Below are 115343 nucleotides of genomic sequence, written 5' to 3' on the forward strand. Positions count from 1 at the left end.
GCCGGGTCAGGACGATCCCGCTATCCGATTCGTGTGCCACCATCGCCCAGAACTCCATGCGGACGAGCATACGAGCGTCCGGACGGGTCCGGGAGTTACCGCGGCAGGAGTTCCAGCCGCACGCCGAGCAGACGAACCGGGCGGTCGAGGTCGAACCGTTCGATGATGCGCAGCGCCGTCTCGGCGATTCGCGCGACGTCGATGGTCGGTTCGGGCAGTTTTTCCTGTTTGCTGCGTGTGTAGAAGGTGTTCGTGCGCACCGTCACCGAAACGCGGGTGCCGATCCGGCCCGCCGCGGCCATCTCCTCGGCGACCTCGGTGGCCAGCCGCGCGACCTGGGCGCGGATTTCGCCTGGATCGGTCAGATCGTGCGGGAAGGTCTCGGATTTGCTGCGGCCGATCGGGATTCGCGGTTCGGTGGTGACGTCCGTATCGCCTTTGCCGTGGCCGAGCACCCAGAGATACGGACCGGTGTTCGGCCCGAACTCGGCGGCGAGTCGATGCCGGTCCGCCGTCATCAGCTCGCCTACGGTCCCGATACCGAGTTCGGCGAGCCGGGCGGCGATGCGGTTGCCGATGCCCCAGAGCGCGTTGGTCGGGCGATGGGCCATCACCTCGGTCCAGTTCGCGGCGGTGAGCCGGAAGACGCCTGCGGCGGCGCCCACATCGGCGGCGGGCTCGGCCGACGACTTGCCCGCCGACTTGGCGAAGCCGGTCGCGAGCTTGGCGGTGAGCTTGTTGTCCCCGATGCCGATCGAGCAGGTCAGTTCCAGTCCGGCGATCGCGTCGCGCACCTGCTGCGCGAGGGCTTCCGGGTCGTCGGTGTCGGCGGCGAGGAACGCCTCGTCCCAACCCCACACCTCGACCCGCCCCGGAAACGTCCGCAGCAGGGCCATGACCTCGTCGGAGGCGTCCTCGTAGGCGGCCATGTCCAAAGGAAGGAACACTCCGTCGGGGCACTTGCGCTGAGCGCTGCGCAGCGGCATTCCGGCCCGCACACCGAACCCACGCGCCGGATAGGACGCGCAGGTCACCACCTTGCGCGGTTCGGCGGGATCGCCGTGGCCGCCGACGATGACCGGCAGCCCCCGCAGTTCCGGATGACGGCGGAACTCCACCGCCGCCTGGAACTGATCGAGATCGACATGCAACAGCCATCTGGCCACATGCCGTTCTTACCGCAGGGGTGCGACACCCGGCCGCAATTCCGGCGCGAGCGCCCGCCGACCGGCATCGCCGCACCCGCCGCCGGTCGTGCCATCGTCCGCAGCACCGCGATGAGTCCCACTGCCTGATCCCCCTCACACGGATGTCCTGACATTGCGCGGCCCGCAGAACAGAACTAAATTCTGGATATGAAGATTCGAGATCGGTTGCTACTGGCAGCCGAGCGCCAGTTCGCCGAGCACGGAGCGCTCGACGCGACGCTGACCCAGATCCGGGGCGCGGCGGGCGCCAGCGTCGGTGCGCTCTACCACCACTTCCCGGACAAGGCCGACCTGTACCGGCAGGTGTGGGCCAACGCGCTGGCGGACTATCAGAAGCATTTCTGGGCGGTGGTCGGCGACAGCGCCGACGCGCGGGAAGGCGTCACCGCCGGTGTGCGCGAACACTTGCGGTGGGTGAGCGAAAATCAATATCGCGCAACGGTACTCACCTCCGCGCGGCCGCCGGGAGTGCGCGAGAGCGAGAGCAATCGCCGCTTCATGTCCGACGTGACGCGGTGGTGGCGCACCCACGCGGGATACGGGGTGGTGCGCGATCTGCCCATCGATCTGGTCTACGCGCTGTGGCTGGGTCCGGCGCAGGAATACACCCGGCAGTGGCTGGGCGGTGACATGCGCATCGCCCCTGCTGAAGTCGCGGGCGAGCTGGCCGACGCCGCCTGGCTGGCGCTCGCCGCCGATCGCACCGCGGCCGCAGGGCAGCTGTCCGAGTGACCGCCACCAACACCCTCGACCTGGACAGCGCCAAGAAGATACTCGCCGCACAGCCCTTCGCCACGCTGATCGGCACCGAGATCACCGCCTTCGGCGACGGCGCCGCGACCCTGATCATCCCGCTGCGCCGCGAACTGACCCAGCAATTCGGCTACGTGCACGGCGGCGTGCTCGCCTATGCCGCCGACAACGCCCTCACCTTCGCCGCGGGAACGGTTCTCGGCGCGAACGTACTCACCGGAGGTGTCACCATCACCTACCTGCGGCCCGCCGCCGGCGACCGGTTGCGCATCGAGGCATCCGTCACCGGGGCGACGCGCCGCCAGGCGGTTGCCCACTGCGCGATCTACGCGGAAAGCTCCGGGCGCGAACCGGTCCTGTGCGCGGTGGGCCAAGGCACCACCCGGCTCGCGGAAACGGACCTGGCCGGCACGAACACCAGCCCCTGACCTCACGACGTCCGTTCGCACGCCGCCCGCGCTATCGGGTGACGGCGGCACTGGCCGGGGTGTCGGCGCGCGGGCGTACTCAGGAACGAGATGCGCCGACCGCCTGTGCCGCAGCTCGGCAAGTGCGTTGCGACACAGCACATTCGGCGAGGGTCAGCCGCCGACCCGGTGTGGCGAGGTCCGTCGATGGTGGCCACACCGGGCACGGCCCGCGATGAGCCGCTCCGGTGCTTCACCAACGTCCCTCCGCCGATCGCGACATGCGAAGGGCCGGGCCCGGATACGCTCCGTGCCCGGCCCGTTCCGTCCAAGGTCAGGCGTACCTCCGCCTTCGCTCCGGCCATGCGTGGGCTGAGGACGGACTACGTCCGATCGCACCCATCAGGCGGTCGCCGCGAAGGCAGGCCCCAAGGCAGGCTCGGCGACCGGCTCGATCGCGTAGGCCAGGATGTCGGCCACGTCGGCGACCGGCCGGACGTCCAGCGCGGCCAGCACTTCCGCCGGAACGTCGTCCAGATCCGGCTCGTTGCGCGCCGGGATGAACACCGTCTTCAATCCGGCCCGCTGGGCGGCGAGCAGCTTCTGCTTCACGCCGCCGATCGGCAGCACCCGGCCGTTCAGCGTGACCTCACCGGTCATGCCGACGTCCGATCGCACCTGACGACCCAGCGCCAGCGACACCAGGGCGGTGACCATCGTGACGCCCGCGGACGGCCCGTCCTTCGGCACCGCACCCGCCGGGAAGTGGATGTGGATATTGCGATCAAGCACCGACGGCTCGATGCCGATCTCCTCCAGGTGCGAGCGCACGTAGGTCAGCGCGATCTGTGCCGACTCCTTCATGACGTCGCCGAGCTGGCCGGTGAGGGTCAGCGAGCGCTCGCCCTCGGCGGCGTTCGCCTCGATGTAGAGGACGTCGCCGCCCGCGCCGGTCACGGCGAGGCCGGTGGCCACACCCGGGACGGCCGTGCGTTCCACCGAGTCGGGAGTGAAGCGCGGACGACCCAAGTAGTCCTTCAGGTCGTCCAGACCGATCGTCAGGGCTCCGGCGTCACGCTCGACGTCGTAACCCAGTTCGGGGTCGTAACCAGATCCGGTTTCGCGCTCCGACAGCCGCGTGGCCGCTTTGCGCAGCGCCTTGGCGATCAGCCGCTCCATCTGCCTGACCCCGGCCTCCCTGGTGTAGTCGGCGGCGATCTCGCGCAGCGCTTCCTCGCTGATCGACACCTCCTCGGCGGTCAGCGCGTTGCGCTCCAGCTGCCGCGGCACCAAGAAGTCGCGCGCGATGGCCACCTTGTCGTCCTCGGTGTAGCCGTCGACGGTGATCAGTTCCATCCGGTCCAGCAGCGGGCCGGGGATGGTCTCCATGACGTTCGCGGTCGCGATGAACAGCACGTCGGACAGGTCCAGGTCCAGATCCAGGTAGTGATCGCGGAACGTGTGGTTCTGCGCCGGGTCCAGCACCTCGAGCAACGCGGCCGCCGGGTCGCCGCGGAAGTCCGAGCCGACCTTGTCGATCTCGTCCAGTAGGACGACCGGGTTCATCGAACCGGCTTCCTTCATGGCCCGCACGATCCGGCCGGGCAGCGCGCCGACGTAGGTGCGGCGGTGACCGCGGATCTCGGCCTCGTCACGCACGCCGCCCAGGGCCACGCGGACGAACTTGCGGCCGAGCGCTCGCGCCACGGACTCTCCCAGCGAGGTCTTGCCCACGCCGGGCGGACCGACCAGCACCAGCACCGCGCCGGACCCGCGTCCGCCGACCACCTCCAGGCCGCGGGCGGCCCGGCGAGCGCGGACGGCCAGGTACTCGACCATGCGGTCCTTGACCTCGTCCAAGCCGTGGTGGTCGGCGTCCAGCACCGCGCGGGCGGCCGAGACGTCGGCGCTGTCGGTGGTCTTCACCGTCCACGGCAGCTCGAGCACGGTGTCCAGCCAGGTCCGGATCCAGCCGGATTCCGGGCTCTGATCGCTGGCACGCTCCAGCCTGCCGACTTCGCGCAGCGCCGCCTCACGCACGGTGTCGGGCAGGTCGGCCTGCTCGACGCGGGTGCGGTAGTCGTCGGCGCCGTCGGGCTCGTCCTCACCGAGTTCCTTGCGGATCGCGTTGAGCTGCTGGCGCAGCAGGAATTCGCGCTGGCTCTTCTCCATGCCCTCGCGCACGTCTTCGCTGATCTTCTCGCTGATCTCGGCCTCGGCGATGTGCGCCTTGGTCCACTCGATCAGCGTGGTCAGCCGCTCGGCCGCGTCGGGGGTCTCGAGCAGTTCACGCTTCTGCTCGGAAGTCAGGTACGGGGCGTAACCCGCGGTGTCGGCGATGGCCGACGGGTCGGTCAGCTGATTGACCGCGTCGATGATCTGCCAGGCCTCGCGGCGTTGCAGCACCGAGACGACCAGCTTCTTGTATTCGGCGGCCAGTTCCTTCGTGCGGCCGTCCGGAGCAGGCGTCTCGACCGGCTCGGCCTCGACCCACAGCGCGGCCCCCGGCCCGGTGACACCGTGCCCGATCTTGGCGCGCCGTTCGGCCTTGAGGACGGCCGCCGGGGCTCCGCCGCGCATCCGGCCGACCTGTTCGATGGTGGCGACCACGCCGTAGGTGGCGTAGCCCTCGTTCAGCCGCGGCGCGAGCAGCACGGCGTCGGTCTTTGCGGCGCGCGCGGCATCGATCGCGGCCTGCGCCGATTCGTCCAGTTCGATGGGCACGACCATGCCCGGCAGCACGATCGGATCGGTCAGGAACAGCACCGGCAGGTTCTGAGGTGTAGTCACGTCTTCGACCTTCCAAAAGTTGAGCGATGCCTACTCAACCCCGGGGTGTGTGGGTTTGTTCCGCCCCGACCGGTCCGTTCGCTGACGGCGAAGTGCCGACCGGTACCGCCCCCGCTTCGCGTTGACACCCCGTCCAAGGCAATGAGAACGTTGGGGCCTTGATATCTCATACCGGCGGTACCGCCGGATCGGCCTAGGGAGTCCCATCGATGTCGTCGCTCGCCGCTGGCGTGTTCATCGACTGGGAGAGCGTGACCGGGCAGCCGAAATTCGTGGTCGACCTGGTCACGTTCCCGATCTTCAGCGCGCTGGCGGGATGGCTGACGAACTGGACCGGCGTGCTGATGCTGTTCTGGCCGATCGTCTTTCGCGGCATCCGCATCCCGGGCCTGCACGTGCTCTATCCGTACTTCCCCCGCCGGGTGCAAGTGCTGCCGACCTTCTCCGGCGACGGCCTGCGCCTCGGATTCCAGGGCTTCATCCCGGCGCGGGCGGAGAAGATGGCCAGCATCTGCGTGGACAAGGCCCTGATGCGGATCGGCAGCCCCAAGGATTTCATCCACGAACTCGATCTCGACGGCATCGCCGACTACATCGCGGTGCTGGCGCGGCAGCAGGTGCGCCCGCTGGTGGACGAGCTGATGTACCGGGAGAACCCGGACCTGTGGCGTACGGTGCCGCGCGCCGCCAAGCAGCTGATCTACCAGCGAGTGGATCGGGAACTGCCCGCACTGTCGCGCCGCGCGTTCGCGTCGCTGGGCGACAACGTCGACCAATTGATCGGCATCAAGGGTTTCGTGATCCGCTACCTGCAGGACAACCCGGCCATTCTGAAGGACTTGACCACCACCATCGCGGCGCCCGAACTGCGCTTCATGGTGCGCATCGGCTTGCTCGGCGCGCCCTTCGGCGTGCTGCTGGCTCTGTACCTGCACGTGCACCAGCAGATTCCGGTGCTGGGCTGGGTCCCCGGCTGGGTGATCGTGCTGCTCGCCTCGGCGGCGATCGGCGTGATCGTGAACGTCATCGCGGTGAAGATGGTGTTCGAGCCGGGTGATCCGCAACCGAGGTACAAGTACCTGTGGAAGCAAGCACTGCTGGCCAAACGGCAGCCGCAAGCGGCGACCGATCTGGCGCACATCCTGGCCTATCAGGTGCTGACGCTGCCGAATCTGTCCAAGGAACTGCTGGAAGGCCCGAACGGGGACAAGACCAGGCAGTTGCTGGAGCGCTTGATCGCCGACGAGATCCATCGTCAGCTCGGGCCGACCACCGCACTCGTGCGGGCGGCGCTGGGGCGTCGCCAGTTCGACAACCTCACGGTGGGCGCGGCGGGCGCCGCGGTCGGCTTGGCGCCGACCCTGGTCGAGGACGAGGAATTCACCCGGGAGCAGGCCAAGACCATCGACGAGTTCGCCGCGCGTAAGCTGCGGCGGCTCACGCCAGGGGAGTTCATGGAGATGTTCTACGCCTCCGTCGAGCAGGACGCCTGGCTGCTGTATCTGCACGGCGCGGTCCTCGGCCTCGTCGTCGGAGCCGCCCACTTGATCCTTTTCGGCTGGTAGCAGGGCCGGAACCGGCAAGATAAAACAAGCATGCTTGCCTTTTTTTGGGCTCGCTGCGATGCTGGACGACGGTGGCGCACGAGGCGGTGGGCCCGGAACCGGCAGGGGCGCAGATGGCTGATCTAGAGGCGTTGCTCGGCGACTTCGCCGACGAATGCGCGGACCTGGAACGACTCGTCGCCCCGCTGGCGCCCGCGGAATGGGCGCGCGCCACACCCGCGCCCGGGTGGACCATCGCACACCAGATCGGGCATCTGGCCTGGACCGATGAGATCGCGGCGATCGCCACCGCGGACGCCGCCCGCTTCCAGCAGTTGCTGACCGAAGCCGGACCTCGCGCGCTCACGTTCGTCGACGAGGCCGCCGAGAAGGCCGCGACCGAACCGCCCGCCGAGTTGCTCGACCGCTGGCGGCGTGGGCGCGCGTCGCTCACCGCCGCACTGCGCGCCGTGCCCGCGGGCGCCAAACTGCCGTGGTTCGGCCCGCCCATGAGCGCCGCGTCGATGATCACCGCCCGCATCATGGAGACCTGGGCGCACGGGCAGGACGTGGCCGATGCCATCGGCGTGCACCGCTCGCCCACGGCGCGGTTGCGCACCGTGGCCCATATCGGCGTGCGCACCAGGAATTTCGCCTACACCGTGCACGGAAAGACTCCGCCCGCAGCGGAATTCCGGGTCGAACTCACCGCGCCGGATCGCACCGTCTGGTCGTGGGGCCCTGAGGACGCCGAACAGCGGGTGACCGGACCCGCACTCGACTTCTGTCTGCTGGTGACACAGCGCCGCCATCCGAACGATCTGGAAATCTTGGCGCACGGCGACGACGCCGCGGAATGGCTCACCATCGCACAGGCTTTCGCGGGGCCGACGGGCGAAGGAAGGACAGCGGGCCAGTTCGCCTGACCCGCCCACACCCGGCCCGGTCCATGCGGAATCGGGAGCGGGCGAGCGCCACACTTGGGTGCGCCGTGTTCATGTCGACGGCCGGACGCCGTTGGCCGGGTGTCTCGAGATGGCAGTCGAGAATGGCGCTCGCCAGCTACCCGAATATTTACCCGCCCGTGCGTTCACGGAAACATCGACGCCATGCACGCCAGGGCGCACCGGCTCGCCCCGGGCCGCGCGCGTTGTGATTCTGCTCTCTTCGATCAGGTATGCCCCTCGACCGCACAGGTAATCTGGTCGGGCGTACAGCTTTCCATGGTGCTGATCGCCTGTGGGGAGCAGCGTCGCAGGGAAAGGAGCGCATCGTGACAGCACACCGACCTGCCCAGGTCGCACGGCATGCCGCCGTCGTGCTCGCCGGTGCGGCCAGCCTCAGCCTGACCGTCGCTGCCGGCGCCTATATCGTCCACCAGATCGCCGATACGCAGCGCCCCGATACTCCGATCGCCGCGCCGGTCACCCCAGCCGCCCCGGACGAGCCCGATCGCGGACGAGGCACGGGCTTCTATCCCGTGCTGACCGGCAACAGCTTCGTCTTGCCCGCAGCGGTTTCCGCTCCGCGTGCCCGCCAGCCGGAAATCGCCGAGCCGCAGGTCGATTCGCCTGCCACACCGCCTGGGCGCACGCCTCTGGGCGGGAAAGTTCGATTCGGTGACGCCTACGTCGGCGCGCAAGTCGCGGAGAGCGCGGCCGACACGGTCTCGATCACCGTGGACACGAACGCCTTGACGGCGCTCACGGGTCTGTTCCGCTCCGGCTCCGTGCCGGAGCAACCGGGCGCCGTGACCACCATGCGCACCGACCTCGATACCCAGCGTGGCGAGGTGCGAGTGGCGTTCTCCGACCCGAGTCTGGGCGAGCACGACCTGCACCTGGATCGGCACCCCGCTCCCGCGCCGAAGGGAACCGACGAACGCGCGTCCACGCACGGCGCAGCGGATTCCACCGTGGTGTGACACACCGTTTACCCTGCTCGCATGAGCGCCTACGACTTCTGCGTCATCGGCGGCGGCATCGTCGGCGTGGCGACCGCGCACCGGATCCTGGTGCGCCATCCCGGTGCGAGCCTGGTGCTGCTGGAGAAGGCAGAGCGTCTGGCAGTCCATCAGACGGGGCACAACAGCGGCGTCATCCACTCCGGCATCTACTATCCACCGGACAGCCTGAAGGCCGAGCTGTGCCGCCGGGGTGCGCGATGGACCAAGGATTTCGCGGCGGCACACGGCATTCCGTACCGGGTCTGCGGCAAATTGCTGGTCGCCACCGACGATGCCGAGTACGGACGCATGCTCGCACTGCATGAACGTTCCGTCGTCAACGGCGTGGCCGTCGAACTGATCGACGCCGCGGAACTCGCGCGGCGAGAACCGCGCGTCACCGGTGTCGGCGCCCTCTTCGTCCCGGATACCGGCATCATCGACTTCACTCGGGTGACCGAGGCGCTGGCCGAGGAAGTCCGCTGCGCCGGTGGCGAATTCGTGCTGGGCGCCGAGGTCGCGACGCTCACCGAGACCTCGAACGCGGTGACCGCCGCCGGCCCGACCGGATCGTGGACAGCTCGCCGCCTGGTGGTCTGCGCGGGGCTGCAAGCCGACCGGATGGCACGAGCCGCCGGGCTGCGCACCGACTTTCGCATCGTTCCCTTCCGTGGTGAGTACTACCAGCTGCCGCAGGAGCGCAACGGCCTGGTCAGCACGTTGATCTATCCGATCCCCGATCCGGAATTGCCTTTCCTAGGCGTGCATCTGAGCCCGACGATCGACGGAGCGCTCACGGTGGGTCCGAACGCGGTGCTCGGTCTCGCGCGGGAGGGCTACCGCAAAGGCAGTCTGGACCTGAGGGACGCGCGAGAAGTGCTCGGGTTCCCGGGTTTCCACCGCGTCGCCAAGGCGAACGTGCGCACCGGCCTGCGAGAGCTGCGCAATTCGCTGTTCAAGCGGGGATACCTGGCACAGTGCCGCCGCTACTGTCCGGAGCTGACGCTCGCCGATCTACTCCCTCGGGAAGCAGGAATTCGCGCGCAAGCGGTATTGCGAGAAGGAACTTTGGTGCACGACTTCATGATCGAGCGCACCGAGCGCTCGGTTCATCTGCTCAACGCCCCTTCACCTGCGGCGACCTCGGCCATGCCGATCGCGGAACACATCGTCGACCAACTCTGAGCGCGCGCCGGAGGAGCCTTTTCCCAAGCAACTACTCGGTCGCAATCTTGCGATTCGTCGCATCGAATCGCGCCGAGCCCTCGAATAAAGAGGAGAGCTGTAGTACTTTTAACGCCAGTCGTGGAACAGGGAGGGCCTATGGGCCACATCAAGTACGCGAGTGACGTCGGAGCGCCCGTCGAGGTCGCTTTCAACTACACGGACAACCATCTATTCGTACCGGATTGGATGTTCGGGATCGCGGACTTCGTACCGACCGGCGACCAGGACCGCGGACTCGGCGCGGTCTTCGCCACCACCAGCCGCCTCGCGCTCTGGCAGCCGACCGCCACCTGCGAGATCACCGAATACCGCCGCAACGCGGTGATCGGGTACGCACTGCGCGGACATTTCTCCGGCACACTGCGGCTGCGCTTCGACCCGCTCGGTTACGGGCGCTCGGTGCTGACCTCCGAGGCGGAGTACAGTCCACCTCGCGGAGTGCTCGGACGCCTGAGCGCCGGCCTGCTCGACGCCGCGGTGAGAACGGCGTTGCGCCGCACGGAGTCGCGGTTACGGAGGGAGATAGAGGAATTCCACGGTACCGATCTTGTCGGTCGGATTGCGTAGGGTGCCAGCCATGATCATCGTGAGCACCGACGGATCCTGCCTCCGCAATCCCGGCGGCGCCATCGGCTGGGCTTGGGTCAATCATCAGGGCTCCTCGGCGAGTGGGGGAGCCGCTTCCGGAACCAACCAGGTCGCGGAGTTGCGCGCGGTGCTGGAGGCGATCGTCGCCCACCCCGGGTCCGAACCCCTGCTCATCGAGAGCGATTCGCTCTACGCCATCAAATGCGCCTCGGAGTGGGTGTCGGGATGGCGGCTCAACGGCTGGCGCACGTCGACCGGTGGGGCGGTGAAGAACGTCGAACTCGTCCGGCAGATCGATCGGGCCATCGCGAGCAGGCCGGGACCGGTCCGGTTCCGTTGGGTGCGCGGACACGTCGGCAACTATTTCAACGAGCAGGCAGACGCACTGGCCGGAGAAGCGGCTCGGCAGGCCGCGGTCACCGCGGCTGTCGCCGAGGCGAACACCGTGGAAATGCTCGCGGTGACTGTGGAGGAAACGCCGACGGCGCCGGAAGCGCCGAAAGACGAGGCCGCGGGGAAGGCGGCCGCGCCGTCGGCGCCACAGGCTCTGACGCTGTTCTGATGCGCCCGCCGAAGCGCCGCGAGCTGCCCGAATGACCTCCGGCGGTGGTGGCTCGGCCCACCGCCGGAGGCGCTCGGCTAGTTGCCCGGCTGCGGTACGGGCTGACCAGACGGTGCGGGCTGCCCCGGGGCGCCCGGCGCGGGAGCACCGCCCGGCGCGGGAGCGCCCGGCAGGCCGGTGCCCGCGCCCTTCAACATCGGCGAATCGAGCTTCTCGACCAGCCACTTGTCGCCCGACTTGTGCAGCTGGGCGATCACCACGACGAACTGCCGCTCGGGGTTGGCCTGGGTGAAGTTGGTCCGGTACTGCGTGAGGGTCACCAACACCTTGGCCGAGGTCTGGTCACCGGACTGGTAGCCGCACTGCACGTCATCGACCCAGGATTTGACCTTGGCCTGCACCATGGCGTCCTTCAACGCCTTGGTCGCGTCGTCGAACTCCTTGAGGAACTCGCCCGACGAGCCCGCCTTCACCGTGGTGAAGTAGTCGTCGAGATTCTTCGAGTAGTCGTAGACCGAGACGTCCTTGCCGAACGCGCACGCGGCGTTGGTCGAGTCGCGGATCGCGTCGAGCTTGTCGCCGCGATCCTTGCCTTGCAAGAAGAACACGACCACCGCGGTGATCGCGGCGACCGCGAGCACGCCGGCCACGAACGCGGCCACCAGCGGAAGCGAGGTGGATTTCCCGGCCTTGTCTGCCTTCTCCGCCTTGGACAGGTCGGGCTTCGCCGCGCCGGCGGCATCCTGCGACTTCTCGGTCACCGCGTCGGTGTCGTGGTCGGAGGCGGGCGTGGTCTCGGCGTCCTTGCCGGTCTCGGCGTCGTCGGTAGACATCGATAAAACCTGCACTTTCCCGGCGCGCGTCGGTGCGCACCGATTGGCTTCAGCGGCCCGCGACAGCGAACCTTACGGGTTCCACCGGCGAGTATGCCCGCCCGGCGGGACGACCGCCGGGCCGGGTACGACTCACCGCACCGGAGGCAGCGTCCGCTCGTTGGGATCCACACCCGGCGGCATGTGCGCGCCGTTGTCGGGCACGTCGGGCCGCGGCGCGTTGGCGGCGCCGCGGATCTGCTGACCCGGCGGCGGGTTCTCACAGTAGTTCCACTTCGGGATCGTGCCGTCCTGCACGACCTCGTTGCGGATCTTGGGAGTGTTGTAGGTGCAGAACGGCCGCGGCCAGATGTCGATCATCGCGTGGAACTCGCCGTCGTGCGCCGGAATGCCGAGCGCTTCGCCACCGAGCGCGAGCGAGGGGAACAGCGCGCGCAGCGCGGGCAGTCGCAGCTGCGCCGCCTTCGTGATCGCCTGGAAGTTGGTCGCCAGGCTGGTGATCGGATCGGCCGTCTTGTCCACCACCGCGCCCAGGCTGGTGAGCTGGCCCGGCGCCGTCTCCAGCACCCGTTGCAGTTCCGCGTTCGCCTTGTTGAACTGCTCGAACAGCACGCCGGAGTTGCTGGTCAGCGTGGCCAGATCGGGCTGCGCCATGGACGTGGTGTTCGCGATCGTGCGCAGGTTGGTGATCAGATTCGTGGTCTGCGGCAGCAGCGAATCCAGGCCCGCCATCGCCAAGCTGATGCCGTTGACCAGCCCGCGCAGCTGATCCGGGCCTCCGCTCAGCGCGATGTCCAGCTCGTTCAGGATGACCTGGAAGTGATCCGGGTCGATCTGCGCGATCAGGGCGCTGGAGTTGTCCAGCACCGACCACACCGGCGTGGGCGTGTGGATCTTGTCCGGATCGAACTTGATCACCGCGCCGTTGGCCAGATAGGGCCCCTGCTCGGCGTTCGGCCGGAAGTCGATGTACTGCTCACCCGCACCGGACAGCGCTTGCACCGCGATCTGGGTGTCCACCGGGATCTTGTACTTCGACTCGATCTGCGCGGTGGCGGCGATGGACTGGCCGCGATCGGTCAGCTGGATCGAGGTCACCTTGCCGATGCGCCAGCCGCGCAACGTCACGTCGTTGCCCGGCTGCAGACCACCGGAACGGTCCAGATTCACCGTGACCGTGTAGTCGGACCGCAGCGGGTTCACCCGCATCACGTTCACCATCAGGTAGGCGGCGCCGACCAGCAGCACGAGCACCAGACCCAGGTTCGACAGGAAGATCTTGCTTCCGAACACTTTGCGCACGGAGGTCATCGCTGGCCTCCCGCCACTCGACCCTGAACGAGTTGGAGCACCTGGATCAGGCTGCCCGCGAAGTCCTGCAAGTCGTTGAGATCCTGGAGCTTGCCGTGCTGCGGATCGGTGAGCGCGCTGATGTCCAGGTTGGTCGCGGTCGCGTACACCGCGAAACTGCTGCCGCGGAAGGTCGCGTCCACCTTCGGCCGAATTACGCGCAGCCGATCCAGCAGGACGCCGAAGCCGTCACCGGTCTTGGCGATCGCGTCCATCAGCTGATGGGTGTTCTGCAGCAGTCCGTTCAGGTTCTCGGTCGAGGTGTTCGCGTAGTCGCCCAGCGCGGCGCTGGTGGTGGACAGCTTGGTGAGCAGATCGCCGAGGGCCCGGTTGTTCTCGGCGATCGCGCCGATCATCTGCGGCAACGTGTCGGCCACCTCGCCGAGCTCCGAGCGCCGCCCCTCGATGGTGTTGGCGAGGGTGCTGAACTCGCCGAGCACGCTGTCCACCCGGGCGGAGTTGGCGTTCAAACTGCCGACCACTCCGGTCATCTCGGTGATCAAATGGGCGAGCTGCTCGCCACGCCCGCCGACGATGGAGTCCAGCTCCGAGCCGAGCTTGGAGAGGCTGGCGATGCCGCCGCCGTTGAACAGCATGGAGACCGAGATGAGCAACTGCTCGACGGTCGCGCCCGCCGAGGTGCTGTCGATGGTGAGCGTGTCGCCGTCGTGCAGCATTGCCGCGCCGGGCTCGGTCTTGGGCTTGGACACCGCGACGAACACGTCACCGAGCGGGGTGGCCTGACGCAGTTCCGCCGTGCTGCCCTTGGGCAACTCGATGTCCTTGCGGATGGTCAGGTCCACGATGGCCTGGAAGTTCTTGGTCTTGATGTCGGTGACCACGCCGACGTCCGAACCGCCGATCTTCACCTTCGCCTGGTCGGGCAGGTTCAGCGCGTTCTCGAAGACCGCGTGGATGGTGTAGGTCTCCCCGCCCTGGCCCGGTTTCGGCAGCGGCAGCTTCTCCACGGTGAGCCCGCAGCCGGAGGTGACCGCCACACCGGCCACCGCGGCGACGGCGACCAGTGCCCTGCGTGCCTTGATCGTCATTCGGTACGTCATTTCGTCAGTCCGAGCAGTGCGGCGGTGAGCCCGTAGTCGGGGCCGAAGTCCTGCATGTTCCCGGTGCGGCAGCCATCGGCCTTCATCTGGATGCGTTCGCAGAACAGGCTGACGATCTCACCCGACAGCGCGGTGCCGATCACCGCGTGCAACCGGACGTACTGGTGCTCGCGGTTGATGATGTTGTCGACGTTCTGCATGACCATCGGCGCCAGGTCGGCGACCTCGGTGAGGCCGCGAGCGTTGTCGCGCAGCTGCTGGGTCACGTTGGTCAGGCCGGTCATCGTGCCCTGCAACTGGTCCTGGTACTGCGTCAGCGTGGTGCTCGTGTTCTGCAGGAAGGCGAGCAACTGGTCGAGTGTGGCCTGCAAGCCGGGAGCCTGTTCGGCGAGCAGGCCGGTCATCTGGGTCACCCGGTTGCTGAAATCGCGCACCGACTGATCGTTGTCGGCCAGCATGGTGGTGAGGTCGTTCAGCTTGATGATGATGCTGGAGATCGCGTCCTTGTTGTCCACACCGACCTTCAGCGCGCTGGACAGCGCGTTGAGGGTGTCGCGGATCTTCTCGCCGTTGCCGTTGAGCATCGGGTACAGCACCCGGCCCGACAACGGGCCGAGGCCCTCCTGCCCCGGCTCCGGCTTCAACGCGGCGGCGAACTGATCAATGGTCTTGATCATCGTGTCCAGCTCGACCGGGGTCTTGGTGCGGGCCTTGGGCAGGTGCGAACCGTCGGACAAGGTCGCACCGCCGGTGTACACGGGGGTGAGTTCGATGTGCCGGTCGGTCACGATGGACGGCGAGATGATCGCGGCCATCGCGTCCTGCGGGATCTTCACGTCCTTGTCGAGGGACATGTGCACCTCGATCAGCGTGCCCTTGGGCACGATCTTGTCGACCTTGCCCACGTCGAGCCCGAGCACCGTGATCGGGTTGCCTTCGTAGATGCCCGCGATGTTGTCGAAGTCGGCGGTGATCCGCAGGGTGTTGCCCAACGCGTCGTTCACCGAACTCGGCAGCAGCGAGCAGCTGCCGACCGTCAGCGCGGCGGCGCTGATCAGGAGCGTCTTCGCGACGGTCCTCAGCGGAAAGCCCGTGCGGAATTTCATCCCTGGCACCCCTCGATAACTTGGGCGAAGCACAACCAGTTGTCCGGGAACAGCCACGGCAGGCCGACATCGCCGTACGGACCGCTGCCACCCCAGGAGTTGGCCAGGTAGCGCAGGGTCGGCGGCATGAGCGACAGCATCCGATCCAGGTTGTCCTTGTTCTTCTGCAGGCCCTCGGCCATGGTGTTCAGCTGCTGGATGGTCGGGCCGAGCTGATCGTTGTTCTCCGCGCCGATCGCCTCCAGCTGCTTGGTCAGCGCCGCGACGTTGTCCAGCAGTTGGCGCAGCAGCGCCTGGCGCTCCATCACCCGGTTGGCGATGGCCTCGCCCTGGGTGATCACCAGCAGGATGCTGTTGCGGTTGTCGGCGAGGATCCTTGTGACCCGATCCAGATCCTTGAGCAGGGCGTCCACTTCGGTCTTGCGGCTGTCGATGACCTTGGCCAGCGCGCCGACGCTGTCCAGCGCCTGGGCGGTGAGCTGGGGCGAGCCGTTCATCTGCTCGTTGATCAGGTTCAGCGAATCGGCCAGCTTCTTGGTGTCGAGCGCCTCGAACTTCGGGGTGCCGACCTGCACCACGTCGGCCAGGTTGTACGGAACCGTGGTGTTGGACACCGGGATCCGCTTGCCCTTCAGACCCGAGCCGTCGCCCGGCTCGAGGTCGACGTACCTGGCGCCGAGCAGCGTAGCCATCTTGATCGAGGCACGCGCGTCGGGGCCGAGTTTCACGTCGTCGCTGACGCTCAACGTGAGCAGCACGTGACTGCCCTCTAGTTCGGCGCCGACCACCCGGCCCGAGGACACCCCGGCGATGTTCACCTTGTCGCCGACCCTGATGCCCGCGGCCTGCACGAACTCGGCCTTGATCGACTGCTCGCCGACGCCGATCAGCTTGTAGACGCTGGACACCAGCAGCAGCACCACGATGAGGGCGCCGCCGATGATGCCCAACCAGAAGTACCGGTTGCTCTCGAACCTGGACCTGAGCTTCGTCATCATGGGCGGCACACCGCCGAGTGCGAGGTGCCACCGATCTGGGAGAACAGGCCGCGGGGGAACAGGACGCCGTAGAGCGACACGTCCAGGCCGCACAGGTAGGCGTTGGCGTAGCCGCCCTCCGAGGTGTGCCTGCCCGCCGCCGACAGGACGTTCGGCAGGTCGATCGCGGCTTGGTCGAGCTTGGCGCCGTTGTCGAGTAGTAGCGTCAGCGCCGCGCTGGTGGAGTTCTGCGCCGTGCGCAGACTCGGCTGGACCCGGTCGAGCATGCCGACCACCGATGTGGTCGCGCTCGCGATCTGCTCGGTCGAGGCGAGCAACGACTGTCCCTGTTCGTACAGCCCGCCGATCAAGGCCCGGGTCTGGGTCACCAGGGTCTCCAATTCATCACCTCGTTTCGCCAACCCGGACATAACGCCCGACAGGTTGGTGATCACATCGGACAGGATCGCGTCCCTGCGCTGGAAGTCGGTGGCCAGCTGGGCGGCCTGGACGATGAACGCGCTCAGCGAGACGCCGTCACCTTGCAATGCCTGGATGAAGGTTTCCGACAGCCGGTTGACCTGTTCGGGCTGCAACACCTGGAACAGCGGCTGGAACCCGTTCAACAGACCCGACACGTCGAACGACGGCTCGGTGCGGTCGATCGGGATGGAACCGTTGTTCTTCAGCGGCGCGGGGTTCGACCCCTTGCCGGGGGCCAGCGCCACGTACCGCTGACCGATCAGATTCTGGTAGCGGACCAGCGCTTTGGTGTCGTTGTAGATCGTCTGGTCGCGCTGCACCACGAAGGTGACCTTGGCGACCGACTTCTTCAGATTCCCGTCGCGGCCGAGCTCGATCTTCTCGACCTTGCCGACCCGAACGCCCGCCATGCGGACGTCGTCGCCCTCGTGCAGGCCGAGCACATCGGAGAACGTGGCGGAGTAGGTGTAGGTGTCGCCGCTGACGATGCGCGCCAGCGTGTTCCACACCACCACCGTCACCAGGATCGACACGATGGCGAAGATGCTGAATCCGATCAGCGGTTTGCGAATGCTCATCGTGCGGCACCGTTGTCGGCCACCTGCATGGTTCCGCCCTTCAGAATCGTGCTCAGCAGCAGGTATTCGGCGGTGGTCGGCGTGCGGCCGAGCAGCGCGGTGATCGCCGAGTCACCCCGGTAGGAGATCGGCGCCGCCGACGGCGTGCCCCCCGGCGCGGCGGCCGGAGCCGCGGGCGCGGGCGCTGGAGCCGCGGCGGGCGGGAGCAGGCCCGGGGGCAGCATGGGGAACAGACCCTCGAGCGGGGTGCCCGCGAACGGAGCGGGAGCGCCGCCGGTCGGGGCGGTCGCGGTGGCGCGGTTCGGATCCGGGGTGGTGACGCCGGGAATCAGCGGCAGACCGGGCATCGGCACCACCGGAGGAAGCCCGGCGGCCGAGGCGAGCGCGCGCGGCTTCAGCTGCTCCGGCAGCTCGCCGACATCGGCGACAGCGGGGGCGGTGTAGCAGCTCGGTCCGACCATCTCGCCGTAGCGCGGGCAGTCGGCCACGGTGTAGGGCCGGTACGGGGTGAGCGTGATGCCCGCGTCCCAGACCTGCTGCTTCTGCGGACCCCAGGTGAACGTTGTGTCCATCCGGCGCATGGTCTCGCTGAGGTTCAGCAGGCTCCTGGTGATCGCGTCGGGGTCCGCGGCGAGGGCGCCGAACATGTCGTTCGTGCCCGCGGTGACCTCGATACCCACGTTCGGGTTACGCGCGAACAGGTCGTTCACCGTGTCGATGGTTCCGCTGGTGCCGGTGATCAGCGAGACCAGCTCGCTGCGCCGGTCGGCAATGGTGCGTGCGGTCTGCACCGAGCTGCCGAGCACGTCGACCAGCTCGGGCGCGGACTGGTTGAGCGCGTGGAACGACGCGGAGAAGTCGCCGAGCAGCACACCGAGATCGGGAATCGACTCGTCGACGGCCAGCAGCCAGCGGTCCAGCCGCTCGACGGTGGAGCCGGGCATCCGGCCGCTGCCGTCGAGAGCCTGCGACAGGGTGCCCAGCACCCGGCCGAACTGCACCGGATCGATCTTGTCGAGGATGTTGCGGACCGTGGTGAGCGTGTCCTGCAGCGCGATGGTGCCCTTGCTGCGGTCTTCCTCGATGACCGAGCCCTCGTGCAGGTACTGGTCGGCCGGACCGTTGAAGACGAGTTCCACGGAGGTGACGGCGAACAGGTTGCTCGGCACCACGCGAGCGGTCACGTTGGACGGGATGTCGCCGGCGAACTCCGGCTTCATCTCGATCCGCACCTGCTGCAGCTCGCCCTTGGCCGCCACGTCGACCGTCTTCACCGCGCCGACGAGCACGCCGCGGAACTTGACGTCGGCCTGCTCGGGCAGACCGTCACCCGTGGTGGTCAGGTTCGCGGTGACGTTGACCTTCTCCTGGAAGTAGCCCTTGTAGCGCAGCATCAGGAAGCCGAGCACCAGCGCGAACACGACCAGACCGCACACGCCTGCGATGAGCAGCTGCCGCATCGTGGGCCCGCGCCCACTGGGATCGATGATCATCTGGTGTCTACCCCGAGATCCGGATGCCGGGGTTGACGCCCCAGATCGCCAATGTCATGAACAGGTTCGCGAAAACGACCGCGATGATGCACATCTTGATCGCGCGGCCCGCGGCCACGCCGACGCCCTCGGGGCCACCGGAGGCGAAGAAGCCGTAGTAGCACTGGATGAACGTGGTGATCGCGACGAACAGGATCGCCTTGATCAGCGAATAGATGACGTCGGTCGGGACGAGGAACTGGTAGAAGTAGTGCTGGTAGGTGCCGGTGGCGGTGCCGCCGATCAGCTGCACCGTCAGCGAGCAGGAGACGTAGGCCATCGTGAGGCCGAGGCAATAGAGCGGGATGATGGCCACCATCGACGCGAACATCCTGGTGCTGATCAGATACGGCAGCGGCCGGATGGCGATGGACTCCAGCGCGTCGATCTCCTCGGAGATGCGCATGGCGCCGAGCTGCGCGGTGAACCGGCAGCCCGCCTGAGCGGCGAAGGCCAGCGTGGCGAGCAGCGGGCCGAGTTCGCGAGTCGTCGCGAACGCCGAGATCGCACCCGTGATCGGACTCAGGCCGAGCAGGTTCAGCGAGTTGTAACCCTGGATGCCGACGGTCATGCCGCCGAACGCACTCAGAATGACGACGACGCCGATGGTGCCGCCGCCGACGACGAGGTTGCCGTTGCCCCAGGTGACATCCGAAAGCAGGCGCCACACTTCCTTGGGGTAGTGCCGCAGCGCCAGCGGGATCGAGCCGATCGAACGCAACAGGAAGAACACCTGGTGGCCGAGCCTGGCGAGCAGATCGACCGGAGCCTGCGCGGATTTCCGGAACGCCTGGAGAGGCCGCAGCAGCGGCGGTACATAGGTTGATGACACCGGCTCAGACCACCTGTGACGGGAATAGTGCGTTGTAAACCTGGGTGATGATGAGGTTCACCCCGAACAGCATGATGGCGGAGCTCACCACGGCGGAATTCACCGAGTTCGCGACACCGCCGGGACCGCCCCGGGTGTTCAATCCGGTGTCGCAGGCGATGATTGCCGCCAGCAGACCGAAAATCAGCGATTTCGCCAGAGCGACAAGCAGATCGGTGGTAACCGCGAACGAAGAGAAGGTGCCGACGTAGGAACCCGGCGTACCGTTCTGCGCGAAGATATTGAAGATGTAGCCGGTCAAGAAGCCGACGAAGACGACGAAGCCGCACAGCAGCACGCTCACCAGCATCGCCGCGCCCAGACGCGGAGCGACCAGCCTGCGCATCGGATCGACGCCCATCACCTTCATGGCGTCGATCTCCTCGCGGATGGTGCGCGAGCCGAGATCGGCGCAGACCGCGGAGCCGACGGCGCCCGCGATCATCAGCGAGGTGACCAGCGGAGCGCCCTGCTGGATGATGCCGAGGCCGTTGGCCGCGCCGATGAACGAGGTGGCGCCGACCTGCCCGGCGACCGAGCCGACCTGAATCGAGACGATGACGCCGATCGGGATGGCGACCAGCAGCGTGGGCGCCGCGGAGACGCTGGCCATGAACGCGCACTGCCGGACGAACTCAGCGAAAGGGAAGCGCCTGCGGAAAATCGAGACGAACAGTTCGGCGACAGCGGCGAAGCCCATCGTGATCTGTCTGCCGAAGGTCTCCAGCGAACGCTTGGGATGATCTTGCCAGTAAGACCTCGTCCAATCGACCGCACCACTGAACCGTGACCCTGATGGTGGACTCTCGGTCGACTGCACTGGCTAATCCTCCTCGACGCCGGTTGGTAGCCCCGGCGACTCGTTTGCTTGACGCACCTTACTACGGAGTAGTGCAGAACACACCATCCACTTGTGATCGCAGTCATAGATGTTCCTCACCGTTGCCGGAAAGCAATGGTTAGGGCGCGGAACATTGGGAACCACACCAAAGTTGACCAGCCGAGCTCTGGCACAAGCTACAGCCGAGCTGCGGGAATGCCCGATCGCTTCCGGTCATTCGGCGAATTACTTTGGATAATTCTCATCGAAAATCGGATTTGTTTCCGGAGACCAACGCGACGCCTCCTTACTATCATCGAGGCACGAACGGCCACGCGATTTTCACAATTGCGATAGCGAATCGCTATTGGGCTCGTAAGATACATTTGATCACAGTTGTATGAAATAGGATTGAAGCCCCGAGCAGTGGGGACAACCCCGTAGTGGTGACGCGCCCGAGACCGATTACTGACACGATGGGTGCGACAGATTGATATCGTGCGGGCTTCCGACGTCTGGAGGGACATGTTCAGCAAACTCGCCAAGGTGGCCAACGCCGCCTTCGCCGTCGCCCTGGGCGCGGCGCTGCTCGGCACGGGCGCAGGGGCCGCTAACGCCGACCCGGGCCCGCCGGTGTTGGGCGGTGGATCCGGCATCATCATCGACAACCAGTTCGAGTGCACGGTCACGACGGTCGGCCACGACAACGCGGGCCGTCTGGTCGGCCTGACCGCAGGTCACTGCGGCGACCCTGGCGCACAGGTCTACGCCGAATCCGATCGGGGCTCTGGCGTGATCGGCCGGTTCGCCTACTCCAACCACGATCTCGACTACGCCGTCATCCAGTTCGATCCGGGCAAGATCACCCCGGTGAACCGGGTCGGCAACGTCACTATCACCGGAGTCGGTGCGCCTGCCAGCTTCCCGCAGATCGTCTGCAAGGAAGGGCGCACGACCGGCAACACCTGTGGTCTCGCCTGGGGTGACGTCTTCCGGACGAACGTCGAGACCTGGAGCCAGATGTGCGTGGTCGAAGGCGACTCCGGTGCGCCGGTCGTCGTCGGTACGACGCTGGTCGGCATGGTGAACGCTTACCTGGCCATCGCCTGCTTCGGTCCTGAGGTCGGGACCAACATGAGCGCGATCATGGCCGACATCAACGGACGCGGCGGTGTCGGGGCGGGTTACATCCCGATCTGATCGCCGGCGAATCCCGACGAGCGGCCCGAACGCGAGCGACGCGTTCGGGCCGCTCATTTTTCGCTGGGCGCCACCGCCGGACCCGCGACCGCGCACTGCGGCATGCAGTCGACGCTGTCCAGCGTGGGTGCGTGCCGCTCGGGACGCAGCAATACGGCGGCGAGCACCGCGCCGGTCACCAACAGCCCGGCGCTCAGCCACATCGCGGTGGCGAAGCCCTGGTCGAAGGCGGCCGGATCACCCAGCGCGCCCGAAATGCCCGCGAGTCCGGGCAGCGCCGCCACCGCGAGCAGTTGCGCGGTGCGCGCCACGGCGTTGTTCACGCCCGAGGCGATGCCCGCCTCGCTCGCGGGCACCGCGCCGAGCACCGCACCGGTGAGCGGCGCGACCAGCGCGGCGAGCCCCAGCCCGAAGACGAGAACACCGGGCAGTACATCGGTGAGATAGGTGGTGTCGGGCCCGATGCGCTGCAACAGCACCAGGCCCGCCGCCGCCAGCAGCGGTCCCGTGGTCATCGGGATGCGCGGTCCGTGCCGCTGCGCCCAGCGCCCGGCGGGAGCCGACAGCGCCAGCATGATCAACGTGATCGGCACGGTCGCGACGCCGGACATCAGCGGCGAGTACCCCGCCACCAGTTGCAGTTCCAGCACCAACAGGAAGAACACGCCACCGAGGGCGGCGTAGACCGCGAGCGTCACAAGGTTCGCCGCGGTGAACACCCGCGAGCGGAACAGCGAGGGCGGCACCAGCGGGTGGTCGCTACGCAGTTCGATCACGACGAACGCCAGCAGCAGCGCGACGCCTGCCACGACGAGGACGGGCATCTTGTCGATCAGTCCGAGGGTCAGCGCACCGAGCGCCAGCGCCACCACCAATGCGCCGGGCACGTCGAGTTCGGGGGCGGCGTCGGGATCGTGGCTCTCTGGCACATGCCGCAACGCGACCAGCACGACCACGAGGGTCAGCGGAACGTTGAGGAAGAAGATGGAGCGCCAGCCCGCGATGTCGATGAGCCAGCCGCCGAGGAACGGGCCGAGCGCGCCCGCCACACCGCCGAAGCCGGACCACAGGCCGATCGCCGCGCCTTGATCTCGGCGATCGATGGACGAGGAGATCAGAGCCAGGCTGCCCGGTGTGAGCATCGCGCCCGCGACGCCCTGCAGGATCCGGGCCGCGACCAGCAACTCGATGGTCGTCGCGACGCCGCACAGCACCGAGGCGACCGCGAAAGCCACGGTGCCCCAGACGAACACCCGGCGACGGCCGAGCTTGTCGCCGAGCGACCCGCCGAGCAGGATGAACGACGCGAGGGTCAGGGTGTAGCCGTTCAACGTCCATTGCAGCCCGGCGACGTCCGTGTCCAGCGATTCCCCGATCCGCGGCAGCGCGATGTTGACGACCGTCGCGTCGAGCGAGGCGACCGACGATCCGAGGATGGTGGCCAGCAGGATCCAACGACCGGTGCCCGACCGCAGCCGCGGTAGCTCGGTGGTGCTCACCTACCCCAACCTAGTGGCAGGCAGGCGTTGGGAAGTCCGGGTCAGAGTTCCTGGACGCAGATGACGAAACGACGCTTGTCGTAGACGTATCCGGTGCCGCTGCCGCAGACGTTCACGTCATCGGCGCTGTCCACGCGCTTGACCACCTTCACGCCCTTCACCGGGGAGGAACCGGTGCAGTCGATGCGCTTGGGGTCGTCACCGCCGACGTCCATGCAGCCGCCGACCACCCAGTCGATGTCCAGGCACAGCGCGCCCTGCTCGATGCCGTTGACGGTCTCGGCGTAGTAGTTGTCGGCGTCGCTGCTGCACTGCGAGCTCTTCGCCGCCTTCGCAATCACCTTGTAGTTCGACTCGCGGCTGCCGCACGACGCCTTCTCGATGGTGGCGTTGGTGGTGGTGCCGCCGAGCTTCACGCAGTCGCCGATGCTCGCGTCGAAATCGGTGTTTCCGCTCGGCTTGCTCGGCGTCGGCTTGCTGGTGCTCGGCGTCGGCCTGCCCGAGGACGGCTTCGGCGTGTTGGTCACCGACACCGCGTCGATCGTCCCGTCCACGGCAGGCTGGGCGGTACCGCTGATCGTGGAAGTGCAGCCGACCAGCGACAATCCGGCCGCGACGGCCAATCCGGCGAAAGCGAGACGACCCCAGGTCAGTTGACGAGACACGTACAGTCCTCCCGAGCTGTAACGCCGGCGAACTCACGCCCCCGTGATCCGAAGTTGCCATGCTGCGCTTGAAATACCACGCCATGAATACACCATCGACCGAGCGCACGTCGAGCCGGAGCCGGAAACGAACCGCCGCCAAGAGCTCTGGGTATGGTGGGTTTTCTGGTGCGAGAGGAGTCCCCGGTGAAGCTGATCAGCGCAATCGCGTGTTCCACCGCCGCGATCGGAGGCTCCCTCTTCGTTCCGGGTATGGCTGCCGCCACCGATGTGCACTGCCGATCCGAGCACGGAACCGATGTCACCCTCATCGATGGGGAGACGGCCTGCCGCGCGGCGACCGATAGCTACGGCCAGGCCCGTGCCACCGGGATCGACGGTGTGGGCTACGCCAACGCGACCTCGGGCGCGACGGCCATCGGGATCGGCGCTGCGGGAGGCGTCGGTGCGAGCGAGGGCGCGGGCGGGGTCCCCGTCGCGCTCGGTCTCGGCCCGGACGCCGTCGCCATGACCTCGACCACGGAACCGGGCATGCGGACGTTCGCGATCTCGATCGCGTTGGAAGGGTCGCGAGCGGGGGTGGAGACCGCCGAACAAACGGTCGTCTGTCTGGGCGCGGCGGCCTTCGCGTGGAATGCCGACAGCGGCGACGCGTGCCTCGCCACGCCTTTTGGGCTCTGGCGCACCCATGGAACGGGTTACCCTGGTTGACCAGCCCAGCTAACGGCGGTCAGGAGGTGACCCCATGGTTTCGGCAATGGCGGCGGACGACTTCGAACCCGCCGATTCGGCCAGCGGAAAGCTGGCGGCACCGCATGAAATGCTGGTCGATCCGCGTTTCATCCGGCTGGCAGATCAGTTCTTCGGCCTGTTCGCTCAGCCTGCGCGCGGTGGCGGGGCGCTCGCGGTCTACCTCGACGGCAAGCCGGTGGTCGATATCTGGGCAGGCTGGGCGGACAAGGAGCGGCGCTGGAACGGCGATACCGTCGCGCTGACCTTCTCCACGGGTAAGGGCGTGGCCTCGACGGTCGTCCACCGCCTGGCCGAACGGGGTCTGATCGACTACGACATTCCGATGGCCGAGTACTGGCCGGAGTTCGCCGCGCACGGTAAAGACGACATCACCGTCCGTGACGTGCTCTGCCACCGCGCCGGCTTGCACCGGGTGCGCGGCCTGGTTCCCGGCCGCGAAGGCATCCTGCACTACGACGCCGTGGTCCGCGCCCTGGCCGAGAGTCCGGCGGACCCCCGGCGCATCCGTACCTCTGGCTATCACGCGATCACCTTCGGCTGGCTGGTCGCCGAACTCGTGCAACGGGCGACGGGCACACCGTTCACCGAGGTGTTGCGCACCGAGATCGCCGAGCCGCTCGGCATGGACGAGTACTGGTTCCGCGTCCCGGAATCCGAACGGCACCGGATCGCCAAGATCTACCGCCACCTCGGACCGCCGGGAATCCGCTGGAACACCGCCTCCTCCGTACTGTCCTGGGTGCGGCCGGTGCGCGGCCTGGCCGAGGCGGGCATGCCGGAAAGCTTCGACGAACTGGTCCACGACCCCCGGGTGCACGACGCGGTGATGCCGGGCTGGAATGGCGTGTTCTCCGCGCGCGCACTGGCGCGTATGTACGGCGCGTTGGCCAACGGCGGCGTGGTCTACGCAGCCAATGCGGACCGGAAGCCGCCCGGGGTCGGCGCCGAGCAGACCGTGCGGTTCCTGGATCCGCGGACGATCGAGACGATCGGGCAGGTGCAGCCCACCCAGAGCCGGGACTACGTACTCGGTGTGCCGATTCATTTCACACTCGGTTACCACCGCCCGGTACTGATGTCCAAGCAGCAGCCGAGGCACGCGTTCGGCCATTACGGCGTCGGCGGGTCCGGCGCGTACGCCGATCCGGATCTCCGCATGTCGATCGCGTTCGTCACCAACGGGCTCGGCAGCATGGTGACCGCGCTCGGCGACGCCAGGCTGGCGCGGCTGGCGGCGACGGCGCAGGGCACGGTGCGCAAGCACAAGCAGGCCGCGGGCTAGCTTCGAACCGCTCCGGTCGCGGCCTCGTGTTTCTCGGTATGGACGTGAGCACACCACGAACCGAGGCGGGTGCCTGCCGGGCGGGACCGCGTGCGCCGCGCGCGACCGTGCTGCACGCCCTGGCCGCGGGCAGCGATTTCGATCGGTACTTCCGCTGGCGCAGGGCGCGGGAAGGCGACCCGTTCTACGTTCGATTTCCCGGCTTCGGCGCGGTGCTGTTCACCGGGACGGCCGCCGGCGCCCGCGAGTTGTTCCGCTCGCCGGTGATGTTCTCCGAGCCGCCGCGTCCGAATCCGATCGAACCGATGGTCGGCGCCGCGTCGCTGATCCTGGCTTCGGGCGAGCGCCATCGCCGCGACCGCGCCCTGCTCACCCCCGCCTTTCACAGTGCCCGGATACGGGAGTACGGCGCGTTGATCCAGGAAGCCACCGTACGGGAGCTGGCCGGAGAGAGCGGTCAGAAGTGGGCGGCGGGTACGCGTATCGATGCGCGGGCGGCGGCGCGAGCCCTCACGCTCCGGGTGATCACGACGGTGGTGTTCGGTGCACGCGACCCGCGGCGGCAAGCGGAGTACACCACCGCGGTGGCGGACTTCATCACCGCGTTCTCCGGGCCGTTGCTGCTGTTGCCCACGCTGCGCCGCGGACTGCACGGGCACGGGCCGTGGGACCGGTTCCGCGCCGCACGGGAGCGACTGGATCGGTTGATCCGAGCCGACATCGCACACCGGCGTCAGCATCCCGCCACACCATCCGCCGACGTACTCGACATGTTGCTGTCCGCTTATCCCGACGACGCCGACGACGAGTTGTGCGAGCAGATACGGACCATGCTGGTTGCCGGGCACGAGACCACCGCGACCTCCCTGGTCTGGGCACTGTTCCGGCTGCACCGCGCACCCGAGGCACTGGCCCGCCTGCGGCGCGAGCTCGACGACGCCGGTCGGGAGGCCGGTCCGGCGGAGCTGGCCGCACTGCCCTACCTCGATGCCGTCTGCCAGGAGACCCTGCGGCTGCACCCGCCGGTACCGATCGTCCTGCGCCGGCTGACCGAACCGTTCGCGCTGCGCGGCGTCACGCTCGCACCGGGCGAGACGATGGGGATAGCGGTGCCATTGCTGCACTCCGATCCCGAGGTGTGGACCGACCCGGGGCGCTTCGACCCGTCCCGCTTCGTCGACCGCCGCTACCGGCCGTTCGAGTTCGCGCCGTTCGGCGGCGGCCATCGGCGCTGCATCGGCGCGACCCTCGCGGACTACGAGTTGCGGATCGCGCTGGCCACCATCCTGGCGCGGGTAAGCCTGTGGCTCGCCCCGCGGTATGCGCGCGGAAGCGTCCCGCTCTCGGTGCCGCACAATATCGCGACCGGTCCGCGTCGCCCGATTTTGTTCGACGTGGTCAGTGAGCTTCGTCACTAATAAGTTTGCTGTGAACCGTCTTTCGCGAATCGAGCGACCGCGCTCCGAGGTTGTCCGATCCGTCGTGACCGGCACATTTGCCCGCTTCGATACCCAATCAGAGCGTTTGTGACCTATGCCACAACAAGCACTGGTGCTGCATCAATCTGAAACGCGGGTGGATACGACGCGCGTCCGGACGGTAGGAATGGACGACGGGTCGGGCCGTCGATACCAGTGGGGCGCTCTTCTGGCTCCGCGCTGAAATGAAGAAATCTCGCTACGCGCGCGTTCGCGTGCGCGCGAGAGATGGAATGGACGAGAAACCTATGCATGCCGCTTTGCACACCGGGTCGTCGCCTGCTCCCCGCAAGGGAGCGCGGCTAGCCCGCCGGATGCGCGAGGGCGTCCTGCTGTCGGCCGCGATCGCGGCAGCCGGTGTTCTGCTCGTCGCGCCCGCTCAGGCCGAACCGCTTCCTCCGGGGATCGGCACCGGCTCGGCCGCCGCCGCCACCGAGCCCGAGCCGCAGGCGAACTTCGCTCCGCCCTCGATCAACATCGCCGACGGCGAGGTCGTCGGCGTCGCGCAGCCGATCATCATCACCTTCAAGGAACCGGTGGCCGATCACGCCGCCGCCGAGAAGGCCATCAAGATCACCGCCTCGAAGTCAGCGCCGGGACACTTCTACTGGCGCGGCGACAAGCAGGTGCGCTGGCGGCCGGACGAGTTCTGGCCGGACAACACCGACGTGCAGGTGCAGGCGGGCGGCACCACCAGCTCGTTCCGCATCGGCGACGCCTTCGTGACCACCGCCGACGACGAGACGCACACCATCACCATCACCCGCAACGGCGAGGTGGTGAAGGAGATGCCCACCTCGATGGGCAAGCCCAAGCACGAGACGCCGAACGGCACCTACATCGTCGGCGAGCAGCTGCGCAAGATGACCATGGACTCGTCGACCTACGGCGTTCCGGTCACCGACCCCGAGGGCTACAAGCTCGAGGTCGAGTACGCGACCCGCATCTCCAACAGCGGCATCTTCGTGCACGCCGCGCCGTGGTCGGTCGCCCAGCAGGGCGTCTCCAACGCCAGCCACGGCTGCCTGAACGTCAGCACCGAGGACGCCAAGTGGTTCTTCGAGAACGCGCGCCGCGGCGACCCGGTGATCGTGCAGAACACCCAGGGCGGCACGCTCAGCGCAAGTGACGGCCTGGGGGACTGGAACTAAGTTGCGGTAACCCCGCAGCGGCGCGAAGCCGAACATTACGATCAATTGCTCGAAGTAGCCGATCGTAGTGTTCGGCTTTTGCTCTACTTGGCCCGTGCGCGAGAAGTTCAGCGCGACGGCGGGCGATCGTAACCGGCTGTTTGCTCCGGTCCGTAGAGTCACCGCCGTGCGTACCAGGCCGGAGCGAGTACTGCCGCAGCCGCCGGGACGCGGTCTGCGCCACCGTCCTTGGCGGGACTACGCCCTATTCCTGGTCTTGGTGCTGCCGAATCTCGCGCTCCTGGCGCTGTTCGTCTACCGGCCGCTGATCGACAACATCCGGCTGTCGCTGTTCGATTGGAACATCTCCGATCCGATCGCCACATTCGTCGGTTTCGACAACTACCGCGAATGGTGGAGCAGGCCGGATTCCTGGGACATCGTCACCAACACCGTCGTGTTCACCCTCGCGGCGGTGGCGGGCAGCATGGTGCTCGGACTGGCGCTGGCGCTGCTGCTGGATCGGAAGCTGTTCGGCCGCAACGTGGTCCGCTCGGCGATCTTCGCGCCGTTCGTCATCTCCGGCGCCGCCATCGGCGTAGCTTTCCAGTTCATCTTCGATCCGAGCTTCGGCCTGATCCAGGACGCACTGCATCGGCTCGGCATGCACGACGTGCCGGACTTCTACCAGAATCCGCGGTGGGCGCTGTTCATGGTGACGGTGACCTACATCTGGAAGAACCTCGGCTATACCTTCGTCATCTATCTGGCGGCGCTGCAAGGCATCCGGACCGATCTGATGGAAGCCGCGCAGATCGACGGCGCGAGCTCCTGGACGACGTTCACCAAGGTCTTGCTGCCGCAGTTGCGGCCGACCACCTTCTTCCTGTCCATCACGGTGCTGCTGAATTCGTTGCAGGTCTTCGACATCATCAACGTGATGACCCGCGGCGGCCCGCTCGGCACCGGCACGACGACCATGGTCTACCAGGTCTACCAGGAGTCCTTTCGCAATTTCCGGGCCGGCTACGGCGCGACCGTGGCCACCGTCATGTTCCTGGTGCTGCTCGTGGTGACGCTGGTTCAGGTGCGGGTCATGGATCGGGGACAGCAGTGAAAGACGTGGGCGTGCAGACGCTTTCCTATCGGCGCAGGCAGCGGGCGGTGACTCTACTCGGCTACGCGGCGATGGCATGCGTGCTGATCATCGTCGGCGTCCCGCTGTTCTGGATCTTCATCACCTCGTTCAAGGCGAGGCCCGACATCTACGTGCAGCCCGCCGTGTACTGGCCGCACAGCTGGCACCCGGAGAACTACCGGGAGGCCACCACGACGCTGCCGTTCTGGACCTTCCTGCGCAATTCGCTGATCATCACCGGCGTCGTCTCCGCGGTGAAGTTCGTGCTCGGCGTATTCAGCGCGTACGGCTTGGTGTTCCTGCGTTTTCCGGGCAAGACGGTGGTATTCCTGGTGATCATCGCGGCGCTGATGGTGCCCAACCAGATCACGGTGATCTCCAACTACGCGCTGATCGCTCAGCTCGGCTGGCGGAACACTTTCCAGGGCATCATCGTTCCGCTCTGCGGCGTCGCCTTCGGCACCTTCCTCATGCGCAATCACTTCCTCTCGCTGCCCTCGGAAGTGATCGAGGCGGCGCGGATGGACGGCGCGAACTGGTGGCGGTTGCTCACCAGGGTGGTGCTGCCGATGTCCGGGCCGACCATGGTCGCCTTCGCGGTCGTGACGCTGGTCAACGAATGGAATGAATACCTCTGGCCCTTCCTGATGGCCGACGACACGACGGTCGCCACCTTGCCGGTCGGCCTGACCTTGTTGCAGAACACCGAGAACCCGAGCGTCACCAATTGGGGACCGGTCATGGCGGGAACTCTGCTGACCATGCTGCCGATCCTCGTGGTCTTCCTGGTGCTGCAACGCCACATGATCAAAGGCCTCACCTCCGGTGCGGTCAAGGGTTAACCGATCAAGGAGAAACCACGTGTCCACTGCACAGTTCCCGGCGCTGACCCGGCGCGGATTCCTCGGACTGACCGGCGCGCTCACGGCGGGAGCGGCGCTGACCGCGTGCGCGGGCACCGGAGGCGGCGGCAAACAGTCCGGCGACGCCAAGACGCTCACCTTCTGGTCCAACCACCCGGGCACTTCGAAGGAGCTCGAGACCGAACTCATCCGTCGCTTCCACGAGAAGTACCCCGACCTGACGGTGAACCTGGTCGACGCGGGCAAGAACTACGAAGAGGTGTCGCAGAAGTTCAACGCGGCGCTGTCGGGCGGGGATCTGCCGGACATCGTGGTGCTCTCCGACGTCTGGTGGTTCAACTACGCGCTGAACGGCACCATCGAACCGCTCGACGGCCACTTCGCCGACGCGGGCGTGCGGCTGGACGACTACGTCGACTCCCTGGTCGCCGACTACCAGTTCAACGGCAAGCACTACGCACTGCCCTACGCCCGCTCGACCCCGCTGTTCTACTACAACAAGGACGTATGGAACCGGGCCGGCCTGCCCGACCGCGGCCCGCAGAGCTGGCAGGAGTTCGACGAGTGGGGCCCGAAGCTGCAGGAGGTCGTCGGCGAGGGCAAGCTCGCGCACGGCTGGGGTGACGCCAAGAACTATCTCGCCTGGACCTTCCAGGGCCCGAACTGGACCTTCGGCGGCGCGTACTCGGACAAGTGGACGCTGAAGTTCAACGACCCCGGCACCATCGCGGCGGGCACGTTCCTGCGCAACATGATCAACGCCAAGAGGTACGCGGGCATCAAGCCGCAGATCGCGGTGGACTTCGGCACCGGCGTGATCGCCTCCACCATCGCCTCGACCGGCGACCTGCGCGGCATCCAGAAGAACGCCGAGGGCAAGCTGACTTTCGGCACCGCCTTCCTCCCGCATCCGAACGGACCCGGCGTCACCACCGGCGGTGCGGGCCTGGCGATTCCGGCGCGCATCTCCGACGAGCGAAAGGTGAACGCGCTGAAGTTCATCGAGTTCGTCACCAACGCGCAGAACACCGCGTACTTCTCGCAGGGCACGGGCTACATGCCGGTGCGCAAGTCGGCCGTGAACGACCAGAGCGAGCAGGACTTCCTCGCGAAGAACCCCAACTCGAAAGTCGCGATCGATCAGCTGCCCTTGACCAAGTCGCAGGACTACGCCCGGGTGTTCGTACCGGGCGGCGACCAGATCATCGGCACCGGCTTGGAGCAGATCGGTCTGCAGAACGCCGACGTGGCCGCCACGTTCGCGAACGTCACCAGTCAGCTGCAAGCGATCATCGATCGGCAGATCACGCCGAAGCTGCCGAAGTAGCGCTCGTCCCGAGGAGACCGACAAGCATGGCCACCGTGCAGTTCGAAGGCGTCACGCACCGGTATCCCGGCGCGCAGACGCCTGCCGTCGACCAGCTCGAACTCGACATCGCCGACGGTGAGTTCGTCGTGCTCGTCGGTCCGTCGGGATGCGGCAAGTCGACCAGTCTGCGCATGCTCGCGGGCCTGGAATCCGTTGCCCAAGGGCGCATCCTGATCGGCGGCAAGGACGTCACCGGATTGCCGCCGCGGGCACGGGACGTGGCGATGGTGTTCCAGAGCTACGCGCTGTATCCCAATATGACCGTTGCGCAGAACATGGGCTTCGCCCTGCGCAACGCGGGCGTGAACAAGGCCGACACGCTGGTGCGCGTCCGCGAGGCGGCGAAGATGCTCGAGCTCGAGCACCTGCTCGACCGCAAGCCCGCCCGGCTGTCCGGCGGGCAGCGGCAGCGCGTCGCCATGGGGCGGGCCATCGTTCGGCGTCCCCAGGTCTTCTGCATGGACGAGCCTCTGTCGAACCTGGACGCGAAACTGCGGGTGAGCACGCGCTCGCAGATCGCGGCCTTGCAGAAACGCCTCGGCACCACCACGGTGTACGTCACCCACGACCAAGTAGAGGCGATGACCATGGGTGATCGGGTGGCGGTGCTGCGCGAAGGCAAGTTGCAGCAGATCGCCGCGCCGCGCGTGCTCTACGACGATCCGGTGAATACCTTCGTGGCGGGATTCATCGGCTCACCGGGCATGAACCTGCTGGAAGCGCCGGTGCGCGACGGCGCGGCGGTGCTCGGCGACCTACGAATACCGCTGCCGCCCGCCGCGAGATCTCGCGCCCGGGTGGTAGTCGGGGTACGGCCCGAGTCCTGGGAGGTCACCGCGGAGCCCGCCGACGGCCTGGCGGTGGACGCCGAACTGCTGGAAGAACTCGGCGCGGAGTCGTTCGTCTACAGCCACGGCATCGCCGAGGACTGGAACAGCCGCTCCGGGAAGGTCGTCGCGCGCGTCGACCGCCGCTTCCAGGTGCGGCTCGGTGACCGGTTGTATCTTCGGCCCAGACCGGAGGACGTCTTCTTCTTCGACGCGGGGACGGAGGACCGCCTGCGCTGACCACTCGCGCGGCCGAGACGGTCCAGTCGGACCGCCTCGGCTCGAGGAACTACCAGATTTTCACGCGCTCAGAGGGTTCCAGGTACAGCGCGTCGCCGGGTTTGACATCGAACGCCTCATGGAAGCTGTCGATATTGCGCACCACCGCATTGCAGCGGAACTCCGCCGGCGAGTGCGGGTCGGTGGCGAGGCGGCGGATCGCCTCCTCCATCCGTGCTTTCGTGCGCCACACCTGCGCCCACCCGTAGAACACCCGTTGCAGGCCGGTGAGCCCGTCGATCTCCGGCGCCGCGGCATCGCCCAGCGAGATCTTGTACGCCTGCAGCGCGATGGACAGACCGCCGAGGTCGCCGATGTTCTCGCCGATGGTGAACTGCCCGTTCACCGTGTGCTCGTCCGGCAGGTCCTTGGGGGAGAGCACGTCGTACTGCTCGATCAGCGCTCGCGTCCGCTCACCGAATTCGGCCCGGTCCTCGTCGGTCCACCAATCCACCATGTTGCCGTCGCCGTCGTACTTCGCGCCTTGGTCGTCGAAGCCGTGCCCGATCTCGTGACCGATCACCGCGCCGATGCCGCCGTAGTTGGCCGCGTCGTCGGCATTCATGTCGAAGAACGGCGGCTGGAGGATGGCGGCCGGGAAGACGATCTCGTTCATGCCCGGGTTGTAGTAGGCGTTCACCGTCTGCGGGGTCATGAACCATTCGTCGCGGTCGACCGGACCGCCGAGCTTGTTCAGATCCCGATCGTGTTCGGCCGCGTAGCCCCTGCGGTAGTTGCCGACCAGATCGGCCGGATCGATCACCACGCCCGAGTAGTCCCGCCACTTGTCCGGATAGCCGATCTTCGGGGTGAACTTCTCCAGCTTCGCCAGCGCGGCGATCCGGGTGCCCTGGCCCATCCACTCCAGCTCGGCGATATTGCGGCGGTAGGCCTCCTGCAGATTGGCCACCAGCTCGACCATGCGGGCCTTGGCCTGCGGCGGGAAATGTTCGGCCACATAGATCTTGCCGACCGCCTCGCCGAGCAGGTCTTGCACCAGCCCGACGCCGCGCTTCCAGCGCTCCCGGTTCTCCTCCGCGCCGGTGAGCGTGCGGCCGTAGAAGTCGAAGTTCTCCTCGACCACCGCGTCGGTCAAATACGGCGCCCGCGCGCGGAGCACCCGCCAAGCCGCCCACGCCTGCCAGTCGGCGAGCGGCTCGTCGGCCCACAGCCGCGCGAACGCGCGCAGGTAGTCCGGCTGGCGGACCACCACCTCGGCGAACAGCTCGGCTCCTGCCGTGTCGACGCCCTCGGCCAGCGCGGCCGTCCACGCGGACCAGTCGAACTCGGGGTTGTCCGCGGCCAGCGCGTCGAAGGTGGTCAGGTTGTACCTGAGTTCGGCGTCCCTGCGGCGCACCACATCCCAGTGCCCGGCCGCCAGTTTCCGCTCCAGCTCGAAGACCCGTGCGCCGACGGTGTCGAGTTCTTCCGGGAGCAGTCCGGCGACCTGCGGGTCGGCGGCGGCCAGGGCGAACATGCGGTCGATGTGCGCGATGTACTTCGCGCGGATCTCGGCGAACTCGTCCTGCCGGTAGTACGACTCGTCGGGCAGGCCGATGCCGGACTGGGTGGCGTGCGCCAGATAGCGGTTGGAGTCCTTGTCGTCGGTGTCGACGAAAACGGCGACGGCGCCCCCGACGCCGGTGCGCTGCAACCGGCCGAGCAGCGAAGCGAAAGTACCCTTGTCGCCGACCTCCGCGATCGCGGCGAGTTCGGCGGCGATCGGCGCGAGCCCGGCGGCGGCCACCGCGTCGGTGTCCATGAAGCTGGAGTAGAGGTCACCGATCTTGCGGGTCTCGCTGCCCGGTTCGGCGTCGCTCGCCGCGGCATTCTGGATGATTGCCTGCACGTCCAGCTCCGCCTGGTCGTACAGCGCGCGGAAGGCGCCGTCCACGGCCCGGTCGGCGGGGATCTGGTGGTCTGCCAGCCATTTGCCGTTGACGTGCGCGAACAAGTCGTCCTGCACCCGCACGTCCTCGTCGAGGTAGGACAGATCGATACCGGAAGGACGGGTCAGTTCGGAAGTCACGGTGTCCAGTATGCCGACAAGCGCGTGCGTCGGCCGTGCGCGACGACCTCGAACCGTCTTTCCTGGTCTGTTCGCCCACGTCGATGTGGGGAACGCGCGGAGCGTGCGAGTCCTATGGGAAGTCAGGCGGGCAAGACGACACGATCGAATTCGCCGTCGTGCGCGCCCAGCAGGAAGGCGTCCCACTCCTCCGGTGTGTAGGTGAGCGTGACTTCGCCATGGCGCAGTGTGGTGTGGCCGTCGGCGGCGGGGTGCGCGCTCAATTCGCCATCCGATCGCCCGCGGATGCGTACCGCGTCGAGGAACGCGGTCCATTCGGCTGCGGTGACGGTGATGACGGGCTCTTCGGCATGGCGGTTTGCCGGGTCGCGGCGATATTTGCTGTCACGGATGAGCACCGCATCACCATCGAACCGGACCTCGACGCATTGGTTGCCATTGTTCGATCTGGTCGATGTGAACCAGCCGGTGCGTACCGGCCGTGCGGTGATGGCCATGGGCAGGATTTTACACGCGGGAATAGCGCCTGATCAGGGCCAATGACTCCACTCTCGACAAGGATTGGTCCACCGCGCGCAGGTAGGCGAAGCGTAGATCGCGGACCAGATCCGGGTCCTCGACGGCCCCGCCGAACACCGCGCTCTCCACCCAGCCGAAGGTCGGCAGCTGCTCGCCCGCGAAGTCGATGAGGTGGAAACTGGATCCGCCGAGCACCGCGCCGGCGGTGGCCGCGAACGGGATCACGCGCACCTCGACGGTGTCGAGTTCCTCGATCAGGTCGGCCAGATAGTCCAACTGCCCGCGCAGCACGTCCGGACCTCCGGTCTGCTGTAGCAGCGTGCCCTCGCCGAAGACGGCGGTGAGTTCCACCGGGTCCGCGCCGCGCAGCCGCTCTTGGCGCCGCATCCGGATCGCCACCAGCTGCTCGACCTGGACCGGCCGGATCATCACGTCGGCGCTGATCAGCGCGCGAGCGTAGTCCTCGGTCTGCAATAGACCCGGCACGACGAGGCTGTCGTAGCTGCGGATACTCTGCGCGCCGGATTCCATGCCGTACAGCCGTTGCAGCTCGGGTCCGATCAATGCCGAGGACTTCGCCCACCAGCCACGCTGCTTGCTGGCCTCCAGCAGGGCCAGCAATTCCACGCGCTCCTCGGCTTCCACGTCGAGCAGTTCGAGCACCGGACCGATGGTCTTGGTGGTCAGTACCCGCCTGCCCTTCTCCACGTGCGACCAGTTGGCCGGGGTGAAGCCCACCTGTCTGGCGAAACCCGCGGAGTCGAACCCGCGCTGTTCCCGCAGTTCACGCAGCCGCAGCACCAGCTCCCAGCGGGCAACGGTAGACGAGACGGGTGCCATGTGTCGGGATGCTACGCCGACTCGGACGCGCGGGGCGGTGACTATTGTCAAGCATCTTGCCCGCGACTAGGGTCGAGACAGCGATCGATTCTTCCGAGCACGCGTCCCACCACTGCGAGGCGAGGTTGTTCGTCATGGGTACATCGCGCATCGAATCGGGCAGGCATCTCGCGTCCACGGATTTCCCGTCGATCCAGGACGCGTTCGCTCGCTGCCGTCGCTATCGCGGCGACCACGGGCTGTACGGACTCGTGGACCCGATCCTTGGTCGCATCATGCTGGAAGTCGGCTCGGTCGGAGCGGTCGTAATGCCTGCGGAGTTCGGCCGCCGGGTGCTCGAGCGGCTCGCCGCCGGTCCCGAACCTCGGCCCGGCCCGGTCATCGCGCATCCACGCGCGTGCCGCTGGACCTTCCTGACCGGCCCCACCGACAACTCGTATCTGGACACCGGGCTGTTCGCCGACCTCTTCCGGATCTGCGCGTCGATCGCACTGCCGGGCAGCCACATCGTTCTGCCGTCGCCCGCCGACGAGCACGGCGGCTACCGAACCTGGGTCGTGGCGCCGGACGGCGACTTTCGCCGCGACTTCGCCGAGGTGATCGCCACGACCCGGGCGTGCGCCTCGGCTACCGGGGCGTCGGCGCGGATGGCGGAGTGAGGGTGACGCTGTACTTGTCCTGCAGCTTCTGATTCCACTCGCGCTCGCACTGCTCGATCTTGGACTGATCGTTGTTCGCTTTGTTCACGCAGTCCACGAAGTCCTTGCCGCCCGAGTTGATGAAGAAGTTGTAACCCACGACGGTGAGCAGCACTGCGCCGACGATGCCGAGCGCGCCGAGGACGATGCCGGTGATCGCCATGCCCATACCCCCCGCGGTGCCCGCGCGGGCCTTGAACACCGCGACGATGCCCAGGATGACCGCGAAGATGCCGCAGAGATAGCCGCCGATGATCGTCCAGAAGAACAGCAATGCGAGGATGCCGAGCACCAGCGCGGTGATCGCCAGGCCGCGGCCCTTCGGCGATTCCTGCCAGTAGTCGGGGCGGCCCGGATACTGGCCGCCCGGCGGCTGTGGGTATTGCCCCGGCGGCGGGTACTGACCGGGCGGCGGGGGCGGATATTGCGACATGGACTTCCTCTCCGTCGGTGCCTCGCGATGCTCGGTCCGGACGAGGTGGTCCGGGGTGCGCGGCGGTCGCCTACTGATCGCGCTTCCCGAGGACGGATGTTAATGCGAACCGGCTACTGGGCGCCGAGCCGCGCGTGCATCTCCCAGATCAGAACTTCCGACGGCTGCCGCGCCACCACGCGTTGGCCACCTGACCTGGTCAAACGCACCGCGTCCCCCTTATACAACGGGCCGACCCCCTCCATGTCCACCTCCCCGCGCGCTACGAACAAGTGCAGGTACGGCGCATCGGGTAGGTCGATCACTTGCTCGGCGCCCGGCTCCGCGCTCGTCATGCGCGCCACGTGCAGCGCCGAATGGCTGCTGTTGATGGCGATCGCGGTGCGATCGCGGTAGCGGGGCAGGCCCGAGGCGACCGTGACCAGACCGCCTCCCGCGAGTTCGTCGTCGATTTCGAGCTGCTCGTAGCCCGGGGTCAGCCCGGGCTCGTCGGGCACCACCCACATCTGCACGAAGTGCACCGGCTGCTCGTGTTCGGGAATGCGGCCGTCCAGACGCCACGAGTCGTTCTTCTCCGAATGCAGGATGCCGGTGCCCGCGCTCATGCGCTGGGCCAGGCCCGGGTAGATGACACCGCTGTGGCCGAGGGAATCCTGATGCACCAGGCTGCCACCGAGCACCCAGGTGACGATCTCCATGTCCCGATGCGGGTGGGTGTCGAATCCCTGCCCGGGGGACACGATGTCCTCGTTGTTGACCAGCAGCAAGCCGTGGTGGGTGTTGTCGGGATCGTAATGTTCCCCGAAGGAGAACGAATGCTTCGAATCCAGCCAGGAGACCCGCGTCTTCATGCGGTCGCCGCCACGGTGGACATCGATGTGTGGTGTCGTGAGTGTGGACATCATGGTCCTCCTCTCGGGACCGTGCACCGATCGCCATTCAGGGTAGGAGCACTTCCGCCGCGGTACTCCGCATTCCTAGTAAATTGTGCCGCACTCGGCATTTTACGCGAGCGACCGGAAGGTGAACGGCAGGCGAGCAGAACCAACCGGTACGTCGAAACGTCGGGCCACCTCGTCGGATATCCCGGCCCGGCCCCGATTGCCAAGCGTCACAACGACAACCGGAGGTAGCGACGTGCTGGACCCCGATGACCTCGCCCTGATCGAACAGCAACTCCGCAGCGAAGCACACCGGGATGGCATCGCGCATTTCGTGGTCGGCGTCGCCGTGTTCCGCGAAGGCAGGCTTCTGGTGGTGCGCCGCGTCGCCGACGACTATCACGGCGGTATGTACGAACTGCCCGGCGGTGGCGTCGAAACCGGCGAGACATTCGCCGAGTGCGTCGAACGAGAATTGCTGGAGGAAACAGGGCTGCGGATGCGCGCGGTCCTCGACTTCCTCGGTGGATTCGATTACGCCACCCGTACCAAGTCGAAAGTGCGGAAATACAGCTTCGTCGTGGAGGCGGAACCCGGCGATGTCGCCCTCGCGCCGGGCGAGCACGACGCGTTCGCCTGGATCGACGCGGGCACGCTCGACGAGCTGCCGATGGCGCCGGACATGCGCGCGACGGTGAGCACGCTGGTCGACCGGGTCTGAGACGCTGTCGGCGCCGACGCGCGTGGTGCGGCGTGGTCGGCGAACACAGTACGCTCGCGAACGTGTCGACTGGTCACGCCGAAGGCCTCACTCCCGCAGAGCAACGGCCGGGTGGACTGCGCGCAACACTTCGGCAGAGCCCGGGCGTGTCGCGGCTGGCCGTGGTGCGTTTCGCAGGGCAATTCGGCGACGGGATGTTCCAGGCGGCCCTGTCCGGCGCGATTCTGTTCAACCCCGAACGGCAGACCGATCCGCTGGCCATCGCGGCGGGCTTCGCGGTGCTGCTGCTGCCGTATTCGCTGATCGGGCCGTACGCGGGCGCACTGCTGGATCGCTGGGACCGGCGCACCGTGCTGCTGGTCGCCAACGTGCTGCGCGCGGTGCTGATCGCGCTGGTCAGCGCAGGGCTGCTGGCCGGGGCCGGCGAGACGCCGCTGCTGTTGCTGGCTTTGGCGGTGGTGGGCGTCAGCCGATTCGTCCTCGCGGGCGTCTCGGCCGCGCTGCCGCGCGTACTGCCGCAGGCGTGGCTGGTGCCGATGAACTCGGTGCTGGCCACAGTGGCCTCCGGGTGCGCTGGTGCCGGTGCGGCCGTCGCGGTGGGTGTGATCGGACTGATCGGGGCGGGAGACTTCGCCTCGGCGGTCGCGGTGGCGATCAGCGGTATCGGGTCGCTGCTGGGCGCGGCGCTGGCGGCGGGGTTCCGGCCGCGCGTGCTCGGCCCGGCGCCCGGCGCGGCGAAGGGCGACAACACCGTGCACGCGATCGCTACCGGTCTGCGTACCGGGGCCACGGCGGTGTGGGAATCGAAAGCGGTCACGACGGCGATGCTGGGCATCGGCACCCACCGGATCGTCTTCGGCATGAATACGCTGATCATGGTGCTGGTGCTGCGCCAGACCCCGGTGGACGGCTCCGGGCTCAGTGGTGGCCTGGTCGGTTTCGGCGTCACGATCGCCGCCACCGCTGCGGGCATGCTGGTGGCCGCCGTCGTCGCGCCGCTGCTCATTCCGCGGCTGGGCCGCGCGCGCACCGTGGTGGCCGGTCTGATCACCGCGATGCTGGTGCAACTCACGCTGGTCACGCCGATCGCGTTCGCCGACTCGGGCGCCGCGGTGGAGCGTGCGCACGAACTCCTCTTGATCGGTGCGTTCCTGCTGGGACTCGCCGGGCAGACGATCAAGCTGACCGGTGACGCGACCATGCAGATAGACATCGACGACGCCCGCCGCGGCCAGGTGTTCGCGTTGCAGGACACGGTGTTCAATGTCGCGTTCGTGCTGGCGATCGTGATCGCGGCCCTGATCATTCCGAACGACGGCCGATCGGCGATCGTGGTGCTGGCCGGCGCCGCCATCTACGCCGCGGGGATCGTGGCCATCGCGCTGAACACGCGCCGCCGCGCGGTCAGCTGAGCAGCGGATCGTCGCCCGGGTCGCGCCGGTCGCGGTTCAGGTGTGCGAGGTGCTCGGGCAACGCGTCGTCCTCCGAACGATCGGCATCCCGCCGCGAATCCGATAGTCGTGCTTCGCCGAGCAGACGATCCGGCGCCTCCGTGTCCGTGCGCACGCTCCAGTCCAGCGGCTCGCTCGCCGTATCGCCGGGTAGGCCGGTGATCTGATGGTTCCACGTGCCGAGGCCTGTGGGATCGGTGAAGAAATGGTCGAGCACGCCGTCGTCGTCCAGATCCAGCGCGGCGATATCGGCGCGGCCCGAACCAGCCGAATCCCACAGCGCGTCATCGGCGATGCCGTCTCCGTCGAAGTCGAGCCGCACCGCGTCGGCCGCGCCCGTGTCGCCGAGTTCCAGGTCGGCCTCGCTCGTCCAGACGTGCACGACTCCGTCACCGGTGCCGAACACGTACTCGATCTCGTTCATATGTCCTTGGACGCACGCGGCCCGGCGCCGGTTCCATTGCGCGGGTCTTTTTCGATTCGCCGTCCCCGTTTCCAGCGGTTGTTCCGGTAAGTTGGCTCGTCAGCAGCCGACCGACAGGAGACAACACGACATGGGTTCTCCGGTGCACGACCCCGATGCGGTACGAGAACTGCTGAGCGCGTGGGAGGCTCGGTCCGCCACCGGACATCCGATCGCCTGACGAGCGCGGCCGGGCCGACCTGATGCGCGCATCCGGAAGCAAATCGCCTTGTGTACCCGCCTTGTTCGGCGCACTGCTCGCCGGCGTCCTCACCGTACCGACGCCCACCGCGCAGGCCGCACCGTTTCCGTGGGCGCCGCCGCCGGTCAACAGTTGCGGTGAAGTCGGTTTCGACCCGCTCAACCGCGAACCCGATCCCGCGCAGCCTCCGCCGCCACCGCTGCCGCCGCAGATCGACATTCCCGTCCCGATCCCGGAACTCACTCCGGTCCCCGTGCCCGACCCACCGCACGACAACACACGGATCGTCCCGGATCCGCTGCCGGAGAATCCGTGTGAAAACCCGTGCCCGGACATCAGGGACTACCCCGCACATCCCGAGCCCGATCCCGATCCCAGCCCGACGCCCGAGACGGGCACCGACGAGAAACCCGGCTCCTCCGGCTCGTCATCCGGATCCGGTTCGGGCAGCGGTTCCGGCTCCGGTTCGAACGATGACTCCGGTTCTTCCTCCGGTTCCGGGTCGCCGGTCAAACTGCCGCGCATCGAATTCAAGCCGGAGACCGAGCCGATTCCGGTCCCGGTTCCCGGAGGGCCCGGTGAGGAGCCACAGCCAGCTCCGCCACAGGTCGTACATCCGGCCGAACCCGGCCCGCTCGCGGCTCCGGTGGCCGCGCCGACGGTCGAGTCGGTCCAACTGGTCGGCCAGGTGACCGGACACGGCTCGGAGAACCGCACCGACATGCGCTGGCAGGTCGACGGCACCGATCTCGGCCTCATGTGGGAGACGACGCCCGGCGAGATCGCCGTGGTTTTCGGCGACACCTTCGGCAAAGGCTGGGGTGTCGGCGGCGCGGGCAACGACGACCAGGACTGGCGCAGCAACGTCATCGGTTTCAGCACCGACCGCGATCTGTCCGACGGCCTGACGCTGGACACCTTCGCGCAGGACAGCCGCTGCCACGCCGCTGAGATCCTGGGCAGCCGCAAGATCAAGAACTGGGAGACCACCACCATCCCGACCTCCGGGTTCGCCATCGGGAATCGGCAGTACCTCAGCTACATGTCGGTGAACAGATGGAGCCGCATACCGGGTCTGTGGTGGACCAACTACGGCGGCCTCGCCTATTCCGACGACCGCGGGCGCACCTGGAAGAAAGACCAGCACGCCAAGTGGGAGAACCTGTTCGGGCTCGGCAAGTTCCAGGTCGCGGCGATGGTGCCGCAGGGCGATTACGTCTACATGTTCGGCACACCCAACGGACGCATCGGCACGATCGCGCTGGCGCGTGTGCCGAAGCACCAGGTGCTGAACAAGTCCGCGTATCAGTATTGGGTGGGCGGCACCTGGGCGCCCGCCGCCGAGAACGAGGCCACCCCGTTGGTGCTCGGCATCGCCAGCGAGCTCTCGGTGCGCTACGACCGGAAGACCGAGCAGTGGCAGATGGTGTACCTGGATTCGGCCCGGGGCGCGATCGTGCTGCGTACCGCGGCGAGCCCGCAGGGTGCGTGGACGGACGCGATCCCGCTGGTGTCCACCGCCGACTACCCGAAGTCCTACGGCGGGTTCATCCATCCATGGTCGACCGGCGAGGACCTGTACTTCATGCTCTCGGCGTGGGACAGCTACAACGTGTACCTGATGCACGCCCGGCTCCAGCCGGGAGCGAACCGGGGTCAGCCCGCCCGCACGAACCGCACGGGTTGACCGGGCCGCGTCTGCGCGATGGCGTCGACGTCGGCGTCGACGACCACCGCGACCACCGGATACCCGCCGGTGACCGGGTGATCGGCCAGGAAGACGACCGGTTGTCCGCTCGGCGGCACCTGGATCGAGCCGAGCGCCATGCCTTCGGTCGGCAGTTCGCGAGTGACCTTCCTGGTCAGCGCCGGGCCGGTGCGACGTTCCAATCGAGCGCCGATCCGGTCGGTGTCGGGGGAGATCTCCCACTCGCCCGCGAACAAGGCCGTGGCGTCGGCGAACCAATCGTCGCGCGGACCGAGCACGGCGCGCACGGTGACGACGTCCGCGGGTAACTCGGCGACAGGGGCGAAGTCCACGACCGGGATCGTGTGCGGAGAAGATCCGACCGGGAGGCGATCACCTTTCCGCAGCGGTTCCGGCCCCAAACCAGACATGGTGTCGCGGCTACGGGAACCGAGCGTCTCCGGCACGTCGATGCCGCCGCGCACCGCGACATAGCTGCGGAGCCCGACCGACGTGTAGCCCAGCCGCAGCGCCTGTCCCGGTTCGAGTTCCAGCACGCTCGCGTGACCAACGGGCCTGCCGTCGACGGTAGCGGGGGCCGGAGCACCCGTCACCGCCAGCATGACGTGCTCCTCGGCGTGCAGCGCGAGGCCACCGAGCAGCACTTCGATCGCCGCATGCCCCTCCGGGTTGCCGACCAACCGATTGGCCAGTCGCAGCGACCCGCGATCCGCCGCCCCCGCGGGCCCGACACCGGAATCGAACCAGCCCGGCCGCCCGAGATCCTGGATGGTCGCCAGCGGACCGACCGCTTCGACGACGATCATCCGCCGTCCCTCGCGTCGAGGAATCGAACCGTGGCGCCCGCGCGGATCAACGCGGGCGGGTCGCGCTCGACATCCCACATCCTGAGGTCGGTGGTCCCGATCAGCTGCCACCCCCCGGGCGTGCTCCGCGGATACACCGCACTGTATCCACCGGCAAGGGCGACGGCGCCCGCCGGAATCGATGTACGCGCCTGCGCTCTGCGCGCGACGGACAACCGTCCGTCAGGCGATTCCAGGTAGCCGAAGCCCGGCGCGAATCCGACGAATGCACACCGCCACACCGTCCCGGTGTGCGCGGCGATCACTTCCGCGGTCGTGACGTCCAGCATCCTGGCCACTTCGTCGAGGTCGGCGCCGTCGTAGCGCACCGGAATCGACACCGGTTCGACGCGGAGAGCTTTGTCTGCCGATGTTCCACGGGAAACAGCGGCCGACCGCTCGGCGTTCAAGGTGACCAAGAGCGTGGTCAGCGACCGGTGCACCGCTTCCGCGGCGCGCGGTGAATCGAGCGTCAGAAGTACGGTTTCCGCGGCCGGAAGGAAGTCCTGCACGCCGGGTATCGGACGCTCCCGCAGCGCGGTGACGAGCTCCACCACCGTGTCTCGCCGAGGGGGAGTGATCAGCAACGCCCGATCACCCGCCGACCGGATCGCTTCCTCGGCCGCTTTCCGCTGCGCGTGCGTCACCGCGCCCGTCGTCTTCATCTCGCGGCCTCAGCCGAACGACTCCACCGGCACCCCGACTTCGTCCAGCGCGGTGCGGATGTGCCGGGCCATCTCCACCGCCGCGGGCGAATCGCCGTGCACGCAGATACTCGCGGCGTGCACCGCGACCTCGCCGGATCCGTCGGCAGTGCGCGTGGCTCCCGACTTGGCGATCGAGATCGCTTGAGCCACCGCGTCCTGCGGCCCCAATACCGCCCCCGGCGTGCCGCGCGGTGCCAGCGAGCCATCGGGGGTGTACGCGCGGTCGGCGAATCCTTCTCCGACGAAGCGCACCCCGGCAGCCTCCGCGGCCGACTCCAACTGCGTTCCGGCGGGGCCGAGCAGGGCCAGCCGCGGGTCGTACTCCGCCATCGCGGCCAGCACCGCATCGGCCAGCTTCCGATCGCGCGCGGCCGAGTGATAGAGGGCCCCATGCGGTTTCACGTAGCGCACCCGGTCTCCTGCGGCCTTCGCGAAAGCGTCGAGGCCGCCGATCTGATACAGCACCTCGTCGCGCAGCTCACCGGGCGCGACGGCGATCTCGCGCCGACCGAAACCGGCCAGATCGCGATAACCCACATGGGCGCCGATCCGCACTCCCTTCTCCACCGCGAGCCCACAGGTCCTGCGCATGATCGCGGGGTCACCCGCGTGGAATCCGCAGGCGATGTTCGCGCTGGTGACGATGTCGAGCATGGCGGCGTCGTCGCCCATCGTCCACGGCCCGAAGCCCTCGCCGAGATCACTGTTCAGATCCAGCGCCATGTGCGTCCTCCCAGCGGTGTGTGACCGGCCTTTCGATTCTCGTGCTCGAGCGTTCACCCAGGCAAGGACGGCCGATCCGCGCGACCTGGGTCACAGCGCACGAGTCCGGGGCCCCGGGCCAAGTACGCTCGATCCAATCATGGCCACGTATTTCGATCCGAAGTCCTGGTCGCCGCTTCGGGCCGTCGATCTCGGAAAGCGCCTGTTCGATCAGTCCTGGCTGGAGCAGTGGGTCACGCTCAGCACGGCCTGGATGGATCCGGTCGCCGACCTCGGCGCGGGCACCGTCACAGCGCTGCTGCCGGACGTGCTGATGACCATGCTCAGCGAGGGCATCCTGAGCCGGTTCGGCGGACAGGAGGTCAGCGCGACCCTGCTCGGTCACAACCTGCACGCCACCTTGCAAGTGCTGAAGGTGCGCCGTCGCGGCGCGCACTTCCAGACCAAGACCGTGCTGTCGCGGCTGCGCTGGGACGATCACCCGATCGAGTCCGTGACGGTGATCGCGCACGGCGTCCGCCTGATTCCGGGCGTGCCGACGAAGGTGCGCACCGCCCGGCTCGACCTCATCGGCACCGTCACCACGGCGGCGCTGGTCGGATGGCTCAACACCCAGCCGCTGGACTGGGACTTGGACGTGCACTCCGGCGGGCTGATCCGAGCAAGGCACCGCAGACGACTGGTCACCGCCCTGGTGGACGCGTCGGTCACGGACAACCGCCTGGACATCGCGGTACGGCGAGTGACCTGGCTCGGCTTCCGCGTTCCGCGTCGCATGATCGACGTCCCCGTTCTGCCACTGGAGCACCTGCCCGAGAACGCGCGGATCGTACGCGCCCAACGGGAAGGCGACCTGATCCGCTTCCGCGTCGAACTGCCGGAAATCGCCGGGTCCTTCGACCTCGCCCAGATGCGCTCGGCGATCCTGGCCGGCACCACCCTGATCGTCTTCTGACCTGCTCAGGCCTGCGTATTCCACCATTCGAGCAGCGCCGCCTCGGCTTCGTCCCGGCTGAGCGGGCCGTGGTCCAAGCGCAGTTCCTTCAGATGGCGCCAGGCCCGGCCCACCTCGGGGCCCGGGGGCAGGCCGAGCAGCTCCATGATCGCGTTGCCATCCAGGTCCGGGCGGACCTTGGCCAGATCCTCCTGCTCCCGCAACCGCTCGATCCGCGTTTCCAGTTCGTCGTAGGTGGCGCGCAGCGCGGCGGCCCTGCGCTTGTTGCGAGTGGTGCAGTCGGCCCGGACCAGCTTGTGCAGGCGGGGGAGCAGCTCGGCGGCGTCGGTGACGTAGCGACGGACCGCGGAGTCGGTCCACTGGCCCTTGCCGTAACCGTGGAAGCGCAGGTGCAGGAAGACCAGCCGGGCGACGTCCTCGGTGAACTGCTTCGGGTACTTCAGCGCGCGCAGCCGTTTGCGCACCATCTTCGCGCCGACCACCTCGTGGTGGTGGAAGCTGACGCCACCGCCCGGCTCGTTGCGCTTGGTGTCGGGCTTGCCGATGTCGTGCAGCAGCGCGGCCCAGCGCAGCACCAGGTCCGGGTCGCCCTCCTCCTGGTCGATGGCCTGTTCGAGCACGGTGAGCGAATGCCAGTAGACGTCCTTGTGCTGGTGGTGCTCGTCGATCTCCAGCTTCATCGCGGGCACCTCGGGAAGCACCCGCTGCGCCAGCCCGGTCTCACACATGACGTTGATGCCGTCGATCGGATGCGCCCCGCCGATCAGCTTGTCCAGCTCAACCCGCACCCGCTCGGCGGTGATGCGGTCGATCTGGCCGGCCATCTCGGTGATCGCGGCACGGACGCGGGGATGCGGCTCGAACCCCAGCTGGGAGACGAACCGCGCGGCGCGCAGCATCCGCAACGGATCATCGTTGAACGAATCCTCCGGCGCGGCAGGCGTGTCCAGCACGCCGTCGAGCAGCGCGGTCATGCCGTCGAGCGGATCGACGAACTCCAGCGCGCCGTCCGCGCCGATCTTCACCGCCATCGCGTTCACCGTGAAGTCGCGGCGGACCAGGTCTTCCTCGAGCGAGTCGCCGAAGGTCACCTCCGGGTTGCGGGATACCCGGTCATAGCTGTCGGCGCGGAACGTGGTGATCTCCAGTTGCTGCCGGTCCTTGGCCGCGCTGACCGTGCCGAACGCCAGGCCCCCGGTGTCCCACAGATGGTCCGCCCATCCGCGCAAGATGTCCTGTACCGCGTCCGGCCGCGCGTCGGTGGTGAAATCCAGGTCGGTCCCCAGCCTGCCGAGCACCGCGTCCCGCACGCTCCCACCCACCAGGTACAACTCGTGCCCCCGCGCCGCGAACATCTCGCCCAGCGGCGTCAGCACATCCGACAGCCCCCCGAGCGTCACCGCCGCGGCGGCCAGCAATCGGGTACGTCTATCCAGCACAGCGTCCTTGGACTTCGGCGCAACCACGAATGAGCAGCTTACCGAGCCGCGCCAACGGTTATCGCAGCCAAGTCCGCCGCGGCAGCCCAGATATATAAGGACACCGACATCAACCCAGCCAGCGGCGCCCGCACACCCGTCAGCCACTCACCGAATCCGCTCCGTGCACCGAACCAGTTCGAGCCGAGACGCCGGTACCTCCAAGCCACAGGCCTGCGGTGACCGCCGATCGCTCGGAGGCGCGTGCACCGAACCACGAAGGTCCGGGCAGAACGAAGCCCGGCATCCGCCTGCGGCGGAGCGACCCGAACAACCACGAACGCACACATCGACCAGCCAACACATCCACGACGCATCACCAGCGCCAATCGACATGCGCCCAGCACTACACACCGAGGTCCGGATACTTATCAGCGCCCCGGCGCACCTCGACCACGACCTTCGAGCGAAGCGAGACCGAGCATCCGTCGTTCGCGGCCCGGCTCCCGCCCCGGTGACCGCCTCGAAGTCGCCAGCGGCCGTCAACCGCACGAAGGCCGCGGACACACGGCTCGAAGTCGCGGCCGAACAAATACCGTCCTGAACCGAGCATCCGCCGATCACCGCCCGTGCCGCACAGAACGACCGTCAAAACCACGTCGAACCACACCCTGCCGACCGATCCGACACCCGGCCGCCCCACTCGCCCACACCCGGTCCGCGCTCCGGCACCTACGCGCCCAGCGCACCCTGACCACGACTTTCGAGCGAAGCGAGACCGAGCATCCGTCGTTCGCGGCCCGGCTCGCGTTTGCGCGGCCGCCGCGTACGCGACGAAGGAGCAAGCGGCGGTCGCGCAAACGCGAGCCCCAAAGGGGCCGCGAACACGCCGCGCCGAAGTCGTGGCAAATTCAACACAGTAGGATTGCCAGGTGTCTCCGGCCGATCGCGCGAACAGTCGACGCCGCCAGCCTCGGCGCCGCGGTTCGGCCGCCAACGCCGCGAAGCCGCGGATGCGCACGGTGCGGGAGACTTCCGCAGGTGGACTGGTCGTCGACGGCCTGGACGGTCCACGGGAAGCGCGAAGCGCGGCCCTCATCGGACGCACCGATCGCCGCGGGCGGTTACTGTGGTCGCTGCCCAAAGGACATATCGAAGAAGGTGAGACCGCCGAGCAGACCGCGATCCGCGAGGTCGCCGAGGAGACCGGCATCAACGGTGTCGTGGTCGCCGAACTCGGCAGCATCGATTACTGGTTCGTGACCGACGGTCGGCGGGTACACAAAACGGTGCATCATTATCTGCTGCGTTCGGTCGGTGGCGAACTGTCCGACGCCGACGTGGAAGTGACCCAGGTCGCCTGGGTTCCGTTGAGTGAACTGGATTCTCGGTTGGCCTACGCCGATGAGCGGCGGCTGGCGGAGATGGCGAACAAGCTGATCGACCGGATGGAGACCGGCAAGCGATGACGCGTGGACTGTTCCGGATCTTCGTGGCGGTCCTGACCATCCTCGGCCCCGTGACGACGCTGCCCCTGCTCGATTCCGCGGCGGCGGGAGCGCAACCGACCGGGTCCGGAACCTCGACGAATCCCAAATTCCTGAAGCTGTCCCTCGATTCGGTGACGCCGACCACAGTGACCGCGGGCAGCGATTCGGTGCTCACGGTCGCGGGCACGGTCACCAATATCGGCGACCGTGTGGTGGACGACGTCAGCATCCGTGTCCAGCGGGCGGCGGCGATCACCACGCCGGTCGGGTTGCGCGCCACTTTGCGCCTCGATGAGGTCAACTACGACGTGAACGGCGACTTCGAAGATGTCGCGCAGCGGCTGAACCCGGGGCAGCGCAAACAGTTCACGCTGAGCATCCCGTTGCGTTCCGAGACCGGCGCCACGTCGCTGCGGATCACGGAGCCGGGCGTCTACCCGCTGCTGCTGAACGTCAACGGCGAACCCGCTTACGGCACGCAGGCCAGGCTCGACGACGCGCGATTCCTGCTCCCGGTGCTCGGCGTGCCGCCCGCCGTGAGCGATGGAGCCCCGTCGGTATCGGCGCCCACCGACGCTCCGGTGGCGACCACGCTGCTGTGGCCGCTGGCCGACCGGCCGCGGCAGGTCGGGGGTCGTCCGGGCAGCGTGGACGGCAAGGTCGAGCTCACCGACGACGAATTGGCCGCCTCACTCGGCAAGGGCGGCCGTCTCGATCAACTGCTGGCCGCGCTGGAAGGGACATTGAACCCGAGCGTGGGTCGCAGCACCGATCTGGCCTCGGCCGTGTGCCTCGCCATCGACCCAGACCTGCTGCTCACGGTGCGCGCGATGACCAAGGGTTACCGCGTGCTGGCCAGTCCGTCCGATCCCGACGGCGCGACCAGAGCGGGTGCGGGCGCTGAACAGGCCCAGACCTGGCTGGACCGGCTGCGCGCCATGGCGGGGTCGATGTGCACCGTGGCACTGCCGTTCGCGCAGGTCGATCTCACCGCGCTGGCCGCGGTCAACGATCCGGCACTGTCCGCGCGCGCGATCAACGAACCGGCCGAGATCATCGACTCGATCCTGTCGACCCGGTCGGTGCGCGGGGTCAGCCTGCCGGATTCCGGCAGCATCGATGACGGCGCGGGGGCCCTGTTGCGCAGTCACGGTTTCGGTACCGCCGTGCTCGCGTCGACGGCGGCCGTTCCGCAGGGAAGCGTGGACTGGGCGCAGTCGAGCAGTGAGAGCGGCCGATCCGCATCCGGTGGGAACGAGGTTGTCTCCACCGCCGACCCGGCGATTCCGGAAGCGGTACGCCTGCCCGATATCACCGCGAGCCAGCCGACAGCACCGGCGCCCGCACCGCAGGTCACGGGCAATACGGTGCCCACCGTGAGTGCACCCGCGCCCGCCGCCGATCCCGCGCTGCACGCGGTGACGTTCGACATCTGGTCCGCGACCGCGCTCGCCGCGGTGGGTTCGAACCCGCCGACCCCGCCGTTCACCCCGTCCCGGGTCCGCTACGACGTGACCAACGACTCACGAGCGGCGCGCTTGCAGGACGCTCTCGGAGCGATTTCGTGGAAGGCGCTGCACCCGGAGGCGAACCCGTCGCGCTCGCTGTTGCTCGTTCCGCCGCAGCAATGGGGTGCGAACCGGGACGAGGCGACCGCACTGCTGCGCCAAGTCGACCAGCTGCTGCGCGGCAACCTCGCCACCGCGCGTCCGTTCCACGATCTGGTGACGCTGCCGCCGGACCCGCGGCCCTACGAGCTGGACTATCTGCCGCAGGCGGCGCAGGACGCGGTGCCGGACCGATTCCTGCCGCCGGTACGCGAGCAGAGTCGCCGGATCACCGAGATGATGCGCGCGTTGGTGGACGTGCCGGAGGCCGAGCCGACGCCGCACGACTTCCTGACGCCGCTGCGCGACGACCTGCTGCGCGTACTGAGCCTCTCGGATCGGCGCGCGGGCGATGCCGCACCGCCGGACACCTTCGCCCAGCGGCGGCTGGACCAGAACACCCGGACGATGGACAAGCTCTATCGCTCGGTGACCGTGCTGCCGCCGGGCGGTGTGTACACGCTCGCGTCCGAGCAGAGCCCCTTGTTGCTGGTCGCGCGCAACGATCTGCCGGTGGCCATCCGGGTCAGGTTCCGGATCGAGGCGCCTGCCGAGACGAAGATCACCGACCCCGGCGAGCAGCAACTCCCGGCCAACGGGTCCAGGTCCTTCCAGATCCCGACGGAGGTCAGCGACAGCCGCAACCTCGTCATTCCGATCTCGCTCACCACGCCGGAGGGCGTCGCGCTCGGCAATCCCACGCAGGTCTCGGTGCGTTCGAACGCCTACGGCAAGGCCTTGGCGATAATTACGGGATGCGCCGCACTCCTGCTGCTCCTGCTGGCCGGTCGCCGTTTGTGGCGCCGGTTCCGCGGGCAGCCCGATCCGGCCGACGAGGGATTCGATCCGAGTACCAGGCGCCGGGTCAACCGGTACCGGCGCGCGCGCTCGCGTGTGCTGCGGGCGCAGGAAAAAGAGCAGGAGCACCTCCAGGAGACGCGGTGACGGATCCCGCTCCGACGGGGCCACGTAAACCGCTGCTACCTGCGCCGATGTGGGGTACCGCAGTGTCATGTGGCACGGTGGAGGACAATCACAGTGTTGCCGAGCCGGTCCGATCCGGACGGGGACCACGGACAGAATGTTCGCTGAACACGGCGAACCATTGCGGCGAGCCGCGGCTCACCGCACCGATGGGGGTGCGGAATCCCGGCTGGTACAGGAGGCATGATGAGCGACGATGACATATCGGCTCATCGCCCTCGACCAAGCGACCGGCTCGACGGGCCACCGGTGCGGCGAGCCCCGGTCGCGCCGTGGGAGCGGAGCCCCGCTCCAGCCGATGCCGAGCACCAGGGTTTGAACGGCGGTCCGTACAACGACGGCCAGGCGCCGAGAGTGCCGCAGGTCAGCCGTCCTTCGGCCGCACCGCAGCCGCGCCCTGGTCAGCACATGCCGCCGCCACCGCCCGCCGGACAACCGAGGCCGCCGGTGCCGCCACCGCCGCGACCCGGCCCCGTACCGAACCAACGCCAATATCCGGCTCCGCCACCGGCGGCCGGTCCTGGCCAGCCCCGCCCCGTTCCGCCTGGACCCAATCGCCAGGTGCCTGCGCCCTCCGGCCCGCCTGGCAATGTCCGGCAGACGCCGCCGCCCCCCGGACCACGTGGGCCGCAGTCCGGCGCCATTCCGGCCGCACCGCGTTCCCCGCAGTCCGGCGGGATCCCGACCACGCCGCGTCCACCTCGTTCCGGCGCCATACCCGCGGTGCCACGGCCTCCGCAGTCCGGTCCGATCCCGGCCGCGCCGCGCCCACCCCGTTCCGGGCCGATGCCTGCGATCACGCCGGAATCCGATCGGGTGCCGCCGCCGCGCTACGCCCCGCCGCAGCCGCAGCAGTTCCCACCGCCGCGTCAGCGGCCGGCCGCCCCGGTACGGCATGAACCCGCGGAACCGGATCGCCCACGGACCAGGGAGTGGCCCGCCGCCACCGGCACCGCGGAGCCACCGAAGGCCGACGAGCCGAAGCAGAGTGCGAATTCCCGGCTGCTCAGCGACTCCGGATCGATCGCGTTCGCGACACTGATCAGCAGGATCACGGGGTTCGGCAAGCAACTGCTGCTGCTGACCGTGCTCGGCCCGGCCATCGCAAGCGCGTTCACCGTCGCCAGCCAGATTCCGAACATGATCGCGGAGTTGGTGCTCGGCGCGGTGCTCACCGCGATCGTGGTGCCCACGCTGGTGCGCGCGGAGCAGGAGGATCCCGATCGCGGAGAGGCGTTCGTCCGGCGCCTGGTGACCGCGGCGTTCGTGGTCTTGGCCACTGCCGCGCTGCTGGCGACGGCCGCTGCGCCGGTGCTGACCACACACGTCTTCCTGTCCGACGACGGCAAGGTCAACACGGCGCTGACCACGGCGCTGTCTTTCCTGTTGCTGCCCGCGATCCTGTTCTACGGCATGTCGGCGCTGCTCACGGCGATACTGAACACCCGGCAGATGTTCAAGCCCGGCGCCTGGGCGCCGGTACTGAACAACCTGGTGGTGCTCACCGTCCTCGGGCTGTACGTCCTGATGCCGGGGGAGATCACGCTGGATCCGGTCCGCATGAGCGACCCGAAGCTGCTGGTGCTCGGCGTCGGCGTCACGGTCGGCGTTGTGGTGCAGGCCGTCAGCCTCCTTCCGGCGATCCGTAGGGCGGGCATCGACCTGCGCCCGCTGTGGGGCATCGATGATCGCCTCAAGCAGTTCGGCGGCATGGGCGCGGCGATCATCCTGTACGTGCTCATCAGCCAGGCGGGCTTCGTCTTCGCCACCCGGATCTCATCGCATGCCGACGCGGCAGGCCCGGCGATCTACAACAACGCGTGGCTGCTGCTGCAACTGCCGTACGGCGTCCTCGGTGTCACGGTGCTGACCGCGATCATGCCCCGGCTGAGCCGCAACGCCGCCGCCGACGACACGCCCGCGGTGGTCGACGATCTCTCCGCGGCCACCCGGTTGACCATGATCGCTCTGGTACCCGTGGTCACCTTCCTGACGTTGGCCGGTCCGCAGGTCGGACAAGCCCTCTATGGCTACGGCAACTTCGGATCGGACGCCGAACGTCTCGGTCTCGCGGTCAGCTGGTCGGCGTTCGCACTGATCCCGTACTCGCTGGTGCTGATCCACTTGCGCGTGTTCTACGCCAGGGAGCAGGCGTGGATTCCCACTTGGATCATCCTCGGCATCACCGCCGCCAAGATCGTCTTCTCCGCCCTGGCTCCGGTGGTCACCGACTCCGAGCACGTGGTTATCGCGCTCGGTGTCGCGAACGGCCTCGGCTTCACGGTCGGCGCGGTGGTGGGTGGTTTCCTACTGCACCGCAGTCTGGGCGACCTCCGAATGGCCAATGTGGGCCGAACAGTGACCCGTGTCGTACTTGCGTCACTCGCGGGCGGCGCGGTGATGTGGATCGTGGACCGGGTACTCGGCTTGGATCGGCTGACCGAGTCCTTCGGCGGCCCCGGTTCGCTGATCCGGGTGGCGATCACCGCGATCGTGATGTTCGCGGTGGCCTTCGGCTTGATGCGACTCGCCGGTATTCCGGAGATCGTCGCCATCACCGTGGCCGTCTCGCGGCGCCTCGGCTGGACACCGCCCGCGCCGGAACTCGACCTGGAGAGCCCGGTCGAAGATCCCTACGTCACGCAGGTGCTCCGCAGGCCTGATCCCTACTTGGCATACCCGAGGTTCGATCCGTACATGGACGCCCAGACCATGGTGCTTCCTGTGATCCGACCCGATGCCGTTGACCGCACCGGCAAGGGTGAGTTCCCGTACCCTGTTCGGCAGAGAAGCACAAGTGGCGAATTCGCCGGAACCTCGACATACCAGGGCGAAGGAGGACCGAGGGTGAGCGACGACGCGGTGGGCGGCGTCCCAGCCGCCGATTCTTCTGCGACCACGCCCGGCGGACTGTCCACCGATGTACCGCCGACCGCGGGGGAGCCGTTGGATCCCGCGTACGCGAACAACGGGCCGGGCACGGCCGGACCGGAGCAGGACGCGGCGAGACCGCAGGAGAACCAGCCGCCGCCGCGGGATCCGATGTACGACACCGGGATGATCCCCGTCGGCTCGCCGGAGATGCCGCCGATGGGTGGCGAGAACCTGGGCGCCCGGCGAATCCCGCGCGGCCCCAAGTTGATTCCGGGCGCGTCGGTGGCGGGCGGGCGTTACCGCCTGCTGGCAAGTCACGGCGGCGCCCGCGGCCTGAAGTTCTGGCAGGCGCTGGACATCAAACTCGATCGCGAGGTCGCGCTGACCTTCGTCGACGCCGACCAGAAAGCGACGGAGAACTCCGGGCAGGACGGTCCCCAGGCGATCCTGTCCCGGACGCTGCGCCTCGGCCGGATCAACTCGCCCGGCCTCGCCCGCGTACTCGACGTCGTGCGCGGCAGTTCCGGCGGCATCGTGGTGGCGGAATGGACGCCGGGTCGTTCGCTGCGCGAAATGGCCGAGACGGTGCCGTCACCGATCGGCGCGGCGCGGGCCATCCGCGCCCTCGCCTCGGCGGCCGAGCTGGCGCACCGTGGCGGCGGGTCGCTGTCCATCGACCATCCCGACCGGGTGCGCATCAGCGCGTCCGGTGACGCGGTGCTCGCCTTCCCCGGCACGCTGTCGGACTCCGACGCGCAGTCCGACGTCCGCGGTCTCGGTGCGATGCTCTACTCCCTGATCACCGCCCGTTGGCCGATCCGCTCCGGCGGTGTCACGGGCACCGCCGCGACCGTCGGCGGGCTGCGGCTGGCCGATTTCGGACCAGACGGCACGCCGGTGGAACCGCGCCAGATCCGTCCCGAAGTGCCGTTCGAGATCTCCGCGGTCGCCGTGCGCTCGCTGGAGTCGAACAAGGGCGTGCGTACGGCGGCGACGGTCCAGCACGTGCTGGAGCAGGCGTCGGTGGTCGATCAGAAGACCGACTTCATCCCGGTGCTGCGGCTTGGCCAGCGCGCTCCCGCGAACATGGACGACTCGCTCGCCGATCCGGAACTGCTCGCGGCCGAACGCGAACGCTCGCAACGCATGATGTGGATCATGGTCGGCCTCGGCATCCTCGCCGCGCTGGTGGTCGGCGTGGTGATCTGGTGGATGGTAAGCGTGTTCGCGCCGAGCGCTTCCGACGCGCCGCTGAACGAACAGCGCAATATCGGCCTGACGACGAACAACCAACCGGTGCCGACGCCCGCCGCCGCGGGCCCCGGCCTCACCTCGACCGGTGCGCCGGTTCCGGTGACCGGCGTGTCGGTGTTCTCGCCGGAGGGCACCGCCGACGGCGTCGCCAACGTCCACGCGGTGCTGGACAACGATCCGGGCACCCAGTGGCGCACCGATCAGTACTTCCAGCAGTTCCCGGCGCTCAAGAAGGGGGTCGGTCTGCTCGCCACGCTGCCGGCCCCCGCGAAGCTCACGAACGTCTCGATCAACTCGCCCAGCGCGGGCACATCGGTGGAGATCCGCACGTCGCCCACCGGATCGCCGACGCTGGATCAGACCCAGCTGATCGGTTCCGCCCGGCTGGACGGCGGCGTCACCGATATCCCGGTGCGCGCCGACCAGGCCGCCCGCTACGTGCTCGTCTGGATCACCGGACTGGGGAATTCCGGAGGACAGTTCCAGACCGCCATCGCCGACATCCGTTTCGACGCCGCGCCGTAGCCCGGCCTGCCCGCGCATCGGTCGCGCGGGCCATTCGTCACGCGGCGTCGAACGCCGCGCATTCCTCCGTATCCGGCCCGATCACTTGGTTGCTGCCAAAACGTTACGGGCGATATGATCTTCGCGCGCTCTCAGCAGGGGAGCTTCCCAGGTTTCGGTGTTTTCGATCCTGGATGCTGCGAAGTCTCGGTGATGGTCAACCATGCCCGTTGCCGCCGTGAGGGCTCGAGGGGTTGGCATTTGTCGTCCGAAGTGAACGAGGAGCTCGGCAGGGGGGCGTCGCAGCCGGTGATGTGTCGCGAGCGCGCCTTCGAACTCGGTGAACGCACCGATGTGGAGTTGTTGCGGGCGCACGTCGCCGGTGAGCGGTACGCGTTCGCGGAGTTACTGCGCAGACACAACGATCATCTGTGGCAGACCGCGCTGCGCACCTCCTACACGCGTGAGGATGCGGCCGATTCACTACAGGACGCGCTCTTGTCGGCGCATCGCACCGCGGGCTCGTTCCGGGCCGAGGCGGAGGTCCGCAGTTGGTTGCACGCGATCGTGGTGAACGCGTGCCTGGACCGGATCCGGCGGAACAAGACCAGGCGGGCATTGTCGCTGGCGCCGGAGTCGATGCCGGAGCCGAGGGACACCCGCGACGAGATGGCCGAGGTGGAGATGTCGTTGGTCATCGATCGAGCGTTGTTTTCGTTGCCGCCGGATCAGCGGACCGCGTTGGTGGCGGTGGATGTGGAGGGGTATAGCGTTGCCGAAGCGGCGGCGTTGCTCGGCGTGCCCGAGGGGACGATCAAGAGCCGGTGCGCACGTGCGCGGCAGCGGTTGAAAGAGCGATTGGATTTTCTGCGTGATCCGGGGAACCGGGGTTAGTTGGGATGCGTCATTAACAGTGACGAACCACTGAACGAATCAGAGACAGGCCCCGTAGGCGAGGGGGTCCCCGCGATGTCCGATGCGAACGACGGAGGTGCGATGGCTACCGAGTCCGTGCCGCAGCCTCCGTTCGCGTCCGAATTGCTGGCTGACCTACATGCCGACAACGTAACGCCCGCGCAGCGCGAGCAGTTGTGGCCGATCGTCTCGCGCGACCCGGAAGCGGTGCGGTATCTGCGCGCGCTGGATGACGTGAGTGCCGAGCTGCGTGCCTTGGGTGGGGACGAGCGCATAGTCCATCCGATGCCGGAAGACGTGGCGGCCCGGCTCGCGCGGTTCGTCGGCGAGCTGGAGCCACCCGAAGGCGCCACGGTTCATGAGTTTCCGCCCCCGCAAGTAAGCGAATCCGTGGGCGAAGCAAAAGATTTCGAATCCGCGCCGGTGGCTCTGGACGAGCGTCGCCGCGGCAGGTTGCGCTGGTTGGCCGCGGCAGCCGCGGCGATCGTCGCCGTCGTCGGCGCGGGTGTGTGGGCTTCGACGATGCGCAGCGGAGACGACCCAGCGCCCACGGCGCAGCCGACATCGGGAAAAGACGACTGGGGTGACGATCTCACCGCCACCGTGGCCCTCGGCGCGCTGGGCAGGCACAACGTCACCGGAGCCCTGGCCGGCCCGGAAGCGCTCGAGCGTTGCGTACGGGCGAACGGCCTGGACCGCACGATCCTCGGCTCGACCGACATCCGATTCCAGGGCGGCAACGCGGTGCTCATCCTGCTGAACGGCCCCCGCCCGCCGCAGATCACCGCGCTGGTCGTCGGGACCGGTTGCGCTACCGGCGATCCTCAGCGCAAGGCGCTGCAGGACATCGGCTGACCTTGCGATCTGGGCCACCCGCGCGGTGTGACCCCCGCCGACGCGGGAACAACAGCCATTACCCTGTTGTTGACCGACACGTCCGATCGAATCTCCCCGGAAGGGCCCCATGAGCGAGCGTAGCGAGCAAAAAAGCGACACCGGCACGCCAGTTCGCGACCTGATCATCATCGGCTCCGGCCCCGCCGGCTACACGGCCGCCGTTTACGCGGGCCGCGCCGAGCTCCAGCCGTTGCAGTTCGAGGGGACCCAGTTCGGCGGTGCGCTGATGACCACCACCGAGGTCGAGAACTTCCCCGGCTTCCGCGGCGGCATCATGGGCCCGGATCTCATGGAGGAGATGCGCGAGCAGGCCAAGCGGTTCGGCGCGGACATCCGCACCGAGGACGTCGAGGCGGTCGACCTGACCGGCCCGATCAAGAAGGTCGTCGTCGGCGGCGAGACCTTCCACGCCTACGCCGTGATTCTCGCCATGGGCTCGGCCGCGCGCTACTTGAACGTTCCGGGCGAGCAGCGGCTGCTCGGCCGCGGTGTCAGCGCCTGCGCCACCTGCGACGGGTTCTTCTTCAAGGGCCAGGACATCGTGGTGGTCGGCGGCGGCGACTCCGCGATGGAAGAGGCGACCTTCCTGACCAAGTTCGCCTCCAGCGTCACCATCGTGCACCGCCGCGAGGAGTTCCGCGCCTCCCGCATCATGCTGGAACGGGCGAAGGCGAACGAGAAGATCAAGTTCGTGCTCAACGCCGAGGTGGCCGAGGTGCACGGGGAGAACAGCGTCACCCATCTGACCCTGCGTGACACCCGGACCGGCGAAACCTCCGAGCTGGCCGCCACCGGCCTGTTCGTCGCGATCGGCCACGATCCGCGCAGCGAACTCGTCAAGGGCCAGGTCGCCTTGGACGACGAAGGATACGTGCTGGTACAGCACCCCACAACCTCGACCGAGATCCCCGGCGTCTTCGCCGCGGGTGATCTCGTCGACCACACCTACCGGCAGGCGATCACCGCCGCGGGCACGGGCTGCCGTGCGGCCATCGACGCCGAGCGCTGGTTGGCCGAGCAGGGCGACATCACCTCGAACACCCTCGCCCACGCGGGTGAGTCGGTGGCCGCCAACTGAGCTCGCGCTGGACGAGCCATACCTTTCCGTCTCGCTGTATCGCAAGGAGAACACCCATGTCCGAGTCCGCCAACACGGTCACCGTCACCGACGCGTCCTTCGCCGACGACGTGCTGCTGAGTGAGAAGCCGGTCCTCGTCGATTTCTGGGCCGACTGGTGCGGCCCGTGCAAGATGGTCGCGCCCGTCCTGGAGGAGATCGCGGGCGCGCACGCGGACAAGCTGACCGTCGCGAAGCTGGATGTGGACGCCAACCCGAGCACCGCCCGCGATTATCAGATCCTCTCGCTGCCCACTATGATGCTGTTCCGCGGCGGTAAGCCGGTCAAGCAGATCGTCGGAGCGAAGGGCAAAGCGGCTCTTCTGCGCGAACTCGAAGACGTCATCTGAGGACGCGCCGTAGGATGCCTGGACCCGGGGATTGTCGAAACCCGGTCCGGGTCTGAGACAATCGACCGACGCTCCGGTCGTGCGAAGGTGTATCCCATCGCATGAGTGGGTACCCGCGGGTTTGACGGAAGGAAAGGGCTCTCACGCATGCACCGACTTCGTCACGGCGATTCCGGTCCAGCCGTTGCAGAGGTTCGGAGCACCCTGGCAAGCCTCGGGTTCCTACACGCGCACATCGCTGCCGACAACGCGGACGCACGCGAATATTGGAAGGACACCGAAGTGTCCTTCGACCATCACCTCGACTCCGCGGTTCGCGCGTTCCAACAGCATCGCGGTTTACTCGTCGACGGTGTGGTCGGTCCGGCGACCTACCGGGCACTGAAGGAAGCGTCCTACCGACTCGGCGCGCGCACGCTGATCTATCAGCTGTCCGCGCCGCTGTACGGCGACGATGTGGCCACGCTCCAGCGCAGGCTGCAGGACCTCGGCTTCTACGTGCACCGGGTCGACGGCTACTTCGGTCCGCACACCCACGACGCGCTGACCGCCTTCCAGCGGGAGATCGGCCTGTCGGCCGACGGCATCTGCGGTCCCGACACGCTGCGCTCGCTCGACCTGCTCGGCGCCAGGGTGACCGGCGGCAATCCACACCGGATCGCTGAGGAAGAGGTCGTGCACCGGGCTGGGCCGCAGCTGACCGGCAAGCGGATCGTCATCGATCCGGGTCTCGGCGGTCCGGACAAGGGTGGTGCCGTGCCCACCGAGTACGGCGACGTCTACGAGTCGGAGATTCTGTGGGATCTCGCCAGCCGTCTGGAGGGGCGGATGGCTGCCACGGGCATGGAGACCTTCCTGTCGCGGCCGTGGGGCGCCAACCCCACCGACGCCGAACGCGCGGAAACATCCAACGCCTTCGACGCCGATCTGATGATCTCCCTGCGCTGTGCCGCTAACCCGAGCCCGCTCGCCAACGGCGTTGCCGGGTTCTACTTCGGCAACTCACACGGCTCGGTGTCCATGATCGGGCAGGTGCTGGCCGGGTTCATCCAGCGCGAGGTCGTCGCCCGAACGTCGTTGCAGGACTGCCGCACTCACGCGCGAACCTGGGATCTGCTGCGTCTCACCAAGATGCCCACCGTGCAGGTCGACATCGGTTATCTGACAAACGAATACGATGCCTCGGTGCTCACAAACCCGCGCATGCGCGACGTGATCGCCGAAGCCATTCTGATCTCGGTGAAGCGGCTGTACCTGCTCGGTCAGGACGACCAGCCCACCGGCACATACACTTTCGCGGAACTGCTGGCCGAAGAGCTGGCTGCCGCCGACCGGATGTAGCCATCGGTCTTTCGTAAGTCGAAGCGCCCCCTGCCCTTTCCAGACCGGCAGGGGGCGCTTCGATGTTCAGCTCAACGCGCTCCGATACGAGTCGGCGCGGTCATCGACGCCGCCGCGAGCAGCTGATCCAGCGCCCGTTCAACGTCTTCCTTCCAGCCGTGATCGGAGGCGAGCTCCAACCGCAAGCGCGGGAATCGGTGATGCGGGGCCACGACCTCGAAGCCGACGTCCTCCAGGAAGTCGGCATCGATCATGCAACTCTCGGGTGAGCATTCGGTCGTCGCGCCCGCCGGGTTCGCATTCTTGATCGGCGCGACGATCCGCTCGAGCAGTGTCATCGAGCCGGACCGCTCCGAGAGTGCCTGCGTGGTCGGGTCGGTGCGGATACCGAAAGCCTCCAGGGCGCGCACGCCGCGACGCACCAGATCGGACACCACGGCCTGAACCAGGCTGTGGGCGACATCGGCATCCTGATAGGGGAATTCGGCCCGCAGCGTGGTCAACAGGATCGCGTCCGGGCTCACGGGGGAGGTGGGGAAGAGCGTGGCGCGCGGCACGGCGCTCGGTGGCGCGTACAAGGCGCAGCCGGCGACGTTGCCGTCGACGTTCGCCACCTGCCCGCACGAACCCCACTCCAGCATGACCGTGGACAGCCAGGCTTCCTTCTCGAACACCGGATCGCTGAAGTTGCGCGAGTCCTCGGCCACGGCGGGGTCCATCTCCCAGAAGACACAGCGCCGCGCATGCGCGGGAAGCTTCTCGAGTCCGCCGAGGGTTAGTGCTGTGACGCTGGTCGACACCGCTCTGCTCAGCCTCCAGCTGTCCGATTCATCCACGCTCACGTCGCATCAATGTTTGCTCGCCAGCAAGAATAAGCGATCAACGGGAACCTGCCTCATTCCATGTCGCTGTGCTGTTGGTCGGAAGAACTTGTGTTGCTCCGCCGGGAGCGATAGACGCTCGCAGCCGTGCCGTACCCCTGCCGTCACAGTGACGTTTCGGCCGGGTACTCGCACCTATCGAAACCACAAGTTAAATTTCGTCACTTCTGTCACACTGCGGGTGCGTTCTGCTCCATCAGGGCGACGATCCGTTCGAGGTCTTCGACCGACCCGAACTCGACGACGATCTTGCCTTTGCGCTTGCCCATACTCACGAGAACCCGGGTGTCGAAGGAACCGGACAGCCGTTCGGCCACGGCTTGTAGGCCTGGCATCTCGATCGGCTTGCGCCGAGCGACGGGAGAGGGCACGGCCGCGTCCTGCTCTCGGTTCGCCAGCATGACGGCTTCCTCGGTAGCCCGGACCGAGAGTCCCTCGGCGACGATCCGGGCGGCGAGCACCTCTTGAGCGTCCGCACCCGCTTCGAGACCGAGCAGTGCCCGCGCGTGCCCGGCGGACAGTACGCCCGCCGCGACCCGGCGCTGCACCGGGATCGGCAACTTCAGTAGACGGATCATATTCGTCACGACGGGGCGAGAGCGACCGATTCGCGAAGCCAATTCTTCGTGAGTGACGTCGAATTCCTCCAGCAGCTGCTGGTAGGCCGCCGCCTCTTCGAGCGGGTTCAGTTGCACCCGGTGGATGTTCTCCAGCAGGGCGTCGCGCAGCATGGACTCGTCCGCGGTCTCCCGGACGATCGCGGGAATCGCGGCCAGGCCCGCCTCCTGACAGGCCCGCCACCGCCGCTCGCCCATGACCAGCTGATAGCGGTCCACACCCGGTTCGGTCCGGCGCACCACGATCGGCTGCATCAAACCGAATTCGCGAATCGAATGCACCAGCTCGGCCAGCGCGTCTTCTTCGAAGACCGTACGCGGCTGCTTGGGATTCGGCTCGATCTGGTCCGGCGGGATCTCCCGGTAGACGGCGCCGCCTGCTTCCAGTTCGGCGTTGTCGGCGGGATCCGGTACCCGGTGCAGGTAGGCCGAGGGGGGCTGCGGCCCGACCGGATCCAGACCGATAACACTCGCCGCAGCGCTACTGAGGCCCGGTGATGCCGTCGGTGTCGTCGGGATCAGCGCGGCGAGACCGCGCCCGAGACCACCCTTCTTCGCCTGACTCATCGGTCTACCGACCCCTTCCTCATTCCGCTACCGAACCGCACTGTGCCGAGCGTCGACCCGGCCGGCCGAGTCACTCCGCCGACTTCGTCGCGGCGACACGCGGGGCCACCGCGCGGGCCGCCATTTCGCGTCCGGCGTCCAGGTAGCTCATCGCGCCCCGGGAGCCTGGATCATAATCGAGCACCGTCATGCCGTAACCAGGCGCCTCCGACACCTTCACGCTGCGTGGAATCACCGAGCGCAGTACGACATCGCCGAAGTGCCCGCGAACCTCCTCGGCGACCTGGTCGGCCAACTTGGTGCGCCCGTCGTACATCGTGAGGATCACGGTCGAGACGTGCAGTTCCGGGTTCAAATGCGCCTGCACCAAGCCGATATTGCGAAGTAGCTGACCCACGCCTTCCAGCGCGTAGTACTCGCACTGAATCGGGATCAGCACCTCTTTCGCCGCGACGAGCGCGTTGACCGTCAGCAGGCCCAAGGAAGGCGGGCAGTCGATCATCACGTAGTCGATGTCGTATCCGGCGATATTCGCCTCTTGGATAGCGGCTTTCAGGCGCCCCTCCCGGGCCACCATAGACACGAGTTCGATCTCGGCGCCCGCCAAGTCGATGGTCGCGGGGATGCAGAGGAGTCGCTCGCTGTGCGGACTCGTTTGGATAGCGTCTCTGACCGAGACCTCGCCGATGAGCAGCTCGTAGCTGGAGGGGACACCCGAGTGGTGTTCGATACCCAGGGCGGTGCTGGCGTTGCCCTGCGGATCGAGGTCGATCACAAGCACCGTCATCCCCTGATGCGCCAAGGCGGCCGCCAGATTCACGGCGGTGGTCGTCTTCCCGACGCCGCCTTTCTGATTGGCGATCGTGATGATCCGTTGCTCGTGGGGTTTCGGCACAGTCACCTTTCCTGGATGGAGGACCTGACTTGCACGTTGGGCTTCGGCGGCTATCGGGGTCTCGCTGGGGGAGATGTGCCCGAACGGCGTACTTCCGAATGCCTCCGTGTCGAAATTGCTGGAGTCCAGCATCCCCGGCACGCGCGACGTTGTTTCCCGTGAAACATTCGCCGGACCGCTCGACATAGACAGCTCCTAACCCGAGAAACTTCAGAACACGTGCGCGCGACGGGACGGGTCGGCGTCGTATCTGCAACAGCCTTTGTCGGTTCGAACACGATGCACAACTGGCTCCGCGGCGCCCGATCGACCGAGCGGAGCTGCGCGCCGCTGTGACAACCAGATCCCTCGTGGCACCTACGCTCACGCCCGACGCACACTAGCTTGCCAGCACTGAGCGGTTTAAGAAAGCTGAATCGCGGCGAGGCGCAAAGCGACACGCAAATCCGCACGAATTCGCCTCGACGCGCGCGCTGTTTCACATGAAACATTGCCGCCGGACGGTGCGTGGGACAGCAGGCATGCCGCGTGACCGATCGCGGATCGCGGATGACTACTCGCAGTGGCTGTTCGACCGAGCTGGTTCAGATGCTTCGGCTGACGACCTCGGACCGGCACACTGCCCCGCGCTACTTCGAATGGATTGAGCTCAGTCGCGCATCGACAGAACTGCCGGCGCCGAGGTATGCGTTGTCGCGCTTCGCGAGTGACGCAGCGGCCAGAGCGCCACACGTATTGCCCCTCAGTTGTGTTGGGAGACTGATCGCGTCTCCAGCGGGGGCAAGACCGATTCACGTGAAACATCGGGCGGCAATTCCAGACGCGCTCAGGATTCCGGCGGACTCGTTCCGGGGGACTTTGATTCACGTGAAACATGGGCCGCGGCCTCCTGATCCGAGTAGCGCCCGCTAGGTCCGCAACCCACTCCTGTCTCATGCTCGAGGTGTAGTTCGAGACGCACCCCGATGAAGTCGAGTGTGACTCGGACGCGCTCGCATGGAACTTCGCTCAGGCAACACCCGAGCGTCCGAGAGCGAGGATCAGGCAGTGAGGGAGGCGCGGCCCTTACGGCGAATCAGAAGCGCAAGCGCTGATCACAGGACAACGGCTTCAACCCGCTGATGGGCTGCCTGCCGATCCTCGCTCAGGTGCCGGCCACGGCAGACGCACGCCTCGACTTCAGCCACCAAGCGGCCACGCCGTTCCAGACGGACGTACCGCATGGGACCCCTCCGTCCAGCCGACGGATCGAAAGAAAGCAAATCAAGTTCGGATAGATCGCCCGCCGAATCCACCCGACGCGCGTCCGGGCCATTCCGTCAGAGTGACGAAACGATCCCAGGCCCGAGGTCGACGGTCGAGTCTTCGCGATCGAAGCTTCTACTTGGCCTTGCGTGCCGCACGCTTACGCGCACGCTCCGTCGTCGCGGCGCGGACGGCCTTTCCACCACGCTCGACCGCTCGTTCGGCGCGCCGTCGGGTGGCTCGCTCAGCGCGGGGGAGGCGCTCCGCGCTGATCACCATCGTGGGCGTCGCCACCAGACCGACGCCACATTCCAGGACGACCGCGTTACCTGCGCCGGCCTTCGTCAGCGCGTCGCCATCGCGTTCGAGTTCCTCGGCCGCGCTCGCTCCCTTGAGGGCGAGCATGTGCCCGTGGTCGCGGAGGAGAGGAAGGGACCATTGGGCGAGTTTCCCGAGCGGGGCCACCGCGCGGGACGTGACCACGTCCGCGCCACCGGCCTCCTTCATCACACCCGACTGCTCCGCGCGCCCTCGCACCACGGTCACGTCCAGTCCGACCGATTCGATGAACTCGCTCAAGAAGATCGTGCGGCGCAGCAGTGGTTCGACCAGAGTGATCCGGAGATCCGGACGCGCGATGGCGAGCGGGATGCCCGGCAGGCCCGCACCGCTGCCGATATCGACCACGGACGCGCCCTCGGCGATCAACTCGCCGAGTACCGCACAGTTGAGGATGTGGCGATCCCAGAGGCGGGGCACCTCGCGCGGGCCGATCAGTCCGCGCTCCACGCCCACGGTCGCGAGCGCCGTGTGATATCGACGCGCGAGATCGAGTCGGTCGCCGAAGACGGTCGCCGCCGACGCGGGTGGCTCCAACTCCACGGGCTCCGCGGTGGTTCCACCGAGATCTCGTTCCACGTGAAACATCCTTCCGAACTCGGGTCGATCTACGAACGAGCAATCGGGCTCCGGACACGAACAAGGCCCCCGGTCCGAAGACCAGAGGCCCTATCCAACCACTACCCATCCGGGCCGCGAAACACGCCGCCCGCTCCGGGGATGTCGCGACTCAGCCGGGAACGACCACCACGTGCCGGTTCGGTTCCACACCTTCGCTCTCGCTGCTGACGCCCTCCACGGCCGCCACCGCATCGTGCACGATCTTGCGCTCGAACGGAGTCATGGGTGCCAGCGACTCCGGCTCACCGGAGTCCAGTACGCGCTGCGCCGCCGCTGCGCCGAGTTCACTCAGCTCGGACCGCCGCTTGGCTCGCCAACCCGCCACGTCCAGCATCAGCCGGCTCCGCACTCCGGTCGCTTGCTGGACGGCGAGCCGGGTCAGTTCCTGCAACGCGTCGAGCACCTCACCGTTACGTCCGACGAGCTTGGTCAGGTCACGTCCGCCGTCGATGCTCACCACGGCGCGATCGCCTTCCACGTCGAGATCGATGTCGCCGTCGAAGTCCAGCACGTCGAGCAACTGTTCGAGATAGTCGCCCGCGATCTCGCCTTCTTCGATGAGCGCTTCCTCGGCATCATTCACGACATCGTCGGTGTCCGCTCCGGCGTTCGCCGTCGTCGTCGCCACGGTGGCGTCCCCTCCGTCGGTCTCAACAGTCATTTGATTTCCTTCATCTGCTCATCGCGCGCGCCGGGCAATCGCCGCCGGGCGGTATTCGCGATCAAGGGGTTGCTCAGCGATCGAGGTGGGCGACTCGGCCCACCGATGGTGCGATCAGCGCTTGCGCTTCTGGTTCGCCCTGCCCCGGTTGCCCGGCCGTTTCTGCCCGGCCGGACGCCGCTGGCCCGCCGACTGCTTCGGCGGCTTCGCAGTGCCGTTCGTCGACGCGACAGCAGTGTCCTCGTCCGACGCGGCATCGGCAGCGGCGGCGGTCGGCTTCTTCTTCACGTTGACCGGTTTGGCTCCGGGCTTGGGCGCGTTCTGCGCGCGCTGCTCGAGCTTCGCCTGCTTCTTGGCCTCTTCTTCTTTCGCCATGCGGCCGAACACGAGGTGCTGCTGCCCGTAGGTCCAGATGTTGTTGGAGACCCAGTACAGCAGGATGGCGATCGGCAGGAACGGGCCACCGACGAGCACGCCGAGCGGGAACACCCACAACGCGAGCTTGTTCATCATCGCGGCCTGGGGGTTGGCCGCGGCTTCCGGCGTCTGCCGCGCGACCGAAGCACGCGCGTTGAAGTGCGTGGCGATACCGGCGATGACCATCAGGGGGATCGCGACGAGCGCGATGCTCAACTTGGTCGGCACGCCGCCGTAGTCGGCGAAGGCCTGCAACTGGGGGGGCGGAATGGTGATGAACGCCGAGATCGGCGCACCGAAGATGCGAGCGCTCAGGAAGGACTGGACATCGGCGGCGCTGAAGACGTAGTTCGCGGTGTTCGCGTTCTGCTCCGGCGTCATTCCGAGCTGGCCGATACCGTGCCCGGTCCGGTTGAACGAGCGCAGCACGTGGAAGAGTCCGAGGAACACCGGCACCTGAGCGAGAATCGGCAGGCAGCCCATCAGCGGGTTGAAGCCGTTGTCCTTCTGAAGCTTCTGCATCTCGACCGCCATCTTCTGACGGTCGTTCTTGTACTTCTTCTGCAGCTCTTTGATCTGCGGTTGCAGTTCCTGCATCTGCTTTGTGGTGCGCACCTGCTTGACGAACGGCTTGTAGAGCACCAGGCGCAAGGTGAACACCAGGAACACCACGGCCAGCGCCCAGGTGAGACCGTTGTCCGCGCCGAACGCGAACCCGAAGACCCGATGCCAGAACCAGAGGATCCAGGACACCGGGTAATAGATGAAGTCGAGCACGGCTCTATGCACTCCCGTCGTTCGTGTCGCCGATCACCGCGTGCGGCGATCCTTTACAAGCTTTCGGCTCCGACCGCGGTCCGGTGAGCAGGCTCGTTTCCTGCGACGTCGCGTCGGTCGCTGCCCCTTCCGCCGGCTCGGCGCGATGCGTACTCCGCTTCCGCTCCGGGACGGGGTCCCACCCACCAGGGTGCCAGGGCGCGCATTTGGCCAAGCGCACGACCGTCAGTAAGAGCCCCATGAACAGGCCCCGAGTGCGCAATGCGGTCACCGCGTACTCACTACAGGTCGGGGTGAATCGACACACCGGCATGCGGGTGGGGGAGACGTAGGTCCGATACAGCTCGATCGAAAAGATCAGCACGTTCGCGGGCAGTCTGGCGATCTTCGCCCAGAGGCTCATGCCAGGCCACCCGTCGACATACCCGCCTGAGCGCCGACGCCGAGCTTGCGCAGTGCGGTGCGCAGCTGGCGCAGCAGGTCGTCCGACGACGCTGTAGCGGCGCCAGGAAGCGCGCGGATGACGACATCGGTCTCGGCGGGCAATTCGTCGACCACCTGGGCACACATATGACGCAGGCGGCGGGCGACGCGATGTCGAATCACCGCGTTGCCCACCGCCTTGCTGACGATCAGCCCGAAGCGCGGTCCGCCCACGCGGATCAGCACGTCGTCCGGGACCTGATCGTGTCGTCCATTCGCGCCCACGATTCCGTCATACCCGTGCGCGAGCGCATGTACGACCAGATCACGCCTCCCGATTCGCTGGCCGCGGCGCACCGTCCGGGAGAAGTCGGCACGATGATGCAACCGATACGGCTCAGGCAACACCCGAGCGTCCGAGAGCGAGGATCAGGCAGTGAGGGAGGCGCGGCCCTTACGGCGACGCGCCGACACGATGGCGCGGCCCGCACGGGTGCGCATCCGGAGGCGGAAGCCGTGAACCCGCGCCCGACGACGGTTGTTCGGCTGGAACGTCCGCTTGCCCTTGGCCACGGTCAACACTCCTCGAGTAGGCGGGCACCAGGTAGTGCCCGAAGCTTGTCGGTGATACGTATATTGCGCGAATGAATCGCAGGTCTGGTCATCATCGGCGCGCGTCGGTCCTGGCGCACAGTCGGTCGATCACGACCTAAACGCGGTCAGCACAAGACCGCCACCGCACCAAGGGGTGACTGTACGAGGGTACTGATCGGCTCGGGGCGGGTCAAACTCGCCCCATCGCTTCGCTCGCCCCCAGCGACCAGGCGGAATCGGCTCGCCGGATTCAGGCATTCTGGCAATGACCGTGAGTTCGTCCACACCCCTAGCCATCGCGCACCCCGCACCACTAAGGTACGTAGCCAGGCGATTGCTGCAGAACCCCAGGTCGTGGCGTTGCCCTTCCCGCGCGTACGCGCGTTTCACAGTTCCCGAGGGTTCTCCACATCTGTGGATAATTGTGTGGAAAGACCCCTGGAGTGGCATATTCGTAGGGCCGACGGTGCCACGCCGCTGTCCAGATGGGGGACCCGGGCAGCGTCCGAACCGGTTACGGACGTACGCAGGATTACGGGATCCATCCCGAGCATCACATTCCACGCGTGCCCCGGCCGTCTGCTCCTATCGACCTACTCCGGGGAGGAAACTGCATGGACGACGAGCAGAACGTGCTGGCCACGGTGTGGCCCGAGGTTGTCACCGAGCTGACCACCGGGTCGCCCGACGGCGCTATTCCTCCGGTGACCCGAGCACAGCAGGCTTGGCTGAAGCTGGTCAAGCCGCTGACGGTCGCACAGGGGTTCGCGCTGCTCTCCGTGCCCTCGTCGCTGGCCCAGGAGGCCATCGAACGCGATCTGCGCGAGCCCATCCTCCGTTCCCTCGGCCGTCGGCTCGGGCCTCAGGTGGAAGGGCTCGGCGTTCGCATCGCCGCCCCGACCACCCCGACCGTCGACCGGCAGACCAACACGCCGCGGCACGCGCGGATGACGAGCAGGCCGGAGCGCAACCGAGAGGGCCGTGCTCCCGCCGCCTACCCGGGTTCGGAGTTTCCCGGTCGCGATGCCTACCCGGGGCCACGTTATGCACAGCCCACCGACTTTCCTGCGGCGCCCGCGTACCACGACGGCTCCGACTACCCGGGCACCGAATACGGGCAGGACTTCGCGCCGCCGGAGGAGTACCGCCAGCCGGAGTACGCGCACGCCGACTATCCACCGCGCGGTGAGTACGCCACGACGGCCGAGCTGCCCATGATGTCCGGGCCCGACGCCGCGCCGCGCCGCGAACCCGGGCTTCCGCCGCGGCGAGAGCCCGCCATCCCTCCGGGGCAAGAGTCACTGTTCAATCCGGAGCCGTCGCCGAGCGGTGTGCGCGGCCCGCTGCGCGCGCCGATGCGCGAGACCACCGACGACGACACGGGCTTGGCGCACGATCCGGTGCGCGAGCCGGTGGGTGACCGCGACCAGGACGACGAGCCCGTGGTCAATGTCCGCAACTCCTGGCCCACTTACTTCGCCAAGTCGCAGGAAGCACCCGCTCCGTCGACGTCCTCGGCAAGTCTGAACGCGAAGTACACCTTCGAGACCTTCGTCATCGGCGCGTCCAACCGCTTCGCGCATGCCGCGGCCGTCGCCATCGCCGAAGCCCCGGCTCGGGCCTACAACCCGTTGTTCGTCTGGGGCGCATCGGGGTTGGGCAAGACCCATCTCTTGCACGCGGCCGGCCATTACGCACAGCGTCTCTTCCCCGGCATGCGGGTCAAGTACGTCTCGACCGAAGAGTTCACCAACGACTTCATCAACAGCCTGCGTGACGACCGCAAGGTCGCGTTCAAGCGCCGCTACCGCGAGACCGACATCCTGTTGGTCGACGACATCCAGTTCATCGAGGGCAAGGAAGGCATCCAAGAGGAGTTCTTCCACACCTTCAACACCCTGCACAACGCCAACAAGCAGATCGTCGTCTCCTCGGATCGTCCGCCCAAGCAACTGGCCACACTCGAAGAGCGGCTGCGGACCCGATTCGAATGGGGACTGATCACCGACGTACAGCCGCCGGAGCTGGAGACCCGCATCGCCATCCTGCGGAAGAAGGCGCGGATGGACCGGCTCGACGTACCGCACGACGTGCTGGAACTGATCGCAAGCCGGGTGGAGCGCAACATCCGCGAGCTGGAGGGCGCGCTGATCCGGGTGACCGCGTTCGCCTCGTTGAACGGCCAGCCGCTGGACCTTCCGCTGGCGGAAGTGGTGCTGCGCGATCTGATGCCGGACACCGCGGCCCTGGAGATCAACGCGGCCACGATCATGGCCGTCACTGCGGAGTATTTCAACACCACACTCGAAGAACTCACCGGTCCAGGTAAGGCGCGGCCGCTGGCCCAAGCCAGGCAGATCGCCATGTACCTCTGCCGCGAGCTGACCGACCTGTCCCTGCCGAAGATCGGCCAGGCATTCGGCCGCGACCACACCACGGTGATGTACGCGGAGAAGAAGGTACGCAAGGAGATGACCGAGCGGCGCCGCGTCTACGACCAGGTGCAAGAACTCACAGCCCGGATCAAGCAGCGCTCCCGCTGAGCGCTATCCACATCTGAGCACCGCCCCTGACCTGGGGCGGTGCTTTTTTGTGGGTTGTGGATTCCTCGAGGAATCCTTGTGGAGTCCTCGAGGAATCCACCGGTTTGTCCACGGATCCGTGCACAGGTCGGGGCAACCGCTCCCTCGAGTTCACTCACAGGGCGAATTCAACAGTTTCCCCAGGCAGAGTTGCGCACAGCCGCTGACCAGGGGAGTGTCCGGATCGGGCCTTGTGGAATCCTCGAGGAGTCCGTGTGGAGTCCTCGAGGATTCCTCGAGCTGTCCACGATCTCGTGCACATGTGTGAACAACCGGGTGAATCCGGTGGAACAACTCGAGGAGCGCTCGGGGATGAATCTGGGACAACCACGGAATCTCCACAGACGCCTCGTGTTCATCCTCGAGACACTCCATGGCCATCCCCACGGCACCACGCCCCCTGAACAGCGGTTTCGGCCGCAGTCCACAGAATCCACAGCGCCTACTACTACTTCAGTTCTTTTCATTAGAGATCTCTCTTCAAAACAGGGTGTGTGGAAAGTCGGTCGAGCGACGCACTTCGCCGTCCGCTCCCGGTTTCCGGCAAAGAAGAGGGACCGACCCGGAGCGGGATCACCCGTCCCGACGACCGATCGCCGGCGGCGTCCGCCCGACCACCGCACGCCCGGCCCGATCTCCCTCGCCGCCCCGCTCGTGTCCGCTCGTGGCTCGGCCATCGGCGGCACCGGAGGGTCGGGCTAGGTGCATGTCCCTCGCGCGGGTACGGTTTGATGTCGGTCGCCTGTGCCAGACTTCGAAGGCGGCCGATTCGGCAGGACCCTTTCGAGCACCGACACTGACGAGCCGACAACAGATCACGGAACCGGGAGAGGACAGATCGGGCGATGGAGCTTGCAAGCATGAAGTTTCGGGTCGCCCGCGAGGATTTCGCCGAGTCCGTCGCCTGGGTGGCGCGCAGTCTTCCGTCCCGGCCGCCGGTTCCGGTACTCGGCGGTGTGCTGCTGGTCGCCGACGAGGACGGCTTGACCGTCTCCGGCTTCGACTACGAGGTCTCCGCACAGGTACGGGTCGCGGCCGAGGTCGCGGGTCCCGGGCAGGTGCTGGTCTCCGGTCGTCTGCTCGCCGACATCACCAAGGCGCTGTCCAACAAGCCCGTCGACGTCTCCGTCGACGGCACGCGCGTGCTGATCACCTGTGGCAGCGCGAAGTTCTCCCTGCCGACCATGCCGGTGGAGGATTATCCCCAACTTCCCGAGGTGCCTCAGCAGACCGGTGCACTGAGCGTGGATGTCTTCGCCGAGGCGGTCGGTCAGGTCGCCGTCGCCGCCGGCCGCGACGACACCTTGCCCATGCTGACCGGTATCCGGGTGGAGATCGAGGGATCGCAGGTCGTGCTCGCGGCCACCGACCGGTTCCGCCTCGCCGTCCGGCACATCGAATGGCAGCCCGCACGCGCAGATATCGAGACTTCGGTACTCATTCCGGCCAGGACGCTGTCGGAGGCCGCCAAGACGCTCGGACCCTCCGACGCGCCCGTCCAGCTGTCCCTTGGCACCGGTGCGGGGTCGGACGGCCTGCTCGGCATCGTGAACGCGGGCCGCCGGACCACCACCCGCCTGCTGGACGCGGAATTCCCCAAGTTCCGCCAATTGCTCCCCAAGGAGCACACCTCGATCGCCACCCTGGCCGTCGCCGCGCTCACCGACGCCATCAAGCGCGTCGCGTTGGTCGCCGAACGCGGCGCGCAGGTGCGGCTGGAGTTCTCCGCCGACGGCCTGCTGCTGTCGGCGGGCGGCGACGATGCCGGCCGGGCCGAGGAGTGGCTGGAGGCGGATTTCCGCGGCGAATCCCTGACCATCGCGTTCAATCCCGGTTATCTCATCGACGGCCTGTCCGCGCTGCACGCCGACCGGGTCACCTTCGGCTTCACCACGCCGAGCAGGCCCGCCGTGCTGCTGCCCGCGTCGGAGGAAGAGCCCGAGGTACTCGACTCGGGGACGTTCGCGGCGCTGTCGAGCCCGTACATCTATCTGCTGATGCCGGTCCGGCTCCCGGGCTGATCGCCTGTGCACGATCTGGTTCCCGGCGGATCCGCTCCGCGTGATCCAGCGCGGGTGAGCGGTGCCGTCGCTGGAGAATTCCCAGCGACGGCAGAGAAATCGGTCGCCGCAAAGCGGAGGATCCACTTTATCCACAGGTGTTCCACAGGGGTATGGCTCGCCGAGCGGCATGCGCAGGACGCGCCAGCAATGCTTCCACCGGCGGAAATGTCCGCTTCGACGCAGGCAGGGGCGCGATAGCGGATGTTCGTCCGAGCTCTGTCGCTGCGTGACTTCCGCTCGTGGGAGCATGCCGAACTGGATTTATCCCCAGGTCGAACCGTTTTCTTGGGATCGAACGGCAACGGCAAGACGAACCTGCTGGAAGCGATCGGCTACCTGGCCACGCTCGGGTCGCATCGCGTCGCCACGGAAGCTCCGTTGATCCGGACCGGGACCGAGCGCGCCCGGATCGGCGCCACGGTGGTCAACGCCGGCCGCGAGCTGCGCATCGATGTCGAGCTGAATCAGGGCAGTGCGAACCGCGCGCAGATCAACCGCTCGCCGGTCCGCCGGACCCGGGAGATCCTGGGGATCCTGCAGACGGTGTTGTTCGCCCCGGAGGATCTCGCTCTGGTCCGCGGCGATCCCGGGGAACGCCGTCGATTCATGGACGAGTTGTGCACAAGTCGCCTCCCCCGGCTGGCCGCGGTCCGCAGCGACTACGACCGGGTGCTGCGCCAGCGCTCGGCGCTGTTGAAAACCGCTGGGCGACAGGCCAGGTCGAAGGCCGACCTGAGCACTCTGGACGTGTGGGACGGGCACCTCGCCGAGCATGCGTCCGTCCTGCTCGTCCAACGGCTGCGTTTGGTGCACGATCTCGCGCCCTATCTCGCCCAGTCCTATGCGTCGATCGCCCCCGAATCCCGGCCCGCGTCGATCGCGTATCGCAGCGCCGCGCTTCCCCCCGAGTTCCTGGATCCGGCCAGGCCTCCACGCCCGGAGGACACCGAGGAGCTCGCGGCGATCATGCTGCGTGAACTCGCCGCCGCGCGTCCGAGGGAACTCGAACGTGGTGTCTGCCTGATCGGTCCGCACCGCGACGACCTGGACCTGGTGTTGGGCGATTCGCCCGCGAAGGGGTTCGCCAGTCACGGCGAGTCCTGGTCGTTCGCGCTGGCATTGCGCTTGGGCGCGTTCGAGCTGCTGCGCGCCACCGGCGCCGAACCGGTCCTGCTGCTCGACGACGTGTTCGCCGAGCTCGACCGGCGTCGCCGCGCCGCGCTGGCGGCCGTCGCCGCGAGCGCGGAACAAGTGCTGATCACAGCGGCCGTGCCGGAGGACGTGCCCGGCGAACTCGCCGCGCTGCCGCTGCGCGTCGAGACGGCGGGTGGCCCCGACGGCCGTGTTTCGCGGATCCTCGCCGAGGATCGGTCCGGCAGCGGAGGTTTCGACGGCAAACAACGGCAGGACCACGCCACGCCTCCGGCAGCCGAGGGCGAACGTGATCCGGTCACCGGATCGACGGAATCGCGGGCGCCCTAGCCATCCACAGGCGAAGTGGACAGAATCGCCATACACCGCCCCGGTCCACTACAGTGACCTCTCGTCGGGATCGTCGATCGAGTTCTCAACAGTTGAGACCGATTCCCCAACACCTGTGGAAAACTCGTCCGGTCACGCTTGCCCGCTTCCCCGAAACCTCACCCAGCAACAGCTGAGCAAGTCATCGAACTTTGCCGGAAAAAGCCAGTTTGGGCGGGGAACAGAGCGTTCAAACCGCTGCCTGCGGCAGGCAGTAGGCGGGATTCTCGATGCAGGCAACCTTGTGCGACGGCTGGGGACAACTCGATCGAAGCTGGGGACAAATCATCGGACGCGGAGAAAGAGGGGCGATGAGCGATCAGCCTCCGGAGCCCGGATCCGCCGAATCCACCGGACCGGAACCCGAACTGCGCGGAATCGACCTGGCCCGGCGTGCCCTGGAGGAAGCGCGTGCGGCGGCACGGGCGAGCGGAAAATCCGTCGGTCAGGGGCGTTCCTCGCCTCAGCGCAGGCTGCGAACGGGTGGCCGCAGACGAACCGGATGGTCGGGCGCGGGTCCGGATGATCGCGATCCACAGTTGTTGTCCAAGCTGGCCGGCTCCATCGCCAGGAGCCGCGGCTGGTCGAACCGAGTCGCCGAGGGCATGGTCTTCGGTCGCTGGGCGGGCGTGGTCGGCGAGGACATCGCCGCGCACGCCACACCGGTCACCCTGAAGGACGGCGTATTGAGTATCTCCGCCGAGTCGACCGCCTGGGCGACGCAGCTGCGGATGCTGCAAAGCCAGATCCTCGCGAAGATCAATGCCGCGGTCGGGCAGGGGGTGGTGACCTCACTGAAGATCTCGGGGCCCGCTGCGCCGAGCTGGCGCAAGGGCGAGCGTCATATCAAAGGTCGCGGACCGCGCGACACCTACGGATGACCACGGTGGCCAGTATCTGATACCGAGTGTTACGTTTATTCGGGGCGTTTCACGTGGAACGCCCCGGTTCGACGTCCCATCGGAAGCCCACGGCGTCGGATCGAAGCGTCCGCGCAGAAGGAATCTCGATGACGATCACCACCTCGGTCGGCCCGTTCCCCGCGACTGCGACCCGGACGGTTCACCGAGGCGACGTCGAGCTCGCGGTCTACGAGTGCGGCAATCCCGAGGGTGTTCCGATACTGCTGATCCATGGTTGGCCCGATACTCATCTGCTGTGGAGCCGGGTGGCGGGCCTGCTCGGCGGCCGTCATCGCGTGATCGCCTTCGACAACCGTGGCGCGGGGAGCAGTTCGGCGCCGGAAGCGGTCGAGGCCTACCGGATCGAAGAGCTCGCGGCGGATGTCCGCGCGGTCATCGCCGCGGTCGCGCCCGGTGAGCGGGTGCACGTCCTCGGGCACGACTGGGGATCGGTGATCGGGTGGGAGTTGGTGGCCGCTACGGACGCCGCATCCGTCATCGCGTCCTTCACCTCGGTGTCCGGTCCGAATCTGGATTTCCTCGGCGCCTATCTGCGTGGACCGCTCACCTCGGCGCGGCTGCGCGGCGCGCTGACCCAAGCCGTGGCCTCGGCCTACACCGTCGCCTTCCAGATCCCCAAGCTGCCGGATCCGGCACTGCGCGTGTTGTCCAGCCGCTGGCCGCGATTCCTCGCGTTCTTCGACGGCCTGGACCCCGCGCTGGTAGAGACGGCGCCGACGCTGCGCACAGATATGGTCAACAACCTGAAGCTCTATCGAGCGAACATCCGGACCCACCTGCGTCATCCCCGACCGCGCCCGATCGAGGTGCCCGTCCAGTTGATCGTGGCCACCGGCGACCGCGCCGTGCGGCCCGTGGTGAACGCCGAGGCCGACCGGTGGGTGCCGCATCTGAGCCGGGTCGAGATCCCGGCGCGGCACTGGTCGCCGATCTCACACCCAGCGGAGCTGGCGCGCCACACCGCCGCGTTCATCGCTCGGGTCGACGCCGCTCGCTGATCCCGGGCGCTCGAAGGTTCGCCCTGCCAACGCATCTCTCAGCCCACTTCTGATGGATCGAAACCGGCGGGAGGCGGAACCGAGTCACCGAATTCCGATTTCTCGCATCCACGCCGCCGTGAGGGGTGTCGGAGGTGGGTTGTAAGTTGGCTGTACCAGTAGGATGGTGACGTAACTAGCGGCGATACCTTCGGCGCGTTCCGCACAGTCCGCGCGTGGACCCTAATTCTCCAGCAGGCATCACCAGGGCCCCACGTGTGCTGTCCGATCGCTCTATGCCGGGATCAGCAAGTAAGGAGAGCTACCGACCAGTGGCTGCCAAAGACTCCAACGCATCGGGTTCGACCAGAGCGACCGGGAAGCAGGACTACGGTGCCTCCTCCATCACGGTTCTCGAGGGACTCGAGGCGGTTCGCAAGCGTCCGGGCATGTACATCGGCTCCACCGGTGAGCGCGGTCTGCACCACCTGATCTGGGAGGTCGTCGACAACTCCGTCGACGAGGCGATGGCCGGATACGCGACGAAGGTCGAGGTCACTCTGCTGGCCGACGGCGGCGTCGAAGTGATCGACGACGGCCGCGGCATCCCGGTGGAGATGCACGCGCAGGGTATCCCGACCATCGAGGTCGTCATGACCCAGCTGCACGCGGGCGGCAAGTTCGACTCCGAGTCCTACGCGGTGTCCGGTGGTCTGCACGGCGTCGGCATCTCCGTGGTCAACGCGCTGTCGACGCGGCTGGAGGCCGAGATCGACACCGGTGGCTATCACTGGACCCAGGAATACAAGGACGCGAAGCCCGGCAAGCTCATCCAGGGCGAGCCGACGAAGCGGACCGGTACCACCATCCGGTTCTGGCCGGATCCGGACATCTTCGAGACCACCACCTTCAACTTCGAGACCGTCGCGCGCCGGTTGCAGGAGATGGCGTTCCTGAACAAGGGTCTCACCATCGTCCTCACCGACCAGCGGGTCAGCGACACCGAGATCACCGACGAGGTGGTCAGCGAAACCGCCGAGGCGCCCAAGCACGCCGAAGAGGGCGCAGCGCCCGCCGAGCACAAGGTGAAGTCCCGGACCTACCACTACCCGGGCGGTCTGGAGGACTTCGTCCGTCACATCAACCGGACCAAGCAGCCGATCCACAACTCGGTCGTCGCGTTCACCGGTAAGGGCACCGGCCACGAACTCGAGGTCGCGATGCAGTGGAACTCCGGTTACTCGGAGTCGGTGCACACCTTCGCCAACACCATCAACACCCATGAGGGCGGTACGCACGAAGAGGGCTTCCGCGCGGCGCTGACCACTGTGGTCAACAAGTACGCCAAGGACAAAAAGCTCATCAAGGAGAAGGACGGCAACCTCACCGGTGACGACATCCGGGAGGGCCTGGCCGCCATCGTGAGCGTCAAGGTCGGCGAGCCGCAGTTCGAGGGCCAGACCAAGACCAAGCTGGGCAACACCGAGGTGAAGTCGTTCGTGCAGCGCACCTGCAACGAGCACCTCACCCACTGGTTCGAGGCCAACCCGGCCGACGCGAAGACCATCGTCAACAAGGCGGTGTCCTCGGCGCAGGCCCGCGTCGCCGCCCGCAAGGCCCGCGAGCTGGTGCGCCGCAAGTCCGCCACCGACCTGGGCGGACTGCCCGGCAAGCTGGCCGACTGCCGGTCGAAGGACCCGAGCAAGTCCGAGATCTACATCGTGGAGGGCGACTCCGCGGGCGGCTCGGCCAAGTCCGGCCGCGACTCGATGTACCAGGCGATCCTGCCGCTGCGCGGCAAGATCATCAACGTCGAGAAGGCGCGCATCGACAAGGTCCTCAAGAACAACGAGGTCCAGTCGATCATCACCGCGTTCGGCACCGGCATCCACGACGAGTTCGACATCAGCAAGCTGCGGTATCACAAGATCGTGCTGATGGCCGACGCCGACGTCGACGGCCAGCACATCTCCACGCTGCTGCTGACCCTGCTCTTCCGCTTCATGCGCCCGCTGGTCGAGCATGGGCACGTCTACCTGGCGCAGCCGCCGTTGTACAAGCTGAAGTGGCAGCGCAGCGAGCCGGAGTTCGCCTACTCCGACCGGGAACGCGACGGCCTGCTGGAACGCGGTCTCGCCGCGGGCAAGAAGATCAACAAGGACGACGGCATCCAGCGCTACAAGGGTCTGGGCGAGATGAATCCGAAGGAACTCTGGGAGACCACCATGGATCCCAGTGTCCGGGTGCTTCGTCAAGTGACGTTGGACGACGCGGCCGCGGCCGACGAGTTGTTCAGCGTGCTGATGGGCGAGGACGTGGAGGCCCGCCGCAGCTTCATCACCCGTAACGCCAAGGACGTCCGCTTCCTCGACGTGTGACCTGCCCGAGGCGCCGCCGATGGCGGTGGCGCCCGGCAGTTTTCGCACGTCAGCCCGTTAAGGAGACTTCATGACCGACATCACCCTGCCGCCGGACGGTGCGGGCGACCGCGTCGAACCGGTCGATATCCAGCTGGAGATGCAGAACAGCTACATCGATTACGCGATGAGCGTGATCGTCGGCCGCGCGCTACCCGAGGTGCGCGACGGCCTCAAGCCGGTACATCGCCGCATTCTCTACGCCATGTACGACAACGGGTACCGGCCTGATCGCGGATACGTGAAGTCCGCGCGCCCGGTGTCGGACACGATGGGTAACTACCACCCGCACGGCGACTCGGCGATCTACGACACCTTGGTGCGTATGGCGCAGCCGTGGGCGATGCGCTACCCGCTGGTGGACGGCCAGGGCAATTTCGGCAGTCGCGGTAACGACGGCGCGGCGGCCATGCGTTACACCGAGTGCCGCCTCACGCCGCTGGCGATGGAGATGTTGCGCGAGATCGACCACGAGACGGTCGATTTCGTCCCCAACTACGACGGCAAGACGCAGGAACCGGTGGTCCTGCCGAGCCGCGTGCCGAACATGCTGATGAACGGCAGCAACGGCATCGCGGTCGGCATGGCGACCAACATCCCGCCGCACAACCTGACCGAGCTCGCCGCCGCCATCTACTGGGCGCTGGACAACCACGCCGCCGACGAGGAGGCCACCCTCGCCGCGTGCATGGAGCGGATCAAGGGCCCGGACTTCCCGACCGCGGGCCTGATCGTAGGCACCCAGGGCATCCACGACGCGTACACCACCGGCCGCGGTTCGATCAAGATGCGCGGTGTCGTGGAGATCGAGGAGGACAATCGCGGCCGCACCACGATCGTCATCACCGAGCTGCCCTATCAGGTCAACACCGACAACTTCATCAACGCGATCGCCGAGCAGGTCAAGGACGGCAGGATCGCCGGGATCGCCGACATCCACGACGAGTCCTCCGACCGCGTCGGCCTGCGCATCGTGGTGACGGTCAAGCGTGACGCCGTCGCCAAGGTCGTGCTGAACAACCTGTACAAGCACACCCAGCTGCAGACCAGCTTCGGCGCCAACATGCTGTCCATCGTCGATGGCGTGCCGCGCACGCTGCGCCTGGACCAGATGATCCGGTTCTACGTCAACCACCAGTTGGACGTCATCGTCCGGCGCACCAGGTACTTGCTGCGCAAGGCGGAGGAGCGGGCGCACATCCTGCGCGGCCTGGTCAAGGCGCTCGATGCGCTCGACGAGGTCATCGCGCTGATCCGCCGCTCGGCCAACACCGACACCGCGCGCACCGGCCTGATGCAGCTGCTCGACATCGACGAAATCCAGGCGACCGCGATCCTGGACATGCAGCTGCGGCGGCTCTCGGCGCTGGAGCGGCAGAAGATCGTCGACGATCTGGCCAAGATCGAAGCCGAGATCGCCGATTACAAGGACATTCTCGACAAGCCGGAGCGGCAGCGCGCGATCGTGCGCGACGAGCTGGCCGAGATCGTGGAGAAGTACGGCGACGATCGGCGCACCCAGATCGTCTCGGCGGACGGTGACGTGGCCGACGAGGATCTGATCGCTCGCGAAGACGTGGTCGTCACGATCACCGAGACCGGCTATGCCAAGCGCACCAAGACCGATCTCTACCGCAGCCAGAAGCGCGGCGGCAAGGGCGTGCAGGGCGCGGGCCTCAAGCAGGACGACATCGTCAAGCACTTCTTCATCACCTCGACGCACGACTGGCTGCTGTTCTTCACGAACAAGGGCCGGGTCTACCGCGCCAAGGCCTATGAACTGCCCGAGGCCAACCGCACCGCGCGCGGCCAGCACGTGGCCAACCTGCTGGCCTTCCAGCCGGACGAGAAGATCGCCCAGATCATCCAGATCAAGTCCTACGATGACGCGCCGTACCTGGTGCTCGCCACCAAGAACGGCCTGGTGAAGAAGTCGAAACTGACCGACTTCGACTCCAACCGCAGCGGCGGCATCGTCGCGGTGAATCTGCGCGACGAGGACGAATTGGTCGGCGCCGTGCTCTGCTCGGCCGACGACGATCTGCTCCTGGTCTCCGCTCTCGGCCAGTCGATCCGGTTCTCGGCCACCGACGAGGCGTTGCGTCCGATGGGGCGCGCCACCTCCGGCGTGCAGGGCATGCGGTTCAACGACAGCGATGAGTTGTTGTCGCTCAACGTGGTCCGCGCCGGCACATATCTGCTGGTCGCCACGTCCGGCGGTTACGCGAAGCGGACCGCGATCGAGGAGTACACCGCGCAGGGCCGCGGTGGTAAAGGTGTATTGACCATCCAGTTCGACGCGAAACGTGGCACCCTGGTCGGGGCGCTCATCGTCGACGACGAAGATGAGTTGTACGCGATCACCTCCGGGGGCGGCGTCATCCGGACGGCGGCTAAGCAGGTTCGTAAGGCTGGACGACAGACCAAGGGCGTGCGATTGATGAACCTCGCCGAGGGCGATACCTTGCTTGCGATCGCGCGCAATGCCGATGAGCCCGATCCCGATCAGGTCTCCGGTGGCGGCGACACCGGCTCCTCCGAGAAGTAACCCAACAGCGGCGGCAACGAACGGATCTAAGGATTCCCATTGACCACTCCGAATCAGCCGAATGACGAGCGGCACCAGACGAACGGTGTGACCGAGCGGATCGCACCGTCACCGATTCCGCCGCGGCCGATCCCACGGCCGGTCGCCTCGGCCGAGAACGGTCAAGGCCAGCAGAGCGGCGGCCAGCCGGGCGGTCACCCTGGTGGCGGCCATCCCGGTGGGCCGCAGCCGGGTGGTCCGCAGGGCCAGTCGAACGGGCCGCAGTCCGGCGGTCATCCGGGTGGCCAGCCGGGCAACCAGCCCGGCGGCAACCAGCCGCGCGAGATCCGCGATCCGCAGGTCGCGCAGCAGCAGGGCGCGCCCGACCAGGCGCCCGGAGGCGACGGCCAGGATCGCTTCGACCAGAAGACGACTCGGATCCCCAATCAGGCCCCGCAGTCCGCGCCCGAGAGCGAGGACAAGCAGCCGGTGGGCGCCGCCAATGGCGGACAGCAGTCGCCGTATCAGGATGGGTGGGCGCAGCTGCCGCAGCGGGAGCCGCAGTCCAACCTGTACCGCCCGGGGCAGGCCCCGGTCACCGGCCGCCCGACCTCGGGCGGTGCGGGCGGCGGCCTCGGCGGTAGCACGTCCAACGCGCGTACCACCGCCGACTTGGCCGCCAAGGCGGCGCGCAAGGAAGCGGCGATGGTGAAGTCCGTCGGCATCGACGGCCCCACCCGCAGCATCGCGCGGCCGGAACTGATCAAGGACATGCCGGACCTGTCCGAGATCCGGCATCCGCTGCCGCAGACCGAAGCCGCGGGCCAGCAGTCCGGGCCGGTTTCGCCCGCGGTTCCGGTCGCGGTCGCGGCGGTCGCCTCCGGCGAGCCGCTGCGGGCCACCGTGCAGATCCGTCGCATCGACCCTTGGTCGACGCTGAAGATCTCGCTGGTCATCAGTGTGGCGATGTTCTTCGTGTGGATGCTGGCGGTCGGCCTGCTGTACATCGTGCTCGAGGGCATGGGCGTGTGGGAGCGGCTGAACAACACGTTCACCGACATGGTGTCCCAGGACAGCGGTTCGGTGGGACTGATCGACGCGGGCACCGTGTTCGGGTACGCGGGCGTGATCGGCTTGATCAACGTCGTGCTGTTCACCGCGCTCGGCACCGTCGGCACCTTCATCTACAACCAGTGCTGCGACCTCGTCGGCGGCATCCAGGTCACCCTGGCCGACCCCGACTAGTCCCGGAACGTCCAGACGGCCGGTACTCGCCCAACGGGCAGAGTGCCGGCCGTTTTCGTGGATGCTGTCGCCTGACGGACTGTCATACCGGCGGCGCTGGACAGCGGCTGTCGCTGCCGCCGCAAGTGCGCCTCGCTAAGGCTTCTACCAGCCGTTTTGGTTCAGTGGATAGGTGTTGTGTAGTCTCTACACGTCGTTGTTCATGCAAACAACACAAACTACGGGCCTATAGCTCAGGCGGTTAGAGCGCTTCGCTGATAACGAAGAGGTCGGAGGTTCAAGTCCTCCTAGGCCCACCCACGAACCTGCAGGTCAGGACCACATTCGCGGCTCTGAGCACCTGCGTTATGTCACAATGGTGTCACAGCAGGGCTTTTGACCCGCATCTCGAGGCGTTTCCGACCCAGGAGACACCTTCACATGTTCACTCCGCGCCCCCGGCGCCGCTCCGACGGTTCGATCGCCTGGCAGGTCCAGTTCGAGTACGAGGACGAGGATGGCGTCCGTCGCCGCTCCTCGGAAACATTCGACGACTTCGCGCCCGCGGAACGCTGGGCCGGACTCGTCGATCGCATCGGCGTCCACGAGGCGCTGAAAGTGCTGGAAGTCCAGCGCCGCGATGGCAGCGGTGTCCGCTTGACCGACTGGCTGACCCGCTACACCGACCGGCTGCGCGGCGTCTCCGAACCTGTCCGGCGCAAGTACCACGCCTACATCCGCAACGACATCGCGCCGTTCTTCGGCGACACCACCGTCGACGCCGTCACCCAGGATCTCGACGCCGCGTGGATCGGATACCTGGAACAGGACAAGGGCAACTCACCCAAGACCATCCACAACAAGCACGGCTTCCTCTCGGGCGGGATGCGGGCGGCCACGCTGGAACGACCCGAACCGCTGATCACCTACAACCCCTGCGCGGGCATGCGGCTGCCCCGCCACGACGCGCCCGAACTCGACATCTTCGACAACGACGAGTGGGAACTGTTCGAACAATTGCTCGGACAGCGCTGGCGCGCGCTGGCGGAGTTCGGCCTGGTATCCATGGCCCGGCCCAGCGAGATCTTCGCCCTGCTCGTCGACGACATCGAGCCCGACACCGGTGCGGTGCGCATCAGCAAGGCGTGGAAGGACAGCGGCAGCCGCCTCACCCTCGGCAAGCCCAAGACGAAACGCGGCGTGCGCACGATTCACGTGCCGCTGGCGACACTCGAGCGACTGGACCTCGATCGTCCCGGCGACGAGCTGCTGTTCCACACCGTCAACGACACGCCGATCACGGCGGGCTACTTCCACAATCGCGGCTGGCAGCCCGCGTTGCGCCGACTGAAGGCCCTCGCGGAAGGTGATTTCGAGCCGTTCAGCAAGAAGGCGTTGTGGCGCGGCGCGAGCCCCGAGCAGTTGATCGCCCACTACGGCAAGGCGATCACAACACTGCAGCGCAAGCGCCTGACTCCGTACACGCTGCGGCACACCGGCATCTCGTGGAAGTTGCAGGACGGCGTACCGATCTTCGTGGTCTCCCGTGACGCCGGACACGAATCGGTCACCATCACCGACCGCCGCTACGGCCACAACGACCGCACCGCGAGCGCCTCCGCGGCCCAGGTCATCGCCGCGCGACTTCCCCAAGTCCGCGCGCGCATGCTCACCCTCGTCGCCTGACCGACCGCATCCAGCCCCCTGATCCGCATTCCGTTCCATTCCAGAGATGGAATGGAACGGAATGCAACGGAATGGAATGGAATCCCATGCTGACAGCCGTTGACCTCGCGGCGACCGGCACCGAACCGGCCCGCTGCCACTTCCCCCACTGCACAGCCCCCGTCCCGCCACGCGCACCCGGACAGCCCGGAGCACCGCGCCAATACTGCGACAACCCCGAGCACAACGCGCAGAAGGCACTGCGCCGCCGGATGAAAGAAGCCGACCGCGATGCCAGCGCTGCACCCACGCGGCCGTCGCTGCGGCCGGTCACCGACGGCATGCTCACTCTCGCCGCGCTTCTGGACCGCTACGAGCACCTTCGAGGAGACCTCGCTGCGGTCGCCACCGACACCGCCGAGCTGATCACCGAACTGACCGACCCGGGCGTGGTCGACCGGGAGATCGCCGAGATCCAGCGCGAGGCCACCCGCCGCATCACCGCCGCCGAACAAGCCCGCGCCGACGCCGAGCAAGCGGCAGCGACGATGCGCGAGCGCCTCGATCGAGCCGTCGAGCTCGAACAGCTCGCCATCGCCGCTGCCGAGGAAGCGACCGAGAATGCCGAGCAGGCCACCGCCCGCCTCGCGCAGGTGGAGTCGGAGGCAGCGGCGCGGATCGCCGAGGCCGAGGCGGACCGGGACCGGGTGTATGAGGAAGCCGAAACGGTACTCGCCGAGATGCGCGGCCACGTCGACAACGCTCGCGTCGCACACGCGCGAGCCGAGGCAGAACGCGATGCGGCTCGTCAGCAAGTCGAGTCGACCGCTGCGGAGAACCAGCGGCTAAGTGACCAACTCGACCACGAGAGAACCGAACACCGCCAGCAGCTCGAACGCCGGGATGCCGACTACTCTCGCGCGATCACCGCAGCCCACGCAATGGCCGACCGCGCGGCCCGCGAGCACCGTCAGCAGCTGACCGAGGTGCTACGCGGAAACAGCCACGGGGAACAACCGCCCGTTCTGCGCGCGGGCGCAGCTGGCGAGGACGATGACGATCGCTGACTCATAGGTCTCACCGTTCGCAGGTGGACCCGGCACCGCCCTGGGTTCGGGCCAGGAGGATAAAACTCCTGGCCCGAACCCAGGGCGCACCCGTCACGCTCCTGCTCATCCTCCATCAGGACAACGCGGCGAGAGACCCAGTGCGCTAGATCCATCATTGCAGTCGGGAGAACACCTGGAGGACTCGTCTCCTTGCCCTGCGGATCGTGCGGCATCGCGGCGTTGACGAAGAAACTCGGACCAGATTCGGGCCGATTCCGCAGACGTAGGTCCGCCGTTGAGCGGCGGTTCAGGGTTCGGCGCAGGACGCAGGTGAAGTGTCATGCATTCTTTGACGTGCCCGCTGCTAAGCCGGTTCCGCTGTCGCCGATGCTCTCAATGCGCGTTGGCGCACGGCGGTCCGACGGATTCGCGGTGAGGCCCCGGTTGCACCTGCCGGTCACGCTCTCGCCCAACTCGATCGCGAGCTCGACGCGCACATGGTCACGCAGCGCGACGGTGTCCGTAGTCGCTCAGCGGAATCCGCTGGTCAAGCGCTGGGCTCGGTAGCTGTGGTACGACGTATACCGCGGCCATCCCCAGGAACTCGACAGTTGATCAACACGTGCAGCCAAGTTATCCACAGCTGCGTGCACAGCTCGGTTTGGTGTTAGCCGGTGGGGTCGCCTAGGTTCGCCCTCAGTTGCCCAGCGACAGAGGAAATTCGACGCCGCGATGGGGAGATATGTGTGTTTCACATCGCTGTTTCACGGCGCTCTTTTGCGTCGGCCCTCATGGCTAGGCTTCCACCCACCGAACGTCGATTGCGGCTTCCGCATCCCGGAACCGCTGTGTCGCTATCGACCTCGGCACCAGCGCGGCCCCCGCCTGGGCATAGGCAGGGGCCGCAGTACACCTACACCTCCACTGTGTCAACCGATGAAAGGAAGTACAGGCAGCATGAGCTTATCGGTCGAGCCTGACAACACCCAGCCGTATCCCGTCGATCCGAAAGGGCCGGAGACCCATCCTCTGGTGGTGTTGTCTCTGACGCCGGGCTTGTCAGTGGCCATAAAGGTGGCGTCATGACCCGGTCCGAGTTGGTGAACAAACGCACTCGGGAGGCAGTGCGTGATCAGATGAGCGGCACTGTGCTGCGCGAAATCGACGAGATGTGGCAAGACGAACTCTTCGCTCCACCGGAGCAAGATCCTGAGCCGGTCGGCGGTGAGCGTGTGACCCGCTTTCAGGGGTACCTGGATCAGGTCGACTGGACTGACCCGGGACAGGTCTCCCGCGCGCTACGCGTTTTCGAAGTGGCGCTACGACATCTCTTCCACCATCCCTGGGCGCCTGACTGGGACCCCTCCGAGAACATCGAGCGACTCCGAAGGCTCTTCGCGCGTGACGGCTATACCTTTGACAACCAAGGCCGGATCACTGGCGGGCCGCCGATCGTGCTGAGGCGGGAGGATTTGGGCGATCTCCGCGACGCAACGGTGATCTTCGAGCACCTGGACCGTATCGATCATGCCGTTGCCCGAGACGACCCTGCGCTGGCGATCGGTTCAGCGAAAGAACTTGTGGAGAGCACTGCGAAACTCGTGCTCCGGGAGCGGGGCGTGCCTTTCGACAGCGGCCACGACCTTCCGAAGCTCGCCCGTATGGCCGAAGAAGCGCTACTGGTCCATCCCTCCCAGGCAAAGCCCGGACCGGACGACTCCTCGACCATCCGGAAGGTACTCGGCGCAGCGCTCACGATCACTAGCGGAATCGCCGAGCTGCGAAACGACTATGGCACCGGCCATGGACGAGACACTGCTCCGTCGGGCCTGGGACCTCGTCATGCGCGGCTGGCTGTGAACGGGGCACGGCTGTGGTGTCAGTTCATGCTCGACACCCTCGCCGATTCGAAGGCCCCCTGGCGTGGCACCGCGCCGGCCGGTGCTGGCGGCGCTCTCAACGACCAGCGCGTGGAGGACCAGAACGCATCGGAGCCGATCTTGTAAATCCGAAATGATGGGGTGTGGGTCGTTGTCCGGCCAACAGGAGATCGCGCGTTCGCTGCGAGGGCCGGCGGCGATCCACCCCCTGTCAGCTTCTGCACCGCGGCGGGGAAGCCAGTCGGCCGCGCCATTGCTGCGGGACAGGCGGTCGATTTCACCGTGTGGCCCGGCTACGTCAACCGAGAGGCGCTCTGGGAAGCGCTGGTGGAGTAAGCCGACGCCGCGGCCGAGCTGCGCAGCATGGCCGACTACCTCGCCGAGGGCAACCTCACCGCGGTCGCGGCACGTGACGACGCGATCGCCCAGCGCCAGGCCGCCGCCAGCCACTGCACTTTCTGCGGGACGGCGTACCCCGGGGGGCGCGATGACCGACACCGAAGCCGTCGACTTGCACGCCATCGCTCGCCTCGACGACGCCGCGGATGCGGTCGCGATCTTTACGCCTGCGAGTTGTTCCACAGCGCCGACGGCAGCCTCTACGGCCGCCACGTCAGCTGCCGATGGGAATTCATTGCTACCGGACCTGGTGCGGCGGCCAGCCTCGACGCGCTCGACCAGGCGCTCACCGCCGCCGGGTACACCCGCACCAGCGACTGGCGGCGCAAGACGTGCGGTACTTCACCGTCGCCACCATCCGAATCGAGGACATCTGACCGACCCGTGAGGAGCCGCACTGCGACAGCCCTGGACTCGTTTCCGGGCTGTTCGTCGTGTTCGGCTACTTCCTGATTCAGACTGATCGAACCCCGGCTGGTACAGATCCGAACAGGTGTACAAGAAGTTCGCCGCGCATCCGAACACGGCGGTGACAAGCCGACGATCAAGCGCAGCGACACCAAATCCGTGTGCTTCACACCGGATAGAGAAGTGCCGCTATCCCGGGTAAACGTCGACCGGCGACCGGGCGATGGACCGGTTGGGTGACGGGATCTGGTTAGTCCTCAAGCCGTTTCGGATACTGCACCGCGCGACCGCGGGAGGGTCGGCGTAGGTATGCGTCGGCGAACTCCACTAAACTCTCACGGGTCCGACTCGGCAAGCTTCACGCTATCCGATTCCAGGTGCATGACGCCGTTCCCGGTCTCCGATCGGGATCGGGATGGCCCCGATCCGGGCCGCTCGCAAGGGCGGTCGGATACGCCCTTCGCGGGCGGTCATACACCTCTAAGGAACCGAACAGTGGAAGACCACGGATCGGATGTTCCGAAGGCGAAAACCCCTTGGTGGGTCCGCCTGAGGAAAGCGGTCGTTAAGGGAGTTCAGATCGGCTCGTTCATGCTGAACGTCGAGCGGCTTCTCGAAAGAGAAGCGGACGCCAGCTGGATGACCACTGTCACTCAACTGGCGTCCGCGATGGTGCACGCGGTACTGGATTTCCTGCCCTGATCCACGTGTCCCGGTGTCCAAGAGCCCGGCGTAGGTCTGCAGCCTCGTCGGGCTTCTTGGCTCTCAGCGTTTGATTGCGCCGTGCAAAGTTAACCCGTTACGTTGACGACTTTACCAGCGGCCCGTGCATTTTGTGATCCGGGTCACGATGTGTCGAGTAGCTCAGATCACACCAAATCTGGACTCAACCACAGTTGATCTTCACAAAACCACTGGTCGAGCCACTTCAACCTTGAGCTATCGCGCGGCGAGTAATACCTCTCAGCTATATGTCACTCTGTGACGAAAACGGCCGATTGGCAACCTTTTACCGCTAGCTTTACCGCTAGCTTTTACCGGGCCTTCCCGGGGGTCCTTCATCGCGTCGGCGGTCAGGCTGCGGGCGACCTGGGACGCGCTTATGCAGTGAGCGGCACTCAGCCACCTGCGACTTGCCCGATTGCGATGGCGTCGGCGAAGTCTGGGAGGACGCTGTCGAGAGCTGGGTGGAAGGCTGTGCTCACGCCGACGACGGTTCCGCCGAGTTTCCGGATATAGTCGGCGAGCTCGAGGTCGCATTGATCCCAGCACACGGACCCCGGCGGTGAAGCGGGCGGCCCCGTACATTTTCAGCGCATGAGCTTTCTGGATGCGATCTCGGCTGAGCGCGCCGAGCGGATCAGGCACGACCATGAGAAGACGAGCCAGCGGCTCGAATGGCTGGGCTCGCCGCACCCGCCAGCGGCAGGCAGCGCACTGGCCGGGGACGACAGGCTCTACCCGGCGTGGCCGACAAGTCAGGTCGCGCTCCAAGGGCTCATCTCAGCAACCGATCACCTCAGCCTGTTGTTCGAGTCGGTCCAGGTCCGGACCCGACCTATCGCACAGTTCACCCCGGCGCGGGCTTCCCTGTTCGCGGCATCGTGCACCATCTGGGTACTGAGTCCGAAACTCCGTGCGGACCGCCAGAGTCGCGCACTCTCTCTTGCCCATGAAGATTTCCGACAACTGCGAGCGTTGGTGACCGATATCGAAGGTGGCTCGATGGCGAGGCTCCTCACGCCTGAGCAGGCTTCCGCTGTGCGGACATACGTCGACACGCAGGTCAGCACAATCGAGCAGGTTCAAGGCTTCGACGGTGGAAAGCCCAGCGACACCCAGATTATCGAGCAGGCCGCCGCGTACATCGATCCCCAGAATGAAGGCGCCGCGCACGCCCTCAAGTTGCTGTGGCGCGTCAACTCTGGCCACGCCCACGGCCTCGGCTGGCCAGAACTACTGCGACACCCAGAGATCGTGTCGAGGAGCCAGAGCGATCCGAGCATCTACTACCGACAGGTCAAGGCTGATCCCGATGCCATCGCGCAGGCCATTGAAGCCGCCACCCTCGCCAGCGACGTGGCATTCCGGCTCTACCAACAGCGAGCAGCCTCACCCACATGTGACTGAAAGACGAGAGTCTCAAACCGATTCTGTCTCGAAACCAAGATCAAAAAATTCTAAGTCTGGTCAGACCCATCTTCACGATCAGCCTCAGGGCGGTTCACACCTGCATAGAGGCCCTTCCATGTATGTGACATGGCATCGAGTCTTGGCTGCTGTGACCGTGCCTGACATCTCGAGGCAGTCGCCGCCCACTACCAATTGCACGCTCGGCTGGCCATGTGGCCCCGGTGGCAAGCGGAGCTCGTGCGGCAGCGCCTTCAAGGCAACCCAGTCTGCGTAGTCACGCGCGCAGCGACGTCCACCAACCGCCGTCCACCAACGGGTCGGCCGATCAGCTCAGCAACGCTTCCAGATTCCCGCTGCGCCAGTAGGTGCCCCACGAGGCGAGCTCCTTGGGAGTGAGCATCCGCTCCGGCCGGAGCTGAAACCGCACGCCCTGAACGTCGACGTGGGTGTAGTGCTTGTCCCCCGTCGCGAAGTCGAACGTCACATCGCCGGGCCGCAGGGCTGTGGTCAGCTCGTCGTCGGCCGAGGCGTTGACCAAGTACTGGATCACCTCGATCTCGCTCGGCACAGGACCTCGCCATGACAGCACGAACCCTGGGTCGATCGGGCTGGGCCACAGATGAAATCCCAGGCTTCGTCCGAGAGGCCCGATGGAATCCAGCAGCAGGCTCAAGACCCGCCCGGCCACCTCGAAGGTGTGGGCATCTTCTCGCCGCGGCGATGAGGTCCTGCTTCGCGCGCCTGCCGTCATGCCGCGCGATCTTCCTCTCCTGCCCCGTCAATACCGCGACGGCACGCCGCAAAACCCACGCATCTGCGATCCGCAACCAGCCCTGTGACCGCCATGGTCGAACGGATGTACGTATTAACTTTTGTCGTGATAATATCTGCGCCATGATTAAGGTTCATGTGGAGCGTGTCCGTGCGGCCTTGTCGGATCTGTGTGAGCCGCTACACGACACGTTCACGTGGGCTGAGCAGATCCGTCGGGAGCGGCTGCCTGAACTCGACGAGGCCGAGCTCTATGGTTGGCATGCGACGCACACGATCCGCGCACTGGCCCACCACAAGCTTCGGCAGAAGAAGGGTCTGCTGGGTGCGTGGAAGCTGAGTGGCAAACATTCGCAGAACGGTGCGTTGTGGTTGACCGATGACAACTACCGGGTGCAGTTGCTTCACGCGCACGCCGACGACCACATCCCTCCGCCTGGCACGAACGCGGCGCGGCGGGCGTATTACAGCAATCCGCCGCTGCCGCGTCAGCTGTCTTTGACCGGGGAGGCGAACGACCGTCTGCTGGGGCTGTGGCGTATCGATCCGGAGTTGGCGACACCGAGCTTCCGGATCGTCCGTACGATCGGCCCGTGGAAGTGGGGCGAGAAGGCGAAGGTCGATCTCGAGTTCGTGCTTCCCGAGACGGCTGAGGAGTTGTCGGATCTGGAGTTTCAGCCGACCGATGAGGGGCTGGATCTGTTGATGCCGCCCGCGGATGGCGACGAGGAAGGCGGTGGTGATGCTCGCGGCGTCTCCGGGTGAACGGATACGCGCGCTGCGTGAGCTATTCGGGTTCACGCAGAGGCAGCTTGCTGAGATGACGGGGTTGGGACAGTCGCGGTTATCCGATGCCGAGAATCAGTTCCGCGATGTAACCGACGCGGAGCTGGAAGTCATCGCGACAGCGACCGGGACACCGCTGAGCTTTTTCTACGTCGAGTCGAACGCGATTCCGCTGGATTCGCTGCGCTTTCGCAAGCTGGCAGGCGCGAGCATCACGATGACTCGCCGGATACATCGCTGGTATCGCGAGAGCTACCGTGTGTCTGACGGGCTGATCACCGAGAGCAAGTACCCTGTCGCCGACCTACCTTTCGTCACTCAGGAATCGGTTAGTGACGACGAGATCAACGAGTTGGCCGACCAGACGCGGGAATCGCTGCGGCTCGCTCCGGACGCGCCGATTCCCCACCTGACGCGGGCACTGGAACGTGCAGGCGTCGCAGTGGCCCCCATCGTTCCTCCCCACATCGACGGTGATGAGGCGCCTGCGGGGGGCGGGCATTTCGGCGCGTCGTATTGGGGCGGTCTGGGCGCTAGTGCCCTGGTGGGATTCTTCCCTGGAACTCACGGCGATCGGCAGCGATTCACGATCGCGCACGAGGTGGGGCATTTGGTGCTGCACTCTTTTCGTCCCCGTGCGGCCGACCCGGAAGGCGAGGCGAACAAGTTCGCCGCCGCCTTGTTGGTGCCCCGGTCACGCGCTGTCGAAATCCTCTCCGACGCGACGACCCTGACCGACTTCGGACGGATCAAGGCAACGTGGGGTGTATCGATGCAAGCACTGATCATGAGGGCTTCAGCGCTGGAGTTGATCACCGACAGCCGCAAACGGTCATTGTTCGTGCAGTTATCGGCCAAAGGATGGCGACGAGAAGAACCTGTGGAGGTCGGCAACGAGAGTCCGTTGCTGCTGTGGACACTTCTCAGCCGACGGTTCGGGCCGCGGCCGTACCGCGCCGCCGCCGACGCCCTCGCAATTCCCCCGGCCGTGCTGCGATCGGTGGTGCCCACGCCTTACGAAAACCGCGGCGGCAAACCCACCACGGGATCGGTCTACGCCCTCGGTTCAAGCTCCAGCTAGGCGGATGCCGTTGTCGCGCTCAGCGCAGGAATTGCAGCATGGCGATGTAGTTCAGGGGCACTTGGATCGGGTCGCGGCACGGGTCGATCTTGAGCAGCAGGGTTGTGCGGTCGTCGGTAAGGCCGTGCAGGATGGCGGGGACATCGATCAGCCCAGCCTGTGTGAGAGTGGGTGGGTTTTCGATGGCCGGCACCTGGTTCGAATAGCGCTGTACACGCGGGGGCGTTCCGGCGGGTATTTGGAGCCGCACCTGGACCTCGAGAGTGTCGTACATCCCTGATTGGACGAAGCCGAGGGCGAATCGCTCGAGATCATCGATGCCGGGGATGAAGACCGAACCTCGGCGGTGGAAGGCTGCACGTGCTGTCCATGGTGTCCACTCGCCGCCGCGGTCATGGACGTGCGGGGGAAGGTCGGCGCCATGGGTGAATGGCCTGGGATGGGCTTGGAAGGGTGTGTCGGTGATCGCGGTGGCCAACCGGGTTCGTTCCGATTCGACCAGCCGTGATGGCCGGGCCGTCGGTGGCAGATCGATCGGATGGACGACGACTCCGAAGTCGCGCACCAGCCGGGACGCCGCGACGACGGGGTCGGTACCGGCTGCCAGCGCAGTGGAGCGGACGTTGCTGGAGATGGCGTGGGCTTGCTCGGCAGCGGCCTCGGGCACCCGCAGTACTGCCACGCAGGTCTCGGTGGAAGGAAATTGCCAGTCCGCGCTGCCGACGATCCGTAAGGGCATCAGCAGCGTGGGGTATTGGCTCAGGTACGCCAGTCGTGCACAGGAGTCGTGGTGCAGGGGCCATCCGGTAACCAGCAGGGCACGCTCTGGCCCGGTACCGCTGCTTGCGCGGTGTGCGTCGCGCAGGCTGTGAAGGGTCATCTCGGCTCGCTCTATCCACGCTGTGACCGTGCGGTCGCGAAGCGCGGCTAGGACCCGGTCGGCCCAGGTTTGCGGGGTATCGGCAGGATGTGGTGCCACACTCGGGTCAATGGGCAATTGGGTCAAGTCGCGGACGTGGGGGAGACGTTCGGCAAGAGATTGTTTGGCGCGTGCGGTGATGATGTCGGGATGGTTGGTCCCCTGCCGGTGTGCGCCCAGCCAGAGGTCGGCGACGTATGTCCACGCGTCGAAGCCGCGGTTTTTCGCAACGTAGGCTCGATGGTTCGGATCGGCGGCGCAGGTGATCCTCTGGAGCTGTTCGCTTTCGGCGCAGGCCGGTGTTTCAGTGGCGACGATATCGATTGCGCGATCGAACAGCCCGTCCTCGGAGTCGGTGCCGAGCCGCTCGGCGAGCTGCGCCAGCAGGGCGTCGAACTGGCCCGAGTATTCCAGGGCAGCGCGGTTGACAGCCGCGACAGTGCGGGCCCACCCGCGGACGCCACGCATAGGGGCGGTCAAAGCTGGCAATGACTCGTCGGTGATGGGTCGCCCGGCCCGGCGCCGGGCGTAGTCGAGCCATTCGAAAGACCTGCCAGGGTCGGCCAGTTCTTCAGCGAACGCACTGACGGCCGCGCTCATCTCGGAGAGAGTGGCAACGGAACGCAGGGCGCAAGTGTGCAGTGGATCAACATCTTGCGTGGGGGCGCAGTTGCCGCACAGATCGCCCCACCTGACCTCGAGCAGTGGCACCGACTGGCCCGCATGCTCATGTGCGTACCTGCAGCCGCCGGGGACATGCCATTTTCCGGACGGCGCTGGGATCAGCAGTGTGGTCGCGCGTTCGATCGCGTCGGGAATTGGGATCTGGTGCTGCTGGAAATGATGGCGACCGATCGGGCCGGACAGCGATACATGATTCATATGGGGCGGTGCACCATCAGGCGTACGGCTCCGTCCAGCGGAGCTGTACGGATCGTGGTGAGGCGGCGATCGCATGTTCCACAGAGCAAGCCTAGCTCCAGTGCCACTCATTCCGGGGCGCTGTGCGCGCGTTGCGACTGCGGGCACGATGTCATCAGGGCGACCCTGATACTCGGCTAACCTCGATCGCACGCGACGTGGCAGGAGAATGTGCGGACGCGATCTAGTCACGAGCGAACGGGGTTGGTTACTCACGCCGGCTTGACGGAGTCCCAGGGCACCCATTGTCGGACGGTGAGTGCGACGTGGCCGTTGACCGACCGGAGTTCGAGTTCGACTTCGAGAAACCATACGGGCTCAGTCCCGAACCGCAGGCGTGCCCACCGGTAGCCGAGCGCGGGAATCCATGTCTCGCCCATGCGTAGATCCAGGGCGGCGGCTTTCTCTCCGAGAGTGAACGGCACCGTTCGGGCGGGACTGCGAGTTGGAGGTACCCATATTCGCCGGGGGTCGACGAGGACCCTGCGTGGAGGGGTGAGCATTCTGGTGCTGGCGTGGTGGGATGATCCGGATTCGTTCATGGTCACCCCGTCCGGCTGATCGCGGTAGTAGCGGTGTGGGGGTCGGCTGGTCGGCGGGTCCAGCACGATCGCTGCGTCCCGGCAGCGCCCAGTCGTAGTGAGGTGCTGCGGGGGCGGCGCGCTGTGCGGCCGGAAACCTGGATCGTGTAGGTCATCGATCGCAGCCGTCCGCGTCCGCGGCCGATCCCCTCGCACTCGAGAAGTTCGCTGTGGATTTCCAGGTCGGGGCGGGCCCAGCCGGTGTGGGTGGTGACCAGGATGGCGTCATGGCTGCGAAGCCGGGCGAGGACCGCTCGTGTGCGGGTGGCGGCCGGGGTGGTGGGGTGGTCGAGTACGACGAGGGGAAGGCCGTCGAGGAGGATGGCGGCGACATCGAGGGGGTCGTCACCCGGGTTGGAGATGTGGGCCAGGCGGGACAGGTTTCCGCCCATCTCCGCGACGGCGAGCAACCCCAGCCGCGGGCAGCCGAGGACGGCGGTCCATTCCCCGGCGGCGGTGGCCGCGGCGAGCAATCCGAGGAGAGGGCCGAGGCGTCCGGTGCAAGCGATCAGCGATCCGCGCGGTAGGCCACCGGCGGGCAGCGCCTCACCCAGTGCCCCGGGGATCGGCAGGGTGTTCGCTGGTGCGGTGGTGGGCATCGGTGGGGCTTCGCGGGCGCCGACTCGGCCGTGGATGGCGTCCATGCGGGCGCGCAGGAGCGCGAGTTGCTCGGTACGTGGGAGGTCGGTCAGCGGTGCTGCGGCTGTGGTGCCGTCGGACCGTTGACTGCCCTCCAACTGCGAGCTATCGAACATATGTGCGAAATGATTGCATACCGCGTGATCGGCCGTCGAGACAGGCACGCTGATCGATAACTAACGGTCACCGAACTGCGGCCGAGCCGCCATTGCAGCTGGCCTTCGACTGCAGCGAATGTGGTGGCTGGCGCGGCGGTACAACAGGCTGTTGTACAACGCCGTGTTGTTGGCGGCGCGTGTTCGACGCGGGCGATGGTTGGGAGGTGGGCGGGACGTCCGAAGCTTCGAGATTGTCGGGTAGGTGGCGGATTGGTGGACCGATGCGACGGGGGTGCGCGTGCCGGAGTACGGCTGCTGCTTATTCGCTGCGCCCACGGTGAGACCTACGCCGTCGGAATCGCCGAGGGCGAAGAGACCGAGCGTGGACTAAGCGCGACGGGCAGAAGCCAAGCCGCGAGGCTGGCGGAGCGGTTGGCCGCCGAGCAATCGAGCCTGCAAGTCAGCCGCGTGTACAGCACCGGCGTGCGCCGGGCGGGGCAGACCGCCACGATCGTGGCCGAGCTGCTGGGGCTGGCGGTAGAGACGACTCCGATCGGGCCGGCGCACGGGAAGCCGGTCGACCCCGCGATGTCGGGTGGTGAAGGTGGGCAGCCGTGGGGGCAGTGGGCACCACGGGTGGGGCGGGAGTTGGAGTTGATCGCGGGGCGGCATCCCGGCGAGACGGTTGTGGTGGTCTGCCACCAACACACCGTGCTCGCTGCGGTCCAGTACTTCCTGGAAGGAACGTACTCCCGCGCGCATGTCGCGATCGAGGTCGACCACACCGCGATCACCGAATGGCAGCTGCGCCCGGCTCGCCACCAGTCTGCCGAGGCCGAAGGGTGGCGGTGGGTGTTGGTCCGCGCGAACGACGCCGAGCATTTGAGAGCGCAATCGCGCCGCATCACCCGGCGCAGGCGACACTCATGACCGACGTGTCGAACCTGCCGCCGCAGTCGTCGACGCCGCCGCCGTGGTATGGGCGTGATTGCATTCGAGGCGGCCCGGCGCGGGTCAGCTCTGCCGCACTGTTGCCTGCAGGACGAGCACGTTGTACGGACGCGGGGGGTATTTGAAGGTGTAGGCGGTGATGATGCGGTTCTCGTAGCACTCGGTCTCCGGGTCCCAGAGATAGATCCGTTGGTTGAGGACGTGCTCGTCGGTGGCGCGGATCCTGGAGATTTCCGGCCATTCGGGTGCTTGCTCGCAGGAGGTGATGATCTGCTGGATGCGTCGCTCGGGGATCCGGCCGGGCGCGACAACGAGGAAGGCGTTGGCCATGACGGTGGCCCGCTCCTCCCAGTTCCTGATCACCTTCTTCGCGGCAGGATCGCGGACCACCCACTCGAGCAAGTTCGGCCGCACCGTGGCATCGGGGACGGGCGCGACGAGCCCGGGGAATCGAGCAAGCAGTGGCTCGTTGGCGGCATACAGGTCGAAGGCGTCGTCGTGGTAGCAGGCGGGGTCGAGGTTGCGGTCCAAGCCGAGCTGATCGTCCGGAGTGACGACCGGCGACATGTCCCAGTTGAGCTGGTTGAGCAGCGGCTGTGCCAGCGCGGCGTACTTGGGTCTTCGCCACTGAGGGACTTCGAGGCCGTTCAAGAATGCCTCGAGTGTCTCGGCTGAGGGAGTCCGCCCTTGGCGCTCCCACGCGTAGATCAAGCCCTTCGAGAGGTCTGCTTAACGAAAAATGTGAATGAGGAGGGGAAGGTGTGGATGAATGCGGGCTGTCCTGTACAGGTGTAGTTGGCACAGTCCAGGTGTAGTTGGCGCGTGGGTGGCGTTGTCCGGGGGTAGTTGGCGTGTGGGAGCTTACGAGGGGGTGGGGAGCGCGGTGAGGTCGGTGGGCTGATTGCGGCGAGTCGGGCCGCGACTCGCCGCAGCGTCTGGCGGAGTTCGGACGTCGGCGGCGGTTGCTGCTCGGGAGATTCTGCGGGCCAGCAGAATCAGCTGCCGTGGTGGCGGTGTTGAGCGCGGTCGAGGGCGGTGCGCCTGAGTCGGCGGCGGATTTCGAACTGGCCTATGTGCCGGTGGGCGGCGGTGAGGTCCGGGTCGGGTTGGCTGATGCGTGGGCGCTACGTCTCGAGGCCGCGGCGCCGGTGAGGCGATTTGCCTCGTACCGCGGCCAGCGGCATCTGTCGGGCAGTTGGTGGTCGGCGACCGACGGTCGGCATGTCGGGTTCGAGTCGTGGTTGGAGCGTGATCAGTTGATGGCGCTGGACTTCGACCCGACGGTGGTCGCGATCGCGTCACAGCCGTTGTGGCTGTTGTGGTCGGCGAGCGGCGGGCGCGGGGTGAGGTGTCACGCGCCGGACTACTTCGCTCGCCGCGCGGACGGCTCCGCGATCGTGGTGGACTGCCGTCCGGAGAACCGGCGTGGGCCGCGGGATCTGGCGGCGTTCGAGATGACGCGGCGGGCATGTGATTTGGTCGGGTGGGAGTATCGGCTACTCGGGATGCCGGATCCGGTGTTCACAGCGAACCTGCGGTGGCTGGCCGGTTATCGGCATACCCGGTATTTGCGCACTGGCGTGGCGCAGCGGTTACGGGCGGCGTTCGCGGAGCCGGCCGCGCTGATGGACGGCGCGCAAGTGGTGGGTGATCCGATCGCGGTGCTGCCGGTGTTGTTCCATCTCATCTGGCACCACCAGTTGACCGCGGATCTGTCGCGGTCGTTGCGCGCGGTGACGCCGGTGCGGGCGCAGCGCTGATGGGGCAGTGGCGTTCGGTGTTACGGCCGGGTGACTGGGTGCATTTCGATGGGGTCGAGCATCAGGTTGTCGCGATCGCGGGAACGTCGGTGCGGCTGCGCTCGGCCGACGGCGAGCACATGGTGGTGCTGGCATCGCATTTGATGGCCGCACCGGATTTCGGGGTAGTCGACGGCGCGGCGCCACCGGAGATGACTCCGTTGGGACTGCTGGACACGCTGCCCGCGGATGTTCTCACCGCCGCCAAGGAGTGGGAAGGCCACATCCTGGAGGCCACCCTCGGCGCCGGGCCCGACGGAAAGGTTAGGCCCGAATACGATCCGGCGAGCAGAACCCAGACCGACCGATTCCGCGCCAAGGTCGAGGAGCTGACCGCGGCGGGGCGGCCGGTCGGGTTGCGCACACTGCAACGGATGCGCGCACGCTATGCCGAGCAGGGGTTGTGGGGTTTGGTCGACCGACGGGCGCTGCGGGAGTCGACACCGTTGGGGCGGGTCGATGAGCGTGTTGTCGCGGCGGTGCGCCAGGAGTTGGACGCACAGACCGAGGTCTCGACGGGCACGCGGTCGCGGGTGATTCGGCGGGTGAGCAAGGCGCTCGAGGATGTCCACGGTCCTGGTGTGGTTCCGATGCCGGGGCGCAGCACCTTCTACGCGTTGGTCGAGGCGTTGGCTGCGGGGCGGCACAGTTTCGGTTCAGCGGTCACGCGGCGGCAGACCGCGAACCGTCCGGCGCGGCCGTTCACGCCGACGCTGGCGGCGCGCCCTGGTGAGCAGGTCCAAATCGACTCGACGCCATTGGATGTGATGGTGGTGTTGGAGCCGGGGGTGGTGGCGCGGGCGGATTTGACGATCGCGGTCGATGTCGCCACGCGCACGATCTGCGCCGCGGTGCTGCGGCCGGTCGGCACGAAGGCGGTGGACGCGGCGCTGCTGCTGGCGAGAATGTTGATCCCTGAGCCGATGCGGCCGGGATGGGCGGCGTCGCTGGCGATGTCGGCGTCACGGTTGCCCCACGCTCGGCTGGTGTCGGTGGATGAGCGGATGGCGCGGGCGGCGGCGAAGCCGGTGATCGTCCCGGACACGATCACGATCGACGGCGGGCGGGTGTTCATCTCCGAGACGTTCACCCGGGCCTGCGAGCGGCTGGGGATCTCGGTTCAGCGGGCACGCAAGCGCACACCGACCGACAAGGCGATCGTCGAGGCGACGTTCGGATCGATCAACACCCTGTGGTGTCAGCACTTGCCCGGCTACACCGGGTCCAACACCAGCCGCAGAGGCGAACGCGTCGATGACCATGCGGCCTGGACTGTCCCGGAGTTGCAGGGCCTGCTGGATGAGTGGGTGATCGCGGGCTGGCAGTCCCGCCCACACGACAGCCTGCGGGATCCGGACTTCCCGCGACGGGCGTTGTCGCCGAACGAGGCTTATGCGGCGATGGTCGCGGCCGCGGGATATCTGCCGGTGACCTTGACCGGAGAGGACTATCTCGAACTGCTGCCGGTGACCTGGCGAGCGATCAACGACTACGGCATCCGCATCGACTACCGAACCTACGACGCCAAGGCATTGGAATCGCACCGCCGCCAGCCTTCCGGGGTCACGGCACGCAAGAACCTCTGGGAGGTGCACTACGACCCTTACGACCTGTCACAGGTGTTCGTCCGCACCCCGGGCGGATGGGTCACCGCCGAATGGACACACAAGCCGATGGTGACCGGCCCCTTCGCCGACTTCACCTGGCGCGAAGCCCGCCGCCTGGTCGCCGAGCGCGGCGCCGACGACACCGACGAAACCAACATCGCCCGCGCCCTCGACGACCTGTTGACCCGCAGCGAGAACGGTCCGATACGACCCGACCAACGAGCCAGCCGCAAGGCCGCGGCCCGGGGCCGCGTCGCCGCCGCTACCCACAGACCACCGCCACCACCTGACGCTGAACCGAGCGAGCCCACCCACACCGAGACCGTTGAGACGACCGTGGTCCCGTTCGGGATCTTCGATGCCGCCGCCGAAGCCGAGAAGTGGAGATGACCAGAAGCACCCGCAAACCAGCCCGCCGCCGCAAGCCCGCCTACACCCCGTCCGCGGCTGCGAAGACCGTCACCGATGTCCCGCCCGACAGCCCGCTGACCACCAACGAGGGATGGGGTCGGTTCGTCCGGCACACCCCAGCACCGCCGCCGCTGCTCACCGCCGCGCAGCTGCTGAGCTTGCCATCCGCGCAACGCGCGGCACACGCAGATCGGCTGCTGGACTACCACGCTGATCTTCCCTTGGTGAACACCCCGACCATCCAGAAGGTGATCTCGGCGGGGCGGCTGCTGGTTCAACTGAACCGCCGCCAGATCTCGGCGCGGCGCGGGATGGTGATCAGCGGCATGTCGGGAACCGGCAAGACCACCGCGCTCACCCAGCTCGGCCGCGCCCACGAAATCGCCATCCGGCGCCGTTATCCCGACCAAGGCGAGCGGTTGCCGATCATTTACGTCACTGTCCCGCCGGCGGCGACACCACGGATGCTTGCCGTCGAGTTCGCACGCTTCCTCGGCCTGGAATTCCCTGCCCGCGCCAACCTCACCGACATCACCGACGCCGTCTGCTCGGTCGCCGCCCACGTCCGCGTCGACCTCGTGCTGGTCGACGAGATCCACAACATCTCACTGGCCAGCCGCTCCGGCGCGGAAGTCTCCGATCAGCTCAAGTACTTCGCCGAGCGGCTCCCGGCGACGTTCATCTACGCCGGGGTAGAAGTCGAAGCTCAAGGGTTGTTCGCCGGTCCTCGAGGACGTCAGATCGCGGGCCGGTTCACCGTGGTCCCCGCCGCACCGTTCGCCTACGGCACCGCTGAGCAACGCGGCCAATGGCAAGCCCTCATCGCCGCGCTGGAATCCACGCTGCGGTTACGCGACCACGTCGCTGGAACACTACCCGCGCTGGCCGAGCAGCTCTACCAGCGCAGTGGCGGCATGATCGGGAGTCTCTCGCAGATCGTCCGCGGCGCGGCGATCCTCGCAATCGAGGACGGCACCGAGAAGATCCCCGGCGAGCTACTCGACCAGGTGCCCGTCGACTACGCCGCCGAACGCAGCCAGCCGCCCGTGAGAACGAACGCAACGACCGCTGCAAGGGTCGCACAATGACCACGACGCTTCCCCGACAGCTGCCGATCACGATTCCACCAGCCCATCACGAGATCCTCGCGTCCTACCTGGCGAGGCTGGCGCGATTGAACAGTATCGACGGCGACGAACTCTGGAAACGAGTCAGCATCCCCGCTCCCACGCCGACACGGCGAATTGTCACCGCCGAACGAATGGCCGCCCTGACCGGTCGCCGCGGCGAGAATCTGGCGGGAGCGCTGCCGGAGCTGCGTGACCCGAAGCCGCACTGGACGATGTTCCGTCACGCCCCGCAGCCCGGCTGCAAGCGTTGTGACGCCCGCCACCGCGGCGGAGCGGTCCTGCGGGTCCTTCCGCACCACCGCTACGTCTGCACCCGGCATGGTTACTGGGTCGGGCCGCCCGACATCACCGCAACCGGCCCGTCGCTTACTCACTGCCCGCAGATCGTCGCCGCGCAGCGCCAGCACCTGCGTCTGGTGCAACGCTACGGCTGGGCGGCAGCCTACGACGCGGTCCTGACCGCGTTCATGATCTGCGCACACCGATGGAACGAACCGCGACCGACGACCGGGCTGCGACTGCAGCAGGACCTCTGGACAAAGCGCAGCCTGATGCTCATCCCGGAAGGCACCGAGCCCTCCACCTTCACCGCCTCCAAGCTTTTCGCCTGCCTCTACCCCGAAGCGATCGCGCTCTCACCGGTGATCGCGGCACCCCGGTGGCGGCAGCACGCCGCAGGAGACGCCCACCAGCTCGCCCTGTTCGTCGCCGAGCTTCGCCGCCGACTCCGGGACAACGACTACCAGCCCCGCGGCGAGCGGGACGCGATCGCTCACTGGATCGAGGCCGACTGCTGGCGCCAGCCCGCTACACCGCCCACGACATTCGACAAAGCACCAGGCCACCGCAAACCCAGCCAACTGCGCCACCGCAACCCGTTCAGCGACGAACGAACCTGGCGCTCGGCGACATGGTTCGGCCTCAAGAACCGACGCGGCGCCGGCGACGTCGTCCTGCACCACCGCACACTACGGCCGGTGATCGTCCGGAAATGGTCACCCGACATGCAGGAGTATCGCGGAGCGATCTGGAACAGCCAACGCACCGAGAAGCGCTTCAAGCAACCGTAAGTCGCCGACTGATGCTCCGGCCACGGCCGTCCGTGAAGACCTGGACGCGACTCCAGAGCAAGTCGCCATAGGTATTTCCCCCATAACGCGCAAGTCGGTGCCGTGACAGGGTGCATTAGGTGGCCGACTTGCCGACTTCTCAGCCTATGAGTGGTGCCTGTGCTGATGCTGGACAAGGCGCATGCTCAAGATACTGAGCGGCGGCCGTTACCGGATCATTTTGATGGTGATCGGTCCGCTGGCTTTTTGCATACTGTCCGCTGGCGGCCTGATCGTCACCCTGGTCGGTAGCGTGGCATCGACCTCCGAAGCTTTCATTTGTGCTCAATGCGAAGGTGTGATCGGCTCCGACCTGGATATCCCAGAGACGACAACGAAATCTGCTGCCAAAAGCGGAGAATCTTGGTCTCCATCCGGTGACATCAATGACTCAGACCCTTCTGCGCTGCCGTCTGCTAACCCATTGGCTGCAATGGCAGATCATCTCGACGATGACAGGGCTACCGGTTACGAACGGGATTGTGCCGATGCAATGAGAATCGCACCCCCGCAGACAATGTCACCGCCGCGGAACCGCAATAGTGGAATTGCTGTTGATTGCGCCCGCAGATTGGCCCTTGCTCAGACAAGCAGCCGTGTCGCTACTGGCGTGGGGACCGCTGGCCAGGCAGACGCTGGGTTGAGCCTCGCGGAGATGACGAGACACGTTGTCTATCAGGCAACGTCCGCGGCTGTGACCGGCCACTGCAACGTCGAGGACGGAGCGGACACCTCACTCGGCGACGCTCACCCACAGCGAGCACTCCACTTTCAACTTATAGATCATCGCCGTGGTGCGGTCAGCCACTGGGTGCTCGACCATTACCCGTGATTGTCGCGCTTCCAACCACAATCACCGAGCAGAGAGCCTGCGGCCAACGAGTCGATTCTTCGGCGATCTCAGCGGGCGATCTAGTCTTCTGGCAGATCCGCGGCTACCTTCCATTGCAAGCAGGGGTCGCCGTCAACAACACTGAAATCATTACCGCCGACCCGAATACCGGCCGATTCGAGCTGCGAACAATTCCGGCAACCCGAGATCTCCTCGTGAAACGTGTCCTGCCCGGACCTTAAGAGCCACGGCCAAGCGATGGCCATTCGGTGTCAATGAGCCATGGCGAGCACGCATCGAGGCGACAGAGGCCACACGTGCTGAAGACTCCCACGACATGGATTTCGCCATCTACGCCTGGACGGATCCCACGCTGCTGTCCGGACACAGTTGGCGAGCTACAGCTCCGCGGCGCGACGCTCGCCAACTAGTTCCGGAACGGACAAAACATTCGTCACTGGCATGGCTTGACTTAATCGCCGCCGACACCTGAGAATCATCGGGTGAGCTATATCGTCAAAGTAATCGCCACCATTGCCACGCCCTTCGCCATCGCAGCGAGCGCACCGGCAATCGCGGTCGCCAGCAACTCCGGAATCCCCCTCACCCCGTTCGTCTCGAGCGACAACCCGACCCCGGTTGCTACCGGTGGCACCGGCTCGTCGTCGACCGCGTCGTCGACCGGGTCGACCTGTTGGTTGACGGACCTCCCCTGCTCTTGGTACCACTGATACCCGGTGCGTTCCTGTATATAAAACTGACGGAGTTGCTTGACACTCGGACCCTCTGAACCGTAGGGAGATTCGGGTGAGCGAGCCTGTCATGGACCGTGAGGTGCGTCGGTGCCTGGCGGTCCTTCGTCATGTCGAGGAAGTCACCGGCAACGTCGCGATGACCTGCCGGTACTTCGGCATCAGCCGTCCCACGTACTACACGTGGCTGCGCCGATATGAGACCGAAGGTGTGGACGGACTGCGCGAACGGTCACGGCGCCCGCGGACCAGCCCGACTGCGACTCGCGCCGAGGTCATCGAGAAGATCATCCATCTGCGCCAGCATTACCACTTCGGGCCGGACAAGATCCGCGTGTACCTCGAGCGCTACCACGACATCAAGCTCAGCAAATCCGGCGTCTGGCGCATCCTCAAACGACTCGATATGGGCCGGCTACCGGCCTCCCAGCGCTACGAGCGCCACGACCGCCGCTGGAAGCGATACGAGAAGCAACGCCCCGGCCACCACGTGCAGATCGACGTCAAGTTCGTCGAACCCCTCCCCGCCAAGCCCGGCACCCCGGCGGTGAAACCGGTTGGTCGGCGCGGGAAGTTCTACCAGTTCACCGCGATCGATGACTGTACGCGGTTGTGGATCTTGAAGATCTATCCGCGCAACAACCAGAAGACCGCGATCCAGTTCCTGGACTACGTGCTCTCGCAGCTGCCGTTCGCGGTCGAAACGATTCAGACCGACATTCAAACTTGGTGATGGTCTCGAAGCTCTCGTCCGGCACGGCCGGCTGGGTGAAGAATTCGGGGCTCCGGCGCCTGCTTGCTACCGCTCAATGACCGAGTGGGGTTGTGCTCCTTGCCTGTTGATCGTGGGGCTTGCAGGGCCACCGCCGGGTGAGATGCGTCCTGTTAGGAACCCGGCGACTCGGCATCTGCCGTTGTGCAGGCGTGATGCGGAGATCCCTGTTGGTGAATGTCTGGTATTGCATCGACTCCCGCGACGGAATTTCCCACGCCGGACATGGACAGAGATCGTCGAGCAGACGGGAGTTGGATCGTTGAAGTTGCGGCTGGGTATCGATGTCGCCTGTCGGGCAGCGCACCAGGCCAGCCTGGCCGATGAGCAAGGCAAATTCCTATGGTCAGGTCGTAAGTTCCGCACCACCACCAGCGACCTGCAGCGACTGTGGTCGATGCTGCCTGGCCGGGGCGGATTCGTCGTCGATCACCATCATCATGGAGCCCACGCGCAACGCCTGGGTGCCGTTGGCGGCCTGGTTCCGCCGCCAGGGCGCCACCGTGGTTCTGGTGCCGCCAGAACAATCTGCCGATCTGCGCGACTACTACTGCAAACACACCAAGTCCGACCGCTTGGACTCGAAAGTTCTTGCCCGGATCCCACTTCAGCATCCCGAGGGCATGCACACCGCGACCGGGCTCGGGCCCGGCGACACGATGCGCAGAGCGGTCAAACTGCGCTCCAACCTGGTCAAACGCCGCACCAGCATCCTCGCGCGATTGGATGCGCTGCTCGAACTCCTCGGACCAGGCTGGCACGCGGCACTCGGCGCGGACCTGGCCAACAAGACCCCACTGCGGTTCCTCGCGCATTACGCCGACCCGCACGTAGTCATCCGGTTGGGCCGGGCCCGGCTGTCACGATTCCTCACCCGCCATTCTCGCGGCAGCTGGCGCGCGAGAAGAAAGCCGACCAGCTCATAGCCGCAGCCCGTGAAACGCTCGACCTCTGGGCCGATGGACTGGACTTCCCGGAGTTGGCCGACGATATCGCGATCGAGGCCCGGCTGGCTTTGCAACTCACCGACGAAATCAAGAAACTCGAAACCCGTATCGCGGCACTGCTGGACAAGGCCGACCCGGGCGGCATCGTCTGCTCGGCGCCCGGGGTCGGCCCGAATCTCGCAGCCCAGATCCTGGGACGTCTGGGTGACCCCAACCGCTTCGATTCCCTGGCCGCGATCCGTTCCTTCAGTGGACTGGTGCCAAAGCTCGATTCCTCAGACTTGAGCGGAAGACACGGTGGGCCAACGAAATCCGGAGACGCCTGCCTGCGCGAAGCACTGTTCATGGCAGCCGAACAGGCCCGGCGCAGCGATCCCTCGCTGGCGCGAAATACCACCGGCTCATGACCGAGACCGGCAAACACCACAACTCCGCGGTCTGCCATCTCTCCACGACCCTGCTCACCCGCATCGCCGCCTGCTGGCGCCGCAGCGAGCACTACGTCATCCGCGACGTCGACGGCAGCCCGCTCACACCCGAACAAGGCCGTCAGATCGTCGCTAACCGATACACCGTCCCCGCCGATATCCGCGCCGCCCGCCGCACCACCAGTGCGGGGACGGGCCGAGGACACAAGGAGTCGCGTAGCGCTCCACCGACCGGCCCGTCAACAACCAAGGCTACGAGCCTTCCGCCGAGTTGACATCCGTTAGGAACTCAACGGGGCGGAGTTCCAGTCCGGGTTCCACTGGCACGTGCTGGACAAGGGCATCAACCACGTCTACATCAAGCCGGGAACGCCGCGCTTGAACGGGAAGGTGGAGCGCTCGCACCGGATCGACGCCGAGGAGTTCTACCGGCTTCTCGACGGCGTGGTCATCGACGACGTCAACATCTTCAACGCGAAACTCAAAGAGTGGCAAGACTATTACAACTATCACCGGCCCCATGGCGGACTCGACGGCCAGACCCCGTATGAGAGACTTCGTCAGAAGACGACAACCGGGGACCGGGTGTAGTCGATCTTCGTCAGCGGCACAACGTCACCAGTGCTGGGAACATGGCCCGCGGCAGAACCGGCGCGGATACGCCCGTCTCCTGCGGCGACGCACCGCTGCCGATATCCACAGTCGGCAGCTTCCCATCCGACCACACGGCCGAATCCTGTTTCTCAACCTCGCTGACAGAATCGCCGAACATGGACGCCATCACGGCGCAAAAGCCCGCACCACCTGCCGAGTTCGATGGGTGAGCCGGAATCGGCTTCGTCGTTGCCGTTCGCCTTATCCCTCGACAAGGGCGTTGACTGATCCACGTGACCTGAGCCGAGCCTCATCGGTTTGGCGTCGGCGATATAACTTTGTCAGAAGAGCGTGTCGCGGACCCTCAGCGGCCTGTATCCGGTCGGGCCGAGCTGGGCGAGTTCGGCGTCGATGTCGACCTCGATAGCGCCAAAGAAATTGATGTTCCAGCTATGAGCTGGGCTGATGTGCGTTCGTTGTCGATCCGTCGGCCTTGGCGGCGCATTTGCTCGATGGCGAGCCCACGCTGCCGACCTCGGTGATCGGCTGCCAGCTGCGGCCCAGGCGCACATCACGGCCCCAGCCGCACTAGCGCCCATCCAGCTTCACGGAATTCGCCAATTAGATCCGGACATTCAGCCAACCAACAGTCCAGAACGACATGGCGAACCGCATGTCACCAGTCCTGGCGCTCGCCATGTCCAGCTGGACCGGACACGGGCGGTAGGTGGTAGGGCGAAGCTGTGGATGGCTGGGGACAGATTGAAAGCGGTGCGGGTGATCAGTGACTACAGGGGACGGGCAGGTAGGAACCGGAGCCGTTGATCCGGTTCCTACTGTGGTGACGGCTGCCGGGTGTCCGACTTCCGGGCGGTCACCTCCGCCGGTGGAGCCGGGTGGGGACGGCCGCGAGCGGGTCGAGGTCGGGATCGAGGCTCAGTGCGGCGAGAGTGTGGCCGTGGCAGGGCTTGGGTGCACACCAGCAACCCAGCACGCGGGCGGCGAGTTCACCGCGACGCAGGCGAGCCCGAAGGCCGGGCCGGTCGGCGAGGTGTCGGGCGTGAGCGAGCAGCACATCGTCGCGGTTGCCGTCGCGTCCGAGCACGAACGGGTTGCCCCAATCGCTGGTGCGGTCCACGGGCACGAACAGGTGGTGGCGGCGCGCCCACTCGATCAGGTGTCGGTGGCCGCTGGCAGCGCGCATCGACACCACGACCGACCGGCCGGTGGCCAAGGTCTGGTGAAGCTCGGTGATCGTGAGGCGCGCGGGGTCGGTGGGCGGCGCGGGGTGAGTCATGGCGAGTGCTCCTTCCGGTCGGAGGTGGTCGGATTGCGGATGCTGTTGCTCGGCACGGTCCGAGCACCCCGCGACCGGGGAACCGACTATCGCTGCGGTACCGGTCAGGCCGGTGGGGCGGGGACGCGGGTCCATCCGTAGGACCGGCACGCGTAGTGGCGGTCGTCGAGCCCGACGAGGTCGCCGACCGAGAGGGACCGCAGTCCTGCCACTCCCCGCATCCCTTTGGCGTACCAGGTGTCGGTGTGGATCTGGTCGTCGTCGTGTTCGGGGTGATCGTTGAACGCGGCGAAGACACGTTCGAGCAGAACCTTGTCGATGGCGGTGGTCGGGTCGACGCGCAGCACGAACTCGTAGGCGAGCGCTACTGGCGTGTGGGGCTGGTACCCGGTCAGCAGCGCGGTCGGGTCGGTGTTGAGGTAGACCCGCACCCGGACCTGGGTCGGGCGGGGCGCGAGCGCGGCGCGCAGCGCGGCCAGGGTGCGGCGTGCTCGGTGAGGGAGTCGGTGCACGGTCGTGCTCCTGTCGGATCGGGGAGTGGTGGACCGGTCCGCCGCGGGAGGGCGACACCGCGGCGGACCGGGGAACACGGGTGGAGCCGAGGGGGTGGGTCAGGCGACCGACGCGGTGCGGCGGCTGGTGGGTACGAGGCCGAGGTCGATGCGGCAGTCGGTGCAGTAGTTGTCGGCGTGCACGACGCTGTTTCGGGCGCAGGCGTCACAGCGTCCGATCCGCTGCCCGGCTCCGAGCGCGGAACCACCTCCGCGCGGCCGTCGCGCGGAGGCGGGACGGGGTGCGCGTTCGGGCTGTTCGAGGTTGCTCGCCATCCACCGGGTGATCAGCCGCCAGGTCGGTCCGGTGTTCGCCGCGGCGGCCCGCACCCGATCCAGCAACGCCCGCACCTGGGCGGGATGAGCGGCGGCGATATAGGCGCAGCGGGATTCGACGAAGCTCCGCATGCCGAACCCGGCAGGCAGCGCGGGAATGCCCGGGTGGCCGTCGGCGCGGCACACATCGCAGACCCCGTCGTCGCTGACCACGATCCCGTGGCGCGTGTGGAAGGGGCGACGGTCGCTGGCGGGACGGTCGATCCAGCAGCCCACGCACGGCCACCCCAGATACGGGGTCATCGCCGCGAGGTCGTAGTCCAGGCCCGAGCCCTGCCAGGTGGACTCCCGGGCGTCGAGTTCGCTGTAGGGCAGATACTCGTCACGGTCACTGGGGACCGGGATCCCGGTGCGGCGGGCGGCGAAGCGCGACTGGTCGGCCGGGGTGATCCGCGGCGGGAACTGCGGGCGGGTGCGACGAGCACGCGCGCCGCGCGCCCGCGACAATGGTTCGGGCTCGAGGTCGTGCTCGCGCAGGAACTCCCGTGCCGCGTCCTCGAGCCCGGCGTGACGGCGCTGGGGCGCGATGTGGCGTTCGGGCAGTTCGGGGGCGAGCAGGTACCGGTCGGCTTCGGTGTAGCACTCGGCGACGTGCAGGAAGTAGGAACGCTCCCACAACTCGGCCTGCACGTGCGCCCACACCTGTCCCGCCTTCTTCCGGGGTTCGGGCACCGGCGGGGTGCGGTCGTCGTCGACGGCGGTGTCGATCGCGTACAACCGCTGCGCCGCATAGCCCGCGTATTCGCGGTGGCGGCGCTCGGCCACGGCCAGGTCCCGTCCGCGGTGGCGCAGGCTCACCAGCGCGGTGGTGGGGGCGGGGATGCGAGCGCGGCGGGCGGCGACCTTCTCGGACTGGTAGCGGGCCGCATCGGTCGCCGCGCTGGGGGTGGCGGTGTAGCGGTCACGGTATCGGCGGTCGCGGATGGAGCGACGCACCCATTCGGCCGCCTCGATCGAGGTCTCGGACTGCTGGGGGAGCTCGGGGCGATACAGGCCCGGGTCGCCCTCGGCGGTGTGATCGACGATCAGCGACCGGAGTTCGGGGCGACTCTTCGCCATCCACCCGAGCTGACGCGCCGCGGTCTTCCACGAGGAGCGGGTCAACATCTCGGCAGCGCGGTCGAGGAATGCACGCTCGGCCGGGGAGGCCAGGGCCAGCACGGCGGTGAAGCGTTCGCGCGCGGCGTCGGGATCGGTGTTCAGGAGGAATTCGATCTCCCCGAGCGCGGCGGCGAACGGGGAAACGGTGTCGGCGACATCGGTAACGGTCTCGGTGACAGAGTCGGTGGTCTCGGGTGCGTTCAACGTTGCGGTCATCACTGGGTTCCTGTTCTGTCGTGGAAAACAGCTCGGCCCCGTGCCGGACGCACGCACACGCGTACGTAACCCCGGCACGGGGCTGGGCGGCTGGTCGTCTGACCCGCCTGAGTGCGGCCGACCAGGGTGGGAGCCCGACACGGCGGAGGGAACGCGCCGCAACGGTCGGCGCCGAATTCGCTGCGCACACCACCGGGCCGCCGGATACCGAACAGGCGGCGCGCCGGGCGAATTCGGTGACGGCTGGGCGCGGGCCCGCAGGCGTGGCGGGCTCACGCCCTGGTAGCACTCAGAAAGGCGGGGCCGACGGCCAGACGACCAGCCCTCACCAACCGCCACCCCTGATCGCTCACGCGGCCAACAGAGGCCGCGGGTCACCGCCTCGGTTGGGCAGGCGGAACGCGGTGTCGTCGTCCGGTTTCGACACAATCCCGGGCGAGCACCGCTTCAGGTCGCGATGTCGGGCCTGGAGCTATCGGTGACCGAACTTCGCGTACCGACGGATCGCAGGTTTCGTGGATGCCGGGAGTCGGTGTCAGGTGTGCGGGTCGTCGGGGCGGTCGATGGCCGCCCACGCCTGTTGCCAGGCGGTGGTGAAGCTGGTGGCGTTCTCGGCGGCGCTGATTCCCTCGTCGTGGGACTCTGCGGCGTCGTAGATGACGACGGTCCAGCTGTCGATGTCGCTGCGCCGGTAGGCGAGTCCGGCGTCGATGCTGGTGATCAGGACGTAGAGGGTGCCGGTTGGGTCGATGATCGGCCCGGCCTCGGCTTCGATGGCCACGAACGCGAACATCGGGATTCCGCCGGTGTCGACGATGCGGGGGTTGCCGCCGATCCCGCTCAGGAATTCGACTTCGGGACGGTGGGCGGCGAGCAGCGGGGCCGCGATGTGCTCGGGCGCGGGAGAATTGGGTGAGTCGATGGGCATCGCGCCCTCCTGTCTGTCGCTGCGCCGGTGCGCTCAGCGCGCGAAGGCCCGGCGACAGTGCGCGCGAGTTCGAGCCGGTTCAGGGGTGCGGTCTCGCGAGCGCGTGGTCGTGGGTGGCCTCGCGTGTGGCGGTCGGCGGTTGTGGCGGGGACAAGTCAGTGCCGCGCGGCGGGTTCGAGCGGGACCACCGATTCGATGAACCGCAGCGGCACCAGCACCGCAGCGAGCCCGAGGCCGCCGTGGGTGTGGACGACGGTGTGGCGGTGACCGACCGCCAGGACGCGGACACGGTGGCGGTGCCCGCCGTGGGTGGTGATCGTGGCCGCGGTCGCGGCGCGGCGCAGCCGGTGCAACTCGACCACGATCAGCGCGAGCCGACCGTGCCCGCCGTCTCCGTCGGCCGCTCCGGGTTCGGCCGGTTCGGTGTCGGTGATGACGGTGAGGCGTTGGGCGATGACCGTGCGTAGGCGACGGATCCCTTCCCACGGGCTGGCTTCACCGGCGAGGGTGTCGAGACGGTCGAGCAGGTGGCGCAGGAACCGGATCTGGATCGTGGCCGTCTCGCGTGGGTTGTCGGCGCTCACTGCAAAGCCCTCCCTGGTCAGGCCACCAATCGGGCGTGCGCGCCGGTACCGGTCCCCGCCGAGGTGGCGGTCTCGAAACCGGGTTGGCGGGCCGGTCGGCGGCGGGCGCGGGCCGCGATCGCCTCGCTGGTGGTGCGCATCGCCTCGGTGGCCGGGCTCGGTTCGGCGTGCAGCCGCAGGTCGTAGCAGTCCTCGCGGACCGGGCGGCGCACCCAGTCGCGGATCTCGACCTCGACCGGGACCTCGAGGACTTCGACGCCGGTGGCTGGGCGCGACCAGTGATCGAGAGGGCGGGTGTCGGGGTTGCCGAGCCGGGCCGCGGCGAGGGCCAGGACCCGGGAGAGGGCAGCATTCGGTGAGTGGGCGTGGCCGCGGTAGAGCAGTCCCAGCCACGCCCAGTCCTCGGGTGCCAGCTCGGTGAGCGCCGTGGCCATCGCGGCCCGCGCTCGCGAGGGCGCGTGCTCGGCGAGTGCGATCAACGCCGCCGCCGTCGCTGCCGCGGCGGTGACGGCGGGAGGTTCGGTAGGGACTTGCTCGCTCATCAGGGGGTCTCCTGGTCCGGTGAGGTAGCGAAGGATCCCGCTCTTTGGGTGGATCCACCGCTGTCGGGATGGTGGGTTCGGTTCAGGGCTGTTCTTCGCGCATCTGCGACTCGCGGCAGATCCGGTGCCAGGTGTGCATGAGTCGATCACCGGCGCGCATGGCCGCGACGGCCTCGCCGCGGTCGCTGGACTCGCACCACAGCTGCCCGTCGGGGCCGAGCACGGTGTACCAGCGGGTCGGCTCCCAGTCGCCCTGGTCGCGGGTGTAGGTCGAGTTCTCGGGATCGTTCACGCGGTGGTCGGCCTTTCGACACGGGATCGGCGCCCGCGGGCCGGGCGCGCTGAATTCGAGAAGACCCGTGATCACTCGGTGAGCGCCACGGGGCACGCGGATGCGGATGAGACAGGTGGTGGCTACACCCGACCGGGGTGTCGGGTGTAGCCACGATCCGCGCCCCCCGGCACGCGGGGCATCGCCACTGGCGCGAGCGGGCCGAAGGTGCAATCGCGCAGGAGGCGTTTCTAGAACGTGGGCTCCTCGCCGCCGAATCCGCCGCCGAACCCTCCCCCGAATCCGCTACTCGTGGTCGCCCAGGGATCGTCGTCACCGCCGCGGCTGCCGGTTGCCGCGCCGACGAGCTCGCGGGAGCGATCGCTGCTATCGTTTGCGTTGGTGTGGTTGGCCTTTCGTTTGGTGACCTTGGCGGTGGCGTAGCGCAGCGAGGGACCGACCTCGTCGACCTCGAGCTCCACGACGGTGCGTTTCTCGCCCTCGCGGGTCTGGTAGGACCGCTGCTTCAATCGGCCGCTGACGATCACGCGTGCGCCCCGGGTCAGCGTTAACCGGACCTCGTCTGCCGGTGTCCATAACGTCCGTACGGTTTGTATTTGGTGGGTTGTTCCTGCTACACAGACACCTCGTCTTGTTGTGTCGTTGTGGTGGAGGGGTGAAGGTTGCTGCTTCGGGTGCAGCGGTTGCGGGCGTCGGATACGGGGCGGCGTTCGTTCACGGTGGTCGATGGGGTCGGGTTGCCGGTGTGGCCGGTGGAGGAGTTTCTGTCGCATTTGGTGGCGAGAGGTAAGGCCCCGAACACGGTGGAGGGGTACGCCTACGATCTGCGGGATCTGTTCGTCTGGCTCGGTCAGCGTGGGTGGGACTACCGGGAACTGAGTGTGGAGCGGCTGTCGGAGTTCTTCAGCTGGCTACAGCGGCCGAAGAAGGCTCGAAGGCCGGGGGTACTGGTGCTACCGGGTGGACCCTCGGCGGTGGAGCGAACGACATTGGTGCGCAAACGGGCCGCGGTGGCGTCGTTCTATCGGTTTCATTCACGGCGTGACGTGTCGGTGCCCGCGCTGCTCGGAGAGTTCTCGGGCCCGCGGCCCACCGGCGGTTACGTGCCGCTGCTCGCGCACACCCGAAGTGGCGGCGCGCACGCGGATTCCTTCAGCCCGATACGGATCCGCGTGCATCGCGCGCCTCCCAGGACGGTCACCGTCGAGCAGCAGGCCGCGGTGCAGGATGCGTGTCGGCGGTTGCGGGACCGGTTCTTGATCGTGTTGTTGTTCGAGACGGGGCTGCGGCTGGGCGAGGCGCTGGGTTTGCGGCATCACGATCTGAAACTGCGTGCCGGTGAGGTGCACGTGGTGGCCCGTGAGGACAACGACAACGAGGCGCGCGTGAAGGGGCTCAAACCGCGGGTCGTGCCGGCGGCGGATGCGGTGTTCGATCTCTACGCGGAGTACATGGAGGTCGAATACGGTTCGCTGGACAGCGATTACGTGTTCGTCAATCTGTTCCGGCCGCCGATCGG

Annotated in this window: 100 protein-coding genes, 1 tRNA gene and 4 pseudogenes (1 of these 105 running past the window's edge); 59 read left to right on the forward strand and 46 right to left on the reverse strand. The window is 67.1% G+C overall.

Going from position 1 to position 115343, the window contains the following annotated elements; all coding sequences use genetic code 11:
- Positions 1–95 precede the first annotated feature (95 nt).
- On the reverse strand, positions 96–1166 hold the full coding sequence (locus ACIHAX_RS31765; protein WP_355078874.1) for a DNA polymerase IV: 1071 nt from the start codon (positions 1164–1166) through the stop codon (positions 96–98).
- Between the two features lie 189 nt (positions 1167–1355).
- Here ACIHAX_RS31765 and ACIHAX_RS31770 point away from each other — a divergent pair, with 189 nt between their 5' ends.
- Together ACIHAX_RS31770 and ACIHAX_RS31775 are read left to right on the forward strand one after the other, a co-directional pair.
- The gene (locus ACIHAX_RS31770; protein WP_355078873.1) at positions 1356–1940 is read left to right on the forward strand and encodes a TetR family transcriptional regulator; all 585 of its coding nucleotides are present in this window, start codon (positions 1356–1358) and stop codon (positions 1938–1940) included.
- Entirely contained in the window at positions 1937–2389 is a 453-nt protein-coding gene (locus ACIHAX_RS31775; protein WP_355078872.1) for a PaaI family thioesterase, read from the forward strand. The genes ACIHAX_RS31770 and ACIHAX_RS31775 overlap by 4 nt, the downstream gene beginning before the upstream one ends.
- Before the next feature lie 381 nt (positions 2390–2770).
- Here the strand turns inward: ACIHAX_RS31775 and lon are convergent, their stop codons facing one another.
- Positions 2771–5098, reverse strand: coding sequence for an endopeptidase La (lon, locus tag ACIHAX_RS31780; protein ID WP_355078977.1), 2328 nt, complete (start codon positions 5096–5098; stop codon positions 2771–2773).
- Between the two features lie 269 nt (positions 5099–5367).
- Between lon and ACIHAX_RS31785 the strand changes: the two genes are divergently transcribed.
- From ACIHAX_RS31785 to ACIHAX_RS31810, 6 genes are all read left to right on the forward strand, one after another.
- Entirely contained in the window at positions 5368–6723 is a 1356-nt protein-coding gene (locus ACIHAX_RS31785; protein ID WP_397281340.1) for a hypothetical protein, read from the forward strand.
- Between the two features lie 113 nt (positions 6724–6836).
- Entirely contained in the window at positions 6837–7628 is a 792-nt protein-coding gene (locus tag ACIHAX_RS31790; RefSeq protein ID WP_355078870.1) for a TIGR03084 family metal-binding protein, read from the forward strand.
- 347 nt (positions 7629–7975) lie between these two features.
- Positions 7976–8626: a hypothetical protein gene (locus ACIHAX_RS31795; protein WP_364434274.1), complete on the forward strand. Its 651-nt coding sequence runs from the start codon at positions 7976–7978 to the stop codon at positions 8624–8626.
- A gap of 21 nt (positions 8627–8647) precedes the next feature.
- On the forward strand, positions 8648–9832 hold the full coding sequence (gene lhgO, locus ACIHAX_RS31800; RefSeq protein WP_364434277.1) for an L-2-hydroxyglutarate oxidase: 1185 nt from the start codon (positions 8648–8650) through the stop codon (positions 9830–9832).
- Positions 9833–9970: 138 nt separating this feature from the next.
- Complete coding sequence (locus ACIHAX_RS31805) at positions 9971–10441, forward strand: SRPBCC family protein (protein ID WP_355078867.1); 471 nt, start codon at positions 9971–9973, stop codon at positions 10439–10441.
- Between the two features lie 10 nt (positions 10442–10451).
- Positions 10452–11024, forward strand: a complete 573-nt coding sequence (locus ACIHAX_RS31810; protein ID WP_355078866.1) for a ribonuclease H — start codon at positions 10452–10454, stop codon at positions 11022–11024.
- Positions 11025–11101: 77 nt separating this feature from the next.
- Here ACIHAX_RS31810 and ACIHAX_RS31815 read toward each other — a convergent pair whose 3' ends face one another.
- The 9 genes from ACIHAX_RS31815 to ACIHAX_RS31855 all read right to left on the reverse strand — a co-directional run bounded on the left by ACIHAX_RS31815 (position 11102) and on the right by ACIHAX_RS31855 (position 20635).
- Positions 11102–11857: a hypothetical protein gene (locus tag ACIHAX_RS31815; protein WP_355078865.1), complete on the reverse strand. Its 756-nt coding sequence runs from the start codon at positions 11855–11857 to the stop codon at positions 11102–11104.
- 132 nt (positions 11858–11989) lie between these two features.
- Positions 11990–13168, reverse strand: a complete 1179-nt coding sequence (locus ACIHAX_RS31820; RefSeq protein WP_355078864.1) for an MlaD family protein — start codon at positions 13166–13168, stop codon at positions 11990–11992.
- Positions 13165–14256 (reverse strand): MlaD family protein, encoded by a 1092-nt coding sequence (locus ACIHAX_RS31825; RefSeq protein WP_364434286.1) that lies wholly within the window; start codon positions 14254–14256, stop codon positions 13165–13167. The genes ACIHAX_RS31820 and ACIHAX_RS31825 overlap by 4 nt, the downstream gene beginning before the upstream one ends.
- An 8-nt stretch (positions 14257–14264) precedes the next feature.
- On the reverse strand, positions 14265–15374 hold the full coding sequence (locus tag ACIHAX_RS31830) for an MCE family protein (RefSeq protein ID WP_379249571.1): 1110 nt from the start codon (positions 15372–15374) through the stop codon (positions 14265–14267).
- The gene (locus ACIHAX_RS31835) at positions 15371–16369 is read right to left on the reverse strand and encodes an MCE family protein (protein WP_355078975.1); all 999 of its coding nucleotides are present in this window, start codon (positions 16367–16369) and stop codon (positions 15371–15373) included. Before ACIHAX_RS31835 ends, ACIHAX_RS31830 begins: the two co-directional genes overlap by 4 nt.
- On the reverse strand, positions 16369–17412 hold the full coding sequence (locus ACIHAX_RS31840; RefSeq protein ID WP_355078861.1) for an MCE family protein: 1044 nt from the start codon (positions 17410–17412) through the stop codon (positions 16369–16371). The genes ACIHAX_RS31835 and ACIHAX_RS31840 overlap by 1 nt, the downstream gene beginning before the upstream one ends.
- Positions 17409–18905, reverse strand: a complete 1497-nt coding sequence (locus ACIHAX_RS31845; RefSeq protein ID WP_397281345.1) for an MlaD family protein — start codon at positions 18903–18905, stop codon at positions 17409–17411. Before ACIHAX_RS31845 ends, ACIHAX_RS31840 begins: the two co-directional genes overlap by 4 nt.
- A gap of 7 nt (positions 18906–18912) precedes the next feature.
- Positions 18913–19776, reverse strand: coding sequence for an ABC transporter permease (locus ACIHAX_RS31850; RefSeq protein ID WP_355078859.1), 864 nt, complete (start codon positions 19774–19776; stop codon positions 18913–18915).
- 4 nt (positions 19777–19780) lie between these two features.
- Positions 19781–20635: an ABC transporter permease gene (locus ACIHAX_RS31855; RefSeq protein ID WP_355078858.1), complete on the reverse strand. Its 855-nt coding sequence runs from the start codon at positions 20633–20635 to the stop codon at positions 19781–19783.
- Positions 20636–21160: 525 nt separating this feature from the next.
- On the opposite strand from ACIHAX_RS31855, the gene ACIHAX_RS31860 reads away from it, so the two are divergent.
- Complete coding sequence (locus ACIHAX_RS31860; RefSeq protein WP_356963199.1) at positions 21161–21835, forward strand: S1 family peptidase; 675 nt, start codon at positions 21161–21163, stop codon at positions 21833–21835.
- Between the two features lie 53 nt (positions 21836–21888).
- On the opposite strand, the gene ACIHAX_RS31865 is transcribed toward ACIHAX_RS31860, so the two are convergent.
- A complete protein-coding gene (locus ACIHAX_RS31865; RefSeq protein ID WP_355078856.1) occupies positions 21889–23334 on the reverse strand; it encodes an MFS transporter in 1446 nt (481 codons plus the stop codon).
- A gap of 41 nt (positions 23335–23375) precedes the next feature.
- Positions 23376–23999 carry a hypothetical protein gene (locus tag ACIHAX_RS31870; protein WP_356963201.1) on the reverse strand — a complete coding sequence of 208 codons (624 nt, stop codon included), beginning with the start codon at positions 23997–23999 and terminating at the stop codon, positions 23376–23378.
- 186 nt (positions 24000–24185) lie between these two features.
- Between ACIHAX_RS31870 and ACIHAX_RS31875 the strand changes: the two genes are divergently transcribed.
- The 8 genes from ACIHAX_RS31875 (at position 24186) to ACIHAX_RS31910 (ending at position 33079) form a co-directional block, all read left to right on the forward strand.
- Complete coding sequence (locus tag ACIHAX_RS31875) at positions 24186–24710, forward strand: DUF6764 family protein (RefSeq protein WP_355078854.1); 525 nt, start codon at positions 24186–24188, stop codon at positions 24708–24710.
- Between the two features lie 109 nt (positions 24711–24819).
- A complete protein-coding gene (locus tag ACIHAX_RS31880; protein ID WP_355078973.1) occupies positions 24820–26034 on the forward strand; it encodes a serine hydrolase domain-containing protein in 1215 nt (404 codons plus the stop codon).
- Positions 26035–26078: 44 nt separating this feature from the next.
- A complete protein-coding gene (locus ACIHAX_RS31885) occupies positions 26079–27452 on the forward strand; it encodes a cytochrome P450 (protein WP_397281348.1) in 1374 nt (457 codons plus the stop codon).
- Between the two features lie 308 nt (positions 27453–27760).
- Positions 27761–28663: a L,D-transpeptidase gene (locus tag ACIHAX_RS31890; protein ID WP_379249588.1), complete on the forward strand. Its 903-nt coding sequence runs from the start codon at positions 27761–27763 to the stop codon at positions 28661–28663.
- A 166-nt stretch (positions 28664–28829) separates the two neighbouring features.
- Positions 28830–29759: a carbohydrate ABC transporter permease gene (locus ACIHAX_RS31895; protein ID WP_397281351.1), complete on the forward strand. Its 930-nt coding sequence runs from the start codon at positions 28830–28832 to the stop codon at positions 29757–29759.
- A 71-nt stretch (positions 29760–29830) separates the two neighbouring features.
- On the forward strand, positions 29831–30622 hold the full coding sequence (locus tag ACIHAX_RS31900; protein ID WP_364434517.1) for a carbohydrate ABC transporter permease: 792 nt from the start codon (positions 29831–29833) through the stop codon (positions 30620–30622).
- 19 nt (positions 30623–30641) lie between these two features.
- Positions 30642–31970, forward strand: coding sequence for an ABC transporter substrate-binding protein (locus tag ACIHAX_RS31905; protein ID WP_397281353.1), 1329 nt, complete (start codon positions 30642–30644; stop codon positions 31968–31970).
- 26 nt (positions 31971–31996) lie between these two features.
- Positions 31997–33079, forward strand: a complete 1083-nt coding sequence (locus ACIHAX_RS31910) for an ABC transporter ATP-binding protein (RefSeq protein WP_355078850.1) — start codon at positions 31997–31999, stop codon at positions 33077–33079.
- 49 nt (positions 33080–33128) lie between these two features.
- On the opposite strand, the gene ACIHAX_RS31915 is transcribed toward ACIHAX_RS31910, so the two are convergent.
- From ACIHAX_RS31915 to ACIHAX_RS31925, 3 genes are all read right to left on the reverse strand, one after another.
- Positions 33129–35147 carry a M13 family metallopeptidase gene (locus ACIHAX_RS31915; RefSeq protein ID WP_397281355.1) on the reverse strand — a complete coding sequence of 673 codons (2019 nt, stop codon included), beginning with the start codon at positions 35145–35147 and terminating at the stop codon, positions 33129–33131.
- A 122-nt stretch (positions 35148–35269) separates the two neighbouring features.
- Entirely contained in the window at positions 35270–35644 is a 375-nt protein-coding gene (locus ACIHAX_RS31920; RefSeq protein WP_355078848.1) for a DUF397 domain-containing protein, read from the reverse strand.
- A gap of 10 nt (positions 35645–35654) precedes the next feature.
- Positions 35655–36506 (reverse strand): Scr1 family TA system antitoxin-like transcriptional regulator, encoded by an 852-nt coding sequence (locus tag ACIHAX_RS31925; RefSeq protein WP_397281357.1) that lies wholly within the window; start codon positions 36504–36506, stop codon positions 35655–35657.
- Between the two features lie 134 nt (positions 36507–36640).
- Here ACIHAX_RS31925 and ACIHAX_RS31930 point away from each other — a divergent pair, with 134 nt between their 5' ends.
- Positions 36641–37165 carry a hypothetical protein gene (locus tag ACIHAX_RS31930; RefSeq protein WP_355078846.1) on the forward strand — a complete coding sequence of 175 codons (525 nt, stop codon included), beginning with the start codon at positions 36641–36643 and terminating at the stop codon, positions 37163–37165.
- On the opposite strand, the gene ACIHAX_RS31935 is transcribed toward ACIHAX_RS31930, so the two are convergent.
- Together ACIHAX_RS31935 and ACIHAX_RS31940 are read right to left on the reverse strand one after the other, a co-directional pair.
- Positions 37134–37637, reverse strand: coding sequence for a DUF4190 domain-containing protein (locus ACIHAX_RS31935; protein WP_355078845.1), 504 nt, complete (start codon positions 37635–37637; stop codon positions 37134–37136). The genes ACIHAX_RS31930 and ACIHAX_RS31935 overlap by 32 nt on opposite strands.
- Before the next feature lie 113 nt (positions 37638–37750).
- The gene (locus ACIHAX_RS31940) at positions 37751–38539 is read right to left on the reverse strand and encodes a pirin family protein (RefSeq protein ID WP_355078967.1); all 789 of its coding nucleotides are present in this window, start codon (positions 38537–38539) and stop codon (positions 37751–37753) included.
- A gap of 235 nt (positions 38540–38774) precedes the next feature.
- On the opposite strand from ACIHAX_RS31940, the gene ACIHAX_RS31945 reads away from it, so the two are divergent.
- Both ACIHAX_RS31945 and ACIHAX_RS31950 read left to right on the forward strand, forming a co-directional pair.
- Positions 38775–39239 (forward strand): NUDIX domain-containing protein, encoded by a 465-nt coding sequence (locus ACIHAX_RS31945; RefSeq protein WP_355078844.1) that lies wholly within the window; start codon positions 38775–38777, stop codon positions 39237–39239.
- Positions 39240–39301: 62 nt separating this feature from the next.
- Positions 39302–40651, forward strand: a complete 1350-nt coding sequence (locus ACIHAX_RS31950; protein ID WP_379249605.1) for an MFS transporter — start codon at positions 39302–39304, stop codon at positions 40649–40651.
- Here ACIHAX_RS31950 and ACIHAX_RS31955 read toward each other — a convergent pair.
- Positions 40644–41114, reverse strand: coding sequence for a hypothetical protein (locus ACIHAX_RS31955; protein WP_355078843.1), 471 nt, complete (start codon positions 41112–41114; stop codon positions 40644–40646). The two genes, ACIHAX_RS31950 and ACIHAX_RS31955, sit on opposite strands and share 8 nt — an antisense overlap.
- A 242-nt stretch (positions 41115–41356) precedes the next feature.
- On the opposite strand from ACIHAX_RS31955, the gene ACIHAX_RS31960 reads away from it, so the two are divergent.
- Positions 41357–43042 (forward strand): DUF4185 domain-containing protein, encoded by a 1686-nt coding sequence (locus ACIHAX_RS31960; RefSeq protein ID WP_355078842.1) that lies wholly within the window; start codon positions 41357–41359, stop codon positions 43040–43042.
- Here the strand turns inward: ACIHAX_RS31960 and ACIHAX_RS31965 are convergent.
- Genes ACIHAX_RS31965 through ACIHAX_RS31975 form a run of 3 tightly spaced genes read right to left on the reverse strand, consistent with a single transcriptional unit; the run spans position 43012 to position 45338 of the window.
- Positions 43012–43869: a biotin-dependent carboxyltransferase family protein gene (locus tag ACIHAX_RS31965; RefSeq protein ID WP_364434324.1), complete on the reverse strand. Its 858-nt coding sequence runs from the start codon at positions 43867–43869 to the stop codon at positions 43012–43014. The two genes, ACIHAX_RS31960 and ACIHAX_RS31965, sit on opposite strands and share 31 nt — an antisense overlap.
- Positions 43866–44573 carry an allophanate hydrolase subunit 1 gene (locus tag ACIHAX_RS31970; protein WP_364434327.1) on the reverse strand — a complete coding sequence of 236 codons (708 nt, stop codon included), beginning with the start codon at positions 44571–44573 and terminating at the stop codon, positions 43866–43868. The genes ACIHAX_RS31965 and ACIHAX_RS31970 overlap by 4 nt, the downstream gene beginning before the upstream one ends.
- A 9-nt stretch (positions 44574–44582) precedes the next feature.
- A complete protein-coding gene (locus tag ACIHAX_RS31975; protein ID WP_364434330.1) occupies positions 44583–45338 on the reverse strand; it encodes a 5-oxoprolinase subunit PxpA in 756 nt (251 codons plus the stop codon).
- Positions 45339–45477: 139 nt separating this feature from the next.
- Between ACIHAX_RS31975 and ACIHAX_RS31980 the strand changes: the two genes are divergently transcribed.
- Positions 45478–46293 (forward strand): hypothetical protein, encoded by an 816-nt coding sequence (locus ACIHAX_RS31980; protein ID WP_364434333.1) that lies wholly within the window; start codon positions 45478–45480, stop codon positions 46291–46293.
- Between the two features lie 5 nt (positions 46294–46298).
- On the opposite strand, the gene ACIHAX_RS31985 is transcribed toward ACIHAX_RS31980, so the two are convergent.
- The gene (locus ACIHAX_RS31985; RefSeq protein WP_397281362.1) at positions 46299–47759 is read right to left on the reverse strand and encodes a CCA tRNA nucleotidyltransferase; all 1461 of its coding nucleotides are present in this window, start codon (positions 47757–47759) and stop codon (positions 46299–46301) included.
- A gap of 884 nt (positions 47760–48643) precedes the next feature.
- Here ACIHAX_RS31985 and ACIHAX_RS31990 point away from each other — a divergent pair.
- The 8 genes from ACIHAX_RS31990 (at position 48644) to ACIHAX_RS32025 (ending at position 61044) form a co-directional block, all read left to right on the forward strand.
- Positions 48644–49180, forward strand: a complete 537-nt coding sequence (locus ACIHAX_RS31990; RefSeq protein WP_039803412.1) for an NUDIX hydrolase — start codon at positions 48644–48646, stop codon at positions 49178–49180.
- Positions 49177–51753, forward strand: a complete 2577-nt coding sequence (locus ACIHAX_RS31995) for a DUF6049 family protein (protein ID WP_397281364.1) — start codon at positions 49177–49179, stop codon at positions 51751–51753. The genes ACIHAX_RS31990 and ACIHAX_RS31995 overlap by 4 nt, the downstream gene beginning before the upstream one ends.
- 825 nt (positions 51754–52578) lie before the next feature.
- Positions 52579–56445 (forward strand): lipid II flippase MurJ, encoded by a 3867-nt coding sequence (locus ACIHAX_RS32000; protein WP_397281366.1) that lies wholly within the window; start codon positions 52579–52581, stop codon positions 56443–56445.
- Positions 56446–56736: 291 nt separating this feature from the next.
- Complete coding sequence (gene sigM / locus ACIHAX_RS32005) at positions 56737–57318, forward strand: RNA polymerase sigma factor SigM (protein WP_355073765.1); 582 nt, start codon at positions 56737–56739, stop codon at positions 57316–57318.
- Between the two features lie 102 nt (positions 57319–57420).
- A complete protein-coding gene (locus ACIHAX_RS32010) occupies positions 57421–58194 on the forward strand; it encodes a hypothetical protein (RefSeq protein WP_397281368.1) in 774 nt (257 codons plus the stop codon).
- A 109-nt stretch (positions 58195–58303) separates the two neighbouring features.
- Positions 58304–59314: a thioredoxin-disulfide reductase gene (gene trxB, locus ACIHAX_RS32015; RefSeq protein ID WP_355073449.1), complete on the forward strand. Its 1011-nt coding sequence runs from the start codon at positions 58304–58306 to the stop codon at positions 59312–59314.
- A gap of 56 nt (positions 59315–59370) precedes the next feature.
- A complete protein-coding gene (gene trxA, locus ACIHAX_RS32020) occupies positions 59371–59703 on the forward strand; it encodes a thioredoxin (RefSeq protein WP_039803419.1) in 333 nt (110 codons plus the stop codon).
- Between the two features lie 147 nt (positions 59704–59850).
- Positions 59851–61044 (forward strand): N-acetylmuramoyl-L-alanine amidase, encoded by a 1194-nt coding sequence (locus tag ACIHAX_RS32025; protein WP_355073447.1) that lies wholly within the window; start codon positions 59851–59853, stop codon positions 61042–61044.
- Between the two features lie 71 nt (positions 61045–61115).
- Here the strand turns inward: ACIHAX_RS32025 and ACIHAX_RS32030 are convergent, their stop codons facing one another.
- From ACIHAX_RS32030 to rpmH, 9 genes are all read right to left on the reverse strand, one after another.
- Positions 61116–61844: a GNAT family N-acetyltransferase gene (locus tag ACIHAX_RS32030; RefSeq protein WP_355073763.1), complete on the reverse strand. Its 729-nt coding sequence runs from the start codon at positions 61842–61844 to the stop codon at positions 61116–61118.
- A gap of 251 nt (positions 61845–62095) precedes the next feature.
- Positions 62096–63109, reverse strand: coding sequence for a ParB/RepB/Spo0J family partition protein (locus ACIHAX_RS32035; RefSeq protein WP_355073445.1), 1014 nt, complete (start codon positions 63107–63109; stop codon positions 62096–62098).
- Positions 63110–63179: 70 nt separating this feature from the next.
- Positions 63180–64136, reverse strand: coding sequence for a ParA family protein (locus ACIHAX_RS32040; RefSeq protein WP_379250117.1), 957 nt, complete (start codon positions 64134–64136; stop codon positions 63180–63182).
- 1248 nt (positions 64137–65384) lie between these two features.
- Positions 65385–66176, reverse strand: coding sequence for a 16S rRNA (guanine(527)-N(7))-methyltransferase RsmG (gene rsmG / locus ACIHAX_RS32045; protein WP_397281372.1), 792 nt, complete (start codon positions 66174–66176; stop codon positions 65385–65387).
- Positions 66177–66318: 142 nt separating this feature from the next.
- Positions 66319–66870: a protein jag gene (locus ACIHAX_RS32050; RefSeq protein ID WP_355073440.1), complete on the reverse strand. Its 552-nt coding sequence runs from the start codon at positions 66868–66870 to the stop codon at positions 66319–66321.
- Positions 66871–66984: 114 nt separating this feature from the next.
- On the reverse strand, positions 66985–68064 hold the full coding sequence (gene yidC, locus ACIHAX_RS32055) for a membrane protein insertase YidC (RefSeq protein ID WP_355073438.1): 1080 nt from the start codon (positions 68062–68064) through the stop codon (positions 66985–66987).
- 4 nt (positions 68065–68068) lie between these two features.
- Positions 68069–68467: a membrane protein insertion efficiency factor YidD gene (gene yidD, locus ACIHAX_RS32060; RefSeq protein WP_355073436.1), complete on the reverse strand. Its 399-nt coding sequence runs from the start codon at positions 68465–68467 to the stop codon at positions 68069–68071.
- Positions 68464–68895, reverse strand: coding sequence for a ribonuclease P protein component (gene rnpA / locus ACIHAX_RS32065; protein ID WP_355073434.1), 432 nt, complete (start codon positions 68893–68895; stop codon positions 68464–68466). Before rnpA ends, yidD begins: the two co-directional genes overlap by 4 nt.
- Before the next feature lie 21 nt (positions 68896–68916).
- Complete coding sequence (gene rpmH / locus ACIHAX_RS32070) at positions 68917–69060, reverse strand: 50S ribosomal protein L34 (RefSeq protein ID WP_006550910.1); 144 nt, start codon at positions 69058–69060, stop codon at positions 68917–68919.
- 635 nt (positions 69061–69695) lie between these two features.
- Here rpmH and dnaA point away from each other — a divergent pair.
- From dnaA to ACIHAX_RS32140, 14 genes and pseudogenes are all read left to right on the forward strand, one after another.
- Positions 69696–71624: a chromosomal replication initiator protein DnaA gene (gene dnaA / locus ACIHAX_RS32075; RefSeq protein WP_355073430.1), complete on the forward strand. Its 1929-nt coding sequence runs from the start codon at positions 69696–69698 to the stop codon at positions 71622–71624.
- 884 nt (positions 71625–72508) lie between these two features.
- Positions 72509–73684: a DNA polymerase III subunit beta gene (dnaN, locus tag ACIHAX_RS32080; RefSeq protein ID WP_355073428.1), complete on the forward strand. Its 1176-nt coding sequence runs from the start codon at positions 72509–72511 to the stop codon at positions 73682–73684.
- Positions 73685–73927: 243 nt separating this feature from the next.
- A pseudogene (recF, locus tag ACIHAX_RS32085) lies at positions 73928–75094 on the forward strand (DNA replication/repair protein RecF); the annotation flags it as partial.
- A 464-nt stretch (positions 75095–75558) separates the two neighbouring features.
- Positions 75559–76128: a DUF721 family protein gene (locus ACIHAX_RS32090; protein ID WP_355073426.1), complete on the forward strand. Its 570-nt coding sequence runs from the start codon at positions 75559–75561 to the stop codon at positions 76126–76128.
- Positions 76129–76256: 128 nt separating this feature from the next.
- Positions 76257–77168 (forward strand): alpha/beta fold hydrolase, encoded by a 912-nt coding sequence (locus tag ACIHAX_RS32095; RefSeq protein WP_397281376.1) that lies wholly within the window; start codon positions 76257–76259, stop codon positions 77166–77168.
- A gap of 311 nt (positions 77169–77479) precedes the next feature.
- A complete protein-coding gene (gene gyrB / locus ACIHAX_RS32100) occupies positions 77480–79525 on the forward strand; it encodes a DNA topoisomerase (ATP-hydrolyzing) subunit B (protein WP_356963234.1) in 2046 nt (681 codons plus the stop codon).
- Between the two features lie 70 nt (positions 79526–79595).
- Positions 79596–82112, forward strand: a complete 2517-nt coding sequence (gene gyrA, locus ACIHAX_RS32105) for a DNA gyrase subunit A (protein ID WP_355073421.1) — start codon at positions 79596–79598, stop codon at positions 82110–82112.
- A 39-nt stretch (positions 82113–82151) separates the two neighbouring features.
- Positions 82152–83336 carry a DUF3566 domain-containing protein gene (locus ACIHAX_RS32110; RefSeq protein WP_364434370.1) on the forward strand — a complete coding sequence of 395 codons (1185 nt, stop codon included), beginning with the start codon at positions 82152–82154 and terminating at the stop codon, positions 83334–83336.
- 222 nt (positions 83337–83558) lie between these two features.
- Positions 83559–83632 (forward strand) — tRNA-Ile (locus ACIHAX_RS32115).
- Between the two features lie 124 nt (positions 83633–83756).
- The gene (locus tag ACIHAX_RS32120; RefSeq protein ID WP_364434373.1) at positions 83757–85001 is read left to right on the forward strand and encodes a site-specific integrase; all 1245 of its coding nucleotides are present in this window, start codon (positions 83757–83759) and stop codon (positions 84999–85001) included.
- 86 nt (positions 85002–85087) lie between these two features.
- Entirely contained in the window at positions 85088–86047 is a 960-nt protein-coding gene (locus tag ACIHAX_RS32125) for a hypothetical protein (RefSeq protein WP_364434376.1), read from the forward strand.
- A 1064-nt stretch (positions 86048–87111) separates the two neighbouring features.
- A complete protein-coding gene (locus ACIHAX_RS32130) occupies positions 87112–88035 on the forward strand; it encodes an abortive infection family protein (protein WP_364434379.1) in 924 nt (307 codons plus the stop codon).
- 1176 nt (positions 88036–89211) lie between these two features.
- A complete protein-coding gene (locus ACIHAX_RS32135) occupies positions 89212–89418 on the forward strand; it encodes a hypothetical protein (protein ID WP_364434382.1) in 207 nt (68 codons plus the stop codon).
- Positions 89419–90033: 615 nt separating this feature from the next.
- On the forward strand, positions 90034–90846 hold the full coding sequence (locus ACIHAX_RS32140; RefSeq protein WP_364434385.1) for a hypothetical protein: 813 nt from the start codon (positions 90034–90036) through the stop codon (positions 90844–90846).
- Between the two features lie 328 nt (positions 90847–91174).
- Here ACIHAX_RS32140 and ACIHAX_RS32145 read toward each other — a convergent pair whose 3' ends face one another.
- Entirely contained in the window at positions 91175–91417 is a 243-nt protein-coding gene (locus ACIHAX_RS32145) for a hypothetical protein (protein WP_364434387.1), read from the reverse strand.
- Positions 91418–91569: 152 nt separating this feature from the next.
- On the opposite strand from ACIHAX_RS32145, the gene ACIHAX_RS32150 reads away from it, so the two are divergent.
- Positions 91570–92385 carry a hypothetical protein gene (locus ACIHAX_RS32150; protein ID WP_364434390.1) on the forward strand — a complete coding sequence of 272 codons (816 nt, stop codon included), beginning with the start codon at positions 91570–91572 and terminating at the stop codon, positions 92383–92385.
- Entirely contained in the window at positions 92363–93487 is a 1125-nt protein-coding gene (locus tag ACIHAX_RS32155) for an XRE family transcriptional regulator (RefSeq protein ID WP_364434523.1), read from the forward strand. Before ACIHAX_RS32150 ends, ACIHAX_RS32155 begins: the two co-directional genes overlap by 23 nt.
- Positions 93488–93506: 19 nt before the next feature.
- Here the strand turns inward: ACIHAX_RS32155 and ACIHAX_RS32160 are convergent, their stop codons facing one another.
- The 3 genes from ACIHAX_RS32160 to ACIHAX_RS32170 form a co-directional block, all read right to left on the reverse strand.
- Complete coding sequence (locus tag ACIHAX_RS32160) at positions 93507–95288, reverse strand: hypothetical protein (protein WP_397281381.1); 1782 nt, start codon at positions 95286–95288, stop codon at positions 93507–93509.
- A gap of 251 nt (positions 95289–95539) precedes the next feature.
- Positions 95540–95707, reverse strand: a complete 168-nt coding sequence (locus ACIHAX_RS32165) for a hypothetical protein (RefSeq protein WP_157227969.1) — start codon at positions 95705–95707, stop codon at positions 95540–95542.
- Between the two features lie 164 nt (positions 95708–95871).
- On the reverse strand, positions 95872–96663 hold the full coding sequence (locus tag ACIHAX_RS32170) for a hypothetical protein (RefSeq protein WP_233066772.1): 792 nt from the start codon (positions 96661–96663) through the stop codon (positions 95872–95874).
- A gap of 255 nt (positions 96664–96918) precedes the next feature.
- On the opposite strand from ACIHAX_RS32170, the gene ACIHAX_RS32175 reads away from it, so the two are divergent.
- Positions 96919–97575: a histidine phosphatase family protein gene (locus ACIHAX_RS32175; RefSeq protein WP_364434398.1), complete on the forward strand. Its 657-nt coding sequence runs from the start codon at positions 96919–96921 to the stop codon at positions 97573–97575.
- A gap of 84 nt (positions 97576–97659) precedes the next feature.
- On the opposite strand, the gene ACIHAX_RS32180 is transcribed toward ACIHAX_RS32175, so the two are convergent.
- Positions 97660–98247: a hypothetical protein gene (locus ACIHAX_RS32180; RefSeq protein ID WP_364434401.1), complete on the reverse strand. Its 588-nt coding sequence runs from the start codon at positions 98245–98247 to the stop codon at positions 97660–97662.
- A 353-nt stretch (positions 98248–98600) separates the two neighbouring features.
- Here ACIHAX_RS32180 and ACIHAX_RS32185 point away from each other — a divergent pair, with 353 nt between their 5' ends.
- The 11 genes and pseudogenes from ACIHAX_RS32185 to ACIHAX_RS32235 form a co-directional block, all read left to right on the forward strand.
- Complete coding sequence (locus tag ACIHAX_RS32185) at positions 98601–99356, forward strand: TnsA-like heteromeric transposase endonuclease subunit (RefSeq protein ID WP_364434404.1); 756 nt, start codon at positions 98601–98603, stop codon at positions 99354–99356.
- 38 nt (positions 99357–99394) lie between these two features.
- Complete coding sequence (locus ACIHAX_RS32190; RefSeq protein WP_364434407.1) at positions 99395–101392, forward strand: Mu transposase C-terminal domain-containing protein; 1998 nt, start codon at positions 99395–99397, stop codon at positions 101390–101392.
- The gene (locus ACIHAX_RS32195) at positions 101389–102501 is read left to right on the forward strand and encodes an ATP-binding protein (protein ID WP_364434410.1); all 1113 of its coding nucleotides are present in this window, start codon (positions 101389–101391) and stop codon (positions 102499–102501) included. Before ACIHAX_RS32190 ends, ACIHAX_RS32195 begins: the two co-directional genes overlap by 4 nt.
- Entirely contained in the window at positions 102498–103613 is a 1116-nt protein-coding gene (locus ACIHAX_RS32200; RefSeq protein WP_364434413.1) for a hypothetical protein, read from the forward strand. Before ACIHAX_RS32195 ends, ACIHAX_RS32200 begins: the two co-directional genes overlap by 4 nt.
- Positions 103614–103794: 181 nt before the next feature.
- Positions 103795–104484 carry a hypothetical protein gene (locus tag ACIHAX_RS32205; protein ID WP_364434416.1) on the forward strand — a complete coding sequence of 230 codons (690 nt, stop codon included), beginning with the start codon at positions 103795–103797 and terminating at the stop codon, positions 104482–104484.
- 503 nt (positions 104485–104987) lie between these two features.
- Complete coding sequence (locus ACIHAX_RS32210; RefSeq protein WP_364434419.1) at positions 104988–105215, forward strand: hypothetical protein; 228 nt, start codon at positions 104988–104990, stop codon at positions 105213–105215.
- Positions 105216–105291: 76 nt separating this feature from the next.
- On the forward strand, positions 105292–105969 hold the full coding sequence (locus tag ACIHAX_RS32215) for a helix-turn-helix domain-containing protein (RefSeq protein ID WP_397281386.1): 678 nt from the start codon (positions 105292–105294) through the stop codon (positions 105967–105969).
- A 479-nt stretch (positions 105970–106448) separates the two neighbouring features.
- The gene (locus ACIHAX_RS32220; RefSeq protein WP_364434429.1) at positions 106449–106934 is read left to right on the forward strand and encodes a transposase; all 486 of its coding nucleotides are present in this window, start codon (positions 106449–106451) and stop codon (positions 106932–106934) included.
- 53 nt (positions 106935–106987) lie between these two features.
- Complete coding sequence (locus ACIHAX_RS32225; protein ID WP_364434432.1) at positions 106988–107362, forward strand: IS110 family transposase; 375 nt, start codon at positions 106988–106990, stop codon at positions 107360–107362.
- Entirely contained in the window at positions 107359–107658 is a 300-nt protein-coding gene (locus ACIHAX_RS32230; protein ID WP_364434435.1) for a hypothetical protein, read from the forward strand. The genes ACIHAX_RS32225 and ACIHAX_RS32230 overlap by 4 nt, the downstream gene beginning before the upstream one ends.
- 16 nt (positions 107659–107674) lie before the next feature.
- Positions 107675–107974: pseudogene (locus tag ACIHAX_RS32235) on the forward strand (integrase core domain-containing protein); the annotation flags it as partial.
- A gap of 344 nt (positions 107975–108318) precedes the next feature.
- Here ACIHAX_RS32235 and ACIHAX_RS32240 read toward each other — a convergent pair.
- From ACIHAX_RS32240 to ACIHAX_RS32280, 9 genes and pseudogenes are all read right to left on the reverse strand, one after another.
- A pseudogene (locus ACIHAX_RS32240) lies at positions 108319–108500 on the reverse strand (hypothetical protein); the annotation flags it as partial.
- Positions 108501–108851: 351 nt separating this feature from the next.
- On the reverse strand, positions 108852–109274 hold the full coding sequence (locus ACIHAX_RS32245) for a DUF4326 domain-containing protein (protein ID WP_157227663.1): 423 nt from the start codon (positions 109272–109274) through the stop codon (positions 108852–108854).
- Positions 109275–109378: 104 nt separating this feature from the next.
- Positions 109379–109786, reverse strand: coding sequence for a hypothetical protein (locus ACIHAX_RS32250; protein ID WP_364434439.1), 408 nt, complete (start codon positions 109784–109786; stop codon positions 109379–109381).
- Positions 109787–109885: 99 nt separating this feature from the next.
- Positions 109886–111478 (reverse strand): hypothetical protein, encoded by a 1593-nt coding sequence (locus ACIHAX_RS32255; protein WP_364434442.1) that lies wholly within the window; start codon positions 111476–111478, stop codon positions 109886–109888.
- 535 nt (positions 111479–112013) lie between these two features.
- The gene (locus ACIHAX_RS32260; protein WP_364434445.1) at positions 112014–112406 is read right to left on the reverse strand and encodes a hypothetical protein; all 393 of its coding nucleotides are present in this window, start codon (positions 112404–112406) and stop codon (positions 112014–112016) included.
- Positions 112407–112561: 155 nt separating this feature from the next.
- The gene (locus ACIHAX_RS32265) at positions 112562–112990 is read right to left on the reverse strand and encodes a hypothetical protein (protein ID WP_364434448.1); all 429 of its coding nucleotides are present in this window, start codon (positions 112988–112990) and stop codon (positions 112562–112564) included.
- Positions 112991–113007: 17 nt separating this feature from the next.
- Positions 113008–113532, reverse strand: coding sequence for a hypothetical protein (locus ACIHAX_RS32270; RefSeq protein WP_364434451.1), 525 nt, complete (start codon positions 113530–113532; stop codon positions 113008–113010).
- 82 nt (positions 113533–113614) lie between these two features.
- Entirely contained in the window at positions 113615–113824 is a 210-nt protein-coding gene (locus ACIHAX_RS32275) for a hypothetical protein (RefSeq protein ID WP_043736961.1), read from the reverse strand.
- Between the two features lie 230 nt (positions 113825–114054).
- Positions 114055–114375 (reverse strand): annotated as a pseudogene (locus ACIHAX_RS32280) (single-stranded DNA-binding protein); the annotation flags it as partial.
- 111 nt (positions 114376–114486) lie between these two features.
- Between ACIHAX_RS32280 and ACIHAX_RS32285 the strand changes: the two are divergent.
- On the forward strand, positions 114487–115343 hold the 5' portion of the coding sequence (locus tag ACIHAX_RS32285; protein ID WP_364434458.1) for a tyrosine-type recombinase/integrase. 268 nt of this gene lie beyond the right edge of the window; 857 of the gene's 1125 nt are visible here — the first part of the coding sequence; its start codon is at positions 114487–114489; its stop codon lies beyond the right edge, outside the window.

This window comes from Nocardia sp. NPDC051929 (assembly GCF_044548645.1).
Taxonomy (GTDB): Bacteria; Actinomycetota; Actinomycetes; order Mycobacteriales; family Mycobacteriaceae; genus Nocardia; species Nocardia sichangensis.

What these genes read in the sequence shown, in the direction of transcription:
- sigM (WP_355073765.1), top strand. Translation starts at nt 56,737, where the DNA reads ATGTGTCGCGAGCGCGCCTTCGAACTCGGTGAACGCACCGATGTGGAG.
- ACIHAX_RS32160 (WP_397281381.1), bottom strand. Translation starts at nt 95,288, where the DNA reads ATGAATCATGTATCGCTGTCCGGCCCGATCGGTCGCCATCATTTCCAG.
- ACIHAX_RS31920 (WP_355078848.1), bottom strand. Translation starts at nt 35,644, where the DNA reads ATGGCCATCACCGCACGGCCGGTACGCACCGGCTGGTTCACATCGACC.
- ACIHAX_RS32140 (WP_364434385.1), top strand. Translation starts at nt 90,034, where the DNA reads ATGAGCTTTCTGGATGCGATCTCGGCTGAGCGCGCCGAGCGGATCAGG.
- ACIHAX_RS31790 (WP_355078870.1), top strand. Translation starts at nt 6,837, where the DNA reads ATGGCTGATCTAGAGGCGTTGCTCGGCGACTTCGCCGACGAATGCGCG.
- ACIHAX_RS31890 (WP_379249588.1), top strand. Translation starts at nt 27,761, where the DNA reads ATGCATGCCGCTTTGCACACCGGGTCGTCGCCTGCTCCCCGCAAGGGA.
- ACIHAX_RS31805 (WP_355078867.1), top strand. Translation starts at nt 9,971, where the DNA reads ATGGGCCACATCAAGTACGCGAGTGACGTCGGAGCGCCCGTCGAGGTC.
- ACIHAX_RS31970 (WP_364434327.1), bottom strand. Translation starts at nt 44,573, where the DNA reads ATGAAGACGACGGGCGCGGTGACGCACGCGCAGCGGAAAGCGGCCGAG.
- ACIHAX_RS31960 (WP_355078842.1), top strand. Translation starts at nt 41,357, where the DNA reads ATGCGCGCATCCGGAAGCAAATCGCCTTGTGTACCCGCCTTGTTCGGC.
- ACIHAX_RS31845 (WP_397281345.1), bottom strand. Translation starts at nt 18,905, where the DNA reads ATGATCATCGATCCCAGTGGGCGCGGGCCCACGATGCGGCAGCTGCTC.
- ACIHAX_RS31930 (WP_355078846.1), top strand. Translation starts at nt 36,641, where the DNA reads ATGGGTACATCGCGCATCGAATCGGGCAGGCATCTCGCGTCCACGGAT.
- lon (WP_355078977.1), bottom strand. Translation starts at nt 5,098, where the DNA reads ATGGTCGTGCCCATCGAACTGGACGAATCGGCGCAGGCCGCGATCGAT.
- ACIHAX_RS31860 (WP_356963199.1), top strand. Translation starts at nt 21,161, where the DNA reads ATGTTCAGCAAACTCGCCAAGGTGGCCAACGCCGCCTTCGCCGTCGCC.
- ACIHAX_RS31770 (WP_355078873.1), top strand. Translation starts at nt 1,356, where the DNA reads ATGAAGATTCGAGATCGGTTGCTACTGGCAGCCGAGCGCCAGTTCGCC.
- ACIHAX_RS32025 (WP_355073447.1), top strand. Translation starts at nt 59,851, where the DNA reads ATGCACCGACTTCGTCACGGCGATTCCGGTCCAGCCGTTGCAGAGGTT.
- trxA (WP_039803419.1), top strand. Translation starts at nt 59,371, where the DNA reads ATGTCCGAGTCCGCCAACACGGTCACCGTCACCGACGCGTCCTTCGCC.
- ACIHAX_RS32125 (WP_364434376.1), top strand. Translation starts at nt 85,088, where the DNA reads ATGCTGACAGCCGTTGACCTCGCGGCGACCGGCACCGAACCGGCCCGC.
- ACIHAX_RS31830 (WP_379249571.1), bottom strand. Translation starts at nt 15,374, where the DNA reads ATGAAATTCCGCACGGGCTTTCCGCTGAGGACCGTCGCGAAGACGCTC.
- ACIHAX_RS31820 (WP_355078864.1), bottom strand. Translation starts at nt 13,168, where the DNA reads ATGACCTCCGTGCGCAAAGTGTTCGGAAGCAAGATCTTCCTGTCGAAC.
- ACIHAX_RS31975 (WP_364434330.1), bottom strand. Translation starts at nt 45,338, where the DNA reads ATGGCGCTGGATCTGAACAGTGATCTCGGCGAGGGCTTCGGGCCGTGG.
- ACIHAX_RS31835 (WP_355078975.1), bottom strand. Translation starts at nt 16,369, where the DNA reads ATGACGAAGCTCAGGTCCAGGTTCGAGAGCAACCGGTACTTCTGGTTG.
- ACIHAX_RS32120 (WP_364434373.1), top strand. Translation starts at nt 83,757, where the DNA reads ATGTTCACTCCGCGCCCCCGGCGCCGCTCCGACGGTTCGATCGCCTGG.
- ACIHAX_RS32270 (WP_364434451.1), bottom strand. Translation starts at nt 113,532, where the DNA reads ATGAGCGAGCAAGTCCCTACCGAACCTCCCGCCGTCACCGCCGCGGCA.
- ACIHAX_RS32010 (WP_397281368.1), top strand. Translation starts at nt 57,421, where the DNA reads ATGGCTACCGAGTCCGTGCCGCAGCCTCCGTTCGCGTCCGAATTGCTG.
- ACIHAX_RS32155 (WP_364434523.1), top strand. Translation starts at nt 92,363, where the DNA reads ATGCTCGCGGCGTCTCCGGGTGAACGGATACGCGCGCTGCGTGAGCTA.
- ACIHAX_RS32165 (WP_157227969.1), bottom strand. Translation starts at nt 95,707, where the DNA reads ATGGGCGAGACATGGATTCCCGCGCTCGGCTACCGGTGGGCACGCCTG.
- ACIHAX_RS31910 (WP_355078850.1), top strand. Translation starts at nt 31,997, where the DNA reads ATGGCCACCGTGCAGTTCGAAGGCGTCACGCACCGGTATCCCGGCGCG.
- ACIHAX_RS32035 (WP_355073445.1), bottom strand. Translation starts at nt 63,109, where the DNA reads ATGAGTCAGGCGAAGAAGGGTGGTCTCGGGCGCGGTCTCGCCGCGCTG.
- ACIHAX_RS31980 (WP_364434333.1), top strand. Translation starts at nt 45,478, where the DNA reads ATGGCCACGTATTTCGATCCGAAGTCCTGGTCGCCGCTTCGGGCCGTC.
- ACIHAX_RS32170 (WP_233066772.1), bottom strand. Translation starts at nt 96,663, where the DNA reads ATGTTCGATAGCTCGCAGTTGGAGGGCAGTCAACGGTCCGACGGCACC.
- ACIHAX_RS32000 (WP_397281366.1), top strand. Translation starts at nt 52,579, where the DNA reads ATGCCTGCGATCACGCCGGAATCCGATCGGGTGCCGCCGCCGCGCTAC.
- rsmG (WP_397281372.1), bottom strand. Translation starts at nt 66,176, where the DNA reads ATGTTTCACGTGGAACGAGATCTCGGTGGAACCACCGCGGAGCCCGTG.
- ACIHAX_RS32195 (WP_364434410.1), top strand. Translation starts at nt 101,389, where the DNA reads ATGACCAGAAGCACCCGCAAACCAGCCCGCCGCCGCAAGCCCGCCTAC.
- ACIHAX_RS31785 (WP_397281340.1), top strand. Translation starts at nt 5,368, where the DNA reads ATGTCGTCGCTCGCCGCTGGCGTGTTCATCGACTGGGAGAGCGTGACC.
- ACIHAX_RS31935 (WP_355078845.1), bottom strand. Translation starts at nt 37,637, where the DNA reads ATGTCGCAATATCCGCCCCCGCCGCCCGGTCAGTACCCGCCGCCGGGG.
- trxB (WP_355073449.1), top strand. Translation starts at nt 58,304, where the DNA reads ATGAGCGAGCGTAGCGAGCAAAAAAGCGACACCGGCACGCCAGTTCGC.
- ACIHAX_RS32200 (WP_364434413.1), top strand. Translation starts at nt 102,498, where the DNA reads ATGACCACGACGCTTCCCCGACAGCTGCCGATCACGATTCCACCAGCC.
- ACIHAX_RS32095 (WP_397281376.1), top strand. Translation starts at nt 76,257, where the DNA reads ATGACGATCACCACCTCGGTCGGCCCGTTCCCCGCGACTGCGACCCGG.
- gyrA (WP_355073421.1), top strand. Translation starts at nt 79,596, where the DNA reads ATGACCGACATCACCCTGCCGCCGGACGGTGCGGGCGACCGCGTCGAA.
- ACIHAX_RS31955 (WP_355078843.1), bottom strand. Translation starts at nt 41,114, where the DNA reads ATGAACGAGATCGAGTACGTGTTCGGCACCGGTGACGGAGTCGTGCAC.
- lhgO (WP_364434277.1), top strand. Translation starts at nt 8,648, where the DNA reads ATGAGCGCCTACGACTTCTGCGTCATCGGCGGCGGCATCGTCGGCGTG.
- dnaN (WP_355073428.1), top strand. Translation starts at nt 72,509, where the DNA reads ATGGAGCTTGCAAGCATGAAGTTTCGGGTCGCCCGCGAGGATTTCGCC.
- ACIHAX_RS31965 (WP_364434324.1), bottom strand. Translation starts at nt 43,869, where the DNA reads ATGATCGTCGTCGAAGCGGTCGGTCCGCTGGCGACCATCCAGGATCTC.
- ACIHAX_RS32205 (WP_364434416.1), top strand. Translation starts at nt 103,795, where the DNA reads ATGCTCAAGATACTGAGCGGCGGCCGTTACCGGATCATTTTGATGGTG.
- ACIHAX_RS32050 (WP_355073440.1), bottom strand. Translation starts at nt 66,870, where the DNA reads ATGACTGTTGAGACCGACGGAGGGGACGCCACCGTGGCGACGACGACG.
- ACIHAX_RS31810 (WP_355078866.1), top strand. Translation starts at nt 10,452, where the DNA reads ATGATCATCGTGAGCACCGACGGATCCTGCCTCCGCAATCCCGGCGGC.
- ACIHAX_RS32260 (WP_364434445.1), bottom strand. Translation starts at nt 112,406, where the DNA reads ATGCCCATCGACTCACCCAATTCTCCCGCGCCCGAGCACATCGCGGCC.
- ACIHAX_RS32130 (WP_364434379.1), top strand. Translation starts at nt 87,112, where the DNA reads ATGACCCGGTCCGAGTTGGTGAACAAACGCACTCGGGAGGCAGTGCGT.
- ACIHAX_RS31880 (WP_355078973.1), top strand. Translation starts at nt 24,820, where the DNA reads ATGCTGGTCGATCCGCGTTTCATCCGGCTGGCAGATCAGTTCTTCGGC.
- ACIHAX_RS32150 (WP_364434390.1), top strand. Translation starts at nt 91,570, where the DNA reads ATGAGGTCCTGCTTCGCGCGCCTGCCGTCATGCCGCGCGATCTTCCTC.
- ACIHAX_RS32220 (WP_364434429.1), top strand. Translation starts at nt 106,449, where the DNA reads ATGGAGCCCACGCGCAACGCCTGGGTGCCGTTGGCGGCCTGGTTCCGC.
- ACIHAX_RS31940 (WP_355078967.1), bottom strand. Translation starts at nt 38,539, where the DNA reads ATGTCCACACTCACGACACCACACATCGATGTCCACCGTGGCGGCGAC.
- ACIHAX_RS32230 (WP_364434435.1), top strand. Translation starts at nt 107,359, where the DNA reads ATGACCGAGACCGGCAAACACCACAACTCCGCGGTCTGCCATCTCTCC.
- ACIHAX_RS32040 (WP_379250117.1), bottom strand. Translation starts at nt 64,136, where the DNA reads ATGCTGGACTCCAGCAATTTCGACACGGAGGCATTCGGAAGTACGCCG.
- ACIHAX_RS31900 (WP_364434517.1), top strand. Translation starts at nt 29,831, where the DNA reads ATGGCATGCGTGCTGATCATCGTCGGCGTCCCGCTGTTCTGGATCTTC.
- ACIHAX_RS32245 (WP_157227663.1), bottom strand. Translation starts at nt 109,274, where the DNA reads ATGACTCACCCCGCGCCGCCCACCGACCCCGCGCGCCTCACGATCACC.
- ACIHAX_RS31995 (WP_397281364.1), top strand. Translation starts at nt 49,177, where the DNA reads ATGACGCGTGGACTGTTCCGGATCTTCGTGGCGGTCCTGACCATCCTC.
- ACIHAX_RS31815 (WP_355078865.1), bottom strand. Translation starts at nt 11,857, where the DNA reads ATGTCTACCGACGACGCCGAGACCGGCAAGGACGCCGAGACCACGCCC.
- yidD (WP_355073436.1), bottom strand. Translation starts at nt 68,467, where the DNA reads ATGAGCCTCTGGGCGAAGATCGCCAGACTGCCCGCGAACGTGCTGATC.
- ACIHAX_RS31840 (WP_355078861.1), bottom strand. Translation starts at nt 17,412, where the DNA reads ATGAGCATTCGCAAACCGCTGATCGGATTCAGCATCTTCGCCATCGTG.
- dnaA (WP_355073430.1), top strand. Translation starts at nt 69,696, where the DNA reads ATGGACGACGAGCAGAACGTGCTGGCCACGGTGTGGCCCGAGGTTGTC.
- ACIHAX_RS32255 (WP_364434442.1), bottom strand. Translation starts at nt 111,478, where the DNA reads ATGACCGCAACGTTGAACGCACCCGAGACCACCGACTCTGTCACCGAG.
- ACIHAX_RS31925 (WP_397281357.1), bottom strand. Translation starts at nt 36,506, where the DNA reads ATGGCACCCGTCTCGTCTACCGTTGCCCGCTGGGAGCTGGTGCTGCGG.
- ACIHAX_RS31825 (WP_364434286.1), bottom strand. Translation starts at nt 14,256, where the DNA reads ATGACGATCAAGGCACGCAGGGCACTGGTCGCCGTCGCCGCGGTGGCC.
- ACIHAX_RS32090 (WP_355073426.1), top strand. Translation starts at nt 75,559, where the DNA reads ATGAGCGATCAGCCTCCGGAGCCCGGATCCGCCGAATCCACCGGACCG.